Here is a 114,153-nt window from a genome sequence, read left to right on the forward strand (position 1 = left end):
CTGACAGTTGCCCCTGAAGGCCACCATCACGGCGTTAGACGCCGTGATGGTGGCCTTCAGGGGCAGTCGAAGCTAGGCGTCCTGTTGGCGGCTTCGGTCACGGTAAGCATCTTCGGCCTTCAGCACCCCGAAATGGACTGGGTCACACCGAGCGGCGGGCCTCGCGGATGGCGTCGGCGACCGAGCCGCCCGCCCGGTCCGCCCGTTCGCCGTGGTCGGACGCGGCGTGCCGCGGCTTCGACAGCTCGTCCGGCGCGACCTGTTCGACGTCCGCGGGCTCGGCGTCGATGGACTCGTCCAGCCCGCCGACCGGGGTGATGGCCGTCGGCCGGTCCGGGATCGGCTCCGGCTGGACATCGGGGACTTCCTCGGCCAGCCGCTGATCGAGCGGCTCGCCTTCCCTGGCCTCCGCGGGAGTGGTGCCGAACCGGTTCGCCGCGCTCCAGTGTTCGGGCGGCTCGACGCCGTCCTCGAGCGGGTCGAGCTGCAGCTGGTCCTCGTCGAGGGCCTCACTGGGGTTCAGCGTCTCCGCTTCGACTGGCTCACGGTCACTCACAGGGTTCTCCCGCCGTCACGTTTCAGTGCGGGGGCGTGCGTCGACAAAGCTCGCCCCACTCCCCGGTGACCTACCCTGGGACAGCGGCGCCGAAACCGGGTCACTGTCGCCGGGGTCACAGTTTTTCACCTGGTTCAGCATGTTCACGGTTTTGTGAATGCGAGTATCTTCGAGCTCATGACCACCACCAGGTGGGCGCCGGGCCACCAGCTGATCAAGCGTGCGCCGCAGCGGCACCACGAGCTGGGCCACCACGCGGCCTGGTACTTGGTGGCAGGCGGGGTCACGACCGGCCTGCAAGCCGGTCTGTTCCTCCTGCTCCGGCCGGAGTTCGGGTCGCAGATCGCCAACCTGGTCGCGATCGCGCTGACCACCGTCGGCAACACGGAGTTCCACCGCAGGGTGACCTTCGCCGACCGGTCCAGCCAAGCCGGGAAGCGACACCTCCAGGACCTGCTGACCTTCCTGTTCTACGCCGCGTACGGCTCCATCGTGCTCGCCTCACTCGAGGCGCTGGTCGACGAGCCGTCGGCACTGCTGGAGACCGGGACACTGCTGGCCGCCAGCTTCGTCGGCGGCATCGCCCGGTTCGTGGTCCTGCGCTGGTGGGTCTTCGCGCGCGCGGCGCGTTAGCCTGCGTCCGTGTCAGTGACCAACAGCCGGCCGGGCCCCCACGAGGGCGGCGCCGAACCGGACTACCGCTTCACCCTCGCCAACGAACGCACGGTCCTCGCCTGGCTGCGTACCGCGCTGGGCCTACTGGCCGGTGGGGTCGCGGTACATCAGCTGGCGCCGCTGTCCGGCAACGCGGGCACCGTGCTCGCCGGGCTGTGTGTGGTGCTCGCCGCGACGCTGGCCGCGACGGCCTACCCGCGCTGGCGGCGGGTGCAGATGGCGATGCGGGCGGGCGAGCCGCTGCCCCGCAGCGCGATGATCCCGGTGCTGACCGGCGGGATCCTGCTCCTGACCGTGGCCGCGGCACTCCTGCTCGTCCTCACATGACCGATCACGGGGCGCAGCCGCAGCGGACCGGCCTCGCCTGGCAGCGCACAGCGCTCGCCGCGGCCGGCTGCACTCTGCTTCTCCTGCACTCTGCGTCGCAACGGCATTGGGGAGTCGCGGCGTTACCGGCCGTGTTCGGCGGGCTGACAGCGGCGACGCTGGCCGCGGCGGGCGCGCGTCGCGAACGGGCTTTGCGCCGCGGCGCGGAATGTACGACAATGAATCCACGAACGGCTGTCTTTGTGTCATTTCTTGTTGCGGTGACCGCGATTTCCGTGTTGACATTGAGATAATCGCTGCAGCGCACGCGCGTTTCGCGAGTGGTGACGGTAAAAACGCCGCCATTCGGTCTCGGTTGGGTTAAGCCGATTGCTGCTAACGGGGTATCTCTAGTTGAAATCTGGACTGTAGAGCCGAACCCGCTTACAGTTACGCTGCGTCGCAAAGCCAGCAGGCAGACTCCGCTCTAACGGAGCATCTGCCTCCCAAATCGTTACGGAGCGTTGACCCCCGGGCAGTGACAAGACGCGGGGTCGCCGGGGAGACGACCATGTCAGCACCGTCCAGCACCAAGCAGTCAGGGCTGTCCGCCGTTCCCGCACCGGTGGAGGGTTACACCACTCCCGAATCGCTTCCCAGACCCAGCGGCAGATTGACCAAGGAAGACCTCGACCCGCTCGTCAAAGACGCGGGTGAGGGCAATCCGGCGGCGATCGCGTCGCTGCTGCGGATGATCGGCCCGGTGGTGGTCCGCTACTGCCGAGCGAGAATGGGCGGGCGCGACCTGTCGTACCTGTCCGCCGACGACGTCGCGCAGGAGGTCTGCATGGCCGTGCTCAAAGCACTGCCCGCCTACCAGGACCGCGGCGGTTCCTTCCTCTACCTCGTCCACGCGATCGCCGCGAACAAGGTCGCCGACGCCTACCGCGCTGTCTCTCGCGACCGCTGCGAGCCGGTGCCCGAGCTGCCCGAACGACCGCTGGCCGACAACGAGCCCGAGACCCACGCCCTGCACCTCGACCTCGGCCTCCGCCTGAGCAAACTGCTGGCCACCCTCCCCCGGGTCCAGCAGGAGATCCTGACCCTGCGCATCGCCGTCGGCATGTCCGCCACCGAAACCGCCGAGGCGCTGGGCATCTCCCCTGGCAACGTCCGCGTCACCCAGCACCGGGCCCTGGCCCGCCTCCGCACCATGGTCAGCCGCGCAGACGACTTCTGAACCCACTGACTCTGAAGGCCACCTTCACCGCGTTTTACGCCGTGATGGTGGCCTTCAGGGTCAGTGGGAAATCGCGTAGGCGCGGCGGGCGGTGTGCTCGAAGACGTCCAGGCGTTCGGGGTCCGTGAGCGAGCCGGTCAGGGAGACGGCCGTGTCGAGGACGACCTCGTACGAGGCCGCCAGCTCGCAGACCGGCCAGTCCGAGCCGAACATCAGCCGGGCGGTGCCGAAGGACTCGAGGATGTGCTCGGTGTGGCGGCGCAGGTGCCCGACGCGCCACTCGGTCCAGTCCGCCTCGGTCACCAGGCCCGAAAGCTTGCAGTACACGTTCTCCCGGTCCGCGAGCGAGGCCAGCTCGTCCGCCCACGGCTGCCAGCGGTCCTGCGAGATCGGCGGCTTGGCGGCGTGGTCGAGCACGAAGGTCATGTCCGGCAAGGAGTCCACCGCGGTGCGCGCCGCGGGCAGCTGCGCCGCTGTCACCAGCAGGTCGTAGGCCAGCCCGGCCGCGCCGACGGCCGCGAGCCCGCGCAGCACGTCCGGCCGCGCCAGCCAGCCGGGGTCCGCCTCGCCCTCGGCCTGGTGCCGGATGCCGACGAGCGGGCCGAGCGCGGCCAGCGCGGCCAGCCGGTCCTCGATGTCGGCAGCGGTGAGGTCCACCCATCCGACGACTCCGGCGATCACCGGCTCGACCTCGGCCGTCTCCAGGAATTCGACGGTCTCCTCCTCCGCGGGCACCGTCTGCACCAGCACCGTGGAGCGCACCCCGGCGAGCCGGGTGACCGCGCGAAGATCGTCCACTGTGTACGGATGCCGGATCGGGTCGAGCGCCGCCCCGGCCATCCACGGGTAGTCGCGGCGGGACGGGTCCCACAGGTGGTGATGTGCGTCGATCACGGACGTCCTCCACAGGTCACCACGGCGTCGGGCCGCAGGAGGCCCTCGGCGATCAGGTCGGTCCACAGTACTTCCGGCACCGGGGTGCGGGACCGGCGGAGGTTGAGACTCACCTGATCCGGATCGTGCGCCCCGACCACGACGCTCGCCACCGCGGGATGGGTGGCGGGCAGCGCGAGCGCGGCCTGCGGCAGCTCCACCCCGTGCCGCGCGCAGACCGCGGCGATCCGCACGGCCTTCTCCACCAGTTCCGGCGGCGCGGTCGCGTAGTCGTACGTGGCGCCGGGCTCGGCCGTGGCGAGGATGCCGCCGTTGAACGCTCCCGCGGCCATCACCGCCACCCCCCGCTTTTCGCACAGCGGCAGCAGCTCGTCCAGCGCGGGCTGGTCGAGCAGGGTGTACCGGCCGGCGACCATCACCGCGTCGAGGTCGAACCGCCGCACGAACTCGGCCAGCGGCGCGGTCCGGTTCATCCCGGCCCCGATCGCGCCGACCACGCCCTGCTCCCGCAGCTCGAGCAACGCGGGGAAGGCCCCGTTCACCGCGTCGTCGAAGTGGTCGTCGGGATCGTGGACGTAGACGAGGTCGACGCGGTCGAGCCCCAGCCTGCCGAGACTGTCCGCCAACGACCGCAGCACGCCGTCACGGCTGAAGTCCCAGCGGCGCCGGAACGCGGCGGGGACGTCGAAACCCTGGGCGTCCCGTTCGGCGGCGCCCGCGGGGTCGGGCTCCAGGACGCGGCCGATCTTGGTCGACAGCACGAACTCTTCGCGGGGATACGCTCCCAGCGCCGCGCCGAGGCGCCGCTCGGACAGGCCGAGCCCGTAGTGCGGGGCGGTGTCGAAGTAGCGGATGCCCTCGTCCCAGGCCCGGCGGACCGTCGCTTCGGCGGTCTCGTCGCTGATGGCGTGGTAGAGGTTGCCCAGCTGCGCGCAGCCGAGACCCCAGGGGGACACGGGTTTCACGGCAGCTCCCAGACCAGGGGGATCCCGGAGCCGGCACCGGAGTAGTCGTCCTCGACCTCGAGCAGCCCGGCCATCGTCGCCTGCCACCCCACGTTGGCCGGGTGGTCGCGCAGCGCGGCCCGCATGGCGGCGTAGTCGTCGACCTCGACGACGTGGAACAGGTCGAGGCCGTCGCGCCAGATCCGCCACGAACGCACGCCCGCCTCACGCAGGGCAACGTCGAGTTCGCCGGGGATCACCGCGTGCGTGGTCTCGTACTCGGCCTCCCTGCCCGGCTTGAGCCGGGTGCGCAGGGCCACTCTTTGTGGTGCGACACGCTGGGCCACCACTCCTCCTTGGTTCGATACGTGGCAGTGTGGTCGGTAAGCTCAAACATCCGAGGTCTTGTCGATGCTCGAAGAAGAAGGAGGCGGCGGACATGCCGGTCACCGATGTCGCGATCGACAAGATCAAGGACATGATCATCTCGGGTGAACTCGCCCCTGGCGACAGGTTGCCCAAGGAGGCCGAACTCGCCCAGCGGCTCGGCCTTTCCCGCAGCTCGCTGCGCGAAGCGGTGAAGGCACTGTGCCTGATCCGCGTGCTCGACGTCCGGCAGGGCGACGGCACGTACGTCACCAGCCTCGAGCCGAACCTGCTGCTGGACGCGATGTCGTTCGTCATCGACTTCCACCGAGACGACACGGTGCTCGACTTCCTCGCGGTGCGCCGGATCCTGGAGCCCGCGGCCACGGCGCTGGCCGCGATGCACATGAGCGACAAGGGCATCGCCGAGCTAGGCGAGCTGCTCGACGAGCTGGAGGACGCGCCGACCGTCGAAGCACTGGTCGCCAACGACCTGCAGTTCCACCGCAAGATCGCCGACGGCTCCGGCAATCCCGTGCTGTGCTCCCTGCTCGACAGTCTGTCCGGCCCGACCGCGCGGGCAAGGGTCTGGCGCGGGCTCACCCAGGAGGGTGCGGTCGCGAAGACCCGCGAACAGCATCTCGCGATCTACGACGCCATCGCCGCCCGCGAGCCGGAACTGGCACGTTCCTGGGCGACCGTGCACGTCGCGGGGGTCGAACAGTGGCTGCGCAACGCGCTCGGCTCCGCTGACGAGGAGAACGTCTTCCCGCCTGCCGCCGCTTCGTAACCGCATCGGACACTCCACTCTCGACGGTCTCTGAAGGTCACTGCTTTTTCTCAGACCCTAACGCCCTCATGGTGGCCTTCAGAGACCGTTTCGGTTACGTCTGGGGCTTCCCGCCCGCGAAACGGGAGATGATCAGCGCGATCAGGATGATGCCGCCGTAGACGGCCGTGATCCAGAACGAGGACACCTGAGCCAGCGTCAGCAGGTTCTGCACCACGCCGATCAGCAGCACACCGGTGAGCGCGCCGAACATGGTGCCCTTGCCGCCGTCGAGCGAGATGCCGCCGATGACCGCGGCCGCGAACACGGTGAACACCATTCCGGTGCCCTGCCCCGCGTTCAGCGCGCCGACGTATCCGGTCAGCACCAGGCCGCCCAGCGCGGCGAGCACGCCCGCGATGATGAACACGATCATCGAGATCCGGTCCACCCGGATCCCGGCCGCCCGAGCGGCCTCGCGGTTGCCGCCGATCGCGTACAGCGCCCGGCCGACCCGGTGGTAGCGCAGGACGAGCGCCGCGATGACGTACGCCGCGGCCGCCAGCCAGACCGACATCGGCAGCCCGCCGAAGGTCGTCGTCGCGATGGTGGTGAACGCGTCGGGCAGGTCGAACAGCGTCTTGCCGTTGGTCGAGCCGACCAGCAGCCCGCGCAGCACGATCTGGATCGCCAGCGTCACGATGAACGCGTTGAGCTGCAGCTTGATGATGAGGAACCCGTTGAACAGCCCGATCAACGCACCCACACCGACGATCACGAGCAACCCGACGCCGACCGGCAGCTCGGTGCCGAAGCCCGCCACGGCGGCGGGAATCACCAGCAGCGCGCCGAGCGCGGGCGCGATCCCCACCGTGGACTCCAGCGACAGGTCGAACTTGCCGGTGATCAGCACGAGCGACTCGCCCAGCACGACCAGCGCCAGCGCCGCGGACGAGCCGAGGATGCTGATGATGTTGCCGGTGGTCAGGAAGCTGTCGTTGACGATGGCGCCGATCACCACCAGCACGACGAGCGCGGGCAGGAGCGCGAGTTCCCGCAGCCAGCCCAGTTTCTTCCGTTTCACCGGCGCGACGGCAGGCGTCGTCTCGGTTCCGTTCAGCACCTCAGTGTTCATTATCGAGCCTTCCGCTATCGCGCTGCCGGGGCGCGCCTTGGGTAAGCGAGGCCAGTTCCGGCCGAGGGCGCCCCGCCATCGCGATGGCGGGGCCTCCGGCCAAAAGGCTCGACCTCAAAAAATCACCAGATCTTGTGGTCACTTCATGCATCGAGCTCGACCCCTTCGATGTCGGCCACCAGGTCACCGTCGGTCCAGCCGGCGCGGTGCTCGGCGACCACCAGGCCGGCGCGCAGCACCAGAACCCGGTCACTCAGGCGCAGATCGTCCAGCTCGTCGCTGACGATCAGCACCGCCTTGCCCTCGGCGCGCACCCGGTCGACGACCGCGAGCAACGCCTCCTTCGACTTCACGTCCACCCCGGCGGTGGGGTTGATCAGCACCACCACCGAAGGGTCGCTCGCCAGCGCGCGGGCCAGCACGACCTTCTGCTGGTTTCCCCCGGACAGCGAGGAAACCGGCTGCTCGGGACCGGCGGTCACGATGCCGTAGTCCACGACGGCGCGCGCGGCCGAAGCGTTCCGCGCCCTGGGCGACGCGATCCCCGCCGGGCCGAGCCGGTCCATGATGGTCATGGTCGCATTGTCCGCAATGGACTGTTCGAGCACGAGCCCCTGGTTGTGCCGGTCCCGCGGGACACAGCCCAGCCCGGCACGCAGCGCGGCCGGGACGTCACCGGGCCGCAGCGGCCGCCCGCCGACGGTGATCGTGCCCGCCGACGGCTTCCGAAGCCCGTACAGCGTTTCCGCGACCTGGTGCTTGCCGCTCGCGTTGCTCCCGGCCAGCCCGAGCACCTCGCCCTGGCGCAGCTTGAACGAAACGCCGTCGAACCCTTCTCCCGCAAGGCCTTCGACGACGAGCGCCTCGGCCGTGGAATCGGGCAACGGGTCGCGGGAGGCAGCGTCGCGCACGGACAGGCCACCCTGCTCGCCGGTCATCGCGTCGACCAGCTGGGCGCGGCCGAGCTCGGCGACCGGCGCGGTGACGATGTGCCGCGCGTCGCGCAGCACCGTCACCGCCTGGCAAACCTCGTACACCTCGTGCAGGTGGTGTGAGATGAACAGGAACGTCACCCCGGCCGCCTGCAGCTCCCGCATCCGGTCGAACAGCCGCTCGATCGCCTGGCTGTCCAGCTGCGCGGTCGGTTCGTCGAGCACGATGAACCGGGCGCCGTAGGACAGCGCGCGGGCGATCTCGACGAACTGACGGTCCTCGACGGACAGTTCGCCCGCCGGGGTGTCGACGTCGACGTTCACACTCCACGAGTCCAGCAGGTCACGGGCCTGACGCCGCAGGCGTGACCAGCTGATCATGAACCGCTTGCCGGACTGGCGGTTGAGGAACAGGTTCTCGGCAACGGTCAGCTGCGGGATCACCGTGGAATGCTGGTACACACAGGCGACGTGCTGTTTCCACGCCTCCCGCTGGCTCAGCGGCGGAGCGGGCTGCCCAGCGAACGAGACACTACCCGTGTCCGTTTTGGACAGTCCGGTGAGGATGGACACCAGGGTCGACTTCCCGGCCCCGTTGCGCCCGACGAGCGCGTGGGACTCGCCGGGGTGCACGGTGAGGCTGACGTCGGAAAGCGCGACGGTCGGGCCGTAGCGCTTGCCGACACCCTGTGCGCTGACCACCGGGGCGGCGGCTTCGCCGGCGGGCAGCGCGTTCACAGGTTGTTACCCCACAGAGCCTTGTCGTCCACATTGGCCTTGGTGACGACCGGCGCGGCCAGCTGGTCCTCGAGGATCCCGGGGTGGGTCTCGACGACGGTGCTGCCGTGGTCGGTCGGGCCGGGCTTGAACGTCTCGCCAGCCATGGCCTTCTTCAGCCAGTACATGCCGTACCTCGCGTAGTCGTCGGCGGGCTGGGACACCGTCGCGTCGAGCTCGCCCGCGCGGATCGCGGCCAGCTCCTGCGGGATGCCGTCGTTGCTCACCAGCACGACGTGCTTGGGGTCGCCGACCGGGAAGTACATGTTCTTGCGCTTCAAGGCCTGCTGCGTCGGCGCGAGGTACACGCCACCGGCCTGCATGTAGACGGCCTTGATGTCCGGGTTGGCGGTCAGCAGGCCTTCCAGCCCGGACGCCGCCTTGTCGGCCTTCCACTCGGCCGGGACCTCGAGCACGGTCACGCCGGGGAACTTCGCCTTCATGCAGGTGCGGAACGCGTCTGAGCGCTCACGCCCGTTGACCGAGGCGAGGTCGCCCATGATCTGCACGACCTTGCCCTGCGTGACCTTCGCGCCGATCGCGTCGCAGGCCTTAATGCCGTAACCCTTGTTGTCGGCGCGCACGACCATGGCGACCTTGCCGCTCTCCGGCGCGACGTCGACGGCCACCACCGGGACGCCCTTGTTCTCCGCCTGCTTGAGCCCGGCGACGATCGCCGCGGAGTCCAGCGGCGTGACGACCAGGCCCTTGACGCCCTGGTTGAGGAACGTGTTGATGTCGGTGATGAGCTTCGCCGGGTCGCTGTCGGCGTTGACCGTCGGCAGCGCGTCGATGCCCGCGGCCTTCGCCATCTGCGGCACGTAGTTGTTGTAGGCCTGCCAGAACGGCGACGTCAGCAGCGGCAGCGTCGCCCCGACCTTGCCGCCCTCGGCCGACGCGGTCCCGCCGGCTGGTTTGTCCTTTGTGGAACCACAGGCCGTCAGGCTCAGGCCGAGCACGGCCGCCGCGGCGGCCACCTTGATCACGCTCTTACGCACCGCATCCTCCTTGATGACAGCGAAAACTAGTTCTGGACCGGCCCGCGCGGACGCAGGCCGTACATCCCGCCGTCGACGGCGAGCGCCGTGCCGGTGGTCGAAGCGGACAACGGGCTGGCCAGGTAGACGATCGCGTTGGCGACCTCTTCGGCCGTGACGAGCCTGCCCATCGGCTGGCGGGCGGCCAGCGCGGCACGCTCGGCCTCGGGGTCGGCGGCGGAGTCGAGCAACCTGCCCACCCACGGGGTGTCGGCCGTGCCGGGGCAGACGCAGTTGACGCGGACGCGGTCCGGCAGGTGGTCGGTGGCCATGGCGAGCGTCAGCGAGAGCACCGCGCCCTTGGTCGCCGAGTACAGCGCGCGGTTGGGCAGCCCGGCCCACGCGGCGATGGAGCAGGTGTTGACGATCGCCGCCGACGGCGACTCCCGCAGGTGCGGCAGCGCGGCCCTGGCGAGCCGGACCATGCCGACGACGTTGACGTCGAACGCGCGGTGCCACTCGTCGTCGGAGTTGGCCGAGACGTCGCCCTGCGCACCGATCCCGGCGTTGTTCACCAGGATGTCGAGACGGCCGAACCGCGCCGCCACCGCGTCGATCGCGGCGGTGACTTCGGCATCGGAGCTGACGTCGCAACGGAAGCCGGTGAAGCCCTCGGGGAGGTCTTCGGGTTTGAGATCGAGCACCGCCACCCGCGCGCCGCGGGCGGCGAGCAGTTGGGCGGTCGCGAGGCCGATCCCCGAGGCACCTCCGGTGACGGCGGCGACCAGGCCCTCGTACTCCGTCACTGCTTTTTCGGCGGGAGGAAGTGCCTCAAAAGTACTCACTTGCGGTCTCCGTCCATTCTGGACCGTCCGGGAAGACGAACCGGCGCAGGGTCGCGTCGTGCATGCGCGCGGAGAACCCGGGTTCGGTCGGGGCGAGGTACCGGCCGTCACGGACGACGGCCGGGTCGGTGAAGTGCTCGTGCAGGTGGTCGACCCACTCGATCGAGCGATCCTCGTCGCTGCCGGACACCGCGACGTAGTCGAACATCGACAGGTGCCGCACGAGCTCGCACAGCCCGACCCCGCCGGCGTGCGGGCACACCGGGATGCCGAACTTGGCCGCCAGCAACAGGATCGCGAGGTTCTCGTTGACACCGCCGACGCGCGAGGCGTCGAGCTGGAGCACCGAGATGGCTTCGGCCTGCAGGAACTGCTTGAACATCACGCGGTTCTGCACGTGCTCGCCGGTGGCCACCTTGATCGGGGCCACCGCCTTCGCGATCGCGGCGTGCGCGAGCACGTCGTCGGGCGAGGTCGGCTCCTCGATCCAGTACGGATCGTAGGGCGCGAGCGCGTTCATCCAGGTGATCGCGGTGTCGACGTCCCAGCGCTGGTTCGCGTCGACCGCGACCCGGATGTCCTGGCCGACGGTCTCCCTGGCCAGCTTCAGCCGACGGACGTCGTCGTCGAGATCGCCGCCGACCTTGAGCTTGATCATCTCGAACCCGTCGGCCACGGCCTGTTCCGCCAGCCGCACGAGCTTGGCGTCCGAGTAACCCAGCCAGCCGGGTGACGTGCTGTACGCGCGGTAGCCGTTGGCCTCGATCCGCGCGAGCCGCGCCGCGCGGCCGGGCTCGGCGGCACGCAGGATGTCCAGCGCGTCCTGCTCGGTCAGCGCGTCGGACAGGTAGCGGAAGTCGACGAGCGAGACCAGTTCCTCCGGCGACATCCGCGCGAGGAATTTCCACAGCGGGAGGCCCGCCCGGCGGGAGGCGAGGTCCCAGGCGGCGTTGACGATCGCGCCGATGGCCATGTGGGAAACGCCCTTTTCGGGGCCCAGCCAGCGGAACTGGGAGTCGCCGACGAGCGTGCGCGACAGGTCGCCGAGGGCGGCGGCGTCCTCGGGCACGTCCCGGCCGAGGACGTGTGGTTCGAGCGCGCGGATCGCGGCGGCCTGCACGTCGTTGCCGCGGCCGATGGTGAAGGTCAGGCCGTAGCCGTCCGGGCCGCTGTCGGTGTGCAGGACGACGTAGGCCGCCGAGTAGTCGGGATCGGGGTTCATCGCGTCCGAGCCGTCCAGGTCCCGCGAGGTGGGGAACCGGACGTCGAGCACTTCCATGCCGACGATCTTCGCCATGTCAGGCCTGCCTCACCGTCTGGCGCTGACGGCCGAGGCCGTCGATTTCCAGCTCGACGACATCGCCTTCGCGCAGGTACGGCTTGGGCTCGGGCTGGCCGAGCGCGACACCCTGGGGGGTGCCGGTGTTGATCAGGTCGCCGGGCCGCAGCACCATGAACTGGCTGAGGTAGTGCACGATCTCGGCGACGGTGAACACCATGTCCTTGGTGGTCGAGTCCTGCCACTTCTTCCCGTTGACCCACAGCCGCAGGCCGAGGTCCTGCGGGTCCGCGATCTCGCTCGCGGGCAGCAGGAAGGGGCCGAGCGGGTTGAAGTTCTCGCACGACTTGCCCTTGTCCCACTGGCCGCCGCGCAGCAGTTGGAACTCGCGCTCGGACACGTCGTTCGACAGCACGTACCCGGCGACGTGGTCCAGCACGTCGTCGACGCTGTCGAGGTAGCGCGCGGTCTTGCCGATGACGACACCGAGCTCGACCTCCCAGTCGGTGCTGGTGGACTCGCGCGGGATGAGCACGTCATCGTCCGGCCCCACGACGACGTCCGGGGCCTTCATGAACACGACGGGCTCCGCGGGGATGGCCGCGCCGGTCTCCTCCGCGTGCTTGCGGTAGTTGAGGCCGATGCAGACGACCTTGCCGGGCTGCGCGATCGGGGCGCCGACCCGCAGGTCACCCTGGCTCACGACCGGCAGTTCACCGGCGGCCAGCGCGGCTTCGGCGCGTGCCACGCCGCCGCCCGCGAGGAAGCCGCCATCGATGTCAGCGGTGAGACCGGCGAGGTCGTACAACGTCCCGTCCCCGGCTCGCACGAACGGACGTTCACTTCCCGGTTCACCGAGACGGAGCAACTGCACGGATGTTCCCTTCTTCAACCCAACAGACATCCGATGTATACCGCACAGGCTTCGCTCAATCTAGGGTTGACGTGGAACTATCTCGAAAATTGATCGGATCAGTCGCGCACCATCCGCCCGCTGAGCGGGGTGTCCTTGATCACCACGGGAATAGTTGCTGGCGGTATGCAAGTTCGACCGCAGGGGGACATGTACTGGGGATGGAGACCGATGACCGTCGCGCCCGCACGCGCCGCAGCACAGGAAGCACGCACGACGAAGTCCAGGGGAACGGCGCGGTTCGTGCTGATCCTCGGCGGACTGTCGGCGTTCGGCCCGTTGTCGATCGACATGTACCTGCCCGCGCTGCCACGGATGGCGGGCGACCTGCACACCGCCGACACCACCATGCAGCTGACGCTGACGGCCTTCATCATCGGCCTCGCTGTCGGCCAGCTGGTGCTCGGACCGCTGTCCGACGCGTTCGGCCGCCGCCGTCCGCTGCTGTTCGGCCTCGCGTTCTACGTCGTGGGCTCCGTGCTCTGCGCGGTGAGCCCCAACGCCGAGCTGCTCATCGCCGCCCGTGGGGTGCAGGCGATCGGCGCGGCGGCGGGCATCGTGATCGCGCGGGCCACCGTGCGCGACCTGTTCTCCGGCACCGCGATGACCAAGTTCTTCTCGATGCTCATGCTGGTCAACGGTCTCGCCCCGATCCTGGCGCCGATCATCGGCGGCCAGATCCTCAACTGGACCTCGTGGCGCGGCGTGTTCGTGACACTCACCCTGTTCGGCGCGGCACTGCTGGCCGTGGTCGCCTTCCTGCTGCCGGAACCACTGCCCGTCGAACGTCGGACGCCTGCCAGGCTCGGCAGCGTGCTTCGCGGCTACGCCCGGCTGCTGCGCGACAGGGTGTTCCTCGGCTACGCGCTCGCGTCGGGGCTGATGTTCGCCGGGCTGTTCGCCTACATCTCCGGCTCTTCGTTCGTGCTGCAGGGCGTCTACGGGCTGAGCCCGCAGGCGTTCAGCCTGGCGTTCGGCGCCAACGGGATCGGGATCGTGCTGGCCGGGCAGCTCAACGGCAGGCTGGTCGGGCGGTTCCCGGAGCGCAAGCTGCTCACCGCGGGCCTGCTCGTCTCGACGGCGGGCGGCCTCGGCGTGCTGCTGGCCGTGGTGGCGCACCTTGGCCTGTTCGGACTGCTGATCCCGCTGTTCCTGCTGGTCTCGAGTGTCGGGCTGGTGATGCCGAACGCGAGCTCGCTGGCGCTGGCCGAGCACGCGCGGTCGGCCGGTTCGGCGTCCGCGCTGCTGGGCGTGCTGCAGTTCGTCGTCGGCGGCATCGCCACCCCGCTGGTCGGGCTGGGCGGGCCGGGCACCGCGCTGCCGATGGTCCTGGTCATGGCCGGGTTCAGCGCACTCGCCCTGGTCGCGTTCCTGACACTGGCCAAGCCTGCCGCTCAACCTCATCTCAGCTGAGAGCACCGTTCTTCAGCTGCTCGGCGGTCACCGTCGCGCGACCGTCCACAAGGGACGTCAGCGCGTCGCCGTCGTCCCAGGAGTTGACGTTCATCGCCGCGGCCACCCGGCCGTCCCGCAGCCAGAACGCGATGAACTCGCGGCTCGCGAGATCGCCGCGCACCACCAGCTCGTCGGTGTCGGGGTCGGCGAGGCCGCGGTACTCGCAGCCGAGGTCGTACTGGTCGGAGAAGAAGTAGGGGCTGTTGAGGTAGGGCTCGTTCTCGCCGATGAGGTTGCCCGCGACGTGCGTGCCGTGGTTCTTCGCGGTGTCCCAGTGCTCCACGCGCACCCGCTTGCCGTAGCGCGGGTGGAAGTGGGCGGCGATGTCACCGATGGCGTAGACGTCCGGCGCGGCGGTGCGCAGCCCGGCGTCGACGCAGACCCCGCCGTCGTCGGCCAGCTCCAGCCCGGCGACATGCGCGAGCTCCACCCGCGGCGCGGCGCCGACGGCCACGAGCACGACGTCCGCGGGGAGCTCGTCCCCGCTCTGCAACCGGACGCCGTTCACGCCCCCTGGCCCGCCGGTGAACTCGGCCACGCGTTCACCCAGCCGCCACCGGACGCCGTGTTCGGTGTGCAGCTCACGGAAGACCCCGGCGACCTCGTCCCCGAGGACGGCGTGCAGCGGCGCCGACACCTGGTCGACGACGGTCACCTCCGCGCCGTGCTTGCGGGCCGCGGCGGCGGCCTCGGAGCCGATCCACCCGGCGCCGACGATGACCACGCGCTCGGCCTCGGCGAAGGCCGACCGCAGGGCGAGCGAGTCGTCGAGACTGCGCAGGGTCCGCAGCCCCGGCAGGCCGGACCCGGGAACGGGCAGCGACCGCGGCCGCGAACCGGTCGCGAGCACGAGCCGGTCGTACCGGTGTTCACCGCCGGAGTCGTCGAGCACGAGGCGGGCGCCGAGTTCGACGCGCGTGGCGGTCACGCCACGCTTCAGGGTGATGCCCTGGTCGGCGCCTTCCACCCAATCGGGTTCGTCGGCGTCCCCGAGCAGGATTCCCTTGGAGAGCGCGGGTAACTCGTACGGGGGATGCGGATCCGCGCCCAGCAGCAGGATTTCGCCGTCGAACTCCCGTTCTCGCAGCGCGACAGCGGCCGAAGCCCCCGCCAGGCCCGCGCCGACTATGACGATCCTCCTGAGCTCGGACACCTCAGCCCTCCCCAATCCCGGCAAGCCTGCCGCCCGGACGCTACTCCCGTTCGGGGTGCGCAGCAGCCTCTCTGCGCACCGCACCGCCCGCCCGGTTCCGGCCACGCGCCTACCCTGAAGCCACCTTCAGCAACCCAACCCCGACACGCACCACAAAATCCAGCCACCACAGTTTGCCGGGACCACGGGGTCTCCGCGAGCTCTGCGAGTGGAGACTTCACGCCGCGCGCCCTCTTTCAGGGCCGCCAGGCCCTCCCAACTCGCGACGGTAGGTCGCCCCCTTACAAACAAGACCCGCGCTTACGGTGGACACCAGGGGCGACCTGGCGGCGCGAATTTGTGAGCGTGCCGGCCAAAAACACAGGCTTGGAGGAGATCATCAGTTACCTGGAGATAACCGCGCTGAGCGAGTTACGGCCCGCCAAGGTCAAGAGCGGGCTGACGCTGGAGCCCGTCGACGCGGGCTCGCCGCTGATCCGGGAGTTGCACACCCGCATCGGGACTCCGTACAGCTGGCCGGGCGTGACCCGGTCGGACGAGGACTGGGCCGGGTGGCTGGCGCTTCCCCGCTGCTACCGGCTGGTGAAGTACCGGAAAGAGGTCGCGGGGATCGCCGATTTCGAGCCGCAGCAGGACGGCGAAGTGGAGATCACCACCTTCGGCCTGCTGCCGGAGTACATCGGCCGGGGGCTGGGCGGGCACGCGCTGACGCTGGCCGTCGAACAGGCCTGGCAGGTCGAACCCCTCGGCGGCGAGCCGTTGCGGCGGGTCTGGCTGCACACCTCGACCCGCGATCACCCGAACGCGCTGACCAACTACCTGCGCCGGGGTTTCCGGCCGTTCCAGACCCGGTGAGCGGCCGGATTTCGCTGAATACGCAGGTCAGCGGTCAGTGTTAACCCATCAGTAGGAATCTTGGGAAAACCGCGTCACGCCGTCACGGGGGGTTCGTCCCAGCCTCGCACGAAGAGCGACCGTAGAGGCGAATCGGAGGGTGAGGGCCGTGACATCGACTTCTCGGGACGAATGGTCTGTCAGCTGCCGGGATCTGGCGGGCAGGCGCCGGGATCTGACGGTATTCGTGAACAGCGACAAGGTCGTGCTGGTGGCGCCGCCGGGAGAGGCGGCCGTGCTCGGCCCGCTGGACGTGGGGCGGCTGCGGGCCGCGCTGCGAGACGCCGTCGTCGCCGTCGCACAACATCCCGCGAACGGATGACAACTACCGTTCCTACTTGCGAGTAGGTTAGAGTCGGCACCGACAGACGAGTTCCGCGAGCAAAGGTGCCGGCGATGACGACCTACTTCGTGACGGGCGCGACGGGCTTCCTCGGGAAGCGCCTCGTCGCCCGCCTGGTGCGGCGGCAGGACACCACCGCCGTGTACGCGCTGGTGCGCGAGACCTCCCGCGGCAAGCTGGCCGCGCTGGCGCAGGACTGGCCGGACGCCGGGAAACTGGTGCCGGTCACCGGCGACCTCACCGAGGAGGGGCTCGGGATCGACCCGGCCGCGCTCGACCCCATCGACCACGTCGTCCACCTCGGCGCGATCTACGACCTCACCGCCGGCGAGGCGGCCAACCGGGCCGCGAACGTCGACGGCACGCGCAACCTGCTCACCTTCGCCGCCGCGGCGAACGCCGGGCTGGTGCACCACATCTCGTCCATCGCGGTCGCCGGCGAGCACGACGGACGGTTCACCGAGGCCGATTTCGATCTCGGTCAGAGCTTCGCCTCGCCGTACCACGCCACGAAGTTCGAGGCCGAAAAACTGGTGCGCACCCACGGGAAGACGCCCTATCGGGTGTACCGGCCCTCGGCCGTGGTCGGCGATTCGCACACCGGCGAAATGGACAAGATCGACGGTCCGTACTACTTCCTCCCGGCCATCTCGCGTCTCGCGGCGCTCCCCCGGCGGCTGCCACTGGCGGCTCCCGACCTCGGCTCGACCAACCTCGTGCCGGTCGACTACGTCGTCGAAGCGATCGAGTTCCTCATGCACGCCGACGCGCCGTCGGGCAGCACGTACCACCTGGGATCACCACGGCCGCAGCCGTTGCACGAGGTCTACAACGCCTTCGCGCGGGCGGCCGGTGGGCCGACGATCGGCGCGGTCCTGCCCGCCGGGCCCTCGTCCGCGCTGCGCCGGGCGGGCTCCCGGGTCGCCAGTGCCGCCGCCGCGGGCGTCGACCGGGTACCCGGTGGACGGCGGGCACGCGCCGCGGTGCTCGCCGAACTCGGTGTCCCGCTGGAGGTCCTGCCGCATCTGAGCATGGACGTCGACTTCGTCACCGCCGCCACCACCGCCGCGCTGGCCCCCGGCCGGATCACCCTCCCCGCGCTGCGCGACTACGCGGCCCCGCTGTATGGCTACTGGCTCGACCACCTCGACACCGACCGCGGGCGCAAGCGCCCCGGCCCGGACGCGCTGCGTGGCCGGACCGTCCTGATCACCGGCGCGTCCTCGGGAATCGGGCGCGCCTCCGCACTCGCCGTCGCCGCCAAGGGCGCCGAGGTCGTGCTGGTGGCCCGGCGCGCCGAGGAGCTGGACCAGGTCGTCGAGCAGATCGTCGCGGCCGGGGGCAGGGCCGCCGCGTACCCGTGCGACCTGACCGACGGCGGCGCGGTGGACGCGCTGGTCAAGGACGTGCTCGCCGCGCACGGCGCGATCGACATGCTGGTCAACAACGCGGGCCGGTCGATCCGGCGCTCGGTGCGGCTGTCGACGGAGCGGTTCCACGACTACGAGCGCACGATGGCGATCAACTACTTCGGCCCGGTGCGGCTGATCCTCGGGCTGCTGCCGTCGATGAGCGAACGCGGGTTCGGCCACATCGTCAACGTCACCACCCAGGGCCTGCAGACCGACACCCCGCGCTTCACCGCGTACCTCGCGTCGAAGGCCGCGCTGGAGGAGTTCGGGCTCGTCGCCGGGCGCGAAACGCTGTCCGACGGCGTCACCTTCACCTCGGTCCGGATGCCGCTCGTGCGCACCGACATGATCACGCCGACCGGCTCGTACCGTGGCCTCCCGTCCAGCAGCCCGGAACGGGCCGCAGCGCTGGTGGTCAAGGCGCTGGAACGACGTCCGGAGATCCTCAGCCTGCCCGAGGGCCGGGCCGCCGAGCTGGCGACGCTGCTGGCGCCGAGGCTGTCGCGACTCGTCGTGCACCTGGCCTACCGGGCGATGCCGGAGTCCGCCCCGGAGGCCAAGAGCCTGCCCCGGCAGGCACCGCTGGCGTCGGTCGCGGGCGCGATCACGCGGCTCGTCTGGCGCCGCCGGGCCTGACACGGCGCACCCCGGCCTCCGGCTCGATCGGGGCCGGGGCCCGGCCGCTACCATCGTTTCCCCGGACGCCGAGGTCGGCGACGCGGGACGACGACGGAAGGGGCTGCGTGGACGTCGCCAGTCCCCCGCTGCCCAAAGCCGGGGCCGCCGGGCCCGCCGCCGTCACGAAGCCGGGCCGACTGCTGCCGCTGCACGCCGCGTGGATCGTGATACTGGCGCTGGCCACCGAATTCCGGGTCGGCCGGTTCGGCTTCCACCCGTCCGACCAGGGCTTCATCCTGGCGCAGGCCTGGCGGGTGCTGCACGGGGAGATCCCGCACGCGGACATCATCTCCGCGCGCCCGCTCGGCTCGGCGATCCTGCACGTCGTCGATTTCGTGGTGCCCGGCCCGCTGTTCTTCGTCTCGAGCGTGCTCAGCATGATCGAGATCATCATCTCGACCATGGCGTTCACCGTGCTGCTCACCCGCCGCCGGGTGCGCGACTGGGGCCCCGGCCTCACCGCGCTGGTCGCGGCCGCGTCACTGATCAACCTCAACGGCTTCCCGCTGATGGCCTGGCACACCGTGGACGGCATCGCGCTCACCGCGTGCGGCGCGTGGGCACTCGATGCGGGAATCCGGACCGGGCGGGCGTTCCCGCGTCGTTCGGGACTGTTCCTGCTGGGCTGCGCGGTGTTCGTCAAGCAGAGTTTCGTGCTCGCGGCCGTCATCGGCGTGCTGTACCTGCTCCTGCACCCGGCGCTGCGCGAAGGCGCGTTCCGCACCGCGCGCTGGTGGTGGCGCACGATCGCCGATCTGCTCGCGCTCGGCGCGTTCCCGCTGGTGTACGTCGGCGTTGTGGTGGCGGGCGGCGGCTTCACGGCGATGGTCGACCAGCTCACCGGCGGCACCCCGGCCTACGGCGAGCGGCTGCTCGGGCTCTGGATGACCGGTGAAGCCGACCCGACGTTCGTCGACCCGCCGCTGCCAGAGCTGGCGCTGTTCGCCATCGCCGCCGCGATCCTGATCGCGCTGCGCCTGTTCGAGGGCAGGCTGGGGCTGTTCGGCAGGCTGGCGTCCTGGCTGTTCGTGCTCGGCGGCGCGGCGGCCGTGCTGCTGACCGTGGTGGACGGCGGGTTCACCGGGCCGTCGCGCTGGGCCGATGTGCTGTGGTGGAGCGCCGCGATCGCCGTGGTCGCGAACACGATCACCCGCCGGCGGGTGCCGTGGGCCGGGCTACTGGTGCTGGCGACCGGGTTCATGATCAGCCTGTCCTGGGGCAACGACACCCCGACGCTGCTGACCGGTTCGCTGGGACTGACCGCGCTGCTGCTGCTCGCCGACGGGATGCCGCCCCCGTTCGAGTGGCCGTCGCGGCTGAGCCTGTGGCCGCTGACGGCGGTCGCCGGGCTGGCCGTGGTCGCGCTCGCGGGTCAGCAGGTGGTGTATCGCCACGATCAGCACGCCTATCTCGACGTCGCGCACGACCAGCTGACCGCGGACCTCGGCACGATCATCCCGGACATGCGCGGGATCCGGACCAACCCGAACACGTTCACCTACGTCTCGCAGATCCGTGACTGCGTCGGCCGGTTCCCGGCCGGGCGCACGGCGGTGCTGCCGGACAACACCTTCGCCTACCCCGCGCTGCGGCTGCGCAACCCGTTCCCGCTGGAATGGCCGCTGCCGCTGGAGATCGTCGCGGACGCGCCGCAGCGGATGCTGGCCACCGCGGACGAGCTGAACCGCGACGGCGACTACCTCGTGCTGTTCCAGACCGTGCCGAGACAGGTGCTGGCCGTCGGCGGCCCGGTGCCCGCGAAGGTGCCACCGGAGACGCCGATCTTCGACTACCTGGGGCTGGAGCAGGCGATCCAGGCCCGGCTCACCGGGCTGGTGGTCACCTGCGGCAGCTTCGTCGGCAAATGGGTCCCGCACCGCTGATTCGGCGTGCCCGATTCGATTGCCCCTGAAGGCCACCTTCACGGCGTTTAACGCGGTGAAGGTGGCCTTCAGGGGCTTCTGGGTGGGGCGCTACTCGACGACGGCGTCCTCGGGACGTCCGGCGGCCAGCCCGGCCAGGACGTCCAGAGCCGACGCGAGGACCTGTGGCGCGGGTGAGCCGAGCGCGAGGCGGACGGCATTCGGGGCGTGGCCGGGGACCACGGCGAACGCGGCGGCCGGGGTGAGCGCGATCCCGTACCGGGCCGCGGCGGCGACGAAGGTCTCGGCGCGCCACTGTCCGGGCAGCTCCCACCAGCAGTGATAGGCGTGCGGGTCGGCGTGCAGGGTGAACCCGGCCAGCCGCTCGGCCGTGAGCCGCTGTCGCCCGGCCGCGTCGAGCTGTTTGGCACTGACGATCGCCGCCACGGTGCCGTCGGTGATCCATTGTGTGGCCGCCGCGACGGCGAACCGCCCGGCCGTCCAGCCACCGGAGCGCGCGGCCGCGGCGATCCGGGCGTTCATCGAGGCCGGGGCCACCACGAACCCCGTGGTGAGGCCGGGCGCGAGCCGTTTGGACAGGCTGTCGACGAGGACCGTGCGCTCGGGCGCGAGCTCCGCGAGGGCCGGGGCGTCCTGGCGCAGGAAGGTGTAGATGCCGTCCTCGATCGCGGGCAGGTCGAGCCTGCGCAGCGTGGCGGCGAGGGCGGCGAGGCGCGGGCCGTCCATGGTGATCCCGAGCGGGTTGTGCAGCGTGGGCTGCAGGTACACCGCGCGCAGCGGGGCGGCGCGATGCGCCTCCTCCAGCGCTTCCGGCACCATCCCGGCGGCGTCGGTCTCGATCGGCACGAGTGTGACGCCCAGCCGCCCGGCGACGGCTTTCGCGACCGGATAGGTGAGCGATTCGACGGCGAGCCGTTCCCCGACCGGCACGAAAGCGGCGACGGCGGCGGCGATGGCCTGGCGGCCGCTGCCGGTGAACAGCAGGTCGTCGGGATTCGGCGTCCAGGCGCCGCGGGCGAGCATCTGCGCGGCGGCCTCGCGCGCGAGCCGTGTGCCCGTCACGACGCTCGGCCGCAGGGTGGTCTCGAAGACGTCGTTGCGCAGCAACGGTTCCAGCCCCCGCGCGAGCAGGGCGGCCTGATCCGGCAGGACGGCGAAGTTGAGTTCCAGGTCGATCCGCGCGTCGCCGGGCTCGGCGAGCGCCGGTTCGAGCGCGGGCTTGGCGGCGCGGATGAACGTGCCGCGCCCGACCTCGCCGACCGCGAGCCCGCGCCGGACGAGCTCGCCGTAGACCCTGGCGGCGGTCGAGTTGGCGATCCCGCGATCACGGGCGAAGCGGCGCTGGGGCGGGAGCCGGTCGCCGGGGCGGAGCCTGCCCGCACCGACGTCTGCGGCGAGCGCGTCCGCGATGACGCGGTAGTCGTCCATGCCCGCCTCCTCATTACACCGAGCTTGCACCGAGCATTGCCTGGGCAATGGTGCCATCGAGTGGTGATGTTCGACGAAGGAGACCGCCGGCGCCCCACGAACGAGGGTGACTAGGTTAGCCTAACCTGTGTGGAACAGACCGTGAACACGCTGGCCGAGCCCGCCACGCGGACCGCGACGCGGCTGCGCGCCGAGTCGCTCACCCTCGCCTACGACGGCCGCACCGTCGCCGAGGACCTCGGGGTCGTCATCCCCGACCAGTCGTTCACCGTGATCGTCGGCCCGAACGCCTGCGGCAAGACGACGCTGCTGCGCGCGCTCGCCCGGATGCTGAAGCCTCGCCAGGGAGCGGTCTACCTCGACGGCCAGGTGATCTCCTCGTACGCGGCCAAGGAGGTCGCGCGCAGGCTCGGCCTGCTGCCGCAGAGCTCGATCGCCCCCGACGGCATCACGGTGGCCGACCTGGTGGCCCGCGGCCGCTACCCGCATCAGAAGCTCCTGCGCCAGTGGTCCCGCGAGGACGCCGTCGTGGTCGCCGGCTCGATGCGCGCCACCGGCGTCGAAGACCTCGCCGAGCGGCTGGTCGACGAGCTGTCCGGCGGCCAGCGCCAGCGCGTCTGGATGGCGATGGCGCTCGCGCAGGAGACCGACCTGCTCCTGCTCGACGAGCCCACGACGTACCTCGACATCGCCCACCAGATGGACATCCTCGACCTGTGCGCGGAGCTGCACGCGAAGCAGGGCCGGACGCTGGTGGCCGTCCTGCACGACCTGAACCACGCGGCACGCTACGCCACGCACATGATCGCGATGCGCGACGGCCGCGTCATCGCCACCGGCCCGCCCGAGGAGGTCGTCACCGCGGCGAACGTCGAGGAGATCTTCGAGCTCCCCTGCCGAGTGATGCCCTGCCCCGAGACCGGCACCCCCCTGGTGATCCCCAAGGCCGGGCGCCGCACCCCCTGACACCCCTCTCCCGCACTCCGGGTAGACGTAAGGTGACGGAGGAGGTGCCATGACCCAGGAACTCTGGTCCCAAGTAGACGACTATCTCGGCGTGCTCGTCCCGTTCGATCCGGTGCTCGACGCGGCCACAAAGGCGGCGGAGGCAGCCGGGCTGCCGGGGATCGCGGTCTCGCCGACGCAGGGCAAATTCCTGCACCTGCTCGCCAGGATGACCGGCGCGCGCTCGATACTGGAGATCGGCACGCTGGGCGGCTACAGCGCGATCTGGCTCGCCCGAGCTCTGCCCGCCGACGGCCACCTGGTCACCCTGGAGTACGACCCGAAGCACGCCGAAGTAGCCCGCGCGAACATCGCCGCCGCCGGTTTCGCCGACCGGGTGGAAGTCCGGATCGGCAAGGCCCTCGAAACCCTGCCGAGCGTCGAAGGCCCTTTCGACCTGGCGTTCATCGACGCGGACAAGGTCAACAACCCCGCCTACTTCACCGCGGCGCTGGCTCTGTCCCACCCAGGCTCCGTGATCGTGGTGGACAACGTGATCCGCGACGGCCGAGTGGCCGACGCGGCCAGCACGGACCCGAACGTCCTCGGCATCCGAAAGATGCACGACCTGATCGCCGCCGAACCCCGCGTAGACGCCACCGCCCTGCAAACCGTAGGCACCAAGGGTTACGACGGCCTGACCATCGCACTGGTTGTCGCGTAACCCACGAAAGACGCCACAGTTTCGCCGCGCTTTGCGAAACGGAGACTTCACGCAGCGCGCCCTCTTTCAGTGCCGCCAGGGGCAGCCGCGGCGGCGCGAGTTTGTGAGCACACCGGCCAAATACAGAGGAGACCGAGATGAGCCTGCTTTCTCCGGCGCGGCTGCACCGCCTGCATGAGGTCCTGGCCGGGTATGTCGAGCGTGACGACGTGCCGGGGCTGGTAGGGCTGGTCGCGCGCGGTGACGAGGTGCACGTCGAGGCGCTCGGCCATCAGTCGTTCGGCGGCGAGCCGATGCGGCGGGACACGTTGTTCCGGATCAGCTCCATGACCAAGCCGGTCACGGCCGTCGCGGCGATGATCCTGGTCGAGGAGGGCAGAGTCCGGCTGGACGACCCGGTCGACGAGCTGCTACCCGAACTCGCGAACCGGAAAGTGTTGCGTAGCCTCGATTCCGAGCTGGACGACACCGTGCCCGCGAACCGGCCCATCACCGTGCGGGACTTGCTCACGTTCCGGCTCGGGTTCGGGGTGGTGCTGGCTCCGCCGGGGCGGTATCCCATCCAGCAGGCGATCGACGAGCGCGAGCTGGCGATCGGGCCGCCCAAACCCGCGACCCCGCTGGCACCGGACGAGTGGCTCCGCCGGTTCGGGGAGCTGCCATTGCTGCACCAGCCCGGCGAGAAATGGATGTACCAGGTCGGTTCGAGCCTGCTGTCGGTGCTGATCGAGCGCGCCTCCGGGCAGCCGCTGGACGTCTTCTTCGCCGACCGGATCTTCGGCCCGCTCGGCATGTCCGGCACCGGGTTCGTCGTGTCCGAAAAGGACTTGCCCCGGTTCTCGACGGCATACCAGCCCAACGAGCAGGGCAGGCTCGACGTCTACGACGGCGTGGAAGACAGCCAGTGGACCGTTCCGCCCGCGTTCCGGGACGGCGGGGCCGGGCTGGTGTCCACCGCCGACGACTACCTCGCGTTCAGCCGCATGCTGCTCGGCAAGGGCAAATACGGCGGCGAGCGGATCCTCTCGCGGCCGTCGGTGGAGCTGATGACGGCCGATCACCTCACGCCGGAGCAGGCGGACAGCGGGCGGCTCCTGCTCGGCGAGGGCCGCGGCTGGGGCTTCGGGATGGCAGTGGTGAACCGGCATCTCAATGCGGCCAAGCCGGGGCAGTTCGGCTGGGACGGCGGCCTCGGCACGTCATGGGCGGCGGATCCGGCGGAGGACCTGACCGGTGTGCTGCTCACACAGCGCAGCGACTGGCCCGCGCCCTGGCACGCGAAGGAGGACTTCTGGACAGCGGCCTACGCGGCTGTCGACGACTGAGCCGGGCAACTTGTCGACCACGATTCGTCGACGAGTTGCGGGCGATCACCGTCGTGGCGCGGTGCCGATCGGCCGCTCCGGCGGGAAACCGCGCACCGGCAGATCGTGGTGGTAGCCGTCCATGAACGTGCGCCAGATGTCGGCGGGCACGGTCTTGCCTGTCAACTGCGCGTCGTGCGCGTCGCGCATCCGGCCGGGGTTGTCGGAACCGACCCAGACCGCGGTCGCGAGCTGCGGGGTGTAGCCCACCGCCCAGCCGCTGGCGTTGTCCGAGGTCTCGGCGTAGCGGAACTCGCCCTCCATCAGCGCCACGGGCCTGCCGTCGGAGAGGTGCTGCTGGAGCGCGCCGGTCACGTTGCCCGAGATCCGGCGGGAGGTGTCCTGGTCGTCGAACGCGGGGACGGGCGCGGACGTGTGCGCCCAGATCACGTCGCCCTTTTCGTCGCGGATCTTGGACACCAGGTGCGGCGTGACCCGCATCCCGTCGTTCGCGAACGTGGCGTACGCGCCGGCTATGTCGCTGGGCCGCAGTGGGTACCGCCCGACGGCGATCCCGGCGCCGATCAGGAACCCGTCCTGCTCGCGCAGCGTCGGCGCGCCCTCGACGGTCTCGGGGATCCCGGCGTCGCGGGCGGCCTTGCTCACCGCGTCCGGGCCGAGCTTGCGGGTCAGGTCGACGAACGGCGCGTCGGCCGACTTCGCCAGCGCCTCCCGCAGGGTGCAGTGCTCGGCGCTCGAACAGCGGTTCTGGTAGCGGAAGGTCTCGCCGAGGAACTGGATCTTCTCCGGCGAGCGGAACGCCTGGTCGACACCGATACCGGCACGCAGCGCGGCAGCGACCGTGAACGGATAGAAGGCCGAGCCGGTCGGCACCTCGGTGCCCGCGTAGTCGTGCACGCTCGCGTTCCCGCCCTCGTACGCGCGGACGGCGCCGGTGCCGGGCTCGACGGCGACCAGCGAGGCACGGAACTGCTCCGGCTCGCCGGTCAGCCTGTCCTTGACGGTCTTCGCCGCCGATTCCTGGGTACGGCGGTCGATGGTGGTCTCGATCTTCAGCGCACCCCGGCGCAGCCGGTCGAGGGGGAACCCGAGCTGCTCCAGCTCGGCCAGGACCTGCTGCTTGATGTGGTATTCGCTGTAGGTGACCTTCCCGGCCCTGGTTTCCGACGGCGCCTGGACCTCGGCCTCCGGATAGCTCATCGTCGCCGCTTCAGCCGGGGTGACGTAGTGCCGCTCGACGAGCTTGTCGACCACGTACTTCCAGCGCTTGGCCGCGTGCTCGTTGCCGGAGGCGGCCGGGTCGTGCACGGACGGCGACTGGATCATCCCGGCCAGGAAGGCGGCCTCGCTCCAGGTCATCGAGTTGTCCAGCGGCTTGCCGAAGTAGGCGTTCATCGCCGACGCCGGGCCGAACGTGCTCCGCCCGAACGAGATGACGTTGACGTAGCCCTCGAAGATCTGTTCCTTGCTCTGCTGCTGGGTGATCTTCGTGGCCAGCACCAGCTCGGAGAACTTGCGCGTGATGGTGGCGTCGTCGTCGCCGGTGGACTTCTTGATGTACTGCTGGGTGATGCCGGAGCCGCCGCCGACCCCGGTCAGCGCGGCCCGGCCGATCCCGGTGGGGTCGAAGCCCTGGTTGTCCCAGAAGGTCGGGTCCTCGACCGCGACGATCGCGTTGCGCAGCTTCTCCGGGACGGCCGCGTAGGGCACGAACAGCCGGTCGCCGCCGGGCGGGAGCACCTTCGTCAGCTCGCTGCCGTCGGCGTACTGGAGCATGACGGTCTTGTCGAGCTCGGCGAGGACGTCCTGCGGGCTGCGAACGTCGAGCACGAAATAGCCGACGGCGAACGCTGCCAGCGGCACGCCGATGGCCAGCCCGAAGAACCGGTAGGCGATCCGGCGGACCCGCCACCACCGTTTCCGCCCTCGACTCACCGCTTCCGTGGTGAGCTTCGCTGTCTCGGTGTCCGTCTCCTGCGATTCGTCCTCCGGAAGCTGATCCACGACAGCTAAGACGCCCGAACGGGTGAAAAGGTTTAGTGGGATAATCACCAATTGTCGCCACCGCCCCTCCCCCAAACACGCGTGGCGGCATTTCCATCACGCGTGACGGCCATCCAGACACGCGTGACGGCAGGCTGATCACACGGGAGTCAGGACAAGAAGGCGCGTAGCAGCGAAGCGGTGCCCTCGACGTGCTCGGCCATCGCGCGCCGGGCGGCGGGCGGGTCCCCCGCGAGGATGGCGTCGATGATCGCCTCGTGCTGGGCGTTCGAGTGCTCGAGGTTGGGTTGGAGCAGCGGGATCTCGTCGAGCAGCTGGTTGACGCGCATCCGGGCGTCGGCCATCGCGGTGGTCAGCGAGCCGGACGCGGTGACCTCGGCGATCGCCAGGTGCAGGCGGGAATCCTTGCGCCGGTGGTCGGCCAGGTCCGCGGCCGCGGCCTCGGCCAGGGTGCTGGTCAGGTGCTGCCGGTCGGCCGGGGTGAGCGAGCGGGCGGCGGCCATCTCGGCCGCGCCGGTCTCCAGCACGTGACGCAGGCTCAGCGCGTCCTCCAGGACCACTGCGTCGATCTTCCGGCCGTCGCCGATGTGCTCGGGCGGCGCGGGCAGGCTCTCGTTGACGAACGTGCCGCCGTAGCGCCCACGCCGCGACTCGACGTACCCCGCGTCGGACAGCGCGCGGATCGCCTCCCGCAGCGTCACCCGGCTGACGCCGAGGCGTTCGGCCAGCTCACGCTCGGACGGCAGCCGCTCCCCCGCGCCGACGACCCCGAGCCGGATTGACTGGAGCAGCCGCTCGACAGTCTCCTCGAACGCGTTGCCCGAGCGCACGGGACGGAACAGCGCGTCCCCCGCGTTGGCCACCGTGCTCGACGTCTCCATCACGCGAGTCTAAGCACTCAGCACTCGATGACGTTGACGGCGAGTCCGCCGCGCGAGGTCTCCTTGTACTTGACGCTCATGTCGGCACCGGTCTCGCGCATCGTCTTGATGGCCTTGTCCAGCGTGACGATGTGGCTGCCGTCGCCGCGCATCGCCATCCGCGCGGCATGGATCGCCTTCGACGCGCCGACGGCGTTGCGCTCGATGCACGGGATCTGCACCAGCCCGCCGACCGGGTCGCAGGTGAGCCCGAGGTGGTGCTCGACGCCGATCTCGGCGGCGTTCTCGACCTGAGCGGGCGAGCCGCCGAGGACCTCGGTGAGCCCGGCCGCGGCCATCGCGCAGGCCGAACCGACCTCGCCCTGGCAGCCGACCTCGGCACCCGAGATCGAGCCGGTCTGCTTGAGGATCGAGCCCAGCGCACCGGCCGTGAGCAGGAAAGTCACGATGCCGTCGTCGCTGGAACCGCGAATGAACCGCTGGTAGTAGTGCAAAACCGCCGGGATGATCCCGGCCGCGCCGTTGGTCGGGGCGGTGACGACCCGCCCGCCCGCGGCGTTCTCCTCGTTGACGGCCAAGGCGTACAGGCTGACCCAGTCCATCGCGTACAACGGGTCCCCGACGCCGTCCTCTGCCAGCAGTTTCTCGTGTAGCGAGCGCGCCCGTCGCGGTACTTTCAGCCCGCCGGGCAGGACGCCGTCGTGCTCACAGCCGTTGTTCACGCACTCGACCATGACCTGCCAGATGGCCAGCAGCCCGGCCCGCACCTCTTCGCGGCTACGCCACGAAAGTTCGTTGCGCATCATGATCTCGCTGACCGGCAGCCCGGTGTCCGCGCAGTGTTTGAGCAGGTCACCGCCGGTCCGGAACGGGAACGGCAGCGGGGTCGCGTCCTCGACGACAACCGTGTCGGTCTCGTAGGACTCGTCACGGACGAACCCCCCGCCGACCGAGTAGTACGTCCGTTCCCGTAGCAGCGCCCCCGACGCGTCGAAGGCACGGAAGATCATGCCGTTCGGGTGCGCCGGGAGCGACTTGCGGCGGTGCATGGTCAGGTCAGTGTCTTCGGTGAAGACGATCTCGTGCTCGCCACGCAGCTTGAGGCTGCACGACTCGCGGATCTCGCCCACCTTCCCCGCCACCGAATCGGTGTCGATGGCCTCCGGCCGTTCACCGGACAGCCCGAGCAGCACGGCCTTGTCGCTGCCGTGCCCCCACCCGGTCGCGCCCAGCGAGCCGAACAGCTCGGCCTGGACGCGGGTGGTGCTGGTCAGCTGGCCTTCGTCGGCGAGGCCGTCGACGAAGGTCCGCGCGGCCCGCATCGGCCCCACGGTGTGGGAGCTCGACGGGCCGATGCCGATGGAGAAGAGGTCGAAAACACTGATGGCCATGAGACGTCCTTGTCTTATCTGGCCAGGAGAGAACTGGCTTCTTGGGCGGCGGGGCCCTGCGCGGCCAGGTGTTCCAGGTTGGCCGGGAGTTCCTCGCCGCGGTGCTGCTTGGTCTGCGCGAACAACCGGCCCGCGCGGTACGACGAGCGCACCAGCGGACCGGCCATGACCCCGGCGAAACCCATCGCCAGCGCCGCGTCCGAATGCGCCACAAACTCCTCCGGCTTCACCCACCGATCCACCGGGTGATGACGCGGCGACGGCCGCAGATACTGCGTGATCGTCAAAATCTCACACCCCGCGTCGACCAGATCCCGCATCGCGGACCCCACCTCATCGGGAGTCTCACCCATCCCCAGGATCAAGTTCGACTTCGTCACCAAACCAGCCTCACGAGCGGCCGTGATCACCGACAACGACCGCGCATACCGGAAACCAGGACGGATCCGCTTGAAAATCCGCGGCACCGTCTCCACATTGTGCGCCAACACCTCCGGCCGCGACCCAAACACCTCAACCAGCTGATCAGGATCAGCGTTGAAATCCGGAATCAGCAACTCGACACCCGTACCCGGGTTCAGCTCGTGAATCTGGCGCACCGTCTCCGCATACAACCACGCGCCACCATCTTCCAAGTCATCACGCGCGACACCGGTCACCGTCGAATACCGCAACCCCATCGCCTGAACCGACTCCGCCACCTTCCGCGGCTCAGCCCGGTCCAACGCATCCGGCTTACCCGTATCGATCTGACAGAAATCACACCGACGAGTGCACTGCGACCCACCAATGAGAAACGTCGCCTCACGGTCCTCCCAACACTCGTAAATATTGGGACAACCAGCCTCCTCACACACCGTGTGCAGACCCTCGCGCTTCACCAAACCCTTAAGCTCAGTGAACTCGGGCCCCATCCGCGCCTTCGTCTTGATCCACGGCGGCTTCTTCTCGATGGGAGTCTGGGAGTTACGCACCTCAAGGCGCAACAACTTCCGACCATCCGGGGCAGCGTTCATCGCGAGAGTTCCGCGTACAGCGGGTGCTTCTTGGCCAGCAGTTCCACGCGGGCGGCGAGCGTCTGGCGCAGCGCGTCGTCGAAGTCCGGGCGCAGGGCCTGGGCGATGACGTCGGAGACCTCGGCGAAGTCGTCCGCGCCGAAACCGCGGGCGGCCAGTGCCGGGGTGCCGATCCGCAGGCCGGAGGTGACCATCGGCGGGCGCGGGTCGTTCGGGACGGCGTTGCGGTTGACCGTGATGCCGACCGAGTGCAGCCGGTCCTCGGCCTGCTGACCGTCCAAAGTGGAGTTCACCAGGTCGACGAGCACCAGGTGGACGTCGGTGCCGCCGGTCAAGACACGCACGCCGGTCTCGGCGGTGTCCTGCGAGAGCCGCTCAGCGAGGAGCTTCGCACCTTCGAGGACGCGCTGCTGACGCTCACGGAACTCGTCGCTCGCGGCGATCTTCAGCGCGACGGCCTTGGCCGCGATGACGTGCTCCAGCGGGCCACCCTGCTGGCCGGGGAAGACCGCGGAGTTGATCTTCTTCGCGAGCTCCTGCTTGCACAGGATGATGCCGCCGCGCGGACCGCCGAGGGTCTTGTGCGTGGTCGTGGTGACGATGTCGGCGAACGGCACCGGGCTCGGGTGCAGCCCGGCCGCGACCAGACCGGCGAAATGCGCCATGTCGACCATGATCTTGGCGTCGATCTCGTCGGCGATGCGGCGGAACTCCGCGAAGTCGAGCTGACGCGGGTACGCCGACCAGCCCGCGATGATCAGCTTCGGCTTGTGCTCCTTGGCGAGGCGCTCGACCTCGTCCATGTCGACCAGGCCGGTCTCGGAGTCGACGTGGTACGCGACGACGTTGTACAGCTTGCCGGAGAAGTTGATCCGCATGCCGTGCGTCAGGTGCCCGCCGTGCGCGAGGTCCAGGCCGAGAATGGTGTCGCCGGGGTTCAGCACGGCGACCATCGCGGCGGCGTTGGCCTGCGCGCCCGAGTGCGGCTGGACGTTGGCGTGCTCCGCGCCGAACAGCGCCTTCGCGCGGTCGATGGCCAGCTGCTCGATGACGTCGACGTGCTCGCAGCCACCGTAGTAACGACGGCCGGGGTAGCCCTCGGCGTACTTGTTGGTCAGTACCGAACCCTGCGCCTCGAGCACGCCCACCGGGGCGAAGTTCTCCGACGCGATCATCTCCAGCGTCGACTGCTGGCGGTGCAGCTCGGCGGACACCGCGGCGGAGACCTCGGGGTCGACCTCGGCGAGGGACTGGTTGAAGCTGGAGGTCATGGCTCAGCCTTCCTGGGTCAGCGCCGCGTAGGCGGCGGCGTCGAGCAGCTCGGGCACGTCGTCGGTGCGCACCTTCAGTAGCCAACCCTGGTCGAACGGGTCCGAGTTGATCAGCTCGGGGGTCTCGGTGACCGCGTCGTTGACCTCGACGACCTCGCCGCTCAGCGGGGCGTAGAGCTCGCTGACGGACTTGGTCGACTCGACCTCGCCGAAGACCTCGCCCGCGGCGACCTTTTCGCCGACGGCCGGGAGCTGCACGAAGACGATGTCGCCGAGCGATTCGGCGGCGAAGGCGGTGATGCCGACGGTGGCGACGTCACCTTCGACGCTGATCCACTCGTGTTCCTTCGTGTACTTCAGGTGCTGGGGGATGCTCACTGGGATTCAGCCTCGCTGGTAGAAGGGGATTTCGACGACCTCGACGGGCTCGATCTTGCCCCGGATGTCGACGGAGAGCTGGGTGCCGGGCGCGGTGTGCGCCCGATCGACGTACGCCATCGCGATCGGGTGACCCAGCGTGGGTGACAACGCCCCGCTGGTGACCTCGCCGACCTCGACCCCGTCCGCCAGCAGCTTGTAGCCGTGGCGGGGGGCGCGGCGGCCGGTCCCCTTGAGACCGACACGCACACGGGGGACATCAGCCTTGGCGAGCTGTTCGAGCGCCGCCTTGCCGACGAAGTCGTTCGGCTTTTCGAACTTCACGACCCGGCCGAGACCGGCCTCGAACGGGCTGAGCTCGAGGCTGAGTTCGTTGCCGTACAACGGCATTCCGGCTTCCAGCCGCAGGGTGTCGCGGCAGGCGAGCCCGGCCGGGAGCAGGCCGTGCGGCGCCCCCGCCTCGGTCAGCAGCTGCCACACGGCGGGTGCCTCGGCGGCGGCGACGTACAGCTCGAAGCCGTCCTCACCGGTGTAACCCGTACGAGCGAGCAGGACGTCATGGCCCTTCACGACGGCCGGGACGCTCGCGTAGTACTTGAGCTCGGCGAGGTCGGCGTCGGTGACGGCGCTCAGGATGTCGACCGCGCGCGGCCCCTGGACGGCGATCAGCGCGACATCCTCGGACTTGTTCGTCACGACGGCGTCGAACCCGGCGACCCGCTCGGCCAGCGCCGCGGCGACGACGTCGGCGTTGCCCGCGTTCGCCACGACGAGGAACTTCTCGTCGGCGAGCCGGTAGACGACCAGGTCGTCGAGCACACCGCCCTCGGCGTTGCAGATCATCGTGTAGCGCGCCCGGCCGACCTTGACGGCGGAGAGATTGCCGACGAAGGCGTAGTCGAGGACGTCCGCGGCCTGCGGGCCGGTGACCTCGATCTCGGCCATGTGCGAGAGGTCGAACAGCCCGGCGGCCTCGCGGACGGCCTTGTGCTCGGCCAGTTCGCTCGAGTACCGGACCGGCATGGACCAGCCCGCGAAGTCGGTGAACAGCGCACCGAGTCCCTTGTGGACTCCGTACAGCGGCGACTCTTTCGACATTCCTCAGCCTTCGTAAGCGTTGATGGGCGGGCAGGAACAGACAAGATTACGGTCACCCTTGGCACCGTCGATGCGGCGGACCGGCGGCCAGTACTTGTTCTTGCGCGACACCCCGGCCGGGTACACCGCCAGCTCGCGGTCGTACGGGTGATCCCATTCGCCGACCAGCGTCGACGCGGTGTGCGGTGCGTTGCGCAGCGGGCTCTCCTCGACCTTCCAGCGACCTTCGGCCACGGCGTCGATCTCGCGGCGGATGGCGATCATCGCGTCGCAGAAGCGGTCGATCTCGCCGAGGTCCTCGCTCTCGGTCGGCTCGACCATGAGCGTGCCCGCGACCGGGAAGGACATCGTCGGCGCGTGGAACCCGTAGTCGACCAGGCGCTTCGCGACGTCGTCGACCGTCACGCCGGTCTCCTTGGTGATCCCCCGCAGGTCGAGGATGCACTCGTGCGCGACCAGGCCGTCCTGGCCGGTGTAGAGCACCGGGTAGTGCGGGGAAAGCCGCGCGGCCACGTAGTTCGCCGCGAGCACGGCGACCTTGGTCGCGGTGGTGAGGCCGGGCGCGCCCATCATCCGGACGTACGCCCAGGAGATCGGCAGGATCGAGGCCGAGCCGAACGGCGCGCCCGAGATCGGGCCGACGCCGGTTTCGGGGCCCGCGCCACCGTGCAGCGGGTGGTTGGGCAGGTACGGCGCGAGGTGCGAACGCACCGCGACCGGGCCGACGCCGGGGCCGCCGCCGCCGTGCGGGATGCAGAAGGTCTTGTGCAGGTTCAGGTGCGAGACGTCGCCGCCGAACTCGCCCGGCTTGGCCAGCCCGAGCAGCGCGTTGAGGTTCGCGCCGTCGACGTAGACCTGGCCGCCCGCGTCGTGCACGATCTTCGCCAGCTCGTCGATGCTGTGCTCGTACACACCGTGGGTGGACGGGTACGTGACCATGATCGCGGCGAGGGTGTCCTTGTGGGTCTCCACTTTGGACCTGAGGTCGTCGAGGTCGACGTTGCCCTCGTCGGTGCACTTGACCACGACGACGCGCATGCCCGCGAGGACCGCGGACGCCGCGTTGGTGCCGTGCGCGGACGACGGGATCAGGCAGACCTCACGCTCGGCCTGGCCGTTGGCGCGGTGGTAGGCGCGGATCGCCAGCAGGCCGGCGTACTCGCCCTGGCTGCCCGCGTTCGGCTGCAGGGACACCTTGTCGTAGCCGGTGACCTCGGCGAGCCAGCCTGCCAGCTGCTCGACCAGGACGTGGTAGCCCTCGGCGTCCTCGACGGGCGCGAACGGGTGAATGCCCGCGAACTCGCGCCAGCTGATCGGCTCCATCTCGGTGGTGGCGTTCAGCTTCATCGTGCAGGAGCCGAGCGGGATCATGCCGCGGTCGAGCGCGTAGTCCTGATCGGAAAGGCTGCGCAGGTAGCGCAGCATCGCGGTCTCGGAGCGGTGCGAGGAGAAGACCTCGTGCGAGAGGTAGTCGCTCTCGCGAACGATCCCGGTGGGCAGGGCGCTCGTGCCCTCGACCGAGTCGTCGATGCCGAACGCGCGGAGCACGCTGGCGATCGTTTCGGGCCGGGTCAGCTCGTCGCACGCGATGCGGACGTGGTCACCGTCGACATGGCCGAGGTTGATGCCGCTCTCGCGGGCTGCCGCGTGCACGGCGGCGGCGCGGCCGGGAACGTGCGCGAGGACGGTGTCGAAGAAGCCCTCGTGCACGACCTCGACGCCACCGTCACGCAGGGACTGGGCGAGCCCGGCGGCCAGCTCGTGGACGCGGGTCGCGATGCGCTTGAGGCCGTCCGGACCGTGGTAGACCGCGTACATCGCGGCGAGCACGGCGGGCAGGACCTGCGCGGTACAGATGTTGGAGGTCGCCTTCTCGCGGCGGATGTGCTGCTCGCGGGTCTGCAGCGCGAGGCGGTACGCGGGGTTGCCGTCGGCGTCGACGGACACGCCGACCAGGCGACCCGGCAGCGAACGCTCAAGCCCGGAGCGGACCGACAGGTACCCGGCGTGCGGGCCGCCGTAGCCGAGCGGGACGCCGAAGCGCTGCGTCGAACCGGCGGCGACGTCGGCGCCGAACTCACCCGGCGAGGTGATGAGCGTGAGGGACAGCAGGTCCGCGGCGACGGTGTAGAGCGCCTTCGCGGCCTTCGCCGACTCGGAGATCGCGCGGTAGAAGCCCGCTCCGCGCAGTACGCCGGACGCGCCGGGGTACTGGACGACGACACCGAAGAACTCGTCCGGCAGCCCGGTCAGCAGGTCGCGGACCTCGACCTCGATGCCGACGGCCTCGGCGCGCGTGCGGACCACAGCGATGGTCTGCGGGAGGACCTCGGCGTCGAGCACGACGACGTTGGACTTGGACTTCGCCACGCGGCGCATGAGCAGCACGGCCTCGGCGACGGCGGTCGACTCGTCGAGCAGGGAGGCGTTGGCGGTGTCGAGGCCGGTGAGGTCGGAGACCATGGTCTGGAAGTTGAGGAGCGCCTCGAGGCGGCCCTGCGAGATCTCGGGCTGATACGGCGTGTACGCCGTGTACCAAGCCGGGCTCTCGAGCACGTTGCGGCGGATGACCGCGGGGGTGACCGTGTCGCTGTAGCCGAGGCCGATCATCTGCGTCATCGGACGGTTACGCGCGGCGAGCGCGCGCAGCTCAGCGATGGCGTCCTCTTCGGACGCGGCAGGCGGAAGGTCGAGGTCACGGGTGACGCGGATGGCGCTGGGAACAGCGGCGTCGACGAGTGCGTCCAGGCTGCCGTAACCGCATTCGGCGAGCATCTTGGCCTGCTCGGACTCCGCGGGACCGATATGCCGGGCGTCGAAAGAAGTGCTGGTCAGGGGAGCTCCTCGGTCAGGCGCCGGACACAACCGTGCGCTGGGAACTCCCCCTCTGTCATGGCACCTGAGAGTTTCACCGCTCGCCGGGCTCGGCAGCGGCTTTCACCTTGGGTGAGGCGCGCGGATGCGCCTGCTTTCCAGAGTGGCCTCGCGTGAAGCGGTAGTGGGTACCTGAGAGATTCCGGGGAGTTTGCTCCTTCGGTGCCCCATCGACTTCATGAGGGCTCTCCCGCTCCAGCTCGAACGGCCCGATATGCAGTTGTTGCGCGTACCGTACCTGCCGCGTTCCGCCCGCGTCCACCTAACGCCGGACACGCCACACCCAGGCCCGGCCGATCCTCCGTCGGCACTCGCGGACGGGGAACGGCGACCTGAGTGCAGAGCCCGGCGCACCGGGAGAGCAGCGCGCCGACCTCGTGGAGTTCACGGTCGTGCGTCCTGAGGCAGGCCTCGGCGCAGACGGACATGAGGTGCGCGGCGAGCCCGCACAGCGTGCGCGCGGACATCCGCAGGACGGCGAGGTCGGCCGACATACTGGAAGTGTGCGACAACATGTCGGCGCAGATGCGGGACATGGCGGTGCAGGTGACCATGACCGAGCCGAGGGTCGCCAGCTCGCCTTCGCTGTGCGCAAGTGCCCGCTCACATCGTGTTCGGCACTGTTCGCAAAGCTCGAGACATTCCTGCAGGACCGAATCCGCCTGGCGAATCACGCGAGGGACCTCCTGGTCACCGGATGGCGGAGCACGGCACCCCACCTGTCCCGTTGTACCCACTCCTGCCCACGTTCATGATCATCATCACCGGGACAGGTGAAAGTGTCCCCTGCCGGACCCGTGATCACCATCCCCAAACGGGGGACTTGGCGCCTCCTTGGGTGCGCTCTCGGGCGTCCTAGCCGGACTGGCAGGCTCCGGGAAGTCCTGGGGTTCCCCTGGGTGGTCTTCGTGTTCAAAACCCGTGGTCACGTTTTCGAGGTCGCGCGACCGAAGCGGTCGGATGGTCCCTGAAGGCCACCATCACGGCGTTTAACGCCGTGATGGTGGCCTTCAGGGACATTCACGATATGCCGGGCTGGCTCGAACGTCGCGGTCGTGGCGAGATGGGGTCCGGCCCGGTGTACTGGGGCTCCGCCGACTATCGCCCGGTTGTGCCCCGCGAGCGCGATCGAACGTCGATCCCGGGTTGCCCTAGCGAGACATGCTCTGAAGGCCACCATGAGGGCGCTAGAGTCCCTCATGGTGGCCTTCAGAGGCAATCAGAGCGGGGTGACGTAGGCGCCGGAGATGCCGCCGTCGACCAAGAACTGCGAAGCGGTGATGAACGACGCGTCATCGCTGGCCAAGAATGCCACGGCGGCGGCCAGTTCCTCGGGCTCAGCGAAGCGGCCGACCGGGACGTGCACCAAGCGGCGCGCGGCGCGCTCGGGGTCCTTCGCGAACAGCTCCTTGAGCAGCGGGGTGTTCACCGGACCCGGGCAAAGTGCGTTGATGCGGATGTTCTCCCGCGCGAACTGCACGCCCAGCTCGCGGCTCATCGACAGCACGCCGCCCTTGGACGCGGTGTACGAGATCTGTGACGTGGCCGCGCCCATCACCGCGACGAACGACGCGGTGTTGATGATCGAGCCCTTGCCTTGGCGCTGCATGTGCGGGATCACGTACTTGCAGCACAGGTACACCGAGGTCAGGTTGACCTGCTGGACGCGCTGCCAAGCCTCCAGGCCGGTGGTGAGGATCGAGTCGTCGTCAGGCGGCGAAATACCCGCGTTGTTGAACGCGACGTCGACCGAGCCGAAACGGTCCACTGTGGTCTGGAACAGGGCCTCGACCTGGGCTTCGTCGGTGACGTCGGTCTGGATGAACTCGCCACCGACCTCGTCCGCGGCGAGCTTGCCCTGCTCGGGGGTGACGTCGGCGATGACGATCTTCGCGCCTTCGCTGGCCAGCCGCCGGGCGGACGCGAGCCCGATTCCGCTGGCACCGCCGGTGATCACCGCTACGCGGCCTTCGAAACGCTGCATGGTGCTCAGTCCTCCGTGCTCAGGAATACGTTTTTGGTTTCGGTGAAGGCGTCGACGGCGTCCGGGCCGAGTTCGCGGCCGAGGCCGGACTGCTTGAACCCGCCGAACGGTGTCCAGTAGCGCACCGAGGAGTGCGAGTTGACCGACAGGTTCCCGGCCTCGACGGCCCGCGAAACCCGCAGCGCCCGGCCGACGTCCCGGGTCCAGATCGAGCCGGACAGGCCGTACTCGGTGGTGTTGGCCATGGTCACGGCCTCGGCGTCGTCCTTGAACGGCAACACCGCCACGACCGGGCCGAAGATCTCGTCCGCGGCAAGGGGATCCTGCAGGCTCGGCGGGACGACGACGGTCGGCGGGAACCAGTAGCCCGGCCCCTCCGGTGCGCTGCCGCGGAACGCGACGGGCGCGTTGCCCGGCACGTACGAGGTCACCTTGGCGTGGTGCTGCGCGGAAATCAGCGGGCCCATCTCGGTCTTCTCCGAGCCGGGATCGCCGACGACGACGCCGTGCACAGCGGGTTCGAGCAGCTCCATGAACCGGTCGTACACGCTGGCCTGCACCAGGATCAGCGACCGCGCGCAGCAGTCCTGACCGGCGTTGTCGAACACGCCGTACGGCGCGGCGGCGGCGGCCCTCTCCAGGTCGGAGTCGGCGAACACGATGTTCGCGTTCTTGCCGCCAAGCTCCAGGGTCACCCGCTTCACCTGCGCGGCGCAGCCCGCCATGATCTGCTTGCCGACCTCGGTCGAGCCGGTGAAGACGACCTTGCGGACGCCGGGGTTGTCCACAAACCGTTGCCCGACAACGGATCCCTTGCCCGGAAGCACCTGGAAGACGTCCTCGGGGATGCCCGCCTCACGCGCCAGCTCGCCCAGCCGGATCGCCGTCAAGGGCGTGAGCTCCGCGGGCTTCAGGACGACGGTGTTCCCGGCGGCGAGCGCGGGCGCGAAACCCCAGCCCGCGATGGGCATCGGGAAGTTCCACGGCACGATCACGCCGACCACGCCCAGTGGCTCCTGGAAGGTCAGGTTCACCCCACCGGGGACCGGGATCTGCTTGCCGTTCAGCCGTTCGGGGGCCGCCGAGTAGTAGTTGAGCACGTCACGGACGTTGCCCGCTTCCCAGCGCGCGTTCCCGATGGTGTGCCCGGAGTTGGTGACCTCCAGCTGCGCGAGGTTCTCCAGGTCGGCCTCGACGGCGTCGGCGAACCGGCGCAGCAGCCGCGCGCGGTCCCCCGGCGAGACGTCGCGCCAGCCGGGGAACGCGTTCTGCGCCCTGGCGATCGCCGCGTCGGTCTCCTCCGCCGTGGTCAGCGCGACCGACCGCACCACCTGTTCGGTGGCGGGGTTGATCACGTCGAACGTGCTCATTTGCTCTCCTTGTATCGGGACGAGGCCTCGACGAGTGCCGCGAAAAGCCGTACGTCTTCGGTGTCCTGCTCGGGATGCCATTGGATGCCCAATACGAAGTCGTCACCGGGCCGTTCGGCGGCCTCGATCGTGCCGTCCGCGGCCCAGCCGACCGGCACGAGGCCGTCACCGAGCCGGTCGATCGCCTGGTGGTGGTAGCACTGGACCTTGGTCTCGGCGCCCAGGATCGACGCCGCCCTGCTGCCTTCGGCGAGCGAGACCGTGCTCGTCCCGAACGTTCCCGGGGCGGGCTGGTGCTCGGTGCTGCCGGTCGCGTCAGGCAGGTGCTGGGCCAACGTCCCGCCCAGCGCGACGCTGAGGACCTGCAGGCCACGGCACACGCCGAGCACTGGCACGCCCGCGGCCAGGGCCGCGTCCAGCAGCCCGAACTCGAACGTGTCCCGGTTGGGCCGGGTGTACGTCGTCGCGTGCGGTTCCTGGCCGTACCGCGTCGGGTCGACGTCCGCACCGCCGACCAGCACCAGACCATCCACAGTGGACACCAGCTCGGCGTACGCGTCCGTCACCGGCGGCAGCAGCACCGGCACGCCACCGGCGGCCACGACCGAGTCGACGTACACCCGGTGCAGCAGCGCGGCTTCGGTCTCCCACACCAGGAACCGCGCGGGCTCCACGTAGGTCGTCAGCCCGATGACGGGCTTAGAGCCGTTCGAAACCACGGATCCGCTCCCAGTCGGTGACGGCGGCGTCGAACGCCTTGAGCTCGACGCGCGCGGCGTTCTGGTAGTGCTCGACGACGTCGTCGCCGAACGCCTCCCGAGCCAGCTTGCTCTCGCCGAACAGGGTGGCGGCCTCGCGCAGCGTGCTGGGCACGGTCGGCTTCGCGCCGCTCTCCCCCGCCTCGTACGCGTTGCCGCTGAGCTCGGGCTCCAGCGCGAGCTTGTTGTCGATGCCGTGCAGCCCGGCAGCGATGAGCGCGGCGACCGCGAGGTACGGGTTGACGTCGCCGCCCGGCACCCGGTTCTCGACGCGCAACGACTGACCGTGGCCGACGACCCGCAGCGCGCAGCTACGGTTGTCCGTACCCCAGGCGACCGTGGTCGGTGCGAAGCTGCCGGGCGAGAAACGCTTGTAGGAGTTGATGTTCGGCGCGAGGAAGTACGCGAGCTCACGCAGCCCGGCGAGCTGCCCGGCCATGAAGTGCTCCATCAGCGGTGAGAACCCGCCGGGCCCGTCACCCGCCAGCACGGCTTCGCCGTCGGTCGAGCGCAGGCTGATGTGGATATGGCAGGAGTTGCCCTCGCGCTCGTTGTACTTCGCCATGAAGGTGAGGGCCTTGCCCTCCTGCGCGGCGATCTCCTTCGCACCGTTCTTGTAGATGCCGTGGTTGTCGCAGCTGGCGAGCGCGTCGGTGTAGCGGAACGCGATCTCCTGCTGGCCGAGGTTGCACTCGCCCTTGGCCGACTCGGGGTAGAGCCCCGCGCCCGCCATCTCGTTGCGGATGCGGCGCAGCAGCGGCTCGAGGCGCGCGGTGCCGAGCATCGAGTAGTCGACGTTGTACTGGTTCGCGGGCTTCAGGTCGCGGTACGCCTTGTCCCACGCGGCCTCGTACGTCTCGTCGAAGACGATGAACTCCAGCTCGGTGCCGACGAACGCGGTGAGCCCGCGCTCGGCGAGCCGGTCGAGCTGCTTGCGCAGGATCTGCCGCGGCGACGGCGGGACCTCACCGCCCTTGACCAGCTCCAGGTCGGCCAGCACCAGCGCGGTGCCCTCCTGCCACGGGATCAGGCGCAGCGTGTCGAGGTCCGGCCGCAGCACAAAGTCGCCGTAGCCGCTCTCCCACGAGGACATCGCATAGCCGTCGACGGTGTTCATGTCGACGTCGACCGCGAGGAGGTAGTTGCAGGCCTCGGTCGCGTGCCCGACGACCTCCTCGAGGAAGTACTCCGCGTAGACCCGTTTACCCTGCAACCGGCCCTGCATGTCGGTGATCGCGACGAGCACCGTGTCGATGGTGCCGTCGGCGATTAGCTCGCGGAGCCGATCGAGCGTGAGCATGCCTCGTCTAGCCGCCATCTATGCCACCCAAAGGTTCGAAACGGATCCTTTGAGGGTTCTTCTTACCCGGTCAATGGCACCCGGTCAACTTTTCCAATGGAATAGTCCGTTACCCATTGAGGTCTGCGGCCGGTTTGTCCGGGATGCCCAGCTGAGAGCAGTCTGTGAATCCGGCCGCGCCGGGACCGTTTCGCCCCCCGCGTGCGTTGAAGAGGGCAAGAGAGGTGAGAACGCATGACCCAAGCATTCACACAGACCACGTTCACCGAGCCGCGGGCACGGGCCGGCGTGCCGACACTGCCCAGCGGGTGGCCGATCGGCTCGTACGAGTCCTACACCGACGCCCAGCACGCCGTCGACCACCTCGCGGGGGCCGACTTCCCGGTCACCGACGTCACGATCGTCGGCGTCGAGCCGATCCTCGTCGAGCGCATCGCCGGGAAACTGGGCTGGAACAAGGTGCTGAGCAGCGCGGCCATGTCCGGCGCGATGTTCGGTGTGTTCCTCGGCCTGATCCTGAGCCTGATGAACCCCGGCGCCGGCCTCGTCCCGATCCTCATCGGCTTGGTCGCCGGTATCGGCTTCAACCTGCTGTTCGGCGCGCTCGGTTACGCGGCGAACAAGAACAAGCGCGGGTTCATCTCACAGAGCCAGCTGGTGGCGCGCCGCTATGACGTCCTGTCGCAGCCGCGCAACGCCGAAAAGGGTCGTGAACTGCTCGCCGATCTCGCCGCCCGCAAGGCCTTCGGGCACTAACCGGTTCAGCGACAAACCGGTTCAGCGACAAAGAAGCGCCCCCTGGTCAACGCGACCTGGGGGCGCTTCGTGCTACGGGAGCGAGCCCCGACCTCTCGCTCCAGCAGCGTCGCAACCGCTAGCGGGTGGGCTGAGCGGCAGTGGTGGACGGCGACGGCGACGGCAACGGCGTCGCGCTCGGGCTCGCACTGGGCGAAGACGGCGACACCTTGGCGCCCTTGGGGATCGCCGCGCTGAACGGCACGTTGGCGTTTTCGCGGCAGGAGCCGCGATAACCGTTGTAGCCGTTGAAGTTGCCCTGGTCGTCGGTGACGCCTTCCTCGATGTTGGGCCGCGGATAGCGGTTGTCCTCACCGACCTTCTGGCGTCCGCCCGAAGACTTCTCGCACACGTAGCGCGTCGTGCTCAGTGGGCGGCCACGTTCGTCGTAGAGGTAGACCTCGGGAATCGGCTTGCCCTCGGCGTCGAACGCGTAGACGTTGTCGATCGACGAGCTGCCGTACGTCAGCTGCGAGTTGCCGTAAGAGTCCTGGTAACCGGCCGGGTAGGACGACCCCGGGTAGTACGAGGGCCCGCTCCTCGCCATCACCTCGGTGGCCTTGCCGAGCCCGCCGAACACGATGCCGACGACGAACGCCGAGATCGGGACGGCCAGCCACAGCAGCCGCCGCTCGGTGGCGATCCGCGTGCCGACCCAGACGATGAGCACCGCGGCCGCCAGCATGACCGGCAGCAGCACCGCGGCGTAGGAATGCCCCAGCAGCATGAAGAGCCCGAACCCGACCAGCGCGAACGCGCACAGGATCCACCAGGCCGGTTTGAGCGACCGCAGGTAGGTGATCACCTTGCCGTTGTGGTTGTCGTTGGCCTGGTCGAGGAACCCCTTGAGCTTGACGACCTCGGGCAGCTCCGCGACCGGCCGGACGCCGCGGGTCATGACGTACCAGATGGTGCCCGCGAGCACGGGCAGGAAGAGCACCACGCCCATCAGCACGCCCGGCTGCATACTCGACGCCGAGGCGAACGCGAACATAGCGATCCCGAGACAGCAGAACGCCAGCCCCCAGAACGCGAACCGCGGCCCTTTGCGGCCAGGCGAACCGGCCTTCGCGGCCACCACCACGGCCGGATCGTCGGCACGCGGCGGATAGCCGCCCGACGACCGCAATTCGGCCGCGTAGCTCTCCGGGGTGCCCAGCTTGTCGATCAGCCCCTCGACCTTGGCGCCTTCCCCCAGCTCGGACTCCATCTCGGCCAGGTGCGGCCGGACGTCCTCCAGGATTTCCTCGACCTCGCTGTCAGGCAGGTCGGCGAGCGCGGTCCTGACCCTCGCCAGATACACCCGCACGGCGGTCGGATTCTGCGTGCTCATGCTGCCTCTCCCAACAGTCCGTTCATCGTCGACGCGAAGCTCTGCCAGGTCTTCCCCGACTCCGCGAGACGTTCACGCCCCGGCTCGTTCAAGCTGTAGTACTTCCTGTGCGGCCCTGCCTCGCTGGGCACGACATACGACGTGAGCAGGCCGGCCTTGTACAGCCGTCGCAGCGTCCCGTACACCGACGCATCCCCCACCTCCTCCAGCCCGGCGAGTCTCAACCGCCGGAGCACGTCGTAGCCGTAGCCATCGTCCCCGCGGAGCACCGCGAGGACCGCGAGATCGAGCACACCCTTGAGCAGCTGACTGATCTCCACTGATCCCTCCAGTCTTACGTTAAGGAAGGTACCACGCAATGCACAGTAGTGCGCACCGCGTCAGCCCGTGTGTCGTAACGGCCGCTGCCCGGGATTGATCGACAAGCCGTCGAAGAGCTGTCCCAGCTCGCCTCAGCGAAGCGCGCGTAGAGGCTTCACACCGTGGAGGCGACGTCCTCGCGGGCCTGCGAGCGGATGACCTCGACCACGGGCGACGTGCGCCAAGCTCGGGTCACCTCGACGAGCCAAGTGGCTTCGGCCTCGACGTCACCGTCGCGGAAATACGCCGCGGGCGGCGAAGTGCCCTCCGCGCGGTAGCAGCGGCCTGCCTTTGAGGCGACCAGTGCGGCCGCGATGGACGCCGCCTCGACCGTCGCCGGGATCTGCGGCTCGGGGACGCCGGAGCGGCGGGCTTCGGCCTCCGCGCGCTCCGGGAGCTGAGGGTCGAAGTACGGCCGCAGTGCCAGCTGGCCGTCACGGATCTCGATGACCCTGCGGTACAACACGAACTCGGCTCCGCCGGGGAGGTGGCGGCCGGGGTAGAGGGCGATGCCGGGAACAGCCGAACACAGCGCCGTCCACAATGGCTCGATCCGGCGGTAACGCCGGTACGCGCGCCACGAGCGGGCCGGGGCCGCCAGGCGGGGACCCCACAGGCTCAGCGTCGCACCCGCGACCACCTGCCCGACGCACAAGGCGGCGAGCACCGCGGAGACGTTGTCCTCACCGGCCTCCACCTTGCCCTGGTGGAGCAGCCGGTAGATGTCGTCGATGTTCCAGAACGCCCACACCAGGCCGACACTCACCCCGGACACGATCATCCACAGCCCGGTGCGCAGCAGGCCCGCCTCGGCGAACCGGGCGAAGCGGGCGAAGACGCGGATGAACAGCGTCAGCATGACCATGTCATAGAGCCAGAAGACCGCGCAGTAGGCGATGTACAGCGGCACACCGCCTGGACCGGGGACGACGTGGTCGCCCTCGCGATAGGGCCGCGCCGCGAAGAACAGCACGGACTCGAGCACCATGACCACGGCCATCACGGCGAAGGGCAGCCAGCCGCGGCGCACGTTTTCGCCCTGTTGCATGGAACGCGCGAACGCGACCGCGAACGTGATGGCACCGACCTTGAGCATGTCGCCCGCGAGGTTGACCAGGTTCACCCACGGCTCGACGCCGCCTACGAGCGACTCGACCGCCGGGGTGAGCACCACGATGCCGCTGGCGATGCAGATCCCGAAACCGCTGAGATACCAGAGCCCGCGGAGTGGCTGGGTGCGCCGGGATTCGACCAGTTTGTAGCTGTACGCGACAAAACACAGCACGCAGCAGAGGTACGCCAGCGTCTCGATCACGGCGTGCGTTTTCGGGGATTCTTGCCGAGGAAGGTGTCGATCCGCGCCATCCCGCCGGCGATCTCACCGTCGCGTTCGTCGGACGCCGGGGTGTCGCGGAACCCTTCCGTGCGGGCGACCCGTTGCGCCAGCAGCGTCGCGAGCAGCTCGGCCTCGCGTTCCTGGACCTCGGTGTACGTCGTCCGGCCGAGGACCCGGCGGACGAGCTCGGGCGAGAGGTTCGGCATCAGCGTCCCGGTGACCGCGGCGTCGAGGGCCGCGCCGTCCGCACCCGCGCCGGATCCCGTGTGCCCGCAGAGCAGGTGACCGACCTCGTGCAGCAGGATGTGCCGCTGGTGCAGGGCTGTCGTGTCGGTCGGGCAGAGGATGTAGTCGGCCCGCTCGGTGCTCATCAGCAGCCCGCACGGGCCACCGGAGGGCACGCTGACCGGCATCAGCTCGATCGGGCGGCCGCGTTGTCGGGCTAGCAGGGCGACGAAGGCCTCCGCGTCGAAGGGCTCTGGCAGGGTGACCGTGTCGGCGAGCCGGCGACATCGCCGCCACAACTGCTTGCGCTGCCGGTCCATCACCACCTAGTCCCCCTTCCGCGCGCCGCCGCGACCTGCCTCCCTGCGGGCTATCGCGTCGATCATGTCACTGATCGTGTCCAGTCCATCAGCCGAAAGGGTCACGGCTCGCAATGCGACGTCACGGACGCCCGCGTCGCGCAGCGCACCCAGCAGGGCGAGCTCTTCGGCGATCTTCAGGCTCTGCGCGTCGTCGAAGAAGTATGCCGGTGGCACCTGGAAAAACTGGGCCAGCGCCTCCAGATGCCGCTTGGTGGGATTATCCCGCCGCCCGGTGCGCAACTGCCAGAGGTAGGTCGTGGAAAAACTCTCGCCGGTCGCCTCACGGCAGGCCGTGGCGACCTCTTCGTGGCTGTAGGGCTCACGATCCGGTCTTCGCACGACCTGGAACAGCTTGTCGATCTTCTCGGCGAGGGTCGTCTTACCCGGCTCCGCGGCGGCCACCATCCCACTCCCTTACCTTGCCCATATTCATTCTAGTTGATGCTGCTACGGTTGGCATCAACGCGAGCTACTTCGACCGGGGCCTCGGCTGGCAGCGCGGGCAGGAGAACGAGGACCGGTTCATGAACGGGTCGCGCCGGATCGGCGTGCCACAGCGGCCGCACGGCAGGCCCTCCTGGCCGTAGGCGTCGAGCGAGCGGTCGAAGTAGCCGGACTGGCCGTTGACGTTGACGTACAGCGCGTCGAACGAGGTCCCGCCCGCTTGCAGCGCCTCGTTCATCACGTCGGTCGCCGCGGCGATCAGCGTCCGGCCCTGTGCCGTGGTGAGCTTCTCGGTCGAGCGTGCCCAGTGCAGCTTCGAGCGCCACAACGACTCGTCGGCATAGATGTTGCCCACGCCGGACACCAGCGTCTGGTCCAGCAGGGCCCGTTTGACCTCGGTCCGCCGCGAGCGCAGCGCGCGCACGGCGGCGTCGGGATCGAACACCGGGTCCATCGGGTCACGGGCGATGTGCGCGATGGTGCTCGGCAGCGTGGCACCGTCGACCTCGACGAGGTCCGCGAGCGCCAGGCCGCCGAAAGTGCGCTGGTCGACGAAGCGGAGCTCCGGCCCGTCGTCGGCGAAGCGGACTCGCACGCGAAGGTGCTTCTCGTCCGGAGCACCTTCGGGCTGGACGAGCATCTGCCCGCTCATCCCAAGGTGCGCCAGCACGGCCTGCTCGTCCGACAACTCCAGCCACAGGTACTTGCCGCGCCGCCGCGCGGCTTCGATACGGACACCGGCGAGCCTGCCGGTGAAGTCGTCGGCGCCGAGCACGTGACGGCGGATGGCGCGCGCGTGCAGCACCTCGACCTTGGCGATGGTCCGGCCGGCCACATGGGCCTGCAGGCCGGCGCGGACCACCTCGACCTCGGGGAGTTCGGGCATACCCCGATTATCGATCAGGCGGCGAGCGGCCCGACATCGGCGGTCGTCAACGGTACCCGGGTGGCGCCGGTGGCGAAGTACTCGTCGGCCCCGGTGTCGTACCTGCCGGACCGGGCCTGGCCGTCGAAGTCCATGCCCGCGGACGGGTACGAACCCACCCCGGCGTTGATGGCGGGGCTGGCCGCGGACAACCGGAACAGGCCGTGGGCGTCCTTGACCAGCTTCGGATCCGCGGTCTTCGAGCCACCGGACGGGATTCCCGGGGTCGCGCCGAACACGAGGTTGCCCTCGTACTTCACCGTCGAACCACTCGGCATGGTGACGAGCGTGCCCTTGGTGCCTACCAGGATGTTGTTCGCCAGCACGCAGTCCTTCGGCTTGAAGGCTCCGCCGTCACCGTGGATGACGTCGCTCGAACCCACCACGGTGTTGTACGCGACGACGTCGCGATCGGGCCGGTCGTGCAGCTTGCTGGTGGAGCCGCTGTCGGCTTCGTCACCGGAGCCGAAGATGATCCCGCGGCCCCCGGTGGTGGCCACGTAGTTGTTGACGATCTTGTGGTCGTTGCCGTGGAACCGGATGCCGGAGTCGCCGAACAGCAGATTGCCCTCGACGACACTGCGATCGCCGTGCCGCAGGACGATGAAGCCGCGGCTGTCGCGGATCGTGTTGTCGCGGATCACGTTGTCGGACGACTTGACCGAGATCGCCTCGGAGTCGCCGTCGGCCTTCTCGAACAGGTTGTCCTCGATCAGCGCGTGGGCGCTGTACTTCTGGTGGCTGCTCAGGCCGAGCCGGATCGACTCGCCGCCGTTCGAGCCCGCGAACCGGTGGTTGTAGAAGTAGTTGTGGTGCACGTGGACCCGCTGGGCCATCGCGTTGCCCGGCCCGAGGATCTGCAGGAACACCCCGGCGCTGGTCCGGTTCTGGAAGACGTTGTGGTCGATCTCGGTGTCGTCGCCGTTGGCGGTGACCCAGTTGCCGTCGCCGCTGAGCTGGATGTCGTTGCGGGTCAACCGGTTGTGCTTGCTGCCAGCGGGCAAGCTCATCGAGCCGCCGTGGCGGAGCTTGAAGCCTTCGAGGACGACATAGGAGGCACCCGAAGCGAACGCGAAGCCTGTCGAGCCCTTGATCTCGGCCTTGCCGACGTGTTCCGCGGAGACCGTCACGGGAGCGGCCGCGGTGCCGGAACGCTTGATGGTCAAGGCTTTGCTCGCGGTGTAGCTGCCGTCGGCCAGCTGGATCCGGTCACCGGGATTCGCCTTGTCGACCGCTGTCTGCAGTGCGCCGAGCGAAGTGACCCGGACGACCTGCGCGGCCGACGCGGGCGGGCTCGGGGTGAAGGCCGACACCAGAACCGTGACGATCGCCACGGTGATGAAGGAACCTGGGGATTTCATCCGCCCGCCTCTCGAAGACGACCGCGAGGGCGGTCGTTGATGGCGGCGGATCGTAAAGAAGGTTACCGATTAGCTGTTGACCACGTCAACGCTTCATCGGTTCAGGAGTCGGCCGGAGGGTTGTCCGACTCGGGCTGCGCGATGCCACGCTCGGAGGACAGCGAGCGCCAAGCCGTCTCGGCGGCCTTCTGCTCGGCTTCCTTCTTGGTGGAACCGGTGCCGTGTCCCAGCGAACGACCTCCGACGAGAACCGTGGCGCTGAACTCCTTGCGGTGGTCGGGACCGGTGTCCTCGACCTTGTACTCGGGCACGCCGAGACCCGCTGAGGCGGTGAGCTCCTGCAGGCTGGTCTTCCAGTCGAGGCCGGCCCCGCGCAGGGGCGCCTCGGCCAGCAGGCCGTCGAACAGGTGGTGCACCAGCTTGCGGGCGATCTCGATGCCGTGCTCCAGGAAGGCGGCTCCTATAACGGCTTCGAGGCCGTCCGCGAGGATGCTCGCCTTGTCCCGGCCGCCGGTGAGCACTTCGCCCTTGCCGAGCAGGAGGTGCGCACCCAGCCCGCCTTCGCCGAGGCCTCGCGCGACCCTGGCCAGCGCGTGCATGTTGACCACGCTGGCCCGCAGTTTCGCGAGCTGACCCTCGGGAAGGTCGGGATGGGTGTTGTACAGGTGGTCGGTGACGACCAGGCTGAGCACGGCGTCCCCGAGGAACTCGAGACGCTCGTTGGGCGGTAGCCCACCGTTCTCATACGCATAAGAACGGTGGGTCAGCGACAGCGTCAGCAGCTCGGGCTCAAAAGTGAGCGCGAGCGCCTCCAGCAGCGGAGCGGGATCGGCTGCTGGTCCCACGGTCGTTTTTCCCCCCATGTCGGTCTTTACCTCGATCAGGCGGGCTCGACTACCTGGCGCCCGTTGTGCTGGCCGCACGTCGGGCACGCGATGTGCTGCAGTTTCGGCTGCTTGCAGGCGCGGTTGGAGCAGGGCACCAGCTGAACCGGAGCAGCCTTCCACTGGCTACGACGCGCCCGCGTGTTGGACCGCGACATCTTCCGCTTCGGGACGGCCACGAGTAGATCTCCTTAAGACGGTCTGCCCGCAGTCGCGAGCGAACTTTCCTTCATCCGGATCGAGCTGGTGCTCGTCAGGCTTGCTTACCGGGGCCTTTCGCCTGGTCTTCGCCCGACTCATCGTCGAAACGCTCGACCAGGGCGGCCCACCGGGGATCTATCTTCTCATGCCCGTGTCCCGGCTCGAGATCGGCCCACTTGACGCCGCATTCGACGCACAGACCCAGGCAGTCGTCCTCGCACAACGGCGCGAGGGGAAAGGCCAGGACCACGGCGTCGCGGACGATGGGCTCAAGGTCGATCCGGTCGTCCACCAGGCGCGGGATCTCTTCCTCGCTGGTGGTCTCCTCGGTGGTCGACCCCGGGTACGCGAAGAGCTCGGTGAGGTCCACCTCGACGTCCTCGGTGATCGGGTCGAGGCAGCGGGCGCAGTGCCCGGTGGCGATGGCGGTGGCGGTGCCGCTGACGAGCACGCCTTCGACCACGGACTCGAGCATCAGGTCAAGCACGAGCTCGGACCCGACGTCGATGGTGATGACGTCGGGCACACCGAGCGCAGTCTCCACGGAAACGGAGCGCTGCACGGAACGACTCAGTCCGGCATGACGACCCAGCTCGCGGGTATCGACGACCCACGGACTGCGACTATCAAGCGGAGCAGGCTTGGCCTGCGAAGATTTCTGCTCAGACATATCGCCTACCAGGGTACGCAGGCCCTGCAACCCACTAACCCACGACCCCGGGCAGCCCCGAAGAGTCTGGTTGCGTCCAGAGGTACGGCTGGAAGCCTGTGTTTTTTGGCCAGCGCGCTCACGAACTCGCGCCGCCAGGTCGCCCCTGACACCCAGTGTAAGCGCGTGTTTTGCTTTAACGGGGGCGACCTACCGTCGCGAGTTGGGAGGGCCTGGCGGCCCTGAAAGAGGGCGCGCGGCGTGAAGTCTCCACCTCGCAAAGCTCGGCGGAGACCCTGTGGTCACGGCAAAACTGTGGTGGGTGGGTTTGGGCGGTTTCGCCGACCGGCGACTCTTGGGAAGTCTCTGAAGGCCACCATGACGGCGTTAGACGCCGTCATGGTGGCCTTCAGAGACCGCTCAGCCCTGGTAGTCGTAGAGGGCGGTGCGGCGGTCTCCGCCGCCGAGGTTCGCGGGCGATCGCAGGTGGTTGCGGCCCGAGTCGACGGTGCGCAGCGTCGTGGCCAGCAGTTCCGAGAACTCCGCCAGCTTCCCGTCGACGTACGCGTCGCACTCGACGCGCTGCCGGTCGGCCTCGGCGTGAGCCTCGTCGACGATCCGGGCCGACTCGGCGTGCGCGGCCTGGACGACCTCGGTCTGCGACACGAGCCGCCCCTGCTCGTTGCGGCCCTCGTCGATGGCCCGGTCGTAGGCGTCACGACCGGCCTGGACCATCCGCTCGGACTCGGCCCGCGAGCGGTCGGTCAGGTTCTGGTACTCGGCCTGCCCGGCGGCGACCATCCGCTCGGCCTCGGCGTGGGCGTCGGCGAGCATCCGCTCAGCGCGGTCACGCGCGTCGGCGAGCACGCGTTCGGCCTCGCCGGAGGCCTCCGAAACCGAACGCTCGGCCTCGGCGTTGGCCCCGGCGACGGTCTCCCCCGCCTCGGTCCTGGCCGCGTGGATGAGCGCGTCGCGTTTGTCGAGCACGTCCTGCGCGTCGTCGACCTCGGCGGGCAGCGCGTCGCGGACGTCGTCCAGCAGCTCCAGCATGTCACCGCGGGGGACGACGCAACTGGACGTCATCGGCACCCCGCGTGCCTCTTCCACGATCGTGACGAGCTCGTCGAGAGCCTCGAAAACCCGGTACACGGCCACTCCCTCTTACCAGCAATCCCCGTTTCGCTGAGGACCAGTCTGCCCGGAAGCTCGCCTGAACCGGTGAACGCGGCCGGTGCCGGGCGTGTCCCCCGACGGAACACACCCGGCCGCAAGTCCCTGAAGGAGCCGCTCAGACGTCGATCACGGAGAAGGTGGCGTAGTGATCACCGGTGTAGAAGTACTCGCCGCCGGTGCCGGTGACGATCCGCCGGGTGCCGCGGTTGCTCGCGCCGGGCGTCGGCACCGTGTACTCGTGGTAGTAGCTCGAGGCGCACTTCGGGAGGACGTTCTCCCGGTTGGTGAACACGACGCCGTCGTTCTTCGGGTAGGGGAACGGCCCACCCTTCCGGATGAGGTTGTACGTGGTGGTCGCCTCCTTCGGGAGGCTGCCGAGCGCGACGTGCTGATAGCCCGTCAGCACGCCACAGCTGTTCTGCTGGACGGTGACTGGGGCGGCCGGGGCGGCTTCCGCGACAGCGGCTCCGCCGAGGAATATGACGACAAGGGCGAGCAGCGCGGCGACGGCTCGTGATCGATGGTTGGTCATTTTCGGACCGTAACTCGATCGGGTGTTCGCCAGAAGACGCGAAAGTGAACTCTGACCAGCCGTTCGGCGCAGCCCTACGAAAGTCTGCGAACGATCGGGTGAACCGGTCAGCCCCGTTCGGCGAGCCTGGCCTTGAGCCGGGTGAAAACCACCGGCGGCACGAGGTGCTCGATGTCACCGCCGAAGGCCGCGACCTCCTTGACCAGCGAACTGGACACGAACCCGTAGGCCGGGTTGTTCGCCATCAGCAGCGTCTCGACCCCGGACAGCTCACGGTTCATCTGTGCCATCTGCAGCTCGTAGTCGAAGTCGCTGACCGAGCGCAGGCCCTTGGTGACAGCGGCGATGTCGTTCTCGCGGCAGTAGTCCACGAGCAGCCCGTGCCACGAGTCCACCCGCACGTTCGGAAGGTCGGCCGTGGTCTCCCGGAGCATGTCCAGGCGTTCCTCGACGGTGAACAGGCCTTTTTTGCTCTTGTTGATCCCGACCGCCACGACGACTTCGTCGAAGAGCTTGGAGGCCCGGTGGATGATGTCGAGGTGCCCGTTGGTGGCTGGGTCGTAGGACCCGGGGCAGACCGCACGCCGCATGTGCGGACGCTACCAAGCCCGTCCAGCTCGCGCGCGCTCGTGACTGGTGCGTCACACCGTCACGAGGAGAAGGTGGCCCAGTACAAAGCCGTGTCCCCGTAGCGCTTGGTCCGCGTCGGCGCGAAGCCGTCCGGCCAGTCCGGGTCGCCGTCGCGAGCGGCCCGCTCGACGATCACCAGGCCACCCTCGGTGATCCACTCCCCCGTGGCCAGCGAGGCGAGCACCTTGCCCAGTTCGGCGCCGGTCACGGAGTACGGCGGGTCGGCGAGCACGAGGTCGAAGCGGACGGACGGGGACACGGTCGCGGCGGCCACAGTCTCGACCTGGCCGATCCGGACGCTCCCGCCCAGGCCCACAGTGGCGACGTTGCCGCGCAGGACGTCGGCCGCCCGCTTGTCGGCCTCGACGAAGAGTGCGTCGGAAGCGCCGCGAGAGAGCGCCTCGAGTCCTAGTGCGCCGGAGCCCGCGTAGAGGTCCAGCACGCGGGAGCCGTCGAGCTCGCCAGCGACTTCGAGTGCGTTGAAAAGCGCCTCCCGCACCCGCTCCGACGTGGGCCGGGTGCCTTTCGGGGGCACCTTCAACCGCCTGCCGCCGGCCTTCCCCGCCACGATCCTGGTCACGCCGCCATCTTCGCGCATCCTTACCGCTCTGTGGCGTTGGCCGGGACTTGGTGAACCCGGACGCGGCACCGCGTAGAGTCGTTCTTCGCCCTCGGAGGCGATACACCTGTTTAGGAGCGTTGCGTGTCCGAACCTCGGGTCAGACGGGCCGAGATCGCCATCGAACAAGCCCACGTCGATCGGGTGTACACCCGGCTCGGTGAGTTGCGCGTCCAGGCCGAGGCCATGCGCGCCAAGGGGTACGAGATCGGCCACGGCGCCGGTCGCGAAGCCATCTTCGAGCAGGCCTCGATGCTGTTCGAGCGCGACATGATGGTCTTCCACGCCAACCAGACCCTGCAAACACTCGACGCCGAGTACGAGGGCCTGGTCTTCGGCAGGCTCGACCACACCAGCGACGAACCCCTTTACGTCGGCAGGCTCGGCATCCGCGACGTGGAGTTCGACAACCTCGTCACCGACTGGCGCGCCCCCGCGGCCGCGGCCTTCTACCAGGCCACCGCCGAGGAGCCGATGGACGTCATCCGGCGCCGGGTGATCCGCTGCTCCGGGCAGAACGTGCTCGACGTCGACGACGACGTGCTGATCGCCGACGCGGTCCCCGACGACATGCAGATCGTCGGCGAGGGCGCGCTGATGGCCGCGCTGGGGCGCTCGCGCGGCGAGCGGATGCGCGACATCGTCGCCACGATCCAGAAGGAACAGGACGACATCATCCGCGCGCCGTGGCGCGGGGTCACCGAGATCACCGGCGGTCCCGGCACCGGCAAGACGGCCGTCGCGCTGCACCGCGCGGCATACCTCCTCTACCGCTACCGCCGTCAGCTCGGCGGTGCGGGAGTGCTGGTGATCGGCCCGTCCGGGGTGTTCACCAGCTACATCTCCCGGGTGCTGCCGTCGATGGGCGAGACGAACGTCGAACTGCGCGCGCTCGGCGAGGTCCTCGACGGGCTGGAGGCGACCAGGCAGGACGCCGCGCCGCTGGCCGCGATCAAGGGCTCGCTGCGGATCCGCCGCGTACTGCTGCGCGCGCTGCGGGAGAACCCGCCGGACGCGCCCGGCGACATGCGGATCGTCTACCGCGGCGAGGTGCTGCGGCTCAACCCGAAGGACCTCGAGAAGGTGCGCCGGAAGGCGCACTCGGCGGGCGGGCCGCCGAACCGTTCGCGCATCCGCGCGGCCGAACTGCTGCTGGAGGCGCTCGCGTCGAAGGCCGACCAGCACGCGAAGGACGACGGCAAGTCGCCGGTCGACAAGCCGGAGCTCATCAGCGAACTCGGCGAGCGGATCGAGTTCCACCGCTTCCTGGTCGAGTGGTGGCCGATCCTGTACCCAGCACAGATCCTGCGCTGGCTCGGCGATGAGAAGCGGCTCGCGGCGGCGGCCAAGGGCGTCCTCAACCGCGGCGAGATCAGCCTGCTCGCGGCCGACCTGGCGGACCGCTCGCGCGGCTGGACGGTGGCCGACATCGCGCTGCTCGACGAGTTGCGGGTGCTGATCGGCCCGCCGCCGAAGAAGCGTCGCGGGTCGACCGTCGAGGTCAACCCCGACCGCAACGGCGCCCCGCACCGGCCCGAGCACTACGACGAGTACTCGCACGTGGTCGTCGACGAGTCGCAGGACCTTTCGCCGATGCAGTGGCGGATGGTCGGGCGGCGCGGGAAGTACGCGAGCTGGACGGTCGTGGGCGACCCGGTGCAGAGCTCGTGGCCGGACCCGGCGGAGGCCGCGCAGGCGCGGGACCAGGCGTTCGGGCTCAAGACCGCGCGTCGCCGGTTCACCCTGCGCACCAACTACCGGAACTCGGCGGAGATCTTCGACCTGGCCGCGAAGGTGGTCGTCGGGCATGCGGAAGCCGACGAGCTGCCGCGCGCGGTCCGCAACACCGGTGTCGTGCCCGAGGTGCGGCCGGTGGAGGCGTCCGGGATGGAGGTCGCCACGCAGGCTGCGGCCAAGGAGCTGCTCGGTTCGGTCGAGGGCACGGTCGGCGTGATCACCGCGATGGACAGGGTGCCCGAGGTCAAGGCGTGGCTCGCCGGGCAGGCCGACGAGCGGCTCAAGGTCGTCGGCAGCCTGGACTCGAAGGGCCTGGAGTACGACGCGGTGGTGCTCGTCGAGCCGAACGACCTGATCACCGAGTCCACCACCGGCCGCCGCGTCCTCTACGTCGCGCTCACCCGGGCCACCCAGGCGCTCACCGTCCTGGCCTCCAACCCCGACTGGCTGCCCGGCTGAAGGTCGCCCTTGCTGCGCTCACCGCACCAAGGGCGACCTTCAGCAGGTCTAACGCACCAAGGGCGACCTTCAGCGGGTCCCCGGGTATCCGTGAGATGACGCGGGGCGGATGGTGGAAGAAACCCGTTCGGCGGTTTGTTGTCACCAGACGTGAGTTCTCTGTCTGAGGTGCCGCTGTCCGTACTCGACCTTTCGCCCATCGTGAGCGGGGGTGATGTCGGGCTGGCGCTGCGCAACACCGTCGACCTCGCGAGGGAGACCGAGCGGCTGGGCTACCACCGCTACTGGCTCGCCGAGCACCACAACATGCCGGGTATCGCGAGCTCGGCCACCGCGGTGCTGATCGGGCATGTCGCGCAGGCGACCGAGCGCATCCGGGTCGGCTCCGGCGGGGTCATGCTGCCCAACCACGCGCCGCTGGTGATCGCCGAGCAGTTCGGCACTCTGGAGGCCTTCCACCCCGGCCGGATCGACCTCGGCATCGGCCGCGCGCCCGGCACGGACCAGCGCACCGCGCTGGCGCTGCGGGGTCCCGGTGGGCTGTCGGCGGAGAACTTCCCGCAGCAGCTCGCCGAGCTTGTCGACTACTTCGAGCACTCTGAGGCGCGCGCGGTCAACGCCGTCACGGCCGAAGGCAACAAGCCGCCCCTCTGGCTGCTCGGTTCGAGCGGCTTCAGCGCGCAGCTGGCCGGGCAGCTCGGGCTGCCGTTCTCCTTCGCGCACCACTTCAGCGCGGAGAACACCATCCCGGCCGTCCAGATCTACCGCGACGCCTTCCGCCCGTCGGAGGTGCTGGCCGAGCCGTACGTCATGCTCGGCACTTCCGTGGTCGCCGCCGAGACCGACGAGCGCGCCCGGTACCTCGCCGCGCCGAGCGGACTGACGTTCCTCAGCCTGCGCCGCGGCCGCCCCATCCCGCTGCCGACGCCCGAGGACGCCGCGGCGTACCAGTACAGCGAGATGGACCGCGCGTTCCTGGCGGAGCGCTTCGGGAGCAGCTACGTCGGCTCGCCCGAAACTGTCCGAAAGGGACTCGATGGGCTACTGGCGGACACCGGCGCCGACGAGATCATGATCACCACGATGGTCCACGACCAGGCCGATCGCGTCCGTTCCTACGAGCTCGTCAAGGAACTCACCCGCTAGCAATCGGAAATACGAAAGAACCGACAAGGTGGCCGCGGCCGTTTATCAGAAACGCACAAGATTTCCACGGTTACCAGGCCGTGACACCTTGATCTTGCCCAAGTTCTTGTCCTTACCTCCGGCCGAAGTTAGCGTACCGACCAGTAACGCAGTGGTCTGATACAAAAACCGCACGGTAACACCAGGTTCAGGATTAGTCTCGATTCATTCCACCATTTGGTCTATCGAGAATAACTCACCTGAGGTGTATTTACCGTGCCCGGAAACTGGGGGCAGGTATGGCGACCAAGTCGGCGTCCTTCCCAGGCGCGGCCGCACTGCGGCAGACGGGACGGCTCTACGCGCTGGCGCTGGACGTCGTCCGGCTGACCTTCCGGCGCCCGTTCCAGGCCCGCGAGCTGATCCAGCAGTTCTGGTTCATCGCGAGCGTTTCGATCCTGCCGACGGCGCTGGTCGCGATCCCCTTCGGCGCGGTCATCGCGCTGCACATCGGCTCGCTGACCACGCAGATCGGCGCGCAGTCGTTCACCGGCGCGGCCAGCGTGCTCGCCATCATCCAGCAGGCCAGCCCGATCGTCACCGCACTGCTCATCGCGGGGGCGGGGGGAAGCGCTATCTGCGCCGACCTCGGCTCGCGCACCATCCGCGAGGAAATCGACGCGATGGAGGTGCTCGGGGTCTCGCCGGTGCAGCGCCTCATCGTGCCGCGGGTGCTCGCCGCGATGGGGGTTTCCGCGTTCCTCAACGGCATGGTCAGCGTCGTCGGCGTGCTGGGCGGCTATTTCTTCAACGTCATCATGCAGAACGGCACGCCCGGCGCCTATCTGGCGAGTTTCTCCGCACTGGCGCAGCTGCCCGACCTGTGGATCAGCGAGATCAAGGCGGTCATCTTCGGTTTCGTGGCGGCGATCGTCGCCTCCTACCGCGGGCTCAACCCCAAGGGCGGCCCGAAGGGCGTCGGCGACGCGGTGAACCAGTCCGTGGTCATCACCTTCCTGCTGCTGTTCCTGCTGAACTTCGTGCTCACCACGATCTACCTGCAACTCGTCCCGGCGAAGGGGAGCTGACCCCGTGGTGACCACCGCACCAGGGACACGCACGACGCGGGTCCGCGAGGCGATCGACCGTCGCTTCGGCTTCCTCGACACCCTCGGCGACCAGATCCTGTTCTACCTGCGGGTGCTGGGCTGGGTGCCGCGGGCGCTACGGCGCTATCTGCGGGAGATCGTCCGCCTGCTCGCCGAAGTCAGTTTCGGCAGCGGCGCACTCGCGGTCATCGGCGGCACCATCGGCGTGATGATCGGGATGACCATGGCCACCGGCCTGGTCGTCGGCCTCCAGGGTTACTCCGCGCTCAACCAGGTCGGCACCTCGGCGTTCGCCGGGTTCGTCTCCGCCTACTTCAACACCCGCGAGATCGCGCCGCTGGTCGCGGGGCTCGCGTTGTCCGCGACCGTCGGCTGCGGGTTCACCGCGCAGCTGGGCGCGATGCGCATCTCCGAGGAGATCGACGCGCTCGAGGTGATGGGCATCCCCAGCGTGCCGTACCTGGTGACGACGCGGGTGATCGCCGGGTTCCTCGCGGTCATCCCGCTCTACGCGATCGGCCTGCTGACGTCGTACCTCGCGTCGCGCCAGATCACCGTGTGGGTCTTCGGCCAGTCCGCGGGCACCTACGACCACTACTTCCTGCTGTTCCTGCCACCCGGCGACGTGTTGTGGTCCTTCCTGAAAGTGCTGGTGTTCAGCGTCGTGGTGGTTCTCGCGCACTGTTACTACGGCTTCCGCGCCAGCGGCGGGCCCGCCGGGGTCGGCGTCGCGGTGGGCCGGGGGGTCCGGACCGCGATCGTCGCGATCAGCGTGCTCGACTTCTTCCTCAGCCTCGCGATCTGGGGCGCCACCACGACCGTGCAGGTCGCCGGATGAGGAAGGAAACCCGGAAGAAGGCGAAAGTCCGGACCGCGGGAGTGCTGTTCCTCGTCGTCATGGCGGCCTTCGTGACGCTGTCGATCAAGATCTACGACAAGGACTTCGTCACCTCGATCCCGGTGACGCTGCGCGCGGACCGGGTCGGCAACCAGCTCATCCCCGGCGGCGAGGTCAAGGCCCGCGGGGTGAAGGTCGGCGAGATCACCGCCGTCCGCGCGACCCCGGCCGGCGCGGAGCTCGACCTGGCGATGGAGCCGGACAAGGTCGGCAAGCTCCCCACCACCGTCTCGGCGCTGCTGGTGCCCAAGACGCTGTTCGGCGAACGGTACGTCCAACTGTCCATTCCGGACAATGCGGCGTACGCGCCGAAACTCACCTCCGGCTCCGTCATCGACCAGGACCACTCGGCCAACGCCATCGAGCTGGAGCGCGTGTTCGACAACCTGTTGCCGCTGCTCAAAGCCGTGCAGCCGCAGAAGCTCGCCACCACGCTCACCGCGGTCTCGACGGCGTTGCAGGACCGGGGCGCGCAGCTCGGGCAGACGCTGTCAACGGCGTCGGACTACCTCAAGGAGCTCAACCCGAGCCTGCCGAAGCTCAACGACAACCTCCGTGACCTCGCGACCGTCAGCAGGCTCTACGGCGACATCGCGCCCGACCTGCTCGACGCGCTCACCTCGTCGGCGGTCACCCTGAACACCGTCCACGACAAGAGCGCGGACCTGGCGAACGTATACCAGCAGGTGTCCGCGTCGGCACAGGACGTAAAGACATTCCTGGTCAACAACCACGACAACCTGATCTCGCTGGCCGCGGACAGCCGCGCGCCGCTGGAGGTCGCGGCGAAGTACTCACCCAGCTTCCCCTGCACGCTCCAGGCGCTGGCCGCCTTGAAGGGCCCGATGGACACCGTGCTCGGCAAGGGCACGAACCAGCCGGGCATGCACGCCGACATCACCGTCACCCAGTCACGCGGCAAATACGTGCCGGGCAAGGACGATCCCGTGTACAACGCCGGCGGCGGCCCGCGCTGCTACCCGAGCGGGGTCTGGCCCTCACCCGGCACGGCCGCGGCGGCACCCGGTGCCACCGCCCACCCGCTGCTGCCCGGCGGCCAGGGCGACCTTGGCGTCGCGAACTCCCCGCAGGAACGTGAGCTCATCGCCACGCTGGTGGCGCCCGAACTCGGCGTGCCGACCGGCAGCGTGGCCGGCTGGAGCAGCGTGCTCGTCGGCCCGCTCTACCGCGGGACGGAGGTGACGCTCAAATGAGGAACTTCGTCCGCCCGCTGATCAAGAGCCTGATCTTCATCCTCGTCACGACCGTCGCCACCGTCCTGCTGGCACTGTCCATCACGAACACCGGGCTCGGCGATTCCGAGCTCTACGGAGCCAAGTTCCTGGACGCGACCGCGCTCAACGTCGGCGACGACGTGCGCATCTCCGGCGTCCGGGTCGGCCAGATCGAGGAGCTCGACGTCGCCGACCACAACGTGGCGCACGTGCGGTTCTCGCTGGACAAGGACCGCCGCCTGCCCGCCGACGTCGGCGCGGTCATCAAGTACCGCAACATGGTCGGGCAGCGCTACATCGCGCTGGAGCGCGGCACGAACAAGACGGACTACCTGCCGGTCGGCGGCGAGATCCCGCTGGAGCGCACCACCCCGGCGCTGGACCTCACGGATCTGTTCAACGGCTTCAAACCGCTGTTCCAGGCGCTTTCCCCGAACGACGTCAACCAGCTCTCCGGCGAGATCGTCCAGGTGTTGCAGGGCGAAGGCGGCACCGTGGACAGCCTGCTCTCGCACACCGGATCGCTGACCTCCACCCTCGCCGGGCGCGACAAGGTGATCGGCGAGGTCATCACCAACCTCAACTCGGTGCTCAAGACCGTGAACGGCAAGGGGGACTCACTGTCCACTTTGGTCTCGACGTTGCGGCAGCTGGTGAGCGGACTGGCCGGTGACCGCGCCGCGATCGGCGACGCCATCTCCGGCATCGGGGACCTCAGCACCGCGACCTCCGGGCTGCTGGGCGACGTGCGCGACCCGCTGAAGCAGAGCATCGCCGGACTGGGCGCGGTGTCGGGCCACCTGGCGAAGGACTCCGGCGCCGATCTGGACAGGTTCCTCACCAACCTGCCGCCGAAGCTCGAAGGCATCGGGCGGATCGGCTCCTACGGCTCGTGGATGAACTTCTACCTGTGCTCCGCGGTGCTGCAGTCCACTCCCCCGCGCGTCGTGCGGCAGACCGCGGCGAGGTGCGGCTCGTGAAATCCTTCAAGGAACGCAATCCGCTGGTGCTCGGCGTGGTCGGCAGCGTGGTCGTCGCGGCGGTGCTCACCGCCACGCTCAACTACGACAGCCTGCCGATCGTCGGCTCCGGCACCACCTACGAAGCGGAGTTCTCCGAGGCCGCCGGGCTGCAGACCGACGACGAGGTTCGGGTCGCCGGGATCAAGGTCGGCGAGGTGCGCGACGTCTCGCTGGCCGACGACCACGTACTGGTCCGCTTCCGCGTCAAGGACGCCTGGGTCGGCGACCGGACCTCGGTGGAGATCAAGATCAAGACGTTGCTGGGCCGCAAGTTCCTCTCCCTGCACCCCACCGGTGACGGCGTCCAGGACCCGGGCAGCGCGATCCCGCGCGACCGCACGGTGACCCCCTACGACGTCACCGAGGCGTTCAACGGGCTGGCCGACACCGTCGGCGCGATCGACACGAAGCAGCTCGCGGACAGCTTCACCACGATCAGCGAGACGTTCAAGAACTCGCCCGCGCACGTCCGCAGCGCGCTGGACGGGCTCACCGCGCTGTCGAAGACAGTGTCCTCAAGGGACAGTGAGATCGCGGAACTGCTGGCGAACGCGCGGAAGATCACCACCACGCTGGCGAACTCCAACGACGACTTCGACAAGCTCATCAGCGACGGCAACCTGCTGCTCACCGAGCTGGACCACCGCAAGCAGGCGATCCACGACCTGCTCACCGGCGCGCAGAGCCTCGGCGCGCAGCTGAGCGGCCTGGTGGCCGACAACACCGACGCGCTCGGCCCGGCGCTGGCGCAGCTCAAGACCGTCACCGACATCCTCCGGCGGCAGAACGACAACCTGGCCAAGAGCCTCACGCTGGCCGGGCCGTACTTCCGGGTGGTCAACAACTCGCTGGGCGCCGGCCGCTGGATCGACTCCTACCTTTGCGGGCTGCTGCCGGAGAACCGCGACCCGTGCACCCCACCCAAGTCGACCGGGGGCGGCAAATGACCTCGACCCGTACGCAGGTCCGGCTGAGCCGGTACGTCACCGTCGCGGTGGTGCTCGCGCTGGTCGTCATGGGCGGGCTCTGGTGGATCTTCTCCGGGAGCGGCCAGGACCGCGTCACGGCGTACTTCTCCCGCGCCGTCGGCGTCTACAGTGGCTCCGACGTGCGGCTGCTCGGCGTCAAGGTCGGCCAGGTCGAGTCGGTGACCCCGCGCGGCGAGCAGGTCGAGGTCGTGATGACGCTCGACAGCTCGGTCGGGATCGCCGAGGACACGAACGTGCTGGTGGTCGCGCCGAGTGTGGTCGCGGACCGGTACGTCCAGTTCTCCAAGCTCTCCCGCGGCGGCCCCCGGCTGCCCGGGAACGCGGTGATCGGCGTCGAGCGCACCGGGACCCCGGTGGAACTCGACCAGCTCTACGCCAGCCTCAACACGCTCGCGAAGTCGCTCGGCCCCAACGGCGCCAACGCGAACGGCGCGCTGTCGGACCTGCTCAAGACCGGGGCACAGAACCTGCAGGGCAACGGCAAGCCGTTCAACGACTCGGTGCGCAACTTCGCCGAGCTGGCACGGACGCTGGCCGGGAACTCGAACGACCTGTTCGCCAGCGTCGACGAGCTGCAGAAGTTCACCACCATGCTGGCCACCAACGACAGCCAGGTCTCGCAGGTCAACCAGCAGCTGGCGTCGGTCACCGCCAACCTGTCGCAGAACCGGGAGGAGCTGGGCAAGGCGCTCACCTCGCTCGGCAGCGCGCTGGCGGACATCCAGGACTTCATCAGGAAGAACCGCGGGCTGATCAAGTCCAATGTGGACAACCTGGCGATCTCGACACAGACCTTGGTGGACAAGCGGGCCTCGCTGGCCGAGGCGCTGGACACGGCGCCGCTCGCGGTCACCAACGTGCTCGACAAGATCGACCCGGCGACCGGGACCCTGCAAGCCCGCACGGACCTGCTCGACTACGCGCCGCTGCCCCTGCCTGCCAGCGGCCCCACCTACACCGCGCAGGGAGGTGGCAAGTGAACCGGACACGCAGGGCGCTGGCCCTCGCCGCGGTCTGCTGCCTCACCCTGAGCGGCTGTGCCGGCGAGTTCAAGGGCGTCTACGACCTGCCGCTGCCCGGTGGCGCGGACATCGGCGACCACCCCCTGCACATCACGGTGCAGTTCGCCGACGTGCTGGACCTGGTGCCGCAGGCCGCGGTGAAGGTCGGGGACGTGCCGGTCGGGCGGGTCGAGAAGATCCAGCTCGGCAAGGACGGCTGGACGGCCGAGACGGTGCTGGCCGTCAACGGCGACGTCGTGCTGCCCGCGAACGCCGTCGCCAGGCTGCGGCAGTCGAGCCTGCTCGGCGAGAAGTTCATCGAGCTGGCCGCCGCCGACTCGACAGCGCCGAAACCGCGGGAACGGCTCGCCGACAAAGCGGTGATCACGCTGGACCGCACCAACCGCAACCCGGAGTTCGAGGAGATCTTCGGCGCGCTCTCCCTGCTGCTCAACGGCGGCGGCATCGGCCAGCTGCAGACGATCAACCGCGAGCTGTCCAAGGTGATGACCGGCAATGAGGACCAGATCCGGTCCTTCCTGTCCGGAGTGGACACCCTGGTGTCCGATTTGGACACCCACCGCTCGGACATCACCGCGGCGCTCGACGGGCTCAACAAGCTCTCGTCGACGCTGGCCAAGCGGGACGACCAGGTCGCCGGGGCGCTCACCGACCTCACCCCCGGCCTGAAAACCCTGTCCGACCAGCGCACCCAGCTGGTCACCATGCTGCAGTCGCTCGACCAGCTGTCCGGGGTGGCCACCGACGTGATCAGCAAGAGCCGCGCGGACCTGGTCGCCGACCTGAAGGCGCTTTCACCCATACTGAGCCAGCTCGCCGAGGCGAAGGAGTACCTGCCGAAGTCGCTGGAGCTGCTGGTCACCTTCCCGTTCACCGACGCGGTGCTGCCCGCCATCAAGGGCGACTACCTCAACGTCTACGCCTCGATGATCCCGGCGCCAGGGGTCACCCTGCCGCCGCCGGGCGAGGGCGTGCCGCCGGGACTGCCGGTGCTGCCGCTGCCGCCCAGCGGCCCTGTCACCACGACGCCCGCCACCGGCGCGGGAGGGAACTGATGCTCACCACCAGGGTCCGGATCCAGGTCATCGCGTTCGTGATCATCGCGCTGGCGACGACGGCGTTCGTCGGCGCGAACTACGCCGGTCTCGGCCGGTTGTTCGGCAACAGCGGCTACACCGTCCGGCTGGAGCTGAGCGAGGGCGGCGGGCTGTTCACCAACGGCGAGGTGACCTACCGCGGGGTCGCCGTCGGCCGGGTCGGCGAACTGCGGCTCACCGACACCGGGATGGAGGCCGATCTGCTCATCAACGGCTCGGCCCCGCCGATCCCGGTCAACTCCCAGGCCGTGGTGGCGAACCGTTCGGCCGTCGGCGAGCAGTACGTCGACCTGCAGCCGCGCACCGGGGACAAGCCTTACCTCGACGAGGGCTCCACCATCCCGCGCGAGTCGACCACGCTGCCGCTGCCGGTGCAGAACCTGCTGACCAACCTCGATTCGCTGACCGCGTCCGTGCCCACCCAGGACCTGCGCACGGTGGTCGACGAGCTGGACAACGCGCTGGCGGGCGCCGGGCCGAACCTGCAGGTGCTACTCGATTCGACGAGCTCGTTCACCCAGTCCGCGTCGCAGCACCTGCCCCAGACCGTCAAGCTGATCGACGACGGCGCGACCGTCCTGCGCACCCAGGCCGACTCGTCGAGCGCCTGGCGGTCCTTCAGCTCGAACGCGAAGCTCTTCGCCGCGCAGCTGGCCGGTTCGGACGGTGACCTGCGCAAGCTGATCGCCGCCGCGCCGCCCGCGTCGACCGAGCTCAGCGCGCTGCTGCGGGAGAACAACCCCGGCCTGCCGATCCTGCTGGCGAACCTGCTCACCACTTCGCAGGTGTTCGCCGCGCGCACCGACGGGCTGGAGCAGCTGCTGGTCAACCAGCCGAAGGCGGTCGCGGCGGTGGCCCCGGCGGTGACGAACCCCGACGGCTCGGCGCGTCCGGCCGCCAAACTGGGGCTGGCGCTGACCTTCTACGACCCGCTGCCGTGCCGCGCCGGGTACGGCAGCACGGCGTACCGCGGCAGCGCGGACGTGTCGCCGATGCCGTTCAACACGGACGCGAGGTGCACCTTGGAATCCGGTGATCCGAGCTCGGTGCGCGGGTCGCAGAACGCTCCGCACGCGGGCGTTCCGGCGGCCGCGAAGCCGGGCACCCTGACGGGCCCGCTCGGCGCGTCGGGCCAGCAGACGTCCACGAGTCTCGGGGAGATGCTGTGGCTGGGCCACTGAACCGACTGAAGAACCTCAGGAACAAGCCACTGGCCGCGGCCGTGGCGGTGCTCGTCGCCGCCGCGGTGTTCGCGGGCTGGGGCGGGTTCAGCTGGTTCACCGCGAGCCGGGCCGAAGCCGTCACCTACGGCACCGCGCGCGACGAAGCGCTGCAGACCGGGCGGGAACTCGTCGCGCGGCTGAGCAGCCTGGACTACCACCAGGTCGACCAGGGGATCGCCCGCTGGCTCGACGCCTCCACCGGCCCGCTGCACGACCAGCTCGCCCGCACCGACGACGCCACCAAGAAGACACTCGCCGCGGACGCGGCCGTGTCCACCGGCAAGGTGCTCGACGCCGCGCTGAGCGAACTGGACGAGCACGCGGGCACGGCGAAGATGCTGGCGTCGGTGGAGATCACCGTCGCCAAGGACAAGGTGGCCCCGGCGACCAAGCGCAACCGGTTCGCCGCCCAGCTGACCCGCACCGAGGCGGGCTGGAAGCTCAGCGCGCTCGACCAGATTCCGGTGGGGGCGGCGTGAGCAGCACTGAGACCGTGGAGACGCCCGAAGGGCTCGACGAGCCCGAAGAGGCCGTCGAAGAGACGGAAACGCCCGAAGCGGCCGGGGAACCGCCCGCGCGCGGGCGATGGAAGACGCGCCTGCCCGCATTGCTGGTGGCAGGCGCGGTGGTGCTGGCGGGGGCAGGCGCCTGGTTCACCGTGGCGGCCTCGTCGGCGGCGTCGACCCCCGCCTCGGCCAACCGCGCGCTGACCGACGTCGGCGGCACGGCGGAGGTCACGTCCGCGGTGACCCTCGCGCTGAACAAGGTCTTCTCCTATTCCTACGACAAGACCGGGGTCACCGAGAAGGCGGCCGATGCCGTTCTTCGCGGCAAAGCACTGGACACCTATCACCAGCTGTTCGCCCAGGTCCAGGAAAAGGCGCCACAACAGAAACTGGTGCTGACCACTCGGGTGGTCACGTCCGCCGTTCAGGAACTCGACGGCGACAACGCGCGACTTCTCGTCTTTCTCGATCAATCCGCCACGCGAGTGGACAACAATTCCACCAGCACCGCCGCCGCGCAGCTTTCGGTGACCGCTGAGCGCCGCAGCGGCGGCTGGCTGATCACCGATCTCATTCCTCGCTGAATTCGACCGGCTCCGAAGAAGCAACCGCAGTATCACTCAAAGGAGAGTTGACATGCTTAGTTCGCTGCGCTCGAAAAAGACCGGTGGACGGCTCGCCAGGCTGACCGCGCTCACCGCGGCGGCCACCGTGGCGCTCGGCCTGGTCACCGCTGTTCCCGCGTCCGCCGATGTGCTCGAGATCCCGGTGGCGTACGGGGTCAGCGGCAGCACGGTCGTCAAGAAGACCGGCAGCACCCTGAAACTCGGCCCCGGCGCGCTGGCGGGCTCACTGCTCATCGACGACCAGACGGGCTCGGTCGGGCTGCGCGCCGACCTGACACTGCCGACCGCGCAGGCCAACATCTCGCTGGTCTCCGGGCTGTTCCGGATCAAGGCCAGGGTGAAGATCATCCCGACCGCACCGGTCACCGGCACGATCGCCAACGGCGACCTCAACACGCACGCGACGGCGAACATGGAGATCAGCGATATCTGGGCGGGCCCGATCGTGCCGGTCATCCCGCTGCCGACGATCCCCGGCAGCTGCCGGACGGTCAGGCCGATCGACCTGAACCTCATCGCGAAGGACGTGGACATCTTCGGCCCGTCCATCACGGTCAAGGGCTCGTTCACGATCCCGGAGTTCGGCAACTGCTTCATCGCGGACATCGCGCTGGGCGCGCTGATCTCGGGGCCGGACAACACGATCTCCCTGGACCTGACCCCGAAGACCAGCTGAGCCGGAACCTGGTGGGGCGCCTGGGAAACCGGGCACCCCACCAGGTCCGTCGGGTCAGCAGGGCGCGGTGGGATCGGGCTTGAGAATGAAGGTGCTGCGGTCTCCGGCGGAGACGCCGAACACCGGGCCGCAGGTGAACGGGTCGCTCTCCTGTGAGGCGTCCGAACCCCAGACGACGTAGCGGCCGTCGGCCTTGAACGCCAGGTTGTGGTACCAGCCGGCTTCGATCCCGATCACCCCGGACGCCGCCTCGGGCGGAACCGTGGCCTGCTCGTGGTTGTTGCGGCCCCAGGCGAGCACGCTGCCGTTCTTCAGCGCGAGACTGTGCTGGTACCCGGCGGAGATCGCGGTGACACCCGAGGTGGCCGCGGCGGGCACGCTCGCCTGGCCGTAGGTGTTGTTGCCCCAGGCCAGCACGCCGCCGTTCTTCAGCGCGAGACTGTGGTCCCCGCCCGCGGCGATCGCGGTCACCCCGGCGGAGGCCGCGGCCGGGACGTCGGTCCGCGCACCCCAGCTGAGCACCGAACCGCCCTGTTTGAGCGCGAGGTTGTGCAACGCGCTGGTCGCGACGGCGATGACACCCGACGTCGCCGCCGCGGGCACCTCCGACTGGCCGTACCAGTCGTTCCCCCAGGCCAGCGCCTTGCCGTTCTTCAGCGCGAGCGCGTGCGCCCACCCCGCGGAAATCTGGCTGACGCCGGAAGTGGCCGCGGCTGGCACCTCCGTCTGGCCGAAGTTGTTGTCCCCCCAGACGATCACCCCGCCGTTCTTCAGCGCGAGGACGTCGAGGCTGCCCGCCGAAATCGCGGAGATCCCGGACGCCACCGAGGGCGGCACGGGGTTGACGCCGAAGTCGATGCTCCCCCAGCCGATCACCCCGCCGACCCCGGGCGCGGCCGAGGCGAGGCCTGGCAGTGGCGTGAGCGAAGCCGCCACGGCCAGGATAACGACGCCACGTCTTGCTGCCCGTCGATAACCGAAAGTACCCGGCACGGTAGTCTCTTTTCTTCCGCATTTACGCTGGTTGCGCGTCCAAGATCGCAAATGGTAGACCGGCCGCCCGCCGAATTGCGCCACCCGGGCCTTTCTTTGTCACCGAACGACAAAGACCTTCCCACGGTTACGCATCGAAAGACAACAAAACCGGTCAAGCGGGCACACCCGAACGGCCGACGAGTCGAAGGGTTGTTACCTACACAACTCGCGGGTAACCTCAATTCCGGCAGGTGGGGGGGTCAAGGTTCGGCTGTATTGTCACACACCTTCCCTCCCCGCCCGGCGAAATGCGGGCAGGCAATTCGCGGGCGAGCTGTGTTCGCCAACGCACCAGCAGCCGACTGCCGAGACGTAAACTGGATCAAAGGAGATGACAGGTATGTCCCGACTCGGAAAGCTGTCGGCCAGCATGGCCACCACCGGCGTGATCATGGGGGCCGTCGCCGTGCTCACCGCGGGGGTCGCTTCGGCCGCCACGATCACCTACAAGGCCGGTAACCCGACCCCGCTCACCTACCAATGCACGTTCCCCGCCATCTCGGCACAGCCGGTGGCGGTCAACGCGCATCTCGACGCACCGGACACCATCCCGCACGGCACGACGGTGACCCCGTCGAACGTCGGCGGCACCGCCACCATCAGCGCCGGGGTGCACGCACTGCTCACCTCGGTCGGCTACGACGGCATTCGCGGCACCGCAACGGTTCCGGTGACCGCGTCCGCCGGGACCCTGTCACAGCCCGCCGCCACCGGGCTGAACATCCCGCAGACGATCTATCCCACGGGTGGCCCGATCACGGTCGTCATCTCGCAGGTCGCCACGTCGAGTGTCCCGAACTACACGGCCCCGGCCGCGGCGGGCTCGGCGACGCTGGCGCTCGGCGGCTCGCTGACGGCGAACCTCGAGTTCCACAAGACGTCCAACAACAGCTGGACGCCGTACACGATGAACTGCACACTCAAGGTCACGAACCCGGCGCAGAACACCTCGTTCAGCCCGGCCGCGATCATCTCCTAAGTGGTTGCGCTGGGAGGTTCGGCAGACTTCCCAACGTGACCACCAAGTCACCCGTACGGGCCCGGGTGGTGGCGGCCGCCACCACCCGGGCCACCTCAAGTGAGAGAACCGGGATTTCCATGACACGTCGAGTCGGCTCACGGGCGAGGACTCTGTCCGCGGTGACGGCGATCGGCCTGCTGGCCGCGACGACCGGCGTGGGGTCCGCGGCCACCGATCCGGGCGGTTCACCGGACAAGGCCGAGGGCCATCAGGTGACCAGGACCCTGACGAGCACCTGTCCGTTCGCGGATCCGCTCGGCGCCCGGCCGATCTCACTGGAGACCACCGCCACCCTGCCGAGTTCGGCGACGGTGGGCAAGAAGACACAAATCACCGGCTTCACGGTGAAACTGACTCTGCCGCCCGAAGTGGCGAAGGCGCTCGCCGGCGACGGCGGCGCGGTCGGTGGCTCCCTGCGGATGGACCTCGGCGGCGAACAGAACGGCAAGAAACAGGTCATGCCTGTTCCCTGACCGTCGCCACGGCACCGCTGCCCGCGACCGGCGACCTCGTCCTGACCGCGACCGGCGAGACTCCGAGCCTGGTGCTGACCAACCCCGGGCTGCTGAACTACGGCCTCGCCGCGCCCGTGCTCGCCCTGACCGGCACCCCGGCGGCACCCACCTCCACTGCCTCGCCTGCCCCGTCGGCTCCCGCGGAGCCCGCCCCCGCCGTCCCGCAGCTCACCTGCGCGCTGGACCCCGGCCAGGACCCGGCATTGGGCTCCGTCCTGGTCCAGCCCTTGTCGGCGAAGCCCGGCGGGAAACAGCAGCCGGCGCCGGGACAGGGCGGGGTAAGCACCCAGGACGTGCCTCAGGACCCCGACTACTACCCCGTCGCGCTGGGGCTGATGAAGCTGGTGACGACGTCGACCGTGCGCAAACTGGGCGCCGTCGCGACCACCAGCCCCGGCGCGGTGCTGGGCGGCGTGTACAACGTGAACATCAACACCGGCGACGCGATCGTCACCGGCGACGCGTTCTTCCAGCCCGCCCCGCTGCGGGCGCTCAACTTCGGTTTCGTTCCCCTGGAAGCGAAAGCGGAGTTCCTGCCCGTCACGTACCACGAGGGCGCCAAGGCGATCCCGCTCGTGGGCAACGTGGTCGGTGGCATCCTGAGCACCCATCTCGAAGTGATGGTCCGGCTGAGCGCGGTCAAGGTCAACGGGGTCACGCTGGACGTCGGGCCGGACTGCAGGACCGCGACACCGGTCTCCCTCGACCTCATCGGGCCGTTCGACGCGTTCAACGGCGGCGGCACCATCAGCACGGTGCCGAACGGCGGCTTCGTCCTGCCGGGCTTCGCGGGCTGCGGGGCCACCGAACCACTCGACTCGCTCTTGACCGGCTTGTCCTCCGGCCCCGGCAACCAGTCGACGGCGGTCATCGCCGTGTACCCGACCTCGGGCTGCCAGGAGCCGGACCACAACAACTGCCCCGTGCCGGTGCCGCCGGCGGGCTGACAGCGGCCACAAAGGAGTGGAACCCATGGGGCACAAGGCAAGAAGGCTCGCGATCCTGCTCGGCGTCCCGATCCTCGCCACCGGTCTCGGCGCGGGTCTCGCCCAGGCGGTCACGACTTTTCACCCGGGTCCCGCCGTCGGGTACTCCTGCGCGTTCCCCGCTGTCGGCACGCGGCCGGTCACCATGTCGGAAGGAGCGGCCGGACCGGATTCGGTGTCCACGGGCGCGACCTTCTCCCTGACCGGGATCAGCGGCACCGTCACCTTTTCCGCCGCGGTGCACAGCCTGCTGACCTCGCTGGGCTACGACGGCGTCCGAGGCTACGGGGCGATCGGGATCACCGCGGTGAACGCCACCCCGACGTTCAGCGGCACCGGGACGATCCCGGCGGCGATCTGGAGCCCCGGCGGCCCAGCGACCTTCGGCGTCACCGGCGCGTCACAGGGTTTCATCGCGGGCACCACCGGACCGATCGTGTTCTCACTGGCGACCCAGTTCTCACTGGCGACCGAGTTCCACCGGACCAACGGCACCTGGACCGCGTTCGGCCTCACCTGCACCGTTCGACCCGCCCAGGAGCGCACCTTCACACCCGCACTGCCGATCGGCTAACCGGACATCCGCTGCGGGCTGGACTGGACCTTGCGCGGCCCTGGCAGCAGCTCACCAACCGGGTAACCCGCCCACGGCTCGCCCGGCGCCGGTGACACGGCCGTTCCGGCGCGCAGCACCAGTTCCAGCTCGAAGCGGGCGGCCGGGTCGCGCAGGCGCTCGCCGAAGGTGGCCTGCAGCTGGCGCATGCGGTACCGCACGGTCTGGGGGTGGACCTCGAGCCGTTCGGCGATGTCGACGACATTGCCCTGGCTGTCCAGCCACGCGCGCAACGTCTCCAGCAACCGCTCCTGCTGCTTGTCGGTCATCTCGGCCAGCGGGGCGAACAGCCGGGCGCGCAGCGTCGAGATCAGGCCGGGGTCGGAGTTGACCAGCAGGGTCGACAAGTGGTCCTCCGCGCGGATCACGCGGCGAGCCGGGATCAGCCCACGGTCGGCGAAAGCCAGCACGCCGCGGGCCCAGCGCAGGGAATCGGCCACCTGGTCGAGCGGGACACACGGGCCGATGGACAGCCGGTAGTCCGGCAGGGCGGCCTGCAGCGTGGCGAGCCGGGCGCCGCTGACCGGGCCGGGCACGAGGATCCGGGGTTCCAAGCCCTCGAACTCGCCGAGCACGTCCGCGTCCAGGGTGGCGTGCCGCCGGGGGTACCCGGTCTCGCTCAGCGGCTGCAGCGCGATCGGCGACGCCTGCTCGGGCACCGGCCAGCCGGTCAGCTGCGCCAGCTCGGCGATGGCCTTGGCCGGGGCGGGCGGGATCTCGAAGATCAGGTGCAGGAGCTTGCGCCGCCAGGTGTCGAGCGCGCCAGCGGTGCGGGCCTTGGCCTCCAGGTAGCCGTCCAGCGCCACCGAGGCCAGCTCGTCCATGAAGCCGAGCATCGCGTCGGCGAGCTGGGACATCACGGCCGAGGACAGTCCACTGCGCCGCCCGACCCGCATGATGCGCCGCCAGGAGACCCGCGCGCCCACCCGGTAGGCGGACTGCAGCGTGTCGAGACTGCGGCCCTCCCGCATCTCGTTCTGCCCCAGCCGGTGGTGTACCTCGTGGGACTGTTCCTTCGACACCGTGGGATCCGCGATCTGGGCCACGAACAGGGTGATCGCGTACTCCACCCCGGCGCGGATCGACTTGCCGTACGGCCCGTCGAGCGGACGGGCGTAGGCCGGGATGGTCGCCCTGATCTCTTCGACGATCTCCGCGGACAAACTGCTCAGCTCGGGCCGCAGGATCTCGGCGAGTTTGCGGGGCAGTGCCGTGAGTGGCCCTGCGGTTGGCGGCGCACCGTGGTCGATCGCGCGCTCCAACGACATCGCAGCTCCCTTGCTCCGCCCAGGACCGACCCGCCCCGTGGGTCCGCCGCCACCCCGCGATCATCGAGGGGTGACACCCGACACATCGGAAAACTAGCCCCGAACGTGTCACCTCCCGCAGAAGAAACCGATTTCTTGTCAACTTTGTGACAAGTTCACACAGCATGACCCGTCAAGGATGACAACTCACCGGCCACCTAGCCGGTGGTTTTCGTACAAATGGACGAGTCGCGCACCCCGGAATCACTACCCGCCCAGCCAGGTCAGCGAGTCCTTCCTGCTCTCCCAGCTGCCGACAGTGGCCGTATTCGTCGCGATGATCATGTTCACCCGCTGGCGTGACGGCAATCCAGACACGGGGTCAGGTGGTTTTGAGCAGGGCCGCGACGGCTTCCAGCACCGGTTCGAGCAGTTTGACGTCGGTGCCGACGCACTCGGTGATCCCGGCGCCGACGACCTCGAACTCCGCCAGGGCGTGCAGGCCCTCGATCAGCTCGTCGAGGGAGAGGCCGTCGGGCTCGGGGTAGTTCAGCCCGGCGTACTCGGCCGGGTCGAGCACGTCGAGGTCGAGGTGCAGGTAGATCCGCTCGGCACCGGACTCGCGCAATGCCGTGGGCACGTTCGCGACGGCGGGTGCGCGCACCACCAGTCCCCGCTCGATCGCGGCGCGCTCGGCGTCGTCGAACGCGCGGGCCCCCGCGAGCACCACGCGGCCACGTTCCAGCGCGGGGCTCGCGGCGAAGTCGGGGTCGCCCTCGCCGAGCAGCGAACGCAGGACCATGCCGTGGAAGGCGCCCGAGGGCGAGGTTTCGGCGGTGTTGAGATCGGGATGCGCGTCGAACCACGCGACGCCGAGCCCTGCGCCGTAACGGAAACGCGCGACGCTGATCGGGATCAACTCGACCCCGCAGTCACCACCGACGGTCAGCACCGGGCCGCCGGGCGCTTCGAGCGCGGCGAGCTGGGCGGCGCGGTTCTCGCCGAGCAGGACCTCCCGGTTCGCGACGCCGCCGACGAGCGCGGAGGTCAGCTGGGTCTGGCGGATGTGGTGCACCGGCTCACCGAAGACGTGCCCGGCCAGCTCGGCGAGTGCGAGACACCCACCGGGCAGCTCGCCCGCCCGCGGGCTCACCGCCCCCTGCCGCTGCGGCACCGCGTTGATCAGCATGAGGATCAAGCCTAGCGGAGTTCACCAGACCCGGGAGGGCGGCAGCTGAAGGTCGCCCTTGGTGCGTTAGACCAGCTGAAGGTCGCCTTTGGTGCGCTCAACGCACTGAAGGCGACCTTCAGCTGCCCACCGTTACTCCAGAACCAGCAGGAGGTCTCCGCCTTCGACCTGCTGGACGGCGTTGATCGCGAGGCGGCCGACCTTGCCACCCGCCGACGCCGTGATCGAGGCCTCCATCTTCATCGCCTCGATCGTCGCGACCGTGGCACCGGACTCGACCTCGTCACCCTCGGCGACCTGCAGCGTGACGACCCCGGCGAACGGCGCCGCGACCTGCTTCGGGTTGCCCTTCTCGGCCTTCTCCGTGGCCGGGATGTCCGAAGCGATGGACCGGTCGCGGATCTGGATAGGCCGCAGCTGGCCGTTCAGCGAGGACATCACCGTGCGCAGGCCGCGCTCGTCGGCCTCGCCGATCGCCTCCAGCTCGATGAGCAGCCGGACGCCCTGTTCGAGGTCGACCGAGTACTCCTCCCCCGGCCGCAGGCCGTAGAAGAAGTCCTTGCTGGGCAGCACACTCGTGTCGCCGTAGGCCTCCCGGTGTGCCTCGAACTCCTTCGTGGGGCCGGGGAACAGCAGCCGGTTGAGCGTGGCGCGGGGCTCGGACGCGAGCGCGTCACGGTCCTCAGTGGACAGTTCCGCGACCGGCTTCGGCTCCGCGCGACCCTCGAGCGCCTTGGTGCGGAACGGCTCCGGCCAGCCGCCCGGCGGGTCGCCGAGCTCGCCGCGCAGGAAGCCGATCACCGAGTCGGGGATGTCGAACTTGTTGGGCTCCGCCTCGAAGTCCTCCGGCGAAACCCCCGCGCCGACCAGATGCAGCGCGAGGTCACCGACCACTTTGGACGAAGGGGTGACCTTGACCAGGTGGCCGAGGATCTTGTCCGCTGCCGCGTACATCGCCTCGATGTCCTCGAACCGGTCGCCGAGCCCGAGCGCGACGGCCTGGGTCCGCAGGTTCGACAGCTGCCCGCCCGGGATCTCGTGGTGATACACGCGCCCGGTCGGCGACGCGAGCCCGGCCTCGAACGGCGCGTAGATCTTCCGCACGCTCTCCCAGTACGGCTCGAGCTCGCCGATCGCGTCCAGGCTGAGCCCGGTCGTGCGGTCCGAGTGGTCCGTCGCGGCCACAATGGACGAAAGCGAAGGCTGCGAAGTCGTGCCCGCCATCGACGACACCGCGCCGTCGACCGCGTCCGCGCCCGCGTTGATCGCGGCGAGGTAGGTGGCCAGCTGGCCACCCGCGGTGTCGTGCGTGTGGATGTGCACCGGCAGGTCGAATTCCTTGCGCAGCGCGGTGACCAGCTTCGCCGCGGCGGGCGCGCGCAGCAGGCCCGCCATGTCCTTGATGGCCAGGATGTGCGCCCCGGCGCCGACGATCTGCTCGGCGAGCTTGAGGTAGTAGTCCAGTGTGTACAGCTTCTCGCCAGGGTCGGACAGGTCCGAGGTGTAGCAGAGCGCCACCTCGGCCACGGCCGTCCCGGTCTCGCGCACGGCCTCGATCGCCGGGCGCATCTGCTCGACGTCGTTGAGCGCGTCGAAGATGCGGAAGATGTCGATGCCGGTCTTCGTCGCTTCCTGCACGAAGACGTTGGTCACCTCGGTCGGATACGGCGTGTAACCGACGGTGTTGCGGCCGCGCAGCAGCATCTGCAGGCAGATGTTCGGGACGGCCTCGCGCAGTTGCGCCAGCCGCTCCCACGGATCCTCCGCGAGGAAGCGCAGCGCGACGTCGTAGGTCGCGCCGCCCCAGCACTCCAGCGACAGCAGCTGCGGGATCGTGCGCGCCACGATCGGCGCGACGGCCAGCAGGTCCCTCGTGCGCACTCGCGTCGCGAGCAGTGACTGGTGCGCGTCACGGAACGTCGTGTCGGTGACGCCGATGTTCGGCGACTCCCGCAGCCAGCGCGCGAAGCCCTCCGGCTTCAGCTCGTCGAGCTTCTGCTTCGACCCGGCGGGCGCTTCGGTGTCCTTCGCCAGCTTCGGCAGCTTCAGGTGCGGATCCAGCGTCCGCGGCCGCTCGCCGTGCGGCTTGTTGACCGTCTGGTCGGCGAGGTACGTCAGCAGGCGCGTGCCGCGGTCCGCCGAGTGACGCGCGGTGAGCAGGTGCGGCCGCTCCTCGATGAAGGACGTCGTGACCCGGCCTTCGCGGAAGTCCGGATCGTCGAGGACCGCCTGCAGGAACGGGATGTTCGTGGAGACGCCCCGGATACGGAACTCGGCGACCGCGCGCCGCGCGCGGCCGACAGCGGTCTTGAAGTCGCGGCCGCGACAGGTGAGCTTGACCAGCAGCGAGTCGAAGTGCGCGCTGATCTCGGTGCCGGAGAACGCCGTGCCGCCGTCGAGCCGGATGCCCGAGCCGCCCGGCGAGCGGTACGCGCTGATCATCCCGGTGTCCGGGCGGAAGCCGTTGGCGGGATCCTCGGTGGTGATCCTCAGCTGCAGCGCGGCACCGCGCAGGTAGATCTTGTCCTGCGAAAGCCCGAGGTCGTCGAGGGTTTCCCCGGCCGCGATCCGCAGCTGGGACTGCACGAGGTCGACGTCGGTGACCTCTTCGGTCACCGTGTGCTCGACCTGGATGCGCGGGTTCATCTCGATGAAGACGTGGTTGCCGTTTTTGTCGAGCAGGAACTCGACGGTGCCGGCGTTGCGGTAGCCGATCTGCCGCGCGAAGCTGACGGCGTCGGCGCAGATCCGGTCCCGCAGCTCGGGATCGAGGTTCGGCGCCGGGGCCAGCTCGACGACCTTCTGGTGCCGCCGCTGCACCGAGCAGTCACGCTCGTAGAGGTGGATGACGTTGCCCGCGCCGTCGGCGAGGATCTGGACTTCGATGTGCCGCGGCTCGACAACGGCCTTCTCGATGAACACCGTCGGGTCGCCGAAGGCCGACTCGGCCTCCCGCGCGGCGGCCTCGATCGACTCGCGCAGCGTCTTCGGGTCCGTGACCCGCCGCATACCGCGCCCGCCACCACCCGCGATCGCCTTGACGAAGACGGGGAAACCCAGCTCCTCGGCAGCCGCGACCAGCGCGTCGACGTCGGAGGACGGCTCGGAGGAACCGAGCACCGGGACCCCGGCCTCGCGCGCGGCCTTCACCGCGCGAGCCTTGTTCCCGGTCATCTCCAGGATGTCCGCGGTCGGGCCGACGAACGTGATCCCGGCCTCTTCACAGGCGCGGGCCAGATCCGGGTTCTCCGACAGGAAGCCGTAGCCCGGGTACACGGCGTCGGCCCCGGCCTTCTTGGCCGCCGCGACGATCTCCTCGACGGACAGATACGCCCGGACCGGGTGACCCGGTTCGCCGATCTCGTAGGCCTCGTCGGCCTTGAGCCGGTGGAGTGAGTTGCGGTCTTCGTGCGGGAACACGGCCACCGTGCCCGCACCGAGTTCGTACCCGGCGCGGAATGCGCGGATGGCGATCTCACCACGGTTGGCGACCAGCACCTTGCGGAACATGCCCGGTCCTTTCCCATCTTCGGATCGGTAGTGAAGGCACGCTACCTGGTTGGTCCCGGTGGGCGGGAGCTGAAGTCCACGTGATGGACGTCATGCCAGCCGGGTGAGGAACGCCTCCCAGGCCGTGACCGGCAGGTCCAGGGCACCGGAATCCCGGTCCTTGGTATCTCGGACGCCGACGGTCGCCGAGATCGCCACCTCAACGCACTCGTCATTGCCACCGCCGCTGTAGCTGCTCTTGAACCAGCGCACCTCAACACAGGCGTCATCGTTGCCGCTGCTGTAGCTGCTCTTGAACCAGCCGCTGTCCCGCATCAGGTGCTCTCCTTCAGCTTCTTCTTCAGGAACGCTCGGGTCTGCGACGGCGACAGGGCCAGGTCCCGCAACTTGGTGAAAGCACGGAGGATCCGCTCAGTGTCCTCAACCTGGTCGAGGTAGACCGAAGGCCCGTAGACCGTCGGAAGAAACCCTATCGGGCGAAGTGCATCACCAAAACGCAGCATCTTCAGTCCACCACTGGATGCCGGACTGTCACGAGCATCGAGCGGCACCACTCGAACGGTCAAGTTCGAGTACATGGGCGAGTTGCCCGCGCATGACCTCCGGGCCGCCGACCTCCGCCACCAAGGCGTCTTCGGTGAACATGACCTCGATGCGCTTGGGCGTCTCCGTCTCGAAGAGCAAGCGCTGCCGCTCCAGCCGGAACGCCACCAGATTGGCTTTGACATTTCCGGTCTCGTCCCACCAGATTCCGTCACCACCCGTCAATACCGCTTCGGCGTACTCGGGAGACTGGATCGGCAGCGGGTAGACGCCCTTCTGGTAGTCCCAGATGTCCTTCGCGATGGCTTCCAGCCAGGCCAGGCGCCGGTACGAACCGGGCGCGAGGTCCATGTACGGGCTGCTCGTCGCGCGCTTCCGCGCCTCGATCCCGAGCGTTAGGACCTCCGAGCGCGTCGGCTCTTTCGCGCCGAGGAAGTCCACCAGCGCCCCGAGTTCCTCGGTGGACAGCGTCGCGGTGCCGTCGAGCACCTTGACCAGCCGGGGCCGGTCCTTGCCGACCGCCTTCGCCGCCGCGTCGATCGACACCCCGGCGTCGGACCGAAGCTGCTTCAGCGCTTCGCCGAGCAACACTCGCGGGATCGTCTGCACTCCGATGGCCACAGCGTTCTCCTTCCGACACCACCCGATCGGGGCCTGCCCTGCGGACACAAGAGTCCCTAACATGAGGACACAGTGTTGATAACACACCGGTGTTCTCAACAGGTCAAACAAGGACAGCCTAGAGCAGCGGGCTGACTACACCGTGCAACACCCGGGAGGAATCATGGACACCGTGACCGTCAAGGCCTGGGCGGACTTCACCGAGGACTGCCCGATCAAATACAGCGTCCGCCCCGACGAGATCGAACTGTCCATCGGCGGCGGGCTCGGCCTGGACCTGTTCACCAACGAGGCGGGCGCGGTCGCGCTGATCGAAGCCTGCACCGAGGCGCTCGCCGACCTCCGCGCCAGGAGCGACGAGTGAACACTCGCGAACAGAAACGCGCAACCCCTGCCCGGTTGCGCGTTTCACCAGCTCAGGGCGCAGGCGTCGGAACCGGGGGCGGCGTGCAGGCGGAGCAGAGCAGCCGGTTCGCCGTGCCCTCGCGCACGCCGGTCAACGCCCCGGTCGAAGCGCCGTCGACCAGGGCTTTCGTCACCTGGGCAGGCGTCTCCCGCGGGTGCAGCGAGCGGTACAGCGCCGCCACCCCGGCGACGTGCGCGGCGGCGAGCGAAGTGCCGGACAGCACCCCGGCGCCCGAGCCGCCCATCAGCAGCGACGGGATCTCGACGCCGGGCGCGTAGAGATCGACCGCCGCGCCGAAGTTCGAACTCGGGGCGACCTTGTCCTGCACGTCAGTGGCGCCGACGGTGAGCACCTCGGCGACCCGGCCCGGCGAGAAACCACCCGCGTCGGCGGTCTCGCCACCGGCCGGGACGGCCACCGGCATCACCCCGGCGAGCGCGCGCACGGCGGTGTCGAGCTTGTCGTTCGGCACGCCGCCGATCCCGAGCACGGCCACCGCGGGCTGGTGCGCGTTGTGGGTCACCCAGTCGATCCCGGCGATGATGTTCTCGGTCGCGCCGCCACCGTCCTTGTCGAGCACCCGGACGGGGAACAGCTGCGCCGCCTTCGCCACCCCGTAGGCCTTGCCGCCGATGATCCCGGCGAGCCGCGTCCCGTGGCCGTTGAGGTCCGCGGTGTCCTTGCCGCCCAGGAAGTCCTTACCGGCCTGGACTCGGTTTTCGAGGTCCGGATGCTTGGCGTCGACGCCGCTGTCGATCACGTACACGGTGACGTCGGCCGCGTCGGTGTCGTAGTGGTAGGCCTGGTCGAGGCCCTTGGCCTGGTCGATCCGGTCAAGCGCCCAGTTGGGCGGGTTCTGCTGGATCCTGGTCGCCGCCTGCGCGGGGACCGCGGCCGCCAGCAGTAACGCCATGGAAAGTCCCGCCGCGCCCAGCCGCCACTTCGCTCGATTGCTCATACCTTGCGTGGTACCCCGGGGGCCGGGCGGCGACAACTCAGCGGTGTCCCCCGATCGGTTGATCTTCGTTCCGGTACTTACGAGGTGTGCGGACGGCGGGCCGGACGTGCCCGGACTCGTACGCCAGCGAGATCAGCTTCACCCTGTCCCGCGCGTCCATTTTGGACAGGATGTGGCCGACGTGGGTCTTGACCGTGGCGATGCCGATCACCAGCCGCGCGGCGATCTCGTCATTGGACAGACCGGCCACGACCAGGTCGAGCACCTCGCGTTCGCGCGCGGTGAGCAGGCCGACCGGCAGCCCCGGCGTGCGGACCGTGACGGTGTCCGCGAGCTCGGCGATGAGACGGCGGGTGACCCCGGGCGCCAGCATCGCGTCACCACGGGCGACGGCGCGCACGGCGTCGACGAGCTCCCGCGGGTCGATGTCCTTGCACAGGAGCCCGCTCGCTCCCGCCCGCAGCGCGCGGAAGGCGTCCTCGTCGCGCTCGGAATTAGTCAGGATGAGGACCCGCGTGCGAGCTCCCCTTTCCGCGACGATGCGGGCGGTGACCTCAATCCCGATCCCGGCATCGGCGAGTACGACGTCCGGCAGATGACGCCTGGCGAGCCGCACGGCTTCGTCGCCCGCACCGGCCTCGGCCACGACCTCGATGTCCGGCTCGGTGAGCAGCGCGCGCAGGCCGATGCGCACGAACTCCTGGTCGTCGGCGATGAGCACCCTGATAGGCATGCTTCGAAGCTAGAACGCCGGATGGGCGAAAACACTGCGGTTAACCCCACCATTCACTGTGGTGATCCGGACACGTTCGCGCTCACGGTCGTCTCCGGCCCTGGCATACTGGGCGCACTAATGCAACCGGAGTAGCACTTGGCAACCGAAAAGTCCGGCACGCAGCGCCCCGGCGGCCGCACGGAACGCACCCGCCAAGCGGTCCTGCTGGCCACGCTCGAACTCCTCGCCGAACGCGGTTTCCTCAGCCTCACCGTGGACGCGGTCGCCGAGCGATCGGGCGTGCACAAGACCACGGTGTACCGCCGGTGGAAATCACCGGACGGCTTGGTCGCCGCCGCGCTGGACCTGGGTTCGGAGGACGACTGGGCCGCACCGGACACGGGTTCCCTGGAGAACGACCTGTACGGACTCGCCGAGGAACTGGTGCGCTACTTCACCGAACCAGACCTGCGAGAGCTGCCGACGGCGTCCATCCTCGCGGCGTTCCACTCGGACCAGGCGGCCGCCGCCCTGCGCGGATTCTACGAAAACCGCCACGCCCGCTGCACGGAGATCGTCCGGCGGGCCATCGACCGCGGCGAAGCCCCCACCGGCACCGACGCCGCCGAAGTGATCCGATCCGCCTGCGCCCCGATCTTCTACCGCCTGTTCATCTCCCGCGAACCCGTGGACCTGAAGGCCGCCCGCCTGGCCGCCCGCGCGGCGACCCTCGCCGCCCGCGCCGGAGCCTTCACCCGCTGACCCGCCCACCCTCGGCAGATGCCCCTGAAGGCCACCAACACGGCGTAAAACGCCGTGATGGTGGCCTTCAGGGGCAGTCAACGCTGTTCTTGGTAGCCCTCGAATCGGGAGGTCAGGGTGCCTGAGCCGCCGGTCAGGCCGGGCAGGCGTCGCTCGAATTCCCGTTGCCGCGCCACCGGAATCACCGCGTCCACCGAACAGGATCCGCCGCGCACCACGGGTTCCTCCGGGAGACCGGCACATCCGGCGAGCGCGAGCAGCACGGACTTCAGTGCCGCGATCGGCAGTTCGAGCTCCACATGGTTCAGCGGCTCACAGACTGTCGTGCCCGCTTCCTTCAGCGCCGCCAGGCACACCAGGGCCGTCACGGCGCGGAAATCGCCTGCCGTGCTGATCGGGCTCGCGTAGCCGGTGTGGGTCAGGGTCACCGCGCAGTCGACGACCTGCCAGCCGTGCAGGCCTTGGCGCAGGGTCGCGTGGACCGTTTCCTCGATCGCCGTCACGAACGACGGCGGCAGCGAGCCGCGTTCGGCCTCCAGCAGGAACCGTGTCCCGCTTCCCGGTGGGCCGGGTTCCAGTCGCAGGCCGACGGTGGCGTAGAGATTCGGCGGACCGTCCTTTCCGAACTCTTCCACCGCGGAGCCCGTGCCTCGCGGCTTCTCGATGCAGACGACCCGTGAGGGCGAGAAGTCCGCCTCGACGCCGAACTCCGCGTCGAGGCGGGCGGCGATCACCTCCCGCTGGACCTCGCCGTACAGAGATACCGTGAGGCCGCCGCCGGGCGCGCCGCGGCGGACGTCGATCCATGGGTCCTGCTCGGCGAGTTCGCCAAGCGCGGTGAACAAGGCCGCCGCACGGGCGGGATCGCGGGCCGTCACCACGGTTTCCAGGGTGGGCGGGCGGAACGGCGGGGCCGTGGGCGGCGTGGCCGTCGAGCCGATGCGGTCACCGACGCGGATGCCGCGCAGGCCGGTCACCTTGGCGATACCGCCTGCCGGGACGCGGCCGGGACGGCCGTCCACGCCGACGACCGCGGTGGCCTTGCGCGGTTCGGCGGTGATCGCGCCCGTGCGCTCGCGGCGCGAGAACGTGACGGTGTCGCGGGCGGCCAGCGTGCCGGAGAACAGGCGGATCATGGCGGACTTCGCGCCCGCCGGGTCACGTTCGATCGCGAACACGGTGCCGTCGAGGGCTGCGCGATCGGCGCCCGCCGCGGACGGCAGGAACTCGGTGATCCCGCCGCGTAGCGCTTCGATTCCGCTGCCGGTGATGGCCGAGCCGAAGAACACCGGGTGCACGAACGCGGCACGGGACTGCGCAGCCAGCGCGGCGCGCAGACGGGGGTGGTCGAGCGTGCCAGGAGCGTACAAATAGGACTCCAGGAGCGCGTCGTCCCGGTCCGACAACAGTTCGGCGAGTTCCTCGGCGAACGCGGGATCCCACGGCCGCGGAGCCGCCGCGGCCTCGGGCGTGCCGAGACCGGACAGGGAGTTCATCGCGATCGCCGACGGGGTGAGGGTGCGGCGGATGTCGGCCAGCAGGTCCGCGCCGCGCGCGCCGGGGCGGTCGATCTTGTTGACGAAGACAACGGTCGGCATGGCCATCGCGGTCAGGGTCCGCATCAGGACGCGCGTCTGGGCCTGCACGCCTTCGACGGCCGACACGACCAGCACCGCGCCGTCGAGCACGCCGAGGGCGCGGGCGACCTCGGCGATGAAGTCGGCGTGGCCGGGGGTGTCGATCAGCTGGATCCGGTGTTCGCCTGCGGTGAAGGTCGCCACCGAAGAGCGGATGGTGATGCCACGGGCGCGTTCCAGCTCCATGGCGTCGGTCTGGGTGCTGCCGTCGTCGACGGCGCCCATCGTGGCTATCGCACCGGCGTCGAACAGCAGCCGCTCGGTGAGGCTGGTCTTACCGGCGTCGACGTGGGCGAGAATTCCGAGGTTGAGCATGGGCAACAGAGATGTCCTCACGTACGAGTGTCCGACAGTCGCTGGGGCCTGTCGAAACTCGGCGCATGTACTTCTCCCTCGGGTCGGACATCCTGGTGCCGTCAGGACGTTAGCAACCGGCCCCGCCCACCGCAGCCGAATTACGCGCGGACAGCGGCAGCCGGTACCGGACCTCTGGCAGGAGGACATCGCCGCCCGGCAACGCGTCGGTTTTGGCCGCCCCGTCGGCCGACCAGCCCGCGCGCTCGTAGAACCCGCGCGCCCGCTCGTTGCTGTCGAGCACCCACAGCGTCACCACGCGGAAACCGTCCTGCGCCAGCTCGCCGAGTGCGTGGTCGTGCAGTGTCCGGCCCAGCCCGAGTCCCCACAGCTCGGGGCGGAGATAAATCGACAACAGCTCGCCGACCTCGGGGTCCGCGTCGTCGTCGCGGCTCGGGCCGATGGCCGCGAACCCGCTGAGCGCGCCGTCGCCGGACAGCAAGAGAATGCGGCCAGGGCGGTCGGGATTGCCGATCGCGCGCTCCCATCCCCGCGTCCGCGCTTCGACGGACAGCGTGTCGAGGTAGTCAGCGGGCAGCAGGCCCGCGTACGCGGCTTGCCAGGACCGGACGTGGATCTCCGCGATCGCGGCGGCATCGGACAGATTCGCGGCGCGGACTTGTTGCTGCGACACAGCTCCACTAACTCTTTTCGAGGTACTCCGCGCGGTCCACGTCGACGACGTCGGCGATCATGTGGGCCAGCCCCAGGAAACCGCCCAGCGCGGGGTCCTTGCCGACGATCTCCTGCGCGCGGTCCCGCGCCTCGGCGATGACCTCCTCGTCACGCAGCAGCGAAAGCAGCTTGAGCGTGGAACGCTTGCCGGACTGGGCCGCTCCCAGGATGTCGCCCTCTCGCCGTAGTTCGAGGTCCAATCGCGACAGTTCGAAACCGTCCGTTGTGGACTCGACGGCGGCGAGGCGCTCACGGGTGTTCGTTCCGTCGAGGGTCTCGGTGACCAGCAGGCACAAGCCCGGCACGCTCCCCCGGCCGACTCGGCCGCGCAGCTGGTGCAGCTGGCTGACGCCGAAGCGGTCGGCGTCCATGATCACCATCGCGGTCGCGTTCGGGACGTTGACGCCGACCTCGATCACCGTGGTCGCGACCAGCACGTCGAGCTTGCCCGCGGTGAACTCCCGCATCACGAAGTCCTTGTCGTCACTGGGCATCCGGCCGTGGAGCACGCCGATCTTCAGCCCGGACAGCGGTCCGTGTTCCAGCTCGGGCGCGAGGTCCAGCACCGCGATGGCGGGCCGTTTGTCGCTCTTGTCCGACGGCGGCTCGTCGCCGATCCGCGGGCACACGATGTACGCCTGGTGCCCCTTGCCGACCTCTTCGGTGACGCGCTGCCAGACCCGGTCCATCCAGGCGGGCTTCTCCGCCACCGGCACGACCGTGGTCTTGATCGGCGACCGGCCGACCGGCATCTCCCGCAGCGACGAGATCTCCAGGTCGCCGTACACCGTCATGGCGACGGTGCGCGGGATGGGCGTGGCCGTCATGACGAGCACGTGCGGGCTCGTCATGTCCGCGCCCCGCGAACGCAACGCGTCCCGCTGCTCGACGCCGAACCGGTGCTGCTCGTCGACCACCACGAAACCGAGATCGGCGAACTGGACGGTGTCCTGGATCAGCGCGTGCGTGCCGACCACGATGCCCGCCTCGCCGCTGATGGTCTCCAGCAGTGCCTTCTTGCGTTCCTTGGCGCCCATCGACCCGGTCAGCAGAGTGACCCTGGTGGCGTTCTCGGCGCCGCCGAGCTGGCCGCCGCCGGCGAGGTCGCCGAGCATCTCGGTCAGTGAACGGGCGTGCTGCGAGGCCAGGACCTCGGTCGGCGCGAGCAGCGCCGCCTGCCTGCCGGAGTCGACGACCTGCAACATCGCGCGCAGCGCCACGATCGTCTTACCGCTGCCGACCTCGCCCTGCAGCAGCCGGTTCATCGGGTGCTCGGTCGCCAGGTCCGCCGCGACCTCCTCGCCGATCGTCAGCTGGCCCGCGGTGAGTTCGAACGGCAGCCGCTGGTCGAACGCGTCGAAGATGCCGCCCTTGGTGTGCGGATTCGCCTTGGCCGGCCGCGAAACGGCCGAATGCCGCCGCTGCGCGAAGATCAGCTGGATGGCCATCGCCTCGTCCCACTTGAGCCGCTTTCGCGCGTTCTCGAGTGCGGGCCAGCCGTCCGGGCGGTGGATCCCGCGCAGAGCGGCCTCCAGCTCGGGGAGCCCGTAGCGGGCGAGCAGCTCCAGCGGCATCGGGTCCTCGTCGACCTCGAAGACGTCGAGGACCTGCCGGATGCACTTGGCGATCGCCCAGGTCGGCATGCCCTGCGCGGCCGGGTAGACCGGGATGATCTCGGCGAGGAAGTTGTCCATCGCCGCGGCCTCGGCGTCGGGCTCCAGCAGCTCGTACTCGGGGTTCTGCAGCTGCAGGGTGTCGCGGAACGCGGTCACCTTGCCCGCGAACAGCCCGGTCTTGCCGGGGGTGAGCTCCGCCTCGCGCCAGGCCTGGTTGAAGAACGCGCACGACAGCTTTCGCTTGCCGTCGGTGATCACCATGTTCAAAATGGTGCCGTTGCGGGACTTCATCCGGTTCTTGCTGATCCGCTCGATGCGCGCCATCACCGTGGCGTGCTCGCCGAGCTCCAGCCCGGCGATGTCGGTCAGCTGGCCGCGCTCGGCGTAGCGGCGCGGGTAGTGGCGCAGCAAGTCACTGACGGTCTGGATGTCGAGCGACTCGGCGAGTGCCTTGGCCGTCTTCGCGCCCAGCAGCAACGGCAGCTTTTCGCGCAGCCCGGCCATAGTCGTTACTCAACCCCCATCAAGAGCACAGCGTCGGTCTGCCCGCTGGCGTAACTGGTCAACTCCACCTCGGGATGCTCGAGCCGCAGCTGCTCGGCGAGCTCACCGGCCACGCCCGCCGGGGCGTCCGCTCCGGTCAGCACCGTCACCAGCTCACCTCCGAGCGCGAGCATCCTGTTCAGCACGTTCATCGCCGCCGCGACCAGATTCGTCTCCGACGCGGGCGCGGGCTCGATGAGCACGACCTCGCCGTCGATCAGGCCGATCACGTCACCGGACTGGGCCCGGCCCACCCAGGTTAGCGATTCCTCCCGCGCGACCAGCAGCTCGCCACGCCTGGTCGCCGCCGCGGCCTCGGCCATCGCCACGACGTCGTCGTTCGTGCGGCGGTCCGGGTCGTGCACGGCCAGTGCGGCGAGTACCTGGACGGGTGACACGCAGGGGATGACGACGACGTCGCGGTCACCGGCCATCGCGTGCCCGGCCGCGGCGTCGGCGGCGGCGGTCAGGCCCGCGCCGCCGGGCAGGACCGTCACGTGATGTCCGGCGGCCTCGGTGATCAGCCCGAGCATCTCCTCGACGCTCGGCGCTGTCCCCGGCGGGACGGCGAGCACCGCGACACCCTCCGCCCGCAGCAGCTCGGCGAGCGCGCCGCCGTGCACGACCGCGACCACGGTCCGGTCGATCCCGCCGCCCGGCTCGATCGGCGTGGGCGTGATCAGCGGCTCCACCCGGATCCGGTGCGGCCTGCCCCGTTCGATCCCGGCCTCGATGGCGCCACCGATGTCCGCGCAGTGCACGTGGACGGCGTGGCTGCCGTTGCCGTCACCCGCGACGGTGACGCTGTCGCCGAGCCCGCTCAGCGCCTTGCGCAGCGCGGGCAGCCCGGCCTCGTCGACGCCGTCGAGCAGGTACATGACCTCCCAGGCGTAGGGCGAGGGCTCGGGCCAGACCTCCTCGACCACGGCGTCGAGCGCGTGCTCCGGCTCGGTCGTGGTGCCCGAGATCACCCCGGCGAGCGCGTCGAGCACCGCGACCAGGCCGCGGCCGCCCGCGTCGACGACCCCGGCCTTGGCCAGCACGGGCAGCTGTTTCGGGGTCTCTTCCAGCGCGACGGCGGAGGCCGCGGCCGCGGTTTCGGCGACCTCGGCCAGCGAGCGGGTGTCCGAGCGCACAGCCGCCGAGACGGCGTGCAGCACGGTGAGCATGGTCCCGGCGACCGGCCTGCTGACCGCGCCGGTGGCGACCTCGTCGGCGTGGCACAGCGCGGCCGCGAGGCCGGGGCCGTCCAGCTCACCGCCACGGGCGGCCGACTCGGCGAAACCGCGGACGACCTGGGAGATGATGACCCCGGAATTGCCCTTGGCCGACGCCACCGCGCCCTGCGCGAGCACCGCCAGCGCCTCCGCGGGGCTCCCTGGCGTGGCCAGGTCGAGCGCGTCGCGGGCGCCGGTGAGGGTGAAAAGCAGATTCGAGCCGGTGTCGGAGTCCGCGACGGGGTACACGTTGATGCCGTTGATCGCTGGGCGCAGCACCGCCAAGCTGTGCACACAGGCCGCCGACCAGGCCGACACCGCCGTCACGTCGAGCACCCGCACCCGTAACCTCCTAGCTGGTCATGGCGAGGGTAACGACCCCGTGCGAGACCCCGTCGGGCCGCTGGTTACTATGGTCGAGTTGCCCAGTGCATCTGGGCGCCTTTCTTCGTCCCAAGATCTAAAGGAGTTCGACGTGGCTGCCGTGTGCGACGTCTGTGCCAAGGGACCTGGCTTCGGTAAGTCGGTTTCGCACTCCCACCGACGTACCAATCGCCGGTGGAACCCGAACATCCAGACCGTTCACGCGAAGATCGGCCTGTCTCAGCGCAAGCGCATGAACGTGTGCACCTCGTGCATCAAGGCCGGCAAGGTTGTCCGCGGCTGACGTTCCGAAGTTCAGGTGGCGGGTGCTCCTCCGGGAGCACCCGCCATTTTTATGCGCGCGTTTTAACTGTCCCTGAAGGCCACCATGACGGCGTTTAACGCCGTCATGGTGGCCTTCAGGGACTTCTACGGAAGCTTCCACTCGACGGGCTGGGCGCCCTGGTCGGTGAGGAGCTGGTTCGCCCGGCTGAACGGCTTCGAGCCGAAGAAGCCGTTGCGCGCCGAGAGCGGGCTCGGGTGGGCGGACTCGATGCACGGGATCTTGCCCAGCATCGGCCGCAGGTTGCGGGCGTTGCGGCCCCACAGGATCGCCACCATCGGCTCGTCACGCGCGGCGAGGGCCTTGATCGCCTGCTCGGTGACGTCTTCCCAGCCCTTGCCCTGGTGCGAGTTCGACTTGCCGGGCTGCACGGTCAGCGACCTGTTGAGCAGCAAGACGCCCTGGTCCGCCCACGGCGTCAGGTCGCCGTTGGCCGGCAAGGGGTGGCCGAGGTCCTCGGCGTACTCCTTGTAGATGTTGACCAGGCTCTTCGGGATCGGCCGGACCTCCGGCGCCACCGAAAAGCTCAGCCCGACGGCGTGCCCCGGCGTCGGATACGGGTCCTGGCCGACGATCAGCACCCGGACCTCGTGGAACGGCTGCTGGAACGCCCGCAGCACGTGCTTGCCCGCGGGCAGATAGGTGCGGCCCGCGGCGATCTCCGCGCGGAGGAACTCCCCCATCGCGGCCACCTGCGGCGCCACCGGTTCGAGGGCCTCGGCCCAGCCTGCTTCGACGGTCTCCTGCAGCGGTCGTCCAGTCACGGCGAGCAAGCTTATCGGGTCAGCCCAGCCGCCTGAGTTCGGTACGGAACCGGGCCGCCCGCCGCACGTAGCTGTCGACCACGAGCTGGATCTTGTCCGGCCCGAACGACGTGTTTTCCCTGGTCTTGGCCGGGACGCCCAGTGCGATGTACCCGGCGAGGACGTGCGAGCCGTAGGAAAGGACCGCACCGGCGCCGACCATGCCGCCGTCCTCGACGACGGTGCCGTTCAGCACCACCGAGCCCGACGCGATGAGGCAGCCGGTGCCGATCACCGCCCCCTCGATGTGCACCGAGTGCCCGACCGCCGAGTTCGGCCCCAGCACCGTCGGGTGACGCTCGGTGCAGTGCACGACGCAGCCGTCCTGGACGTTGGACCGCTCGCCGAGCTCGATGTAACCGTGGTCGCCCCGCAGGACCGTCTGCGGCCACACGGACGCGTGCGCGGCTATGCGGACGTCGCCGATCACCGTGGCGTCGGGATGCACGTAAGCGTCGGGATGGATGCTCGGTTCGAGATCACCCAGCGCGTAGATCGGCATTTCGCCTCCAGTACCGCGGTTTCACGTCCGATGCGATTGGATCACAGCCATCATCCAGCAGACGCAGACCCACCGCGGCGGCACGCTCGCGCTCGTACTGGCCGTGCTCGCCGTCCTCCTGAGCTGGTCGCCGCCCGTGCACGCGGTGTCCAACGGGCTGGCCAGGACGCCGCCGATGGGCTGGAACAGCTGGAACCAGGTGCGCTGCTACGACCTCACCGAACAGGTGGTCCGCGACGCCGCCGACGCGCTGGCGAGCACCGGGATGCGTGAAGCGGGCTACCACTATGTGGTGATCGACGACTGCTGGCAGGCGCCGACCCGGGCCGCCGACGGCTCGCTGCGGCCGGATCCGGTGCGGTTCCCCGGCGGGATCGCGGCGCTCGCCGAGTACGTCCACGATCGGGGGCTGCTGTTCGGGATCTACGCGGTGCCCGGCAGCCGGACCTGCGCGATGGCCAACGACGGCTACCCGGCGACCGGCATCGGCTCGCTCGGGCACGAGCGCCAGGACGCCGGCACCTTCGAGGACTGGGACGTCGACTACCTGAAGTACGACTGGTGCAACGCCGACACCGTCGACGGCCTCCAGCCGCAGGCCGCGTTCGCCAAGATGCGCGACGAGCTGGCCCGGCTCGACCGGCCGATCATGTACGCGATCTCCGAGTACGGCCTCTCGCGGCCGTGGACCTGGGCCCGGCCGGTGGCGAACCTGTGGCGCACCACCTTCGACCTGCAGCCGGAGTGGACCTCGGTGCGCGGCGTGATCGACCAGCAGGCGGCGGTGGCGGAGTCGTCCGGCCTGCCCGGCGGCTGGAACGACCCGGACATGCTGCAGATCGGCAACGGCACGCTGACCGACGCCGAGAACAGGGCGCACTTCAGCATGTGGGCCATCCTCAACGCTCCGCTGTTCGCCGGGACGGACCCCGCGAAGCTCGGCGCGGGCGATCTGGAGACGTTGACGAACACCGAGGCGATCGCCGTCGACCGGGACTTCGCGGTGGCGCAGGGGCGGCGGCTGGCCGTGTCGGGCGCGGGCGAGGTGTGGGGGAAACCCTTGTCGGACGGCGGTTTCGCGCTCGTCCTGCTCAACACGGGCAACACCCTGACGTCGATCTCGGCCTCGATCCCCGGCATCTGGGCGGTGCGCGATCTGTGGCTGCACAAGGACGTCGGCACCGCTGACGGGACAGTCTCGGCGACCGTCGCCCCACACTCGGCGACGATGCTCCGCCTCACGGACCGCTAAAGGTCCTTGGCGAAGCAGACGCTTTCGGGCTCGTTCTTGTACAGGCCGAAGGAAACGATCCGCCGGAAGCCCGCGGACGCGTAGAGCCCGAGCGCCTCGGGCTGTTCGGTGCCGGACTCCAGGACCACGCGCGTCCGCCCCGCGGCCGCCGCCGTGCGCTCCAGCTCGGCGAGGACCGCGCGCGCCAGACCCCGGCCCCGCGCGGACGTCACGACGTACATCCGCTTCAGTTCGGCGTCGCCTTGGCGGAAGTCCGGCGCCGGGCCGTCGTGCGCGCGCCACCCGCCGGACGCCACCGGGACGTCGTCGAGGTACGCCACCAGGAACAGTCCCAGCGGCGGGACGAACTGGGCGGGGTCCATCGGCGTCGCGTCTTCCTCGCCGTACCGGATCACGTACTCGAGCTGCACTTCGGCCATCAGTTTGGCCGCGTCGGGGTGGTCGTAGGCCACTACGCGGATGTCCATGCGCCGCAGATTAGCGCCAGTGCTCCCAACCGCTCTCCTGGTTATAGGGCTTGCCGTCGACGGTCACCCCGGAATCCGGCATGGTGACCGCGCCGATCCTGACCCAGCCGGGGGGCAGCTCCTCGAACGACGGGAAGGTGGCCGCGAGCGCGTGGTCCTCGCCGCCGGTCAGCACCCATCGCAGCGGATCCACGCCGAGCGCCGAGCCGACCTCGACCAGCCGGGACGAGATCTCGAGCTGGTCCGTGCGGACGTCGATGCCGACCTTCGACGCGGTCGCGACGTGCCTGAGGTCCGCGAGCAGGCCGTCGGAGATGTCGATCATGGCGGTGGCCCCGGCGTCGGCGGCCTGCGGCCCGGCCTCGTACGGCGGTTCGGGGCAGCGCTGCGCGCTGACCACGCCGACCGGCGACCGGAAACCGCGGCCGAGCACCGCGAGACCCGCCGCGGCCCAGCCGAGCTTCCCGCACACCGCGAGGACGTCCCCGGGCCGGGCACCCGAGCGGGTGACCGGTTCGCGCCCGCCGAGCTCACCCAGCGCGGTGATGCTCACCACCAGCTGGTCGGCGCGGACCATGTCGCCGCCGACGATGCCGACGCCCGCGCGGTCCGCTTCGGCCCACATGCCCGCCGTGAGCTCGGTGATGAGCGAGGTCTGCGTGTCGGAGGGGCACGCCAGGCCGACGAGCACCGCCGTCGGCCTGGCGCCCATGGCCGCGATGTCGGACAGGTTGACCGCGATCGCCTTGCGGCCGACCTGCTCCGCGCTGGACCAGTCGAGCCGGAAATGCACGCCCTGCACCAGCACATCGGTGGTGGCGACCACCCGGCCGTCCGGCGCCGCGACCACCGCCGCGTCGTCGCCGGGGCCGAGCAGCGTCGTCTCCGGCTGCTTGCGGCCGGCGGTCACCGCCGCGATCAGTCCGAACTCGCCGGTACCGGCGACCGTGCCGTCATTCGGTGACACCCGTCACCTCCGTTCCCCTGGTAACTCAACATGTCGATCACCGATAGTCGGATGCCCTATGTTTTTCCCAGGGCTGCAGATACGTTGCTCAGGACTTTCCTACCTTGATCCGCTCGATCCAGCCGAAGGGGCGCGCCGTGGTCCACGCATACATCCTCATTCAGACCGAGGTCGGCAAGGCGGCCGCAGTCGCCACCGAGATCTCCGCCATCACCGGCGTGACCAGTTCGGAGGATGTCACCGGTCCCTACGACGTGATCGTGCACGCCGCCGCGGAGACCGTCGACCAGCTCGGCCAGCTCGTGGTCGCGAAGGTCCAGAACGTGGAGGGCATCACTCGCACGCTGACCTGCCCGGTCGTGAATCTCTGAGCCATGCTGTAGTTCCGGGGTGGCAAAAACCGAAACCGGCGCCCCGCCCAGGGTGGTGCTCGTGGTCGCCGCCGTGCTGGCGGTCGCCTTGGCCGTCGGCGTGGCCGTCTTCGGGCTGACGCACCGCACCGGGGACGAGGCTCCCCAGGCCGGTGGGCCGCTGCCCCTGGTCTCCGTGCCCGCGCCGCAGTCCGGCGCACCGGCCTGCACCACCCTGGTCGGCGCCGCACCGGCCGAGCTCACCTCGGCCGGTGCGAAGCTCAAGCGCCGCGAGCTGGCCTCCCCGGCGCCCCCGGCCACCCTGGCCTGGGGCGACGAGAACCCGATCGTCCTGAGGTGCGGGCTGGACAAGCCGCCGGAGCTGACACCGACGGCGTCACTGCGCCTGATCAACAAAGTGCAGTGGCTGCAGGTCGAGGGCGAAGGCGCGGCCACCTGGTACGTGGTCGACCGCGAGGTCTACGCCGCCCTGACCGTGCCGGACACCGCGGGCACGGGCCCGCTGCAGGAGATCTCCGACGCCGTGGCGACAAAGCTGCCCCCGAAACCACTCAGGTTCTAACGCCGCCACGCGTGTCTGCGATGCCGCCACGCGTGTCTGGAATGCCGTCACGCGTGACGGCACTCTGATCACGCGTGGCGGCATTCTGATCACGCGTGGGCACTGTTCAGGACCGGGCAGAATCGGCGATCTGCTCGAGGGACTCGCCGGTCGTGCGGGGGCCGAGTAGGGCGATGTCCAGCACGAGGAGCACCATCGCGGCGGCGACCACGGCGAACATCGCGCCCGCGCCCGCGTCGGTGAGCACCGGGATCAGGATGAACGGCATCGCCGCGGTGGCCAGCCGCGAAAGTGAGTACGCCGAACCGGCGGCGGTCGCGCGCAGCGAAGTCGGGAACAGCTCGCCCTGGTAGGTGTGGAACGCGTTGGAGAACACGTTGCTGACGGCGGTGTAGCAGAACCCGAGGACCGCGATCAGCACCTCGGAGGTCGCGAAACCGAAGCCCAGCCCGAACGCGGCCATGCCCAGCGCGCTGCCGACGATCAGCCACTTCCGCTCGACCCGTTCGATGATCGGGATCGACAACGCCGAGCCGATCGGGTAACCGAGGAAGGTGAGCGCGCTGAACGTCAGCGAGGTGACCAGCCCGAAACCCTTGGCCGCCAGCACGATCGGCACCAGCGAGCCGAAGCCGTAGTACCCGAACGCCTGCAGGAGCTGGAAGAGGTGGAGCATCACCGCGCGCCGCCGCCAGGGTGGCCGCAGCAGCGCGGACGCCTTCTCCTGCTCGGGCTCCGGCGGCAGGGGGACGGGTTCGGCGAGCGGCCCCGGCGCGGCGGCCTCGAGCCTTCGCACCACGCGGTCGGCCTCGGCGTGACGGCCCTTCGCGGCCAGCCAGCGTGGTGACTCCGGCAGGCCGAACCGCAGCAGCCACACGATTCCCGCGCCGAGCGCGCCGACGACGAACAGCCAGCGCCAGCCGTCCACGCCGAGCGGGCTGTGGCCGACCAGCGCCCTGGCCAGGAAACCCGCCGCGGGCACCCCGCAGAAGCCGATCGTGTAGGCCCAGGCGATCGCCCGGCCGCGGGCCTTGGCTGGCAACAGGTCCGAGAGGTAGGCGTCGGCCAGCGGCAGTTCCGCGCCGATCCCGATGCCCGCCACGAACCGGCAGACGACCAGCATCCCGACATTCGGGCTGAACGCGCCGAGCAGGGTGAAGGCCGAGTACAGGCCCAGCGTCAGCAGGAAAGCGCGGCGGCGGCCGATCCGGTCGGCCAGCCTGCCCAGCGTCAGCGCGCCGACGAAGGCGCCGACGAACGCCGAGGCGAGCAGCAGCTTGAGCTCGCCGCCGGAGACGTGGAACTCCTTGGTGAGCACGGTGCTGACGGTGCTCGCGAGGAAGAGGTCGTACAGGTCGAAGAACGTCGCGACGCCCACCACGGCGATGAAGTACCGATGCAGCCTGGTCACCGGGAGCCGATCCAACCGCGCGGCCACACTCACCGGACCGTCAACCACCCCGCACCACCCGTCCTCCCGCGCTCCACTTGATCACCCGCACGCTCAGCCCGCAACTCGTCGACGAGTCGTGGTGTCTCACGCGCGAGAGACCACGACCTGTCGACGAGTTGCGGGTGGGAAAGGGGTCAGCGCAGGCCGGTGCCCCGGGCGATCGCGGTGTCGATGAGGGTGGAGAGCAGGGCCGGGTAGTCGACGCCGGTCACCTCCCACATCTTGGGGTAGGCGGACTTCGTGGTGAAGCCGGGCATGGTGTTGACCTCGTTGATGGTGAGCTCGCCGTCCTCGCCGACGAAGAAGTCGACGCGCGCGAGCCCCTGGCAGTCCAGCGCGCGGAAGGCGGCGACGGCGGCGGCGCGGACGCGCTCGGTCAGCTCGTCCTCCAGCTTCGCCGGGATGTCCAGTTCGGCGTCCTCGCCGAGATACTTGGTCTCGAAGTCGTACCAGGCGTCCGCGCCTTCCGCGAGCACGCGGACCTCGGCGGGCAGCGAAGCCTCGACGCGGCCGTCCGGGAACTCCAGCACGCCGCACTCGACTTCGCGGCCGACGACGGCGGCCTCCACCAGCACCTTGGGATCGGTGCGGCGGGCCAGCTCGATCGCGGCGTCCAGTTCGGACCAGTCGCTGACCTTGCTGATCCCGATGGACGATCCCGCGCGCGACGGCTTGACGAACACCGGCAGGCCAAGACGTTCCCGCGCTCCAGCGTCCAAAGTGGACTGTCCACGGTGGAGCTCCACGTAGGTGCCGACCGGCAGCCCGTCCGCGGCGAGGAGCTTCTTCGCGTAGCCCTTGTCCATCGCGGCCGCGCTGGCGAACACGCCGGGGCCGACGTACGGGATGCCCGCGAGCTCGAGCAGGCCCTGGATCGTGCCGTCCTCGCCGAACGCGCCGTGCAGCACCGGGAAGACGACGTCGACGGCGGAGAGCACCTCGGCCTCCTGCCCCTTGCGCAGCGAGACCACACCGCCACTGGTCGGGTCGCCGGCGAGCACCAGCGCCTGGCCCGACTCGACCGACGGCAGCGAGCGGCCCTGGATCGACAGCTGCGCCGGATCGCCGCTCCCGAGCACCCAGCCACCCTCGGGGGTGATGCCGATCGGGACCACTTCGAACCGCTCGGGATCCAGGTTCGCCAGCACGCTACCTGCGGAAACACAGGAAATCGTGTGCTCGCTGCTGCGTCCGCCGAATACGACCGCCACCCGGATCTTCTGAGAGCTCATGGTGAGTCACCGTACCGGGTGCTTGCGCGGGGAAGCTCAGCGCAGTAGAGAGACCAACGTGTCCAAGGCACCGTGCAGGCCCTCTCTTGAGCACCCCGCGTACCCGATCGCGACCCCGTACGCCGTGGGCTTCCCGGCGAAGTGCCGGGCGAGCCCGTCCAGCCGGATACCGTGCCGTTCGGCCGCCCGCAGCAGTTCCGCTTCCGCCGCCGGGGAGGCCCGCGGGACGACCAGATGCGCGCCCGCGTCGTCCCCGAGCACCGGCACCTTCGCCGCGGCGAGCGCGGCCGAGAGCATGGACCGCCGCTCGGACAGCTCCCGCCGCAGTTTCCGCAGGTGACGGCCCAGGTCGCCATGCCGCGCGAGCTCGACAAGGATCCGCTGCCCGGCGGGTGAGGGCCGGGTGCCGGTGCCGTCGCGGTAGTCCAGCACGGCGGCGGCGACCTGCGGCGGCGCGACCATCCAGCCCGCGCCGAGCGTCGGGGTGAGGATCTTGCTGGTGGTCCCCAGATGGGCGACCACGTCCGGGGCGAGCGCGGCCAGCAGCGGCAGCGGCGCGACGTCGAACCGCAGCTCGCCGTCGTAGTCGTCCTCGATGAGCAGCATGTTCTCCGCCCGTGCCCGCTCGACCAGCTCGACGCGGCGGGACGCGCTCATCCGGCTGCCCATCGGGTACTGGTGGGCGGGCGAGCAGTAGACCGCACGCACCCCGGCCGGAACGGCGTCGGGACGCAGGCCCTCACCGTCGACCGGGACACCGACGACGACCAGCCCGGCCCGCTTGAACGCCTGCACGGCCCGCTGGTAACCCGGCTCCTCGACGGCGACCCGGTCACCCTTCTTCAGCACGGCCCCGGCCAGCTCGAACACGGCGGCGGTGGTGCCGCCGGTGGCCAGCACCGACTCCGTCCCGGCGGGCAGCCCGCGGTGGCGCAGCAGGTGCTCGGCGATCGCGGCCCGGTAGGCCAGCAGCCCGGCGCGGTTCTCGCGGTACACCGGGTCGCCGTCGGCGGCGGCCCGCCAGGCGCGACGCCAGGCCGCGCGGTCGAGCCCGTCGGCCCAGGGGACGCCGGGGGTCAGGTCGAGCAGCCGGGCGGGCTCGGCCGTCTCACCCGGCACCGGCCGGTCGGACGGCCGCTCCGCGGGCGGCGAAGTCGTGACGTAGGTGCCCGAGCCGTGCCGCCCGGAAATCCAGCCCTCGGCGTGGAGCTGCTCGTACGCTGCCGAAGTCACCGTGCGGCTGACGCCGAGCCGGTCGGCGAGCGCCCGCGTCGAAGGCAGGCGATCGCCGCCGCGCAGATGCCCGCTCGCGGCGGCCGTGCGCAGGGCGTCGGCCAGCTGGACGGCCAGCGGCCTGCCGGCCTCGCGATCGAGGCTGACCGGCAGCGCGGTGTCCGGATACGACATGTCGGCCTCCTCAAGTGGCATTTCAAATCATACGCCCAGTGGCCATTTTGTCAGTCCACTAGGCGGGGAAAGCTGGTCCCATGACCGATCTCGCTCCCCTGTCCAGCACCGGCCGCACCACCCTCGGCCGCCGGAAGCACCGCGCGGTCACCGATCGGGCGGCGCTGCACGCGGTGCTCGACGAGGCGCTCATCTGCCATCTCGGCGTGGTCCGCGACGGCGTGCCGATGGTGCTCCCGACCGGCTACGGCCGCGACGGCGACATGCTCTACCTGCACGGATCCACCGGCGCGAGCAGCCTGCGGGCGGCCACCACCGGGCTGGACATCTGCGTGACGGTGACCATCGTCGACGGCATCGTCTACTCCCGCTCGATCAACAACCACTCGATGAACTACCGCAGCGCGGTGATCTTCGGCCGCGCCGAGCCCGTCGTCGAGCGCGAAGCGAAGATGCACGCGCTGCACGTCCTCACCGACCACCTCGCGCCCGGCTCGTGGGAGCACGCGCGGGACGTCAACGCGAAGGAGTTCGCGGCGGTGTCGGTGCTCGCCGTCGACCTCGCCGAGGCCTCGGTCAAGATGCGCGGCGAAGGGCCGGGCGATCCCGAGGACGACGTCGCGGCCGACCTGGCCTGGGCGGGTGTCCTGCCGGTCAGCACAGTATTCGGCGAGCCGGAGCCGTCGGCGGACCTGACCGGGTTCGCCGTCCCGGCGCACATCAGCGGGCGAGCGGCAGCCGGACGGTGAAGACGGTCCGGCCGGGCTCGCCCGCGACCTCGACCGTTCCTTCGTGCGCGAGGACCAGCGAGCGGACCACGGACAGCCCGAGCCCGGTGCCGCCGTTGCCGCGGGTGCGGGAGTGGTCGACCCGGTAGAAGCGGTCGAAGATCCGTTCCTGGTCCTCCGGGGCGATGCCCGGCCCGGCGTCGGCGACCCGGACCACCGCTTCGGCACTCTCGGTATCACTCTCGGTATCACTTTCGGTGTCCAGTTCCACCGAAACGGGTGTCCCCGGCGGGGTGTGCACGGCCGCGTTGGTGAGCAGGTTGTCCAGCACCTGGCGCAGCCGCGCCGGATCCGCGCGCACTACGGCCGGGGCGCGAAGCTCGACGGTGAGCGGATGGTCGGGCCGCCCGGCACGGAACGCGTCGGCGGCCGCGGTGACCAGGTCGGCCAGCTCGACGTCGGCCAGCCGCAGCGCGGCCTCTTCGGTGGTCGAGTCGAGCCGGGCGAGCAGCAGGAGGTCGTCGACCAGGACGCTCATCCTGGCCGTCTCGTCCCGGATCTTGGCCAGGTGCGCCTCGCGTTCGGCGGGTTCGTTCGCCGCGGCGTACCGGAAAAGGTCGGCGTAGCCCCGGATCGACGTCAGCGGGGTGCGCAGTTCGTGCGAGGCGTCGGCGACGAACCGGCGCAGCCGCTCGTTCGCGGCCGTGCGCGCGGCGAGCGAGGTGTCGATGTGCGCGAGCATCACGTTGAACGCCGTCCGCAACTCCTCGACCTCCGCCCCACCGCCCGCACCCGAAGCGCGCAACGGCAGGTCGGCGTTGACGGTCAGGTCCTGCGACGCGATGTCGTGCGCGGTGCCCGCCATGTCCCCCAGCGGCCGGAGCCCGCGCCGCAGCACCAGCCCGCCGCCGATCACCAGCACCGCCAGCGCGAGCAGGAACGCGACGACCTCGACCGCGATCAGCTGGTTGACGGTGCTGTCGAGGGTGTCTTGAGGCGCGGCGCTCACCAGCACGGTGTCACCGTCGACCGGGCAGGCACGCACCCGGAACGTGCCCTCGCCGCGCAGGTAGACCGTGCGCAGGACCTCCGTCCGCGTGGCGTCCGTGGCGACCTTCGCCAGTGGCTTCAGCTCGGTGGGCAGCAGGCCGCCCGGCTGCGGTGTCGCGACACCGTTCGTCACGTCGAAAACCCCTGAGTACCAAGAGAAAACCGGCTGCGGCGAGCCGTGCCAGGTGCGCAGTCTCGGCACTTGGGAGACCTGGGACTTGACGAGCTGGTCGTCCAGGCGCCGATCGAGGTAGCCGTGCATGATGCCGACCGTCACCGTGCCGACGACGGCGAACACCACGAGCGCCAGCGCGGCCAGCCCCAGCGCGAGGCGGGTGCCGAGCCGCGTCCGGCGCCAGGCGCCGTACCAACGGCGAAGCAGCTTCACCGCTTGACCTGGCGCACGACGTAACCGACGCCGCGCACGGTGTGGATCAGCGGTTCGCGGTCGGCGTCGAGCTTGCGGCGCAGGTGCGAGATCACCAGTTCGACCACATTGGACCGGCCGCCGAAGTCGTACTCCCAGACGTGGTCGAGGATCTGCGCCCTGGTCAGCACCCCGGGCGAGCGGCGCATGAGGTAGCGCAGCAGCTCGTACTCCGTCGGCGTCAGCTCGGCGAGCAGGTCTTCGCGGCGGACCTCGCGCGTGTCCTCGTTGAGGGTGAGGTCACCGACCCGCAGCAGCGCGACCGACGGCTCCGCCTGCCACGCCGCACTGGTCGTGCGCCGCAGCACTGCCCGCAGGCGCGCCATGAGCTCCTCCACCGAGAACGGCTTGACGAGGTAGTCATCACCCCCGCGCGTGAGCCCGGCGATGCGGTCGGCGGTGGCGTCCTTCGCGGTGAGGAAGACCACGGGCACCGCGGTGCCCGCCGCGCGCAGCCGGTCCAGCACGGTGAACCCGTCGATGTCGGGCAGCATCAGGTCCAGCACCACGATGTCCGGCCCGAAGGCGGCCGCTTCGGCCAGCGCGGCCTCACCGGAACCGGCGGTGACCGCTCGCCAGCCCTCGTACCGGGCGACGGTGGCGACCAGCTCGGCGATGTGCGGCTCGTCGTCGACGACGAGCAGGCGCACCGGGGTTTCCTCGTTCACCCCACCATCCTGCGGCACCCGGCGCGCGTGGGCGAGGGGAGAGCGCACCCGACAGGAAGCCGACAGCTTGTCCCCAGCCGCTCCACAGGTTGGGGATTCAGGCTCGGTCGAGTGAACCGAACCCGATGGGAGCCCGTGTGAGCAGCATGACGCAGACCGCGACCCCACCCCGGCAGGTGATCCGGCCCCGGATCGCCGCGCGAGCCGGCCTCTTCACCTTCCTCGGCGTCAACGTGGTCGCCGTCACCGCACTGTTCTTCGCCGCCGGGCCGTCCGACAACGTGCTGCTCGGCATCGGCCGGTTCGCTGGGCTGTACGGCGCGTTGTTCATGGCCTTCCAGCTGCTGCTGGTGGCCAGGCTGCCGTGGCTGGACCGCCGCCTCGGCATGGACCGGCTGACCACCTGGCACCGCTGGACCGGGTTCGGCCTGCTGTGGACGTTGCTCGCGCACGCGGTGTTCATCGTGTTCGGCTACGGCCAGGTCGAGGGGGCCGCACCGCTGGACGAGCTCGTCCAGCTGGCGAACACGACCGAAGGCGTTTTGCGCGCGATCGTCGCCTTCGTGCTCATCCTCGTCGTCGGCGGCGCTTCGGCGCGATTCGCCCGGCGGCGGCTCGCCTACGAAACCTGGCACTTCATCCACCTCTACACCTACGCCGCGGTCGTGCTGGCGTTCACGCACCAGATCGGGGTCGGCCAGTCGTTCACGAGCTCCCCGCTCGCGAGGGCGTACTGGTGGGCGATGTGGGGCGGCGCGCTGGGCGCCGTGCTCGCCGGGCGGGTCGTGCTCCCGCTGTGGCGGAACCTGCGCCACCAGCTGAAGGTCGTCGCCGTGGTGCCCGAGTCGCGGGACGTCGTCTCGGTGTACATGTCCGGACGGCACCTCGACCGAATCCCCGCGCGCGCCGGGCAGTTCTTCCTGTGGCGCTTCATGACCCGCGACCGCTGGTGGCAGGCGAACCCGTTCTCGCTCTCCGCCGCGCCGGACGGCCGGTTCCTCCGGCTGACCGCTAAGGCGCTGGGCGACGGGAGTTCGAGCCTGCGCTCGCTCCCGGTCGGGACGCGCGTGTTCGCCGAAGGCCCGTACGGCGCCTTCACCACGATCCACCAGCAGCGACCGAACGCGCTGCTGGTCGCGGGCGGGGTCGGCATCACGCCGATCCGCGCGCTGCTGGAAGACATCGCCGGGCACGTGGTGGTGCTCTACCGCGTCGGCTCCGACCGCGACGCCGTGCTGCTGCCCGAGCTCCACCGGCTGGCGAAGGCGAGGGGCGCGGCGGTGCACGTCCTCAGTGGACCGTCGAACGCGCGGGGCGGGCTGGGTCCGTTGCTGGGCGCGGAAAACCTCGCGGCACTGGTGCCGGACGCCGCAGACCGCGACGTCTTCGTCTGCGGGCCGCCGGGAATGACCACCGCGGTACTGCGGAGCCTGCGCGAACTGCGGGTGCCCGCGTCGCAGGTGCACGCCGAACGCTTCAGCCTGGCGGCGTGATGAAGAGGACCATTCTCGTTCTCCTGCTGTCCGCGGCCGGTTTCGCCGCGGTGTGGCGGTTCGAACCGGCGCCGCTGGGCAGCACCGTGGTCGCGCAGGCACCGTCGGTCACCGCCCCGGCCACACCGTCCACTTCGGCCGGTGGCGCCACGATCCGGGTGGTGCCGGGGTCCGCCGAGAGCAGCGACTACGGCACTGTCCAGGTACAGGTGCTGTTCTCCGGAACTACCATCACGGACGTCCAACTCCTCCAGGAACCCGACAGCGGCCGAGGCGTGCGGGCGCTGCCGACGTTGCGGGAGGAAGCGTTGCAGGCACAGAGCGCGAAGATCGACACGGTGTCGGGCGCGACGTCGACCAGCGAGTCCTACGCCAAGTCGCTGCAGGCGGCGCTGGACGCGCGGGGCGCGTGATGGGCACCCGCGTCGAGCTGGTCATGGGGCTGCCGATCTCCCTGGACCTGCGCGACGACGGGGACTTCTCGGCCGCGGCCGACGACGTGTTCGGCTGGCTGCGGGCGGTGGACGCCCGGTTCAGTCCGTTCAAAGTGGACAGTGAGGTGCGCCGGTACGACCGCGGCGAACTGACCACCGGCGAACTGAGCGACGACCTGGTCGAGGTGCTGGGCCTGTGCGCGGAGTACGAGGAGCTGTCCGGCGGGGCGTTCAAGGCGCGGCTGCCCGGCCGCCCGCTCGATCCCTGCGCGGTGGTCAAGGGCTGGGCCGTGCAACGGGCGGCCGACCGGCTGCGCGCGGCCGGTGCGCGCAACTTCTGCCTCAACGCGGGCGGCGACGTCGTCACCGCGGGCGAGCCGGAGCCCGGCCGTCCGTGGCTGGTCGGCGTCCGCCATCCCGAGCAGTTCGAGGCGGTGTGCGCGGTCATCGGCTCCCGCGACGGCGCGGTCGCGACCTCGGCGGAGTACGAGCGGGGCGCGCATATCGTCGACGGGCGCAGCGGGCTGCCCGCGGCGGGCCTGCTGAGCGTGACCATCGTGGCGGCGGACCTCACCGTGGCCGACGCCACCGCCACCGCGGCGTTCGCGCTGGGCGCCGAGGGCATCGGCTGGGCGGCGTCCCGGCCGGGCTGCTCGGTGCTGATCATCGACGCCGACCACCGGGTGCACCGCTCGGCCGGGCTGGACCTGCACTGAATACTGAATACTGAGGGCACCACCACGGATAGGAGCCCGATGACCTCGGTCGTGCAGAACATCAACTTCGACTGCGCCAACGCCTACGACCTCGCCCTGTTCTGGAGCGGCGTCACGGGCAAGCCCGTGCATCCCGACGATGGGCCCGGCGACCCCGAGGTGATCGTCGAAATGGCGAACGGCGTCACGCTGTTCTTCGGCGAAGTGCCCGAGCCGAAGACGGTCAAGAATCGCGTGCACGTCTGCCTGACGCCGGACATCCCGCGCGAAGCCGAGGTCGAGCGGCTGCTCGCGCTCGGCGCGGCGATGCTGCACGACCTGCGCAATCCCGACGGCACCGGCTGGGCGGTGCTCGGCGACCCCGAGGGCAACGAGTTCTGCGTCCTTCGCAGTGCCGCGGAACGCGCGCTCACCAGCTAGACCGGCGCCCGGCGATCACTAGAGTCGCGGGTATGTCGAGCGAATCGCCGGACCGTCCGCTGGTGGCCGTGGCAGCACTGGGCGGGACCATTTCCATGGCCCCGGCCCGCAAGGGAGAAGGCGCGGTCCCGCGGCTGAGCGCCGAGGACCTGCTCGGCGAGCTCGGGACCGGGCTGCCGATGGACGTGCGCGCGGAGACGCTCGCGGGCATCTCCAGCGCGTCGATGGACTTCGCCACGCTCGTGACCTGCCGCGACTGGGGCGCGCGGCAGGTCGAGCAAGGCGCGGACGGCCTCGTCGTCGTCCAGGGCACGGACACGCTCGAGGAGACCGCGTATTTCCTCGAGCTCACCTGGCCGTTCGACGCGCCGGTGGTGATCACCGGCGCGATGCGCAACCCGAGCCTGCCCAGTCCCGACGGGCAGGCGAACCTCCTGTCCGCGCTGACCGTCGCCGCCGAACCGCGCAGCCGTGGCCGGGGTTCACTGGTGGCGTTCAACGACGACGTCCACCAGGCCCGCTGGGTGCGCAAGGCGCATTCCAGCCACCTGGAGGCGTTTTCGTCCGCGCCCGCCGGGCCGCTCGGGCTCGTCGCCGAAGGCGCGGTGCACTACTTCCACCCCGTCGCCTCGCGCCGGGCGGCCCTGTCGCTGGAAAACGCCGACTTCACCGGGCTGGTCCCGATTCTGGAGAGCGGCCTGGACGACTCCGGCGAGCTGCTCGACGCCGTGGTCAAGGCAGGCGCGCGCGGGGTGGTGCTCGCGGCGGCCGGGGTCGGGCACGTGTCCACCGGCACCGCGACGGTGATCGAGCGCGTGGTGGGCGACCTCCCGGTGGTCGTGGCTTCCCGGACCGGCGCCGGGACGACGTTCCGCGGCACGTACGGATTCCGCGGCTCGGAGTCGAGCCTGATCGCGATGGGCGCGACGATGTCCGGCTGGCTGGACCCGCGCAAATCCCGGGTGCTGCTGCACACCCTGCTCGCCACCGGCGCCGCCCGCGCCCGCGTCGACGCCGAGTTCCGAGCCCGCGGCGACCTGGGCTGATTGCCCCTGAAGGCCACCTTCACGGCGTTTTACGCGGTGAAGGTGGCCTTCAGGGGCAGTCTCAGCTCTGGACGGGACCGGCGACCGGGTCGAAGTGGAAGGAACGCATCTCGCGGCCGCCGTCGCGGTAGACGTGCACGCTGACGGCCGGGTCAGGGCCGTCGTTACGCACCTCGTGCACATACCCGGGCCCGAAGACGCGGGACTGCCCGGTGGACAGTCCATGCACCTCGGTCACGGCCCGGCCATCGGGGGCGCGGCGGGCGACCGTCTCGGTCAGGCCGCCGCTGACCACGGTGAACGCGCCGCTGGCGAACGCGTGGTCGTGCAGGTCCGTGTGCTGACCCGGCAGCCAGCCCATCAGCCAGACCTCCTGGCGCTCGTCGCTCTCGATCAGCGCCGAGAACCGCTGGTCGGGGTCGTAGCGCAGCAGGTGACGCCAGCGGCCGCGGTCGGCGGCGAACTCGAGCGCGACGCGCACCGGGTGGCGCAGCGCGGGGTTTTCGGCAATGACAAGGGTGTTGTCCGGAACGGCGAACATGAGAGTCCTCGCGGGGAAGAAGAAGGGTGTCTACGGGCCGGGGTTGGGTTCACCGACAACAGCGACAGGGCGCGCGCATGACCGGGCAGAGGTCGAGGTGACCCCGCCACTCGGACATTCGAAACGCCAACATGCCACCAGGAAAGCAGCCCGCCCCGGGCCGGTCAACGCGTCCCAACCCGTGGACACCACACCTGCGAGTGTCATGAAAGGGTCTTTCCGGACAAAAATTGCCCTGAAAGACCCTTTCATGACACTTCAAGGATTCAGGACCACTCGTGTTTCTGGGAGCGGCCCAGCAGCTCGGCGCCTGCCTGGCGCGGGTCGACGCCCTCGTGGCAGACGCGGTGCATCGCGGCGGTGATCGGCATGTCGACACCGAGGCTCTGTGAAAGCTCCCGGATGGACGAGCAGGACATGACGCCCTCCGCGACCTGGCCGCCGCCCGCCAGCTGCGCCTGCTGCATCGTCTCGCCGCGGCCGAGCCGCTCGCCGAACGTCCGGTTGCGCGACAGCGGGGACGAGCAGGTCGCCACCAGGTCGCCGACGCCCGCGAGCCCGGCGAAGGTCAGCGGGTCGGCGCCCAGTTTGCTGCCGAGGCGGGCCATCTCGGCCAGGCCGCGGGTGATCAGCGTGGCCATCGTGTTGGTGCCGAGGCCGAGGCCGGCGGCCATGCCACAGCTCAGCGCGATCACGTTCTTGCAGGCCCCGCCCAGCTCGCAGCCGACGACGTCGGTGTTCGTGTACGGCCGGAAGTACTGGTTGAAACTGGCCCGCTGGACGGCCTTCGCCCGCTCGTGGTCGACGCAGGCGAGCACCGCCGCGGACGGCTGGCCCTGCGCGATCTCGCGCGCCAGGTTCGGCCCGGACACCACCACGACCTGGCCGTCGGGCACCTCGGCGATCTCCGTGATGACCTCGCTCATCCGCTTGAGCGTGCCCAGTTCGACGCCCTTGGCCAGGCTGATCAGGATCGAGTCGGCGGGCAGCAACCCGCTCCACGCGGTCAGGTTCGCGCGCAGGCTCTGGCTCGGCACCGCCAGCACCACGGCCTGCGCGCCGTCGAGTGCCTCCGCCGGGTCCGAGGTCGCGGTGATCCGCCCCGGCAGGGTCACGCCCGGCAGGTACGAGCTGTTGCTGTGCCCCTCCCGGATCTCCTCGGCGACCTCCGGGCGCCGCGCCCACATGGTCACGTCGCGGCCCGCGTCGCCGAGGACCTTGGCGAACGCTGTCCCCCACGATCCGGCGCCGAGCACGGTCAGTCGCTGGACGTCGGTGGCGAAACCGGGCATCAGTGGGTTTCCTTCGGCTTCACGGCGGGCGGTGGTTCGTGCCGGATCTCGGCGAGCAGTGCGGTGACCTCGTCCATCATCACCTCGGTGACCTGGCGCAGGTTCGACGCGCTCCGCCTGTTCCGCGCGCGGTAGACGTCGAGCTCGAGTGGGTCCCCGACCAGGTGCGTCACCGTGCGGCGCGGGAACGGCGTGAGCTTCTTGGTGTAGCCGTTGAAGATGTAGTTGGTCCCCCAGCGAGCGATCGGGATCACCGGGACGTCGTTCTCCAGCGCGAGCCGGGCGGCGCCGGTGAACGACTTCTTCGGCCAGCCGTCGGGGTCCCTGGTGATCGTGCCCTCGGGGTAGATCACCACGATCTTTCCGTCCCGCAACGCCTGGTGCGCGGCACGCAGGCTGTCCCCGGCGGCCACCGAGCCCCGGTACACCGGGATCCCGCCGGAGCCGAGGAAGATCTTGCCGAAGATCGGTGCCTTGGCGACACTCTCCTTGGCGAGGAAGCACGGGATGCGCTTCTGGCGGTGCACGAACACCGAGTCCACGGCCGGGTCCATATGCGAGATGTGGTTGAGCACCAGCAGCGCGCCGCCCTCGCGGGGGATCTTCTCCCCGCCGCGGTAGACGTGCCTGCCCAGCCGGGTGGCCGGATAGAACAGTGCGGCGGCGACGCCGACCCACAAGCCGCCCTTCTCGCGCCTGGCCAAGGTCTCCTCCTCGAAGAATCGCTGCGAACCCGCTCCTGATCCTGCCGCGCGGGCTCCGGCGCAGTCCAGGGAGGGTGTGTTCGGCGCGTTCGGGCATGGTTCGGGTAAGTCCCGGGAGAAAGGGTGCCGCGCTTCAAACGAGGTTCGGGTAAAGATGGTGACGTGGACGTTGACCTGATCGTGCCGATGAAACGCCCCCACGAGGGCAAATCGCGGCTGCGTGGCGCGCTGCCGGACGAGCGGCACGCCGGCCTCGTGCTGGCGCTGGCCTTCGACACCCTCACCGCGGTGACGTCGGCGGCGGGCGTGCGGCGGGTGCTGGTGGTGGCCGCGGACCCGGCCGCGCTGGCGGAGCTGCGGGAGCTCGGGGTCGAGCTCATCGCCGAGCCCGGCCCCGGCGGGCTGAACTCCGCGTTGCGCCACGGCGAGTCCGTGCTCCGGCGGGACGACCCGGCCGGGGTGGTCGGCGCGCTGCAGGCCGACCTGCCGGCGTTGCGCGCCGAAGACCTCACGGCCGCGCTGGCCGAGGCCGCCGGGCGCCGGGCGTTCACCGCGGACAGGCAGGGCACCGGCACGACGCTGCTGCTGTCGGCGGCGGGCCGGGCGCTGGACCCGCGTTTCGGGGTCGGCTCGGCGGCCGCGCACGCACGTTCGGGCGCCTTCCCACTCACCGTGCCCGTGCTGTCACTGCGCAGCGATGTGGACACCTCGGACGACCTCGGCCACGCCTGCGCGCTCGGTGTCGGGAAACACACGGCCGCGATGCTCGGTGAGCCATGTCTCCCGCGATGAAGCCCACAGGTCAGGAGTTCACCCGACCGTCCGCAACGGTCTAAGCATTCGGGCGTTCCGTGGTGAACAATGGGCTTCGTGAGCACAGACGACGGAAGCACCCCGGCCAAGGCCGAAGCCGCCACTCCCGGCGGACCGGCCGCGCCCAAACGGCGCAAGACCCCCGCGGCGAAGGCTCCCGTGGCGAAGAGCGAATCCGCCAAGACGCCCGCCACGGCCGCGAGCACCAAGAACGGGGTCCGGGCGAGAAAGACCACGCCACCCGCCGCGACCGGCCTGCGCAGCCAGGTGCCCACCCGCGCGACCCGCGGCGGCTCGGCCAGCAGGCCGGCGCAGGAGTTCCGCGCGCTGCCCTCGGCTCCCCCGGCGGTGACCTCGACGTCCCCGTCCGCGGTGCAAACGCTTCCCGATGACCGGTACTTCAACCGGGAGCTCTCCTGGCAGGACTTCAACGCCCGTGTGCTCGCGCTGGCCGAGGACGAGTCGCAGCCGATGCTGGAGCGCGCGAAGTTCCTCGCCATCTTCGCGTCCAATTTGGACGAGTTCTACATGGTGCGCGTCGCCGGGCTGAAGCGCCGCGACGAGACGGGCCTGCCGGTGCGCAGCGCGGACGGGCTCACCCCGCGCGAGCAGCTGGCCTACATCGCCAAGCGCAACCAGGACCTCGTCGCGCGCCACACCGGCGCCTTCGAGCAGCACCTGCGCCCGCAGCTGGCCGAGGAGGACATCCGGATCGTCGGCTGGCACGACCTCGACGGTTCCGAGCAGCTGCGCCTGTCCAACTACTTCAGCGAGCAGATCTTCCCGGTGCTCACCCCGCTCGCCGTCGACCCCGCGCACCCGTTCCCGTACATCTCCGGTCTGTCGCTCAACCTCGCGGTGACGGTGCGCGACCCGGAGGGCGGCACGGAGCGGTTCGCCCGCGTCAAGGTGCCGAGCAACGTGCCCCGGCTGATGCGCGTCGAGCAGCAGCGGGAGAACCGCGTCGCGACGTTCCTGCCGCTCGAGGAGCTCATCGCCGCGCACCTCGGCGAGCTGTTCACCGGCATGGAGGTCACCGAGCACCACGTCTTCCGCGTCACCCGCAACGCCGATTTCGAGGTCGAAGAGGACCGCGACGAGGACCTCCTGCAGGCGCTGGAACGTGAGCTGGCCCAGCGTAAGTTCGGCCCGCCGGTGCGGCTCGAGGTCGCGACCGACATGAGCGAGCACATGCTCGAACTGCTGCTGCGCGAGCTGGAGGTCGACCCGCGCGACGTCGTCGAGGTGCCGGGGCTGCTGGATCTGACCTGCCTGCACCAGCTGTCCAGTGTGGACCGTAAGGAGCTCAAGGACCGGCCGTTCGTGCCCGCCACGCACCCCGCGTTCGGCGAGCGCGAGACGCCGAAGAGCGTGTTCGCGACGCTGCGGGAGGGCGACGTCCTCGTCCACCACCCGTACGACTCGTTCTCCACCAGCGTCCAGCGGTTCATCGAGCAGGCGGCCGCGGACTCGAAGGTCCTCGCCATCAAGCAGACGCTGTACCGGACCTCGGGCGACTCGCCGATCGTCGACGCGCTGATCGACGCCGCCGAGGCTGGCAAGCAGGTCGTGGCGCTGGTCGAGATCAAGGCGCGGTTCGACGAGCAGGCCAACATCACCTGGGCGCGGACGCTGGAACGCGCGGGTGTGCACGTGGTCTACGGCCTGGTCGGGCTCAAGACGCACTGCAAGGTGTCGATGGTGGTGCGGCAGGAGGGCTCGACCATCCGCCGCTACTGCCACATCGGCACCGGCAACTACAACCCGAAGACCGCGCGGCTGTACGAGGACATGGGCCTGTTCACCGCCGACCCGACGATCGGCGCGGACCTCACCGACCTGTTCAACGTCCTGACCGGCTACTCGCGCCAGGACACCTACCGCAACATCCTCACCTCGCCGCACGGCATCCGCCGCGGCATCCTCCGCTGCATCGGCGAAGAGATCGAGCTCGCGCGCACCGGCCAGAAGGCCGGGATCCGGATCAAGTGCAACTCGCTCGTCGACGAGCAGATCATCGACGCGCTCTACCACGCGTCGCAGGCAGGCGTGCCGGTCGAAGTGGTCGTCCGCGGCATCTGCTCGCTGAAGCCGGGCATCCCGGGGCTCTCCGAGAACATCCAGGTGCGCTCGATCCTCGGCCGGTTCCTGGAGCACTCGCGGGTGTTCCACTTCCGCGCCGGTGCCAGTTTCTGGATCGGCAGCGCGGACATGATGCACCGCAACCTCGACCGCCGGATCGAGGCGCTGGTCAAGGTCAAGGACCCGAAGCTGACCGCCCAGCTCGACGACGTCTTCGAGTCGGCGCTGGATCCCGCGACCCGCTGCTGGATCCTGATGTCGACCGGCGAGTGGGCCCCGTCGCCCGCCGAGGGCGCCGACGTCCGTGACCACCAGGTCGAACTGGCCAAGCGTCACGGCGCCGCCGGATGACCGCGGTGGTGCGCGCGGCGGGCGCGGTGTTGTGGCGTCGGGCGGGAGAGCGGGTCGAACTCGCGCTCGTGCACCGGCCGCGCTACGACGACTGGTCGCTGCCCAAGGGCAAGGTCGACCCCGGCGAGACGATCGTGGACACCGCGTCGCGCGAGATCCTGGAAGAGACGGGCTTCGAGACCGTGCTGGGCCGTTATCTGGCCAGGACCGAGTACGAGGTCGCGGTGCGCGGTGGCACGGGCACGGCACACAAAACGGTCGACTACTTCAGCGCCGAGGCGGTGTCCGGCAAGTTCGAGGCCAACGACGAGGTCGACGAACTCCGCTGGCTCGCGGCCGAAGAAGCGGAAAGACTGCTGAGCAACGCCACGGATGTCCGTGTGCTGCGGGCCTTCTGCACGCTGCCCACGGCGCTGACGACGGTGCTGCTGGTCCGGCACGCGAAGGCGGGCAAGCGCGACGAGTGGAGCGGCGACGACGACCTCCGCCCGCTCTCGGACGCCGGGCAACGCCAGGCCGACGCGCTACGCAAACTGCTGCCGCACTTCGGCCCGGACAGGGTGCTTTCGGCGCCACGGCTGCGCTGCGTCCGAACGGTGCACGCCGTCGCGGAGGATCTCGGCGGCGAGGTCCGGCACGAACCGCTGCTGTCGGAGGAGGGCTACTGGCCGGACCCGGTGCTCGGCATCGCCCGCCTGCTAGCGATCGCCGGTGACGGCGGCACCCCGCTGGTCTGCAGCCAGGGCGGCGTCATCCCCGACCTGGTCAGCACACTGGCCGACCGCGACGGCGTGACACTCGCCGCGGCGAGGGGCGGCGTGGTCCCGAGCAAGAAGAGCTCGATCTGGGTCCTGTCCTTCCTGCCCCCCTCGGGCTCGGACGGCCCCAAACTCGTGGCCGCCGACTACTTCCCCAGCGCCCTCCCCATCCCCGCACCCGCCCACTGACAACTGTCCCTGAAGGCCACCTTCACGGCGTTTTACGCTGTGAAGGTGGCCTTCAGGGACAGTCGAAACGTTCTGACAGTGGGGTGACAGCGGTGGCTGGTGTACTTCTTGCGGCATCCCCTGTGGGTTGCGCCGCTCTAGGGGTGCGGCGCAGCCCCCGGCGAGGACCCGGCTGATGGCAGCGCGGCCAGCAGTGCCTGAATTTCGTCCGTGCGGGGATCACCGAGGCGTTGGCCGACGGCTAGCGCCTCGGTCCAATGCCCGGCGGCCTCCACCGGACGGCCGGTCCGGCTCTTGATCCTGCCCAGGGTGATGAGGACGTCGATCTTGCCGTAGTCGGCCGCTAGCTCGTTGAGGACGACCAGTGCGCGGACGCAGTATTCCTCGGCCTCCGCGTGGCGTTGCGCGCCGGACAGTGCCTCGCCAGTGTTCCCGAGCGCCAGCGCCGAGTGGTAGCGGTCGCCGAGTTCGTCGAAGGCCTCGTGCGCGGCCAGCGCATGTTCGGCGGCCTTGCCGAACTCGCGCATCCCGATCCAGCTGGCGCTGACGTTGAGCAACGCGTGCGGCACGAACGTCTTCTGGCCCTTCTCCCTGGCGGTGCGCACCGCCTCCGAGGCGTACTGCTCGGCCTTCTGGAACTCCGCACGGAGGTAGTAGGCGCCGGACAGGTTGGACAGGATCGCGACGGTCAGCGCGCTGCCGCCGGTCTCCACCGAGGCCTTCCTGCCCTCCTCCAGTGCTTCCAGCGCCTCGTCGGCGCGTTGCGCGCGCAGATAGGCCGAGCCGAGGTTGTTGGCCGCGTACTGCAGTCCCAGCGGGTCCGCGGCCGCCCTGGCCGCGCGGACGGCCGCGGTCGCGGTGATCATCCAGTCGCACTGGTCGTGCCGCTCGGCGAAGAACCCGCGCAGCAGCCAGGCGAGCCGCCAGGCGCGGGAGGCCCAGCCGTGCGCGGCGGCGATCCCGACCAGCGCGACGAGCGCGGGGCGTTCGGCGGCGTACCAGGCCGTCGTGTCTTCGTGCCCGGTGAAACTCGGTGTCGGGACCTCGACCGGTTCGAGCACGACGTCCTCGGTGAGCAGATCCGGACGGACGAGCATGTTCGCCGCGGCCACCGAAGCGAGATACCAGTCCAGCACGCGCCGCAGCGCGCGGTCGCGTTCGTCCTCGCCGACCTCCCGCTCCGCCCGCTCCGCGGCGTACACCCGCAGGAGGTCGTGGAACTGGTAGCGATCCGTGCTGGGCTGGTTGAGCAAATGGACCGAAGCGAGCTGGTCGAGCAGTTCCCTGGCCCGGTGCACCTCGACCCCGGCGAGCGCCGCCGCCGTCGGCAGGCCGATCTCCACCCCGGGGTGCAGCCCGAGCAGCCGGAACAGCCGCGCGGCCGGCGGGCGCAAGGCCTTGTAGGACCACGAGAACGCGGCGCGGAGGTCGGTGCCGGTGTCCTGCGGGTCGCGCAGGGCGTCGAGCCGGACCCGCTGATCGCGCAGTTCGTCGACGATCCCGGCCAGCGAAATCCCCGAAAACCGCGACGCGCGCTCCCCCGCCAGCGCCAGTGCGAGGGGCAGCCTGCCGCAGAGCTCGGCGAGGTCGGCGACCGCGGCGGGCTCTGCTTCCAGCCTGGCCCGCCCGACGCTGCCGGCGAGCAGCGCCGCCGCGTCGCGATCGTCGAAGGTGCGCAACGGGATCCGCCGGGCGCCCTCACGGGCGACCAGTCCCCGCAACTGGTTCCGGCTGGTCACCACGACGAGGGTGCCCGAACCGGGCAGCAGCGGGCGGACCTGGTCGGCGTCGCGGGCGTTGTCGAGCAGCAGGAGCATCCGGGCGTCGGCGAGCCTGCTGCGCAGCATCTCGGAGCGTTCCTCCACTGTGGAGGGAACGGACTCGGCGGGCACGCCGACCGCGCGCAGGAACCTGGCCAGCGCCGCGTCCGGGGTCACCGGGGTGCCCGCGGAATGCCCGCGCAGGTCGACGAACAGCTGACCACCGGGAAACCGGTCCCGCACGGTGTGGGCCCAGTGCACCGCGAGGGAGGTCTTGCCGACGCCCGCGGTGCCCTCGATGATCGCGATCGCCGTCGAATCCCCCCGCCGGGTGGCGAGAAACCCGTCCAGCTCGGCGAGCTCCGGTCCCCTGCCGGTGAAGCCGGACACGTCGAACGGGAGCTGGCGGGGCACCTGCGGACGCGGCGGCGAGGCCTGTTCGCCGTCACCGGCCAGTAGTTCCGCGTGCAGGCGGCGAAGCTCCGCGCCGGGCTCGACGCCGAGTTCCCTGGCCAGCAGGGTCCGCAGCTCCGCGTAGCGCATCAGCGCCTCGGCGCGACGGCCGGAGCGGGCCAGGACCACCACCAGGCGCTCCCACAACGATTCCCGGAGCGGATGCTGGGCGACCAGTTCGAACAGTTCGGCGGCGAGGTCGGAGTCCGCCGTGTGGCCGGCGTCGAGATCGATCCTTCGTTCGACCGCGAACAGGTACCGCTCGGTCAGCTGCGGCACCCAATCCTCGGTCAGGGTGGGAGATCCGACGCCTTCGAGCGGCGGGCCCGCCCAGAGCCCGAGTGCCTCGGCCAGCACCGCACGTTCGCCCGCGGGATGCGCGGTCTCCGCGGCGAGGTCCAGCAACCGCAGGAATCGCAAGGCGTCCACGCGATCCGGGGACAGCGTGAGCCGGTAGCCGTCCAGCTCGGTGACGACGGTGTCCTCTCCGAACAGCCGCCGCAGCCGCATCACGTAGGTCTGCAGGCTGCCGCGGATCCGCTCGGGTGGCTCCTCACCCCAGACTCCCCTGGCCAGCGCGTCGATCGACACGAGACGCCCGGCCGAGAGGGCCAGCGCCGCGAGCAGCGCCCGCTGACGTGCGCTGGTCAGTGCCAGCGGGGAGCCGTCGGCGACCACCTGGAATGGCCCGAGAAGCCGGATTTCGATGGTGGTCGCTCCTCCAGATGTCGCGGTGCGGCTGGTGCCCGGCTGGCAGCCAAGCAGGAGTGAGCCGGGAGCTCAACCCCGTTTTCGCATAGTAGGCCGGGAGCGAACACCGGCGCAGGAGTTCGGGACACCCGGCACGTAGAACGGCGGCAGGGCCCCACGCGCGATGCGTGGGGCCCTGCCGGGAAGTGCTCGCCTGGTAGTGGCGGTTACTTCTTCTTCGCGGCCGCGGAGGTCTTCTTCGCGGGGGCCTTGGCTGCGACCTTCTTGGCCGGAGCGGCCTTGGCGGCCGGGGTGGCCTTGGCAGCGACCGGCTTCTTGGCAGCTGCCGCCCGCGTGGTGGTGGCCTTCGCGGTCGTCGCCTTGGCGGCGGCGGCCTTCGGAGCGGCCTTGGCGGCGGCGGGCTTCGCTGCTGCCTTGGTCGCGGTTGCCTTGGTGGCAGGCTTGGCTGCTGCCGCACGCGCCGGGGCGGCGGCGGCACGCGTCCGCGTGGCGGTCGTGCGAGTCGCGGCCGGGCGGCTGGCGGCCGTCCGGGTCGCGGCGGTGCGGGTGGTGGTGGCGGTACGGGTCGCCGCGGCGGCCCGGGTGCCGGTGGTGGCGGTCGCGCGCTTCACCGCGGTCGCCTTCGGCAGCTTCTTCGAGCCGCTGATGACGTCCTTGAAGGTCGTGCCGGCGCGGAAGGCGGGCACGTTGGTCTTCTTGACGCGCACGGTCTCGCCGGTGCGCGGGTTACGAGCGGTACGAGCGGCGCGGGCGCGCTTCTCGAACACACCGAAGCCGGTGATGTTCACCTTCTCGCCCTTGTTGACCGTCCGGATGATGATGTCGACGAGACCGTCGACGGCCTCCCCGGCAACCTTTTTGTCGCCAAGGCGCTCGGAGAGCGCCTCGATCAGCTGGGCCTTGTTG

General features: G+C 69.9%; 108 protein-coding genes, 2 pseudogenes and 1 riboswitch (1 of these 111 only partly in view). Of the genes and pseudogenes, 46 read left to right on the forward strand and 64 right to left on the reverse strand.

The annotated features are described in order from the left end of the window. Positions 1–142: 142 nt before the first annotated feature. Positions 143–556 carry a hypothetical protein gene (locus tag QMK34_RS00005; RefSeq protein WP_326409836.1) on the reverse strand — a complete coding sequence of 138 codons (414 nt, stop codon included), beginning with the start codon at positions 554–556 and terminating at the stop codon, positions 143–145. Between the two features lie 177 nt (positions 557–733). On the opposite strand from QMK34_RS00005, the gene QMK34_RS00010 reads away from it, so the two are divergent. From QMK34_RS00010 to shbA, 4 genes are all read left to right on the forward strand, one after another. Continuing rightward, positions 734–1,189: a GtrA family protein gene (locus tag QMK34_RS00010; RefSeq protein ID WP_326409838.1), complete on the forward strand. Its 456-nt coding sequence runs from the start codon at positions 734–736 to the stop codon at positions 1,187–1,189. 15 nt (positions 1,190–1,204) lie between these two features. Further along, positions 1,205–1,558 (forward strand): YidH family protein, encoded by a 354-nt coding sequence (locus tag QMK34_RS00015; RefSeq protein WP_326410216.1) that lies wholly within the window; start codon positions 1,205–1,207, stop codon positions 1,556–1,558. Beyond that, positions 1,555–1,851, forward strand: coding sequence for a DUF202 domain-containing protein (locus QMK34_RS00020; RefSeq protein WP_326409840.1), 297 nt, complete (start codon positions 1,555–1,557; stop codon positions 1,849–1,851). The genes QMK34_RS00015 and QMK34_RS00020 overlap by 4 nt, the downstream gene beginning before the upstream one ends. A 257-nt stretch (positions 1,852–2,108) precedes the next feature. Next, on the forward strand, positions 2,109–2,777 hold the full coding sequence (shbA, locus tag QMK34_RS00025; RefSeq protein WP_326409842.1) for an RNA polymerase sigma factor ShbA: 669 nt from the start codon (positions 2,109–2,111) through the stop codon (positions 2,775–2,777). Positions 2,778–2,837: 60 nt separating this feature from the next. Here the strand turns inward: shbA and QMK34_RS00030 are convergent, their stop codons facing one another. From QMK34_RS00030 to QMK34_RS00040, 3 genes are read right to left on the reverse strand one after another with little or no spacing between them, the layout of a single operon-like run. Next, positions 2,838–3,671 (reverse strand): amidohydrolase family protein, encoded by an 834-nt coding sequence (locus QMK34_RS00030; protein ID WP_326409844.1) that lies wholly within the window; start codon positions 3,669–3,671, stop codon positions 2,838–2,840. Next, positions 3,668–4,636 carry an aldo/keto reductase gene (locus tag QMK34_RS00035; protein ID WP_326409846.1) on the reverse strand — a complete coding sequence of 323 codons (969 nt, stop codon included), beginning with the start codon at positions 4,634–4,636 and terminating at the stop codon, positions 3,668–3,670. Before QMK34_RS00035 ends, QMK34_RS00030 begins: the two co-directional genes overlap by 4 nt. After that, positions 4,633–4,935 carry an L-rhamnose mutarotase gene (locus tag QMK34_RS00040; RefSeq protein WP_442785074.1) on the reverse strand — a complete coding sequence of 101 codons (303 nt, stop codon included), beginning with the start codon at positions 4,933–4,935 and terminating at the stop codon, positions 4,633–4,635. Before QMK34_RS00040 ends, QMK34_RS00035 begins: the two co-directional genes overlap by 4 nt. 119 nt (positions 4,936–5,054) lie before the next feature. Here QMK34_RS00040 and QMK34_RS00045 point away from each other — a divergent pair, with 119 nt between their 5' ends. Continuing rightward, a complete protein-coding gene (locus tag QMK34_RS00045) occupies positions 5,055–5,771 on the forward strand; it encodes a FadR/GntR family transcriptional regulator (RefSeq protein WP_326409850.1) in 717 nt (238 codons plus the stop codon). A 94-nt stretch (positions 5,772–5,865) separates the two neighbouring features. On the opposite strand, the gene QMK34_RS00050 is transcribed toward QMK34_RS00045, so the two are convergent. From QMK34_RS00050 to QMK34_RS00075, 6 genes are all read right to left on the reverse strand, one after another. After that, positions 5,866–6,885, reverse strand: a complete 1,020-nt coding sequence (locus QMK34_RS00050) for an ABC transporter permease (RefSeq protein ID WP_326409852.1) — start codon at positions 6,883–6,885, stop codon at positions 5,866–5,868. 143 nt (positions 6,886–7,028) lie between these two features. Next, entirely contained in the window at positions 7,029–8,555 is a 1,527-nt protein-coding gene (locus QMK34_RS00055) for a sugar ABC transporter ATP-binding protein (protein WP_326409855.1), read from the reverse strand. After that, positions 8,552–9,592 carry a sugar ABC transporter substrate-binding protein gene (locus QMK34_RS00060; RefSeq protein ID WP_326409857.1) on the reverse strand — a complete coding sequence of 347 codons (1,041 nt, stop codon included), beginning with the start codon at positions 9,590–9,592 and terminating at the stop codon, positions 8,552–8,554. Before QMK34_RS00060 ends, QMK34_RS00055 begins: the two co-directional genes overlap by 4 nt. 26 nt (positions 9,593–9,618) lie before the next feature. After that, positions 9,619–10,377, reverse strand: coding sequence for an SDR family NAD(P)-dependent oxidoreductase (locus tag QMK34_RS00065; protein WP_326410219.1), 759 nt, complete (start codon positions 10,375–10,377; stop codon positions 9,619–9,621). Between the two features lie 25 nt (positions 10,378–10,402). Then, a complete protein-coding gene (locus tag QMK34_RS00070; protein ID WP_326409859.1) occupies positions 10,403–11,713 on the reverse strand; it encodes an enolase C-terminal domain-like protein in 1,311 nt (436 codons plus the stop codon). A gap of 1 nt (position 11,714) precedes the next feature. Beyond that, positions 11,715–12,569 carry a fumarylacetoacetate hydrolase family protein gene (locus QMK34_RS00075; protein WP_326409861.1) on the reverse strand — a complete coding sequence of 285 codons (855 nt, stop codon included), beginning with the start codon at positions 12,567–12,569 and terminating at the stop codon, positions 11,715–11,717. A 210-nt stretch (positions 12,570–12,779) separates the two neighbouring features. On the opposite strand from QMK34_RS00075, the gene QMK34_RS00080 reads away from it, so the two are divergent. After that, positions 12,780–14,021 carry a Bcr/CflA family multidrug efflux MFS transporter gene (locus QMK34_RS00080; protein ID WP_326409862.1) on the forward strand — a complete coding sequence of 414 codons (1,242 nt, stop codon included), beginning with the start codon at positions 12,780–12,782 and terminating at the stop codon, positions 14,019–14,021. Here QMK34_RS00080 and QMK34_RS00085 read toward each other — a convergent pair. Then, positions 14,014–15,216, reverse strand: a complete 1,203-nt coding sequence (locus QMK34_RS00085) for an NAD(P)/FAD-dependent oxidoreductase (protein WP_326409864.1) — start codon at positions 15,214–15,216, stop codon at positions 14,014–14,016. The two genes, QMK34_RS00080 and QMK34_RS00085, sit on opposite strands and share 8 nt — an antisense overlap. A 366-nt stretch (positions 15,217–15,582) precedes the next feature. Between QMK34_RS00085 and QMK34_RS00090 the strand changes: the two genes are divergently transcribed. From QMK34_RS00090 to QMK34_RS00105, 4 genes are all read left to right on the forward strand, one after another. After that, on the forward strand, positions 15,583–16,071 hold the full coding sequence (locus QMK34_RS00090) for a GNAT family N-acetyltransferase (protein ID WP_326409867.1): 489 nt from the start codon (positions 15,583–15,585) through the stop codon (positions 16,069–16,071). A gap of 148 nt (positions 16,072–16,219) precedes the next feature. Then, on the forward strand, positions 16,220–16,432 hold the full coding sequence (locus QMK34_RS00095) for a hypothetical protein (RefSeq protein ID WP_326409869.1): 213 nt from the start codon (positions 16,220–16,222) through the stop codon (positions 16,430–16,432). Positions 16,433–16,506: 74 nt separating this feature from the next. Further along, positions 16,507–18,501 (forward strand): SDR family oxidoreductase, encoded by a 1,995-nt coding sequence (locus QMK34_RS00100; protein WP_326409871.1) that lies wholly within the window; start codon positions 16,507–16,509, stop codon positions 18,499–18,501. Positions 18,502–18,608: 107 nt separating this feature from the next. After that, positions 18,609–20,426: a hypothetical protein gene (locus QMK34_RS00105; RefSeq protein WP_326409873.1), complete on the forward strand. Its 1,818-nt coding sequence runs from the start codon at positions 18,609–18,611 to the stop codon at positions 20,424–20,426. A 90-nt stretch (positions 20,427–20,516) separates the two neighbouring features. On the opposite strand, the gene QMK34_RS00110 is transcribed toward QMK34_RS00105, so the two are convergent. After that, positions 20,517–21,854 carry an aminotransferase-like domain-containing protein gene (locus QMK34_RS00110; RefSeq protein ID WP_326409875.1) on the reverse strand — a complete coding sequence of 446 codons (1,338 nt, stop codon included), beginning with the start codon at positions 21,852–21,854 and terminating at the stop codon, positions 20,517–20,519. A gap of 129 nt (positions 21,855–21,983) precedes the next feature. On the opposite strand from QMK34_RS00110, the gene QMK34_RS00115 reads away from it, so the two are divergent. The 3 genes from QMK34_RS00115 (at position 21,984) to QMK34_RS00125 (ending at position 24,848) form a co-directional block, all read left to right on the forward strand. After that, positions 21,984–22,820: an ABC transporter ATP-binding protein gene (locus tag QMK34_RS00115; RefSeq protein WP_326409878.1), complete on the forward strand. Its 837-nt coding sequence runs from the start codon at positions 21,984–21,986 to the stop codon at positions 22,818–22,820. 49 nt (positions 22,821–22,869) lie between these two features. Next, positions 22,870–23,523 (forward strand): O-methyltransferase, encoded by a 654-nt coding sequence (locus QMK34_RS00120; protein ID WP_326409880.1) that lies wholly within the window; start codon positions 22,870–22,872, stop codon positions 23,521–23,523. Between the two features lie 137 nt (positions 23,524–23,660). Continuing rightward, a complete protein-coding gene (locus QMK34_RS00125; RefSeq protein ID WP_326409882.1) occupies positions 23,661–24,848 on the forward strand; it encodes a serine hydrolase domain-containing protein in 1,188 nt (395 codons plus the stop codon). 45 nt (positions 24,849–24,893) lie between these two features. Here the strand turns inward: QMK34_RS00125 and QMK34_RS00130 are convergent, their stop codons facing one another. The 12 genes from QMK34_RS00130 to QMK34_RS00185 all read right to left on the reverse strand — a co-directional run bounded on the left by QMK34_RS00130 (position 24,894) and on the right by QMK34_RS00185 (position 41,191). After that, entirely contained in the window at positions 24,894–26,852 is a 1,959-nt protein-coding gene (locus QMK34_RS00130) for a transglycosylase domain-containing protein (protein WP_442785071.1), read from the reverse strand. A 149-nt stretch (positions 26,853–27,001) separates the two neighbouring features. Continuing rightward, a complete protein-coding gene (locus QMK34_RS00135; protein WP_326409885.1) occupies positions 27,002–27,733 on the reverse strand; it encodes a FadR/GntR family transcriptional regulator in 732 nt (243 codons plus the stop codon). A gap of 17 nt (positions 27,734–27,750) precedes the next feature. Further along, positions 27,751–29,124: an L-serine ammonia-lyase gene (locus tag QMK34_RS00140; protein WP_326409886.1), complete on the reverse strand. Its 1,374-nt coding sequence runs from the start codon at positions 29,122–29,124 to the stop codon at positions 27,751–27,753. 14 nt (positions 29,125–29,138) lie between these two features. Further along, complete coding sequence (gene lipA, locus QMK34_RS00145; RefSeq protein ID WP_326409888.1) at positions 29,139–30,140, reverse strand: lipoyl synthase; 1,002 nt, start codon at positions 30,138–30,140, stop codon at positions 29,139–29,141. Continuing rightward, positions 30,137–31,411: a serine hydroxymethyltransferase gene (glyA, locus tag QMK34_RS00150; protein WP_326409890.1), complete on the reverse strand. Its 1,275-nt coding sequence runs from the start codon at positions 31,409–31,411 to the stop codon at positions 30,137–30,139. Before glyA ends, lipA begins: the two co-directional genes overlap by 4 nt. Before the next feature lie 3 nt (positions 31,412–31,414). After that, complete coding sequence (gene gcvH, locus QMK34_RS00155; protein WP_326409892.1) at positions 31,415–31,789, reverse strand: glycine cleavage system protein GcvH; 375 nt, start codon at positions 31,787–31,789, stop codon at positions 31,415–31,417. Between the two features lie 6 nt (positions 31,790–31,795). Then, positions 31,796–32,887, reverse strand: a complete 1,092-nt coding sequence (gene gcvT / locus QMK34_RS00160; RefSeq protein WP_326409894.1) for a glycine cleavage system aminomethyltransferase GcvT — start codon at positions 32,885–32,887, stop codon at positions 31,796–31,798. A 3-nt stretch (positions 32,888–32,890) separates the two neighbouring features. After that, a complete protein-coding gene (gene gcvP, locus QMK34_RS00165) occupies positions 32,891–35,722 on the reverse strand; it encodes an aminomethyl-transferring glycine dehydrogenase (RefSeq protein ID WP_326410222.1) in 2,832 nt (943 codons plus the stop codon). Between the two features lie 148 nt (positions 35,723–35,870). Continuing rightward, a riboswitch (glycine riboswitch) is annotated at positions 35,871–35,964 on the reverse strand. Between the two features lie 1,016 nt (positions 35,965–36,980). Then, on the reverse strand, positions 36,981–37,745 hold the full coding sequence (locus QMK34_RS00170; RefSeq protein ID WP_326409896.1) for a 3-oxoacyl-ACP reductase: 765 nt from the start codon (positions 37,743–37,745) through the stop codon (positions 36,981–36,983). 5 nt (positions 37,746–37,750) lie between these two features. Beyond that, on the reverse strand, positions 37,751–39,115 hold the full coding sequence (locus tag QMK34_RS00175) for an aldehyde dehydrogenase family protein (RefSeq protein WP_326409899.1): 1,365 nt from the start codon (positions 39,113–39,115) through the stop codon (positions 37,751–37,753). Next, positions 39,112–39,834: a gamma-glutamyl-gamma-aminobutyrate hydrolase family protein gene (locus QMK34_RS00180; protein ID WP_326409901.1), complete on the reverse strand. Its 723-nt coding sequence runs from the start codon at positions 39,832–39,834 to the stop codon at positions 39,112–39,114. Before QMK34_RS00180 ends, QMK34_RS00175 begins: the two co-directional genes overlap by 4 nt. Further along, entirely contained in the window at positions 39,815–41,191 is a 1,377-nt protein-coding gene (locus tag QMK34_RS00185) for a glutamine synthetase family protein (protein ID WP_326409903.1), read from the reverse strand. The genes QMK34_RS00180 and QMK34_RS00185 overlap by 20 nt, the downstream gene beginning before the upstream one ends. Positions 41,192–41,407: 216 nt before the next feature. On the opposite strand from QMK34_RS00185, the gene QMK34_RS00190 reads away from it, so the two are divergent. Then, positions 41,408–41,929, forward strand: a complete 522-nt coding sequence (locus QMK34_RS00190; RefSeq protein WP_326409905.1) for a general stress protein — start codon at positions 41,408–41,410, stop codon at positions 41,927–41,929. Positions 41,930–42,047: 118 nt separating this feature from the next. On the opposite strand, the gene QMK34_RS00195 is transcribed toward QMK34_RS00190, so the two are convergent. From QMK34_RS00195 to rsmD, 14 genes and pseudogenes are all read right to left on the reverse strand, one after another. Beyond that, positions 42,048–43,301 (reverse strand): HAAS signaling domain-containing protein, encoded by a 1,254-nt coding sequence (locus QMK34_RS00195; RefSeq protein WP_326409907.1) that lies wholly within the window; start codon positions 43,299–43,301, stop codon positions 42,048–42,050. Further along, positions 43,298–43,621 carry a PadR family transcriptional regulator gene (locus QMK34_RS00200; RefSeq protein WP_326409909.1) on the reverse strand — a complete coding sequence of 108 codons (324 nt, stop codon included), beginning with the start codon at positions 43,619–43,621 and terminating at the stop codon, positions 43,298–43,300. Before QMK34_RS00200 ends, QMK34_RS00195 begins: the two co-directional genes overlap by 4 nt. Positions 43,622–43,776: 155 nt before the next feature. Next, entirely contained in the window at positions 43,777–44,976 is a 1,200-nt protein-coding gene (locus QMK34_RS00205; protein WP_326409911.1) for an MAB_1171c family putative transporter, read from the reverse strand. Next, complete coding sequence (locus tag QMK34_RS00210; RefSeq protein WP_326410224.1) at positions 44,973–45,542, reverse strand: hypothetical protein; 570 nt, start codon at positions 45,540–45,542, stop codon at positions 44,973–44,975. Before QMK34_RS00210 ends, QMK34_RS00205 begins: the two co-directional genes overlap by 4 nt. Positions 45,543–45,548: 6 nt before the next feature. Then, positions 45,549–45,989, reverse strand: a complete 441-nt coding sequence (locus QMK34_RS00215) for an XRE family transcriptional regulator (RefSeq protein ID WP_326409913.1) — start codon at positions 45,987–45,989, stop codon at positions 45,549–45,551. Between the two features lie 64 nt (positions 45,990–46,053). Further along, positions 46,054–46,914: a bifunctional DNA-formamidopyrimidine glycosylase/DNA-(apurinic or apyrimidinic site) lyase gene (gene mutM, locus QMK34_RS00220; protein ID WP_326409915.1), complete on the reverse strand. Its 861-nt coding sequence runs from the start codon at positions 46,912–46,914 to the stop codon at positions 46,054–46,056. 14 nt (positions 46,915–46,928) lie between these two features. Further along, positions 46,929–48,314, reverse strand: coding sequence for a polysaccharide lyase 6 family protein (locus QMK34_RS00225; protein ID WP_326409918.1), 1,386 nt, complete (start codon positions 48,312–48,314; stop codon positions 46,929–46,931). 101 nt (positions 48,315–48,415) lie between these two features. Then, positions 48,416–49,177 carry a ribonuclease III gene (gene rnc, locus QMK34_RS00230; RefSeq protein WP_326409920.1) on the reverse strand — a complete coding sequence of 254 codons (762 nt, stop codon included), beginning with the start codon at positions 49,175–49,177 and terminating at the stop codon, positions 48,416–48,418. A gap of 17 nt (positions 49,178–49,194) precedes the next feature. Further along, positions 49,195–49,377 (reverse strand): 50S ribosomal protein L32, encoded by a 183-nt coding sequence (rpmF, locus tag QMK34_RS00235; RefSeq protein ID WP_297548837.1) that lies wholly within the window; start codon positions 49,375–49,377, stop codon positions 49,195–49,197. A 74-nt stretch (positions 49,378–49,451) separates the two neighbouring features. After that, complete coding sequence (locus QMK34_RS00240) at positions 49,452–50,069, reverse strand: YceD family protein (RefSeq protein WP_326409926.1); 618 nt, start codon at positions 50,067–50,069, stop codon at positions 49,452–49,454. Between the two features lie 399 nt (positions 50,070–50,468). Continuing rightward, positions 50,469–51,197, reverse strand: a complete 729-nt coding sequence (locus tag QMK34_RS00245) for a DivIVA domain-containing protein (protein WP_326409928.1) — start codon at positions 51,195–51,197, stop codon at positions 50,469–50,471. Between the two features lie 142 nt (positions 51,198–51,339). After that, a pseudogene (locus tag QMK34_RS00250) lies at positions 51,340–51,753 on the reverse strand (ribonuclease domain-containing protein); the annotation flags it as partial. Between the two features lie 107 nt (positions 51,754–51,860). Continuing rightward, complete coding sequence (gene coaD / locus QMK34_RS00255) at positions 51,861–52,343, reverse strand: pantetheine-phosphate adenylyltransferase (protein ID WP_326409930.1); 483 nt, start codon at positions 52,341–52,343, stop codon at positions 51,861–51,863. 59 nt (positions 52,344–52,402) lie between these two features. After that, positions 52,403–52,963, reverse strand: coding sequence for a 16S rRNA (guanine(966)-N(2))-methyltransferase RsmD (gene rsmD, locus QMK34_RS00260; RefSeq protein WP_326409932.1), 561 nt, complete (start codon positions 52,961–52,963; stop codon positions 52,403–52,405). Between the two features lie 123 nt (positions 52,964–53,086). Between rsmD and QMK34_RS00265 the strand changes: the two genes are divergently transcribed. From QMK34_RS00265 to QMK34_RS00325, 13 genes are all read left to right on the forward strand, one after another. Then, the gene (locus QMK34_RS00265; RefSeq protein WP_326409935.1) at positions 53,087–55,198 is read left to right on the forward strand and encodes a HelD family protein; all 2,112 of its coding nucleotides are present in this window, start codon (positions 53,087–53,089) and stop codon (positions 55,196–55,198) included. Positions 55,199–55,348: 150 nt separating this feature from the next. Then, entirely contained in the window at positions 55,349–56,344 is a 996-nt protein-coding gene (locus tag QMK34_RS00270; RefSeq protein WP_326409937.1) for an LLM class flavin-dependent oxidoreductase, read from the forward strand. Between the two features lie 278 nt (positions 56,345–56,622). Then, positions 56,623–57,411, forward strand: coding sequence for an MlaE family ABC transporter permease (locus QMK34_RS00275; RefSeq protein ID WP_326409940.1), 789 nt, complete (start codon positions 56,623–56,625; stop codon positions 57,409–57,411). Positions 57,412–57,415: 4 nt separating this feature from the next. Next, positions 57,416–58,270 carry an MlaE family ABC transporter permease gene (locus tag QMK34_RS00280; RefSeq protein WP_326409942.1) on the forward strand — a complete coding sequence of 285 codons (855 nt, stop codon included), beginning with the start codon at positions 57,416–57,418 and terminating at the stop codon, positions 58,268–58,270. Next, a complete protein-coding gene (locus tag QMK34_RS00285) occupies positions 58,267–59,544 on the forward strand; it encodes an MCE family protein (RefSeq protein ID WP_326409944.1) in 1,278 nt (425 codons plus the stop codon). The genes QMK34_RS00280 and QMK34_RS00285 overlap by 4 nt, the downstream gene beginning before the upstream one ends. After that, the gene (locus tag QMK34_RS00290) at positions 59,541–60,545 is read left to right on the forward strand and encodes an MCE family protein (protein WP_326409946.1); all 1,005 of its coding nucleotides are present in this window, start codon (positions 59,541–59,543) and stop codon (positions 60,543–60,545) included. Before QMK34_RS00285 ends, QMK34_RS00290 begins: the two co-directional genes overlap by 4 nt. Further along, positions 60,542–61,534 (forward strand): MCE family protein, encoded by a 993-nt coding sequence (locus tag QMK34_RS00295; protein WP_326409948.1) that lies wholly within the window; start codon positions 60,542–60,544, stop codon positions 61,532–61,534. Before QMK34_RS00290 ends, QMK34_RS00295 begins: the two co-directional genes overlap by 4 nt. Continuing rightward, complete coding sequence (locus QMK34_RS00300; protein WP_326409950.1) at positions 61,531–62,556, forward strand: MCE family protein; 1,026 nt, start codon at positions 61,531–61,533, stop codon at positions 62,554–62,556. The genes QMK34_RS00295 and QMK34_RS00300 overlap by 4 nt, the downstream gene beginning before the upstream one ends. Continuing rightward, positions 62,553–63,653, forward strand: a complete 1,101-nt coding sequence (locus QMK34_RS00305) for an MCE family protein (protein ID WP_326409954.1) — start codon at positions 62,553–62,555, stop codon at positions 63,651–63,653. Before QMK34_RS00300 ends, QMK34_RS00305 begins: the two co-directional genes overlap by 4 nt. Further along, positions 63,653–64,876 carry an MlaD family protein gene (locus QMK34_RS00310; protein ID WP_326409956.1) on the forward strand — a complete coding sequence of 408 codons (1,224 nt, stop codon included), beginning with the start codon at positions 63,653–63,655 and terminating at the stop codon, positions 64,874–64,876. Before QMK34_RS00305 ends, QMK34_RS00310 begins: the two co-directional genes overlap by 1 nt. Before the next feature lie 29 nt (positions 64,877–64,905). Continuing rightward, the gene (locus QMK34_RS00315) at positions 64,906–65,397 is read left to right on the forward strand and encodes a hypothetical protein (RefSeq protein ID WP_326410227.1); all 492 of its coding nucleotides are present in this window, start codon (positions 64,906–64,908) and stop codon (positions 65,395–65,397) included. Beyond that, on the forward strand, positions 65,394–66,008 hold the full coding sequence (locus QMK34_RS00320; protein ID WP_326409959.1) for a hypothetical protein: 615 nt from the start codon (positions 65,394–65,396) through the stop codon (positions 66,006–66,008). The genes QMK34_RS00315 and QMK34_RS00320 overlap by 4 nt, the downstream gene beginning before the upstream one ends. 52 nt (positions 66,009–66,060) lie before the next feature. Then, positions 66,061–66,726: a hypothetical protein gene (locus QMK34_RS00325; protein WP_326409961.1), complete on the forward strand. Its 666-nt coding sequence runs from the start codon at positions 66,061–66,063 to the stop codon at positions 66,724–66,726. 54 nt (positions 66,727–66,780) lie between these two features. On the opposite strand, the gene QMK34_RS00330 is transcribed toward QMK34_RS00325, so the two are convergent. After that, positions 66,781–67,671 (reverse strand): RCC1 domain-containing protein, encoded by an 891-nt coding sequence (locus QMK34_RS00330; protein ID WP_326410229.1) that lies wholly within the window; start codon positions 67,669–67,671, stop codon positions 66,781–66,783. 430 nt (positions 67,672–68,101) lie between these two features. Here QMK34_RS00330 and QMK34_RS00335 point away from each other — a divergent pair, with 430 nt between their 5' ends. The 4 genes from QMK34_RS00335 to QMK34_RS00350 all read left to right on the forward strand — a co-directional run bounded on the left by QMK34_RS00335 (position 68,102) and on the right by QMK34_RS00350 (position 70,857). Further along, positions 68,102–68,740, forward strand: coding sequence for a DUF6801 domain-containing protein (locus QMK34_RS00335; RefSeq protein ID WP_326409963.1), 639 nt, complete (start codon positions 68,102–68,104; stop codon positions 68,738–68,740). Between the two features lie 161 nt (positions 68,741–68,901). Next, positions 68,902–69,255 (forward strand): DUF6801 domain-containing protein, encoded by a 354-nt coding sequence (locus QMK34_RS00340; protein WP_326409965.1) that lies wholly within the window; start codon positions 68,902–68,904, stop codon positions 69,253–69,255. Positions 69,256–69,326: 71 nt separating this feature from the next. Then, positions 69,327–70,244 (forward strand): hypothetical protein, encoded by a 918-nt coding sequence (locus tag QMK34_RS00345; RefSeq protein WP_326409967.1) that lies wholly within the window; start codon positions 69,327–69,329, stop codon positions 70,242–70,244. A 25-nt stretch (positions 70,245–70,269) separates the two neighbouring features. Then, on the forward strand, positions 70,270–70,857 hold the full coding sequence (locus tag QMK34_RS00350; RefSeq protein ID WP_326409969.1) for a DUF6801 domain-containing protein: 588 nt from the start codon (positions 70,270–70,272) through the stop codon (positions 70,855–70,857). Here QMK34_RS00350 and QMK34_RS00355 read toward each other — a convergent pair. From QMK34_RS00355 to QMK34_RS00375, 5 genes and pseudogenes are all read right to left on the reverse strand, one after another. Then, positions 70,854–72,164, reverse strand: a complete 1,311-nt coding sequence (locus QMK34_RS00355) for a PucR family transcriptional regulator (RefSeq protein ID WP_326409971.1) — start codon at positions 72,162–72,164, stop codon at positions 70,854–70,856. The genes QMK34_RS00350 and QMK34_RS00355 overlap by 4 nt on opposite strands. A 361-nt stretch (positions 72,165–72,525) precedes the next feature. Further along, positions 72,526–73,332 (reverse strand): arginase family protein, encoded by an 807-nt coding sequence (locus tag QMK34_RS00360; protein ID WP_326409974.1) that lies wholly within the window; start codon positions 73,330–73,332, stop codon positions 72,526–72,528. 132 nt (positions 73,333–73,464) lie between these two features. Continuing rightward, positions 73,465–76,842 (reverse strand): pyruvate carboxylase, encoded by a 3,378-nt coding sequence (locus QMK34_RS00365; RefSeq protein ID WP_326409976.1) that lies wholly within the window; start codon positions 76,840–76,842, stop codon positions 73,465–73,467. 90 nt (positions 76,843–76,932) lie between these two features. Then, a complete protein-coding gene (locus tag QMK34_RS00370) occupies positions 76,933–77,157 on the reverse strand; it encodes a DUF397 domain-containing protein (RefSeq protein ID WP_326409978.1) in 225 nt (74 codons plus the stop codon). Continuing rightward, positions 77,157–78,069: pseudogene (locus QMK34_RS00375) on the reverse strand (helix-turn-helix domain-containing protein). The gene QMK34_RS00370 and the pseudogene QMK34_RS00375 overlap by 1 nt, the downstream one beginning before the upstream one ends. Before the next feature lie 100 nt (positions 78,070–78,169). Between QMK34_RS00375 and QMK34_RS00380 the strand changes: the two are divergent. Then, positions 78,170–78,370 (forward strand): hypothetical protein, encoded by a 201-nt coding sequence (locus tag QMK34_RS00380; RefSeq protein WP_326409980.1) that lies wholly within the window; start codon positions 78,170–78,172, stop codon positions 78,368–78,370. 52 nt (positions 78,371–78,422) lie between these two features. Here QMK34_RS00380 and QMK34_RS00385 read toward each other — a convergent pair whose 3' ends face one another. Both QMK34_RS00385 and QMK34_RS00390 read right to left on the reverse strand, forming a co-directional pair. Further along, a complete protein-coding gene (locus QMK34_RS00385; protein ID WP_326409982.1) occupies positions 78,423–79,370 on the reverse strand; it encodes a S8 family peptidase in 948 nt (315 codons plus the stop codon). A 37-nt stretch (positions 79,371–79,407) separates the two neighbouring features. Further along, on the reverse strand, positions 79,408–80,103 hold the full coding sequence (locus tag QMK34_RS00390) for a response regulator transcription factor (RefSeq protein WP_326409984.1): 696 nt from the start codon (positions 80,101–80,103) through the stop codon (positions 79,408–79,410). A 138-nt stretch (positions 80,104–80,241) separates the two neighbouring features. Here QMK34_RS00390 and QMK34_RS00395 point away from each other — a divergent pair, with 138 nt between their 5' ends. Then, positions 80,242–80,847 carry a TetR/AcrR family transcriptional regulator gene (locus QMK34_RS00395; RefSeq protein WP_326409986.1) on the forward strand — a complete coding sequence of 202 codons (606 nt, stop codon included), beginning with the start codon at positions 80,242–80,244 and terminating at the stop codon, positions 80,845–80,847. A gap of 77 nt (positions 80,848–80,924) precedes the next feature. Here the strand turns inward: QMK34_RS00395 and QMK34_RS00400 are convergent, their stop codons facing one another. The 4 genes from QMK34_RS00400 to QMK34_RS00415 form a co-directional block, all read right to left on the reverse strand. Then, entirely contained in the window at positions 80,925–82,799 is a 1,875-nt protein-coding gene (locus QMK34_RS00400) for a translation factor GTPase family protein (RefSeq protein ID WP_326410232.1), read from the reverse strand. A 109-nt stretch (positions 82,800–82,908) separates the two neighbouring features. Then, positions 82,909–83,472, reverse strand: a complete 564-nt coding sequence (locus QMK34_RS00405) for a GNAT family N-acetyltransferase (RefSeq protein WP_326409988.1) — start codon at positions 83,470–83,472, stop codon at positions 82,909–82,911. A 7-nt stretch (positions 83,473–83,479) separates the two neighbouring features. Continuing rightward, positions 83,480–85,633, reverse strand: coding sequence for an ATP-dependent DNA helicase RecG (recG, locus tag QMK34_RS00410; RefSeq protein ID WP_326409990.1), 2,154 nt, complete (start codon positions 85,631–85,633; stop codon positions 83,480–83,482). A gap of 5 nt (positions 85,634–85,638) precedes the next feature. Further along, positions 85,639–87,231 (reverse strand): DAK2 domain-containing protein, encoded by a 1,593-nt coding sequence (locus QMK34_RS00415; protein WP_326409992.1) that lies wholly within the window; start codon positions 87,229–87,231, stop codon positions 85,639–85,641. A gap of 133 nt (positions 87,232–87,364) precedes the next feature. On the opposite strand from QMK34_RS00415, the gene rpmB reads away from it, so the two are divergent. Then, a complete protein-coding gene (gene rpmB, locus QMK34_RS00420) occupies positions 87,365–87,556 on the forward strand; it encodes a 50S ribosomal protein L28 (RefSeq protein WP_297548897.1) in 192 nt (63 codons plus the stop codon). Positions 87,557–87,681: 125 nt separating this feature from the next. On the opposite strand, the gene QMK34_RS00425 is transcribed toward rpmB, so the two are convergent. Both QMK34_RS00425 and QMK34_RS00430 read right to left on the reverse strand, forming a co-directional pair. Beyond that, positions 87,682–88,359, reverse strand: coding sequence for a uracil-DNA glycosylase (locus QMK34_RS00425; RefSeq protein WP_326409995.1), 678 nt, complete (start codon positions 88,357–88,359; stop codon positions 87,682–87,684). 19 nt (positions 88,360–88,378) lie between these two features. Beyond that, on the reverse strand, positions 88,379–88,900 hold the full coding sequence (locus QMK34_RS00430; protein WP_326409998.1) for a gamma carbonic anhydrase family protein: 522 nt from the start codon (positions 88,898–88,900) through the stop codon (positions 88,379–88,381). 103 nt (positions 88,901–89,003) lie between these two features. Between QMK34_RS00430 and QMK34_RS00435 the strand changes: the two genes are divergently transcribed. Next, positions 89,004–90,152 carry a glycoside hydrolase family 27 protein gene (locus tag QMK34_RS00435; RefSeq protein WP_326410000.1) on the forward strand — a complete coding sequence of 383 codons (1,149 nt, stop codon included), beginning with the start codon at positions 89,004–89,006 and terminating at the stop codon, positions 90,150–90,152. Here the strand turns inward: QMK34_RS00435 and QMK34_RS00440 are convergent. After that, a complete protein-coding gene (locus QMK34_RS00440) occupies positions 90,149–90,619 on the reverse strand; it encodes a GNAT family N-acetyltransferase (RefSeq protein ID WP_326410002.1) in 471 nt (156 codons plus the stop codon). The genes QMK34_RS00435 and QMK34_RS00440 overlap by 4 nt on opposite strands. A gap of 10 nt (positions 90,620–90,629) precedes the next feature. Beyond that, positions 90,630–91,586, reverse strand: coding sequence for a thiamine-phosphate kinase (locus QMK34_RS00445; protein WP_326410004.1), 957 nt, complete (start codon positions 91,584–91,586; stop codon positions 90,630–90,632). A gap of 137 nt (positions 91,587–91,723) precedes the next feature. Between QMK34_RS00445 and QMK34_RS00450 the strand changes: the two genes are divergently transcribed. Both QMK34_RS00450 and QMK34_RS00455 read left to right on the forward strand, forming a co-directional pair. Further along, positions 91,724–91,957, forward strand: coding sequence for an Lrp/AsnC ligand binding domain-containing protein (locus tag QMK34_RS00450; protein ID WP_326410006.1), 234 nt, complete (start codon positions 91,724–91,726; stop codon positions 91,955–91,957). 19 nt (positions 91,958–91,976) lie between these two features. Continuing rightward, positions 91,977–92,519 carry a DUF3515 domain-containing protein gene (locus QMK34_RS00455; RefSeq protein ID WP_326410008.1) on the forward strand — a complete coding sequence of 181 codons (543 nt, stop codon included), beginning with the start codon at positions 91,977–91,979 and terminating at the stop codon, positions 92,517–92,519. Positions 92,520–92,625: 106 nt separating this feature from the next. Here QMK34_RS00455 and QMK34_RS00460 read toward each other — a convergent pair whose 3' ends face one another. From QMK34_RS00460 to pdxR, 3 genes are all read right to left on the reverse strand, one after another. Then, entirely contained in the window at positions 92,626–93,930 is a 1,305-nt protein-coding gene (locus QMK34_RS00460; RefSeq protein WP_442785072.1) for an MFS transporter, read from the reverse strand. Positions 93,931–94,106: 176 nt separating this feature from the next. Next, on the reverse strand, positions 94,107–95,204 hold the full coding sequence (locus QMK34_RS00465) for a D-alanine--D-alanine ligase family protein (RefSeq protein ID WP_326410010.1): 1,098 nt from the start codon (positions 95,202–95,204) through the stop codon (positions 94,107–94,109). Positions 95,205–95,240: 36 nt separating this feature from the next. Next, the gene (gene pdxR / locus QMK34_RS00470) at positions 95,241–96,611 is read right to left on the reverse strand and encodes a MocR-like pyridoxine biosynthesis transcription factor PdxR (RefSeq protein ID WP_326410012.1); all 1,371 of its coding nucleotides are present in this window, start codon (positions 96,609–96,611) and stop codon (positions 95,241–95,243) included. A gap of 80 nt (positions 96,612–96,691) precedes the next feature. On the opposite strand from pdxR, the gene QMK34_RS00475 reads away from it, so the two are divergent. Beyond that, positions 96,692–97,360 (forward strand): pyridoxamine 5'-phosphate oxidase family protein, encoded by a 669-nt coding sequence (locus tag QMK34_RS00475; protein WP_326410015.1) that lies wholly within the window; start codon positions 96,692–96,694, stop codon positions 97,358–97,360. Here QMK34_RS00475 and QMK34_RS00480 read toward each other — a convergent pair. After that, positions 97,332–98,777, reverse strand: a complete 1,446-nt coding sequence (locus QMK34_RS00480; RefSeq protein WP_326410017.1) for a sensor histidine kinase — start codon at positions 98,775–98,777, stop codon at positions 97,332–97,334. The genes QMK34_RS00475 and QMK34_RS00480 overlap by 29 nt on opposite strands. Further along, positions 98,774–99,484, reverse strand: a complete 711-nt coding sequence (locus tag QMK34_RS00485) for a response regulator transcription factor (RefSeq protein ID WP_326410019.1) — start codon at positions 99,482–99,484, stop codon at positions 98,774–98,776. Before QMK34_RS00485 ends, QMK34_RS00480 begins: the two co-directional genes overlap by 4 nt. 146 nt (positions 99,485–99,630) lie before the next feature. On the opposite strand from QMK34_RS00485, the gene QMK34_RS00490 reads away from it, so the two are divergent. Genes QMK34_RS00490 through QMK34_RS00510 form a run of 5 tightly spaced genes read left to right on the forward strand, consistent with a single transcriptional unit; the run spans position 99,631 to position 103,593 of the window. Then, a complete protein-coding gene (locus QMK34_RS00490; RefSeq protein ID WP_326410236.1) occupies positions 99,631–100,977 on the forward strand; it encodes a ferredoxin reductase family protein in 1,347 nt (448 codons plus the stop codon). Further along, on the forward strand, positions 100,977–101,390 hold the full coding sequence (locus tag QMK34_RS00495; protein ID WP_326410238.1) for an FMN-binding protein: 414 nt from the start codon (positions 100,977–100,979) through the stop codon (positions 101,388–101,390). Before QMK34_RS00490 ends, QMK34_RS00495 begins: the two co-directional genes overlap by 1 nt. After that, positions 101,390–102,127 carry an FAD:protein FMN transferase gene (locus QMK34_RS00500; RefSeq protein WP_326410021.1) on the forward strand — a complete coding sequence of 246 codons (738 nt, stop codon included), beginning with the start codon at positions 101,390–101,392 and terminating at the stop codon, positions 102,125–102,127. Before QMK34_RS00495 ends, QMK34_RS00500 begins: the two co-directional genes overlap by 1 nt. Positions 102,128–102,166: 39 nt before the next feature. Continuing rightward, complete coding sequence (locus QMK34_RS00505) at positions 102,167–102,547, forward strand: VOC family protein (RefSeq protein ID WP_326410023.1); 381 nt, start codon at positions 102,167–102,169, stop codon at positions 102,545–102,547. Between the two features lie 32 nt (positions 102,548–102,579). Next, positions 102,580–103,593 carry an asparaginase gene (locus tag QMK34_RS00510; RefSeq protein WP_326410025.1) on the forward strand — a complete coding sequence of 338 codons (1,014 nt, stop codon included), beginning with the start codon at positions 102,580–102,582 and terminating at the stop codon, positions 103,591–103,593. 61 nt (positions 103,594–103,654) lie between these two features. Here QMK34_RS00510 and QMK34_RS00515 read toward each other — a convergent pair whose 3' ends face one another. From QMK34_RS00515 to QMK34_RS00525, 3 genes are all read right to left on the reverse strand, one after another. Further along, positions 103,655–104,134, reverse strand: a complete 480-nt coding sequence (locus QMK34_RS00515; protein ID WP_326410027.1) for a cysteine dioxygenase — start codon at positions 104,132–104,134, stop codon at positions 103,655–103,657. A gap of 266 nt (positions 104,135–104,400) precedes the next feature. Continuing rightward, positions 104,401–105,426 carry an NAD(P)H-dependent glycerol-3-phosphate dehydrogenase gene (locus QMK34_RS00520; protein WP_326410029.1) on the reverse strand — a complete coding sequence of 342 codons (1,026 nt, stop codon included), beginning with the start codon at positions 105,424–105,426 and terminating at the stop codon, positions 104,401–104,403. Further along, positions 105,426–106,130: a lysophospholipid acyltransferase family protein gene (locus tag QMK34_RS00525; protein ID WP_326410031.1), complete on the reverse strand. Its 705-nt coding sequence runs from the start codon at positions 106,128–106,130 to the stop codon at positions 105,426–105,428. The genes QMK34_RS00520 and QMK34_RS00525 overlap by 1 nt, the downstream gene beginning before the upstream one ends. 162 nt (positions 106,131–106,292) lie before the next feature. On the opposite strand from QMK34_RS00525, the gene cofC reads away from it, so the two are divergent. The 3 genes from cofC to QMK34_RS00540 all read left to right on the forward strand — a co-directional run bounded on the left by cofC (position 106,293) and on the right by QMK34_RS00540 (position 110,323). Then, the gene (gene cofC, locus QMK34_RS00530) at positions 106,293–106,922 is read left to right on the forward strand and encodes a 2-phospho-L-lactate guanylyltransferase (RefSeq protein WP_326410033.1); all 630 of its coding nucleotides are present in this window, start codon (positions 106,293–106,295) and stop codon (positions 106,920–106,922) included. A 69-nt stretch (positions 106,923–106,991) separates the two neighbouring features. Next, complete coding sequence (locus QMK34_RS00535) at positions 106,992–109,376, forward strand: RNA degradosome polyphosphate kinase (protein WP_326410035.1); 2,385 nt, start codon at positions 106,992–106,994, stop codon at positions 109,374–109,376. Further along, a complete protein-coding gene (locus QMK34_RS00540) occupies positions 109,373–110,323 on the forward strand; it encodes an NUDIX hydrolase (protein WP_326410037.1) in 951 nt (316 codons plus the stop codon). The genes QMK34_RS00535 and QMK34_RS00540 overlap by 4 nt, the downstream gene beginning before the upstream one ends. Before the next feature lie 137 nt (positions 110,324–110,460). Here the strand turns inward: QMK34_RS00540 and QMK34_RS00545 are convergent, their stop codons facing one another. Next, positions 110,461–113,214, reverse strand: coding sequence for an AfsR/SARP family transcriptional regulator (locus QMK34_RS00545; RefSeq protein ID WP_326410040.1), 2,754 nt, complete (start codon positions 113,212–113,214; stop codon positions 110,461–110,463). Positions 113,215–113,453: 239 nt separating this feature from the next. Continuing rightward, a protein-coding gene (locus tag QMK34_RS00550) for an HU family DNA-binding protein (protein WP_326410042.1) crosses the window boundary here: on the reverse strand, positions 113,454–114,153 show its 3' portion. It continues 5 nt past the right edge of the window; only the last 700 of its 705 coding nucleotides appear in the window; its start codon lies beyond the right edge, outside the window — the gene reads right to left on this strand; it ends in the stop codon at positions 113,454–113,456.

The sequence above is a fragment of the Amycolatopsis sp. H20-H5 genome (genome assembly GCF_035828755.1).
Taxonomy (GTDB): Bacteria; Actinomycetota; Actinomycetes; order Mycobacteriales; family Pseudonocardiaceae; genus Amycolatopsis.

What these genes read in the sequence shown, in the direction of transcription:
- QMK34_RS00010 (WP_326409838.1), top strand. Translation starts at nt 734, where the DNA reads ATGACCACCACCAGGTGGGCGCCGGGCCACCAGCTGATCAAGCGTGCG.
- QMK34_RS00020 (WP_326409840.1), top strand. Translation starts at nt 1,555, where the DNA reads ATGACCGATCACGGGGCGCAGCCGCAGCGGACCGGCCTCGCCTGGCAG.
- shbA (WP_326409842.1), top strand. Translation starts at nt 2,109, where the DNA reads ATGTCAGCACCGTCCAGCACCAAGCAGTCAGGGCTGTCCGCCGTTCCC.
- QMK34_RS00045 (WP_326409850.1), top strand. Translation starts at nt 5,055, where the DNA reads ATGCCGGTCACCGATGTCGCGATCGACAAGATCAAGGACATGATCATC.
- QMK34_RS00050 (WP_326409852.1), bottom strand. Translation starts at nt 6,885, where the DNA reads ATGAACACTGAGGTGCTGAACGGAACCGAGACGACGCCTGCCGTCGCG.
- QMK34_RS00070 (WP_326409859.1), bottom strand. Translation starts at nt 11,713, where the DNA reads ATGGCGAAGATCGTCGGCATGGAAGTGCTCGACGTCCGGTTCCCCACC.
- QMK34_RS00080 (WP_326409862.1), top strand. Translation starts at nt 12,780, where the DNA reads ATGACCGTCGCGCCCGCACGCGCCGCAGCACAGGAAGCACGCACGACG.
- QMK34_RS00100 (WP_326409871.1), top strand. Translation starts at nt 16,507, where the DNA reads ATGACGACCTACTTCGTGACGGGCGCGACGGGCTTCCTCGGGAAGCGC.
- QMK34_RS00110 (WP_326409875.1), bottom strand. Translation starts at nt 21,854, where the DNA reads ATGGACGACTACCGCGTCATCGCGGACGCGCTCGCCGCAGACGTCGGT.
- QMK34_RS00120 (WP_326409880.1), top strand. Translation starts at nt 22,870, where the DNA reads ATGACCCAGGAACTCTGGTCCCAAGTAGACGACTATCTCGGCGTGCTC.
- QMK34_RS00125 (WP_326409882.1), top strand. Translation starts at nt 23,661, where the DNA reads ATGAGCCTGCTTTCTCCGGCGCGGCTGCACCGCCTGCATGAGGTCCTG.
- QMK34_RS00135 (WP_326409885.1), bottom strand. Translation starts at nt 27,733, where the DNA reads ATGGAGACGTCGAGCACGGTGGCCAACGCGGGGGACGCGCTGTTCCGT.
- QMK34_RS00140 (WP_326409886.1), bottom strand. Translation starts at nt 29,124, where the DNA reads ATGGCCATCAGTGTTTTCGACCTCTTCTCCATCGGCATCGGCCCGTCG.
- lipA (WP_326409888.1), bottom strand. Translation starts at nt 30,140, where the DNA reads ATGAACGCTGCCCCGGATGGTCGGAAGTTGTTGCGCCTTGAGGTGCGT.
- glyA (WP_326409890.1), bottom strand. Translation starts at nt 31,411, where the DNA reads ATGACCTCCAGCTTCAACCAGTCCCTCGCCGAGGTCGACCCCGAGGTC.
- gcvT (WP_326409894.1), bottom strand. Translation starts at nt 32,887, where the DNA reads ATGTCGAAAGAGTCGCCGCTGTACGGAGTCCACAAGGGACTCGGTGCG.
- QMK34_RS00170 (WP_326409896.1), bottom strand. Translation starts at nt 37,745, where the DNA reads ATGCAGCGTTTCGAAGGCCGCGTAGCGGTGATCACCGGCGGTGCCAGC.
- QMK34_RS00175 (WP_326409899.1), bottom strand. Translation starts at nt 39,115, where the DNA reads ATGAGCACGTTCGACGTGATCAACCCCGCCACCGAACAGGTGGTGCGG.
- QMK34_RS00185 (WP_326409903.1), bottom strand. Translation starts at nt 41,191, where the DNA reads ATGGCGGCTAGACGAGGCATGCTCACGCTCGATCGGCTCCGCGAGCTA.
- QMK34_RS00190 (WP_326409905.1), top strand. Translation starts at nt 41,408, where the DNA reads ATGACCCAAGCATTCACACAGACCACGTTCACCGAGCCGCGGGCACGG.
- QMK34_RS00195 (WP_326409907.1), bottom strand. Translation starts at nt 43,301, where the DNA reads ATGAGCACGCAGAATCCGACCGCCGTGCGGGTGTATCTGGCGAGGGTC.
- QMK34_RS00210 (WP_326410224.1), bottom strand. Translation starts at nt 45,542, where the DNA reads ATGGACCGGCAGCGCAAGCAGTTGTGGCGGCGATGTCGCCGGCTCGCC.
- QMK34_RS00215 (WP_326409913.1), bottom strand. Translation starts at nt 45,989, where the DNA reads ATGGTGGCCGCCGCGGAGCCGGGTAAGACGACCCTCGCCGAGAAGATC.
- mutM (WP_326409915.1), bottom strand. Translation starts at nt 46,914, where the DNA reads ATGCCCGAACTCCCCGAGGTCGAGGTGGTCCGCGCCGGCCTGCAGGCC.
- QMK34_RS00225 (WP_326409918.1), bottom strand. Translation starts at nt 48,314, where the DNA reads ATGAAATCCCCAGGTTCCTTCATCACCGTGGCGATCGTCACGGTTCTG.
- rnc (WP_326409920.1), bottom strand. Translation starts at nt 49,177, where the DNA reads ATGGGGGGAAAAACGACCGTGGGACCAGCAGCCGATCCCGCTCCGCTG.
- QMK34_RS00240 (WP_326409926.1), bottom strand. Translation starts at nt 50,069, where the DNA reads ATGTCTGAGCAGAAATCTTCGCAGGCCAAGCCTGCTCCGCTTGATAGT.
- coaD (WP_326409930.1), bottom strand. Translation starts at nt 52,343, where the DNA reads ATGCGGCGTGCGGTCTGCCCCGGGTCCTACGACCCAGCCACCAACGGG.
- QMK34_RS00275 (WP_326409940.1), top strand. Translation starts at nt 56,623, where the DNA reads ATGGCGACCAAGTCGGCGTCCTTCCCAGGCGCGGCCGCACTGCGGCAG.
- QMK34_RS00285 (WP_326409944.1), top strand. Translation starts at nt 58,267, where the DNA reads ATGAGGAAGGAAACCCGGAAGAAGGCGAAAGTCCGGACCGCGGGAGTG.
- QMK34_RS00290 (WP_326409946.1), top strand. Translation starts at nt 59,541, where the DNA reads ATGAGGAACTTCGTCCGCCCGCTGATCAAGAGCCTGATCTTCATCCTC.
- QMK34_RS00300 (WP_326409950.1), top strand. Translation starts at nt 61,531, where the DNA reads ATGACCTCGACCCGTACGCAGGTCCGGCTGAGCCGGTACGTCACCGTC.
- QMK34_RS00310 (WP_326409956.1), top strand. Translation starts at nt 63,653, where the DNA reads ATGCTCACCACCAGGGTCCGGATCCAGGTCATCGCGTTCGTGATCATC.
- QMK34_RS00325 (WP_326409961.1), top strand. Translation starts at nt 66,061, where the DNA reads ATGCTTAGTTCGCTGCGCTCGAAAAAGACCGGTGGACGGCTCGCCAGG.
- QMK34_RS00335 (WP_326409963.1), top strand. Translation starts at nt 68,102, where the DNA reads ATGTCCCGACTCGGAAAGCTGTCGGCCAGCATGGCCACCACCGGCGTG.
- QMK34_RS00350 (WP_326409969.1), top strand. Translation starts at nt 70,270, where the DNA reads ATGGGGCACAAGGCAAGAAGGCTCGCGATCCTGCTCGGCGTCCCGATC.
- QMK34_RS00355 (WP_326409971.1), bottom strand. Translation starts at nt 72,164, where the DNA reads ATGTCGTTGGAGCGCGCGATCGACCACGGTGCGCCGCCAACCGCAGGG.
- QMK34_RS00360 (WP_326409974.1), bottom strand. Translation starts at nt 73,332, where the DNA reads ATGCTGATCAACGCGGTGCCGCAGCGGCAGGGGGCGGTGAGCCCGCGG.
- QMK34_RS00365 (WP_326409976.1), bottom strand. Translation starts at nt 76,842, where the DNA reads ATGTTCCGCAAGGTGCTGGTCGCCAACCGTGGTGAGATCGCCATCCGC.
- QMK34_RS00370 (WP_326409978.1), bottom strand. Translation starts at nt 77,157, where the DNA reads ATGCGGGACAGCGGCTGGTTCAAGAGCAGCTACAGCAGCGGCAACGAT.
- QMK34_RS00380 (WP_326409980.1), top strand. Translation starts at nt 78,170, where the DNA reads ATGGACACCGTGACCGTCAAGGCCTGGGCGGACTTCACCGAGGACTGC.
- QMK34_RS00385 (WP_326409982.1), bottom strand. Translation starts at nt 79,370, where the DNA reads ATGAGCAATCGAGCGAAGTGGCGGCTGGGCGCGGCGGGACTTTCCATG.
- QMK34_RS00390 (WP_326409984.1), bottom strand. Translation starts at nt 80,103, where the DNA reads ATGCCTATCAGGGTGCTCATCGCCGACGACCAGGAGTTCGTGCGCATC.
- QMK34_RS00400 (WP_326410232.1), bottom strand. Translation starts at nt 82,799, where the DNA reads ATGCTCAACCTCGGAATTCTCGCCCACGTCGACGCCGGTAAGACCAGC.
- recG (WP_326409990.1), bottom strand. Translation starts at nt 85,633, where the DNA reads ATGGCCGGGCTGCGCGAAAAGCTGCCGTTGCTGCTGGGCGCGAAGACG.
- QMK34_RS00430 (WP_326409998.1), bottom strand. Translation starts at nt 88,900, where the DNA reads ATGCCGATCTACGCGCTGGGTGATCTCGAACCGAGCATCCATCCCGAC.
- QMK34_RS00440 (WP_326410002.1), bottom strand. Translation starts at nt 90,619, where the DNA reads ATGGACATCCGCGTAGTGGCCTACGACCACCCCGACGCGGCCAAACTG.
- QMK34_RS00465 (WP_326410010.1), bottom strand. Translation starts at nt 95,204, where the DNA reads ATGAGCTCTCAGAAGATCCGGGTGGCGGTCGTATTCGGCGGACGCAGC.
- pdxR (WP_326410012.1), bottom strand. Translation starts at nt 96,611, where the DNA reads ATGTCGTATCCGGACACCGCGCTGCCGGTCAGCCTCGATCGCGAGGCC.
- QMK34_RS00475 (WP_326410015.1), top strand. Translation starts at nt 96,692, where the DNA reads ATGACCGATCTCGCTCCCCTGTCCAGCACCGGCCGCACCACCCTCGGC.
- QMK34_RS00490 (WP_326410236.1), top strand. Translation starts at nt 99,631, where the DNA reads ATGACGCAGACCGCGACCCCACCCCGGCAGGTGATCCGGCCCCGGATC.
- QMK34_RS00495 (WP_326410238.1), top strand. Translation starts at nt 100,977, where the DNA reads ATGAAGAGGACCATTCTCGTTCTCCTGCTGTCCGCGGCCGGTTTCGCC.
- QMK34_RS00500 (WP_326410021.1), top strand. Translation starts at nt 101,390, where the DNA reads ATGGGCACCCGCGTCGAGCTGGTCATGGGGCTGCCGATCTCCCTGGAC.
- QMK34_RS00505 (WP_326410023.1), top strand. Translation starts at nt 102,167, where the DNA reads ATGACCTCGGTCGTGCAGAACATCAACTTCGACTGCGCCAACGCCTAC.
- QMK34_RS00510 (WP_326410025.1), top strand. Translation starts at nt 102,580, where the DNA reads ATGTCGAGCGAATCGCCGGACCGTCCGCTGGTGGCCGTGGCAGCACTG.
- QMK34_RS00515 (WP_326410027.1), bottom strand. Translation starts at nt 104,134, where the DNA reads ATGTTCGCCGTTCCGGACAACACCCTTGTCATTGCCGAAAACCCCGCG.
- QMK34_RS00520 (WP_326410029.1), bottom strand. Translation starts at nt 105,426, where the DNA reads ATGCCCGGTTTCGCCACCGACGTCCAGCGACTGACCGTGCTCGGCGCC.
- QMK34_RS00535 (WP_326410035.1), top strand. Translation starts at nt 106,992, where the DNA reads ATGGGCTTCGTGAGCACAGACGACGGAAGCACCCCGGCCAAGGCCGAA.
- QMK34_RS00540 (WP_326410037.1), top strand. Translation starts at nt 109,373, where the DNA reads ATGACCGCGGTGGTGCGCGCGGCGGGCGCGGTGTTGTGGCGTCGGGCG.